106 protein-coding genes, 2 tRNA genes and 1 pseudogene are annotated in these 111,819 nt (G+C 66.9%); 46 read left to right on the top strand and 63 right to left on the bottom strand.

Annotation, left to right across the window (positions count from 1 at the left end):
• The 5 genes from DID99_RS37610 to DID99_RS22205 all read left to right on the top strand — a co-directional run.
• Positions 1-183, top strand: a 183-nt coding sequence (locus DID99_RS37610; RefSeq protein ID WP_221623059.1) for a hypothetical protein, incomplete at its 5' end; no start/stop codon positions are given.
• Between the two features lie 158 nt (positions 184-341).
• On the top strand, positions 342-1,559 hold the full coding sequence (locus tag DID99_RS22220; protein ID WP_044844642.1) for a DUF2863 family protein: 1,218 nt from the start codon (positions 342-344) through the stop codon (positions 1,557-1,559).
• Between the two features lie 209 nt (positions 1,560-1,768).
• The gene (locus DID99_RS22215; RefSeq protein ID WP_044844643.1) at positions 1,769-2,605 is read left to right on the top strand and encodes a response regulator transcription factor; all 837 of its coding nucleotides are present in this window, start codon (positions 1,769-1,771) and stop codon (positions 2,603-2,605) included.
• 75 nt (positions 2,606-2,680) lie between these two features.
• A complete protein-coding gene (locus DID99_RS22210) occupies positions 2,681-3,355 on the top strand; it encodes an energy-coupling factor ABC transporter permease (protein WP_044844644.1) in 675 nt (224 codons plus the stop codon).
• 136 nt (positions 3,356-3,491) lie between these two features.
• Positions 3,492-4,145 (top strand): BspC domain-containing protein, encoded by a 654-nt coding sequence (locus DID99_RS22205; RefSeq protein ID WP_044844645.1) that lies wholly within the window; start codon positions 3,492-3,494, stop codon positions 4,143-4,145.
• 82 nt (positions 4,146-4,227) lie between these two features.
• On the opposite strand, the gene DID99_RS22200 is transcribed toward DID99_RS22205, so the two are convergent.
• Both DID99_RS22200 and yaaA read right to left on the bottom strand, forming a co-directional pair.
• Complete coding sequence (locus tag DID99_RS22200; protein ID WP_124487242.1) at positions 4,228-5,382, bottom strand: M14-type cytosolic carboxypeptidase; 1,155 nt, start codon at positions 5,380-5,382, stop codon at positions 4,228-4,230.
• A gap of 88 nt (positions 5,383-5,470) precedes the next feature.
• A complete protein-coding gene (gene yaaA / locus DID99_RS22195; RefSeq protein WP_059703381.1) occupies positions 5,471-6,253 on the bottom strand; it encodes a peroxide stress protein YaaA in 783 nt (260 codons plus the stop codon).
• A 57-nt stretch (positions 6,254-6,310) separates the two neighbouring features.
• On the opposite strand from yaaA, the gene DID99_RS22190 reads away from it, so the two are divergent.
• Together DID99_RS22190 and DID99_RS22185 are read left to right on the top strand one after the other, a co-directional pair.
• Entirely contained in the window at positions 6,311-6,808 is a 498-nt protein-coding gene (locus tag DID99_RS22190) for a putative toxin-antitoxin system toxin component, PIN family (RefSeq protein ID WP_124487240.1), read from the top strand.
• A 33-nt stretch (positions 6,809-6,841) separates the two neighbouring features.
• Positions 6,842-8,014, top strand: a complete 1,173-nt coding sequence (locus DID99_RS22185; RefSeq protein WP_124667546.1) for a pyridoxal phosphate-dependent aminotransferase — start codon at positions 6,842-6,844, stop codon at positions 8,012-8,014.
• A 49-nt stretch (positions 8,015-8,063) separates the two neighbouring features.
• Here DID99_RS22185 and DID99_RS22180 read toward each other — a convergent pair whose 3' ends face one another.
• Positions 8,064-8,720: a glutathione S-transferase gene (locus DID99_RS22180; RefSeq protein WP_124487238.1), complete on the bottom strand. Its 657-nt coding sequence runs from the start codon at positions 8,718-8,720 to the stop codon at positions 8,064-8,066.
• A 211-nt stretch (positions 8,721-8,931) separates the two neighbouring features.
• On the opposite strand from DID99_RS22180, the gene DID99_RS22175 reads away from it, so the two are divergent.
• Both DID99_RS22175 and DID99_RS22170 read left to right on the top strand, forming a co-directional pair.
• Positions 8,932-9,723: an oxepin-CoA hydrolase, alternative type gene (locus DID99_RS22175; protein ID WP_124571634.1), complete on the top strand. Its 792-nt coding sequence runs from the start codon at positions 8,932-8,934 to the stop codon at positions 9,721-9,723.
• A gap of 174 nt (positions 9,724-9,897) precedes the next feature.
• Positions 9,898-10,590: a glutathione binding-like protein gene (locus DID99_RS22170; RefSeq protein WP_124667545.1), complete on the top strand. Its 693-nt coding sequence runs from the start codon at positions 9,898-9,900 to the stop codon at positions 10,588-10,590.
• Positions 10,591-10,641: 51 nt separating this feature from the next.
• Here the strand turns inward: DID99_RS22170 and DID99_RS22165 are convergent, their stop codons facing one another.
• From DID99_RS22165 to DID99_RS22025, 28 genes are all read right to left on the bottom strand, one after another.
• On the bottom strand, positions 10,642-11,118 hold the full coding sequence (locus DID99_RS22165) for a MaoC family dehydratase (RefSeq protein ID WP_124667544.1): 477 nt from the start codon (positions 11,116-11,118) through the stop codon (positions 10,642-10,644).
• On the bottom strand, positions 11,115-11,576 hold the full coding sequence (locus tag DID99_RS22160; RefSeq protein WP_044844653.1) for a MaoC family dehydratase: 462 nt from the start codon (positions 11,574-11,576) through the stop codon (positions 11,115-11,117). Before DID99_RS22160 ends, DID99_RS22165 begins: the two co-directional genes overlap by 4 nt.
• A 34-nt stretch (positions 11,577-11,610) precedes the next feature.
• Positions 11,611-12,744, bottom strand: a complete 1,134-nt coding sequence (locus DID99_RS22155) for an acyl-CoA dehydrogenase family protein (RefSeq protein WP_124667543.1) — start codon at positions 12,742-12,744, stop codon at positions 11,611-11,613.
• A 19-nt stretch (positions 12,745-12,763) separates the two neighbouring features.
• Positions 12,764-13,960, bottom strand: coding sequence for an acyl-CoA dehydrogenase family protein (locus DID99_RS22150; protein WP_124571636.1), 1,197 nt, complete (start codon positions 13,958-13,960; stop codon positions 12,764-12,766).
• A gap of 54 nt (positions 13,961-14,014) precedes the next feature.
• Complete coding sequence (locus DID99_RS22145; RefSeq protein ID WP_006756910.1) at positions 14,015-14,437, bottom strand: DUF1178 family protein; 423 nt, start codon at positions 14,435-14,437, stop codon at positions 14,015-14,017.
• Positions 14,438-14,573: 136 nt separating this feature from the next.
• Positions 14,574-15,164 (bottom strand): NUDIX domain-containing protein, encoded by a 591-nt coding sequence (locus tag DID99_RS22140; protein ID WP_044844655.1) that lies wholly within the window; start codon positions 15,162-15,164, stop codon positions 14,574-14,576.
• Positions 15,165-15,200: 36 nt separating this feature from the next.
• A complete protein-coding gene (locus DID99_RS22135; protein ID WP_044844656.1) occupies positions 15,201-15,497 on the bottom strand; it encodes a DUF2818 family protein in 297 nt (98 codons plus the stop codon).
• Complete coding sequence (gene nuoN, locus DID99_RS22130; protein ID WP_185500423.1) at positions 15,497-16,951, bottom strand: NADH-quinone oxidoreductase subunit NuoN; 1,455 nt, start codon at positions 16,949-16,951, stop codon at positions 15,497-15,499. The genes DID99_RS22135 and nuoN overlap by 1 nt, the downstream gene beginning before the upstream one ends.
• A 36-nt stretch (positions 16,952-16,987) precedes the next feature.
• Complete coding sequence (locus DID99_RS22125) at positions 16,988-18,478, bottom strand: NADH-quinone oxidoreductase subunit M (RefSeq protein WP_044844658.1); 1,491 nt, start codon at positions 18,476-18,478, stop codon at positions 16,988-16,990.
• Between the two features lie 18 nt (positions 18,479-18,496).
• Positions 18,497-20,554 (bottom strand): NADH-quinone oxidoreductase subunit L, encoded by a 2,058-nt coding sequence (gene nuoL / locus DID99_RS22120; RefSeq protein WP_124487230.1) that lies wholly within the window; start codon positions 20,552-20,554, stop codon positions 18,497-18,499.
• 17 nt (positions 20,555-20,571) lie between these two features.
• Complete coding sequence (nuoK, locus tag DID99_RS22115; RefSeq protein WP_004185739.1) at positions 20,572-20,877, bottom strand: NADH-quinone oxidoreductase subunit NuoK; 306 nt, start codon at positions 20,875-20,877, stop codon at positions 20,572-20,574.
• A gap of 18 nt (positions 20,878-20,895) precedes the next feature.
• The gene (locus DID99_RS22110) at positions 20,896-21,546 is read right to left on the bottom strand and encodes an NADH-quinone oxidoreductase subunit J (protein WP_044844660.1); all 651 of its coding nucleotides are present in this window, start codon (positions 21,544-21,546) and stop codon (positions 20,896-20,898) included.
• A gap of 114 nt (positions 21,547-21,660) precedes the next feature.
• Positions 21,661-22,149 carry an NADH-quinone oxidoreductase subunit NuoI gene (gene nuoI, locus DID99_RS22105; protein WP_011885529.1) on the bottom strand — a complete coding sequence of 163 codons (489 nt, stop codon included), beginning with the start codon at positions 22,147-22,149 and terminating at the stop codon, positions 21,661-21,663.
• Positions 22,150-22,164: 15 nt separating this feature from the next.
• Positions 22,165-23,232 (bottom strand): NADH-quinone oxidoreductase subunit NuoH, encoded by a 1,068-nt coding sequence (gene nuoH, locus DID99_RS22100; protein ID WP_044844661.1) that lies wholly within the window; start codon positions 23,230-23,232, stop codon positions 22,165-22,167.
• On the bottom strand, positions 23,233-25,563 hold the full coding sequence (nuoG, locus tag DID99_RS22095) for an NADH-quinone oxidoreductase subunit NuoG (RefSeq protein WP_124571637.1): 2,331 nt from the start codon (positions 25,561-25,563) through the stop codon (positions 23,233-23,235).
• A gap of 84 nt (positions 25,564-25,647) precedes the next feature.
• Positions 25,648-26,958 (bottom strand): NADH-quinone oxidoreductase subunit NuoF, encoded by a 1,311-nt coding sequence (gene nuoF / locus DID99_RS22090; protein WP_006756904.1) that lies wholly within the window; start codon positions 26,956-26,958, stop codon positions 25,648-25,650.
• Entirely contained in the window at positions 26,955-27,440 is a 486-nt protein-coding gene (gene nuoE, locus DID99_RS22085; RefSeq protein ID WP_006478266.1) for an NADH-quinone oxidoreductase subunit NuoE, read from the bottom strand. The genes nuoF and nuoE overlap by 4 nt, the downstream gene beginning before the upstream one ends.
• Before the next feature lie 180 nt (positions 27,441-27,620).
• Positions 27,621-28,874 carry an NADH-quinone oxidoreductase subunit D gene (locus DID99_RS22080; RefSeq protein WP_044844663.1) on the bottom strand — a complete coding sequence of 418 codons (1,254 nt, stop codon included), beginning with the start codon at positions 28,872-28,874 and terminating at the stop codon, positions 27,621-27,623.
• Between the two features lie 9 nt (positions 28,875-28,883).
• Positions 28,884-29,486, bottom strand: a complete 603-nt coding sequence (locus DID99_RS22075; RefSeq protein ID WP_044844664.1) for an NADH-quinone oxidoreductase subunit C — start codon at positions 29,484-29,486, stop codon at positions 28,884-28,886.
• A gap of 21 nt (positions 29,487-29,507) precedes the next feature.
• Positions 29,508-29,987, bottom strand: a complete 480-nt coding sequence (locus DID99_RS22070; RefSeq protein WP_006398799.1) for an NADH-quinone oxidoreductase subunit B family protein — start codon at positions 29,985-29,987, stop codon at positions 29,508-29,510.
• Positions 29,988-30,049: 62 nt separating this feature from the next.
• Positions 30,050-30,409: an NADH-quinone oxidoreductase subunit A gene (locus tag DID99_RS22065; RefSeq protein WP_006398798.1), complete on the bottom strand. Its 360-nt coding sequence runs from the start codon at positions 30,407-30,409 to the stop codon at positions 30,050-30,052.
• Positions 30,410-30,563: 154 nt separating this feature from the next.
• A tRNA-Leu gene (locus tag DID99_RS22060) sits at positions 30,564-30,648 on the bottom strand.
• Between the two features lie 111 nt (positions 30,649-30,759).
• On the bottom strand, positions 30,760-31,140 hold the full coding sequence (secG, locus tag DID99_RS22055) for a preprotein translocase subunit SecG (protein ID WP_042977371.1): 381 nt from the start codon (positions 31,138-31,140) through the stop codon (positions 30,760-30,762).
• A 72-nt stretch (positions 31,141-31,212) separates the two neighbouring features.
• The gene (tpiA, locus tag DID99_RS22050; RefSeq protein ID WP_124522488.1) at positions 31,213-31,968 is read right to left on the bottom strand and encodes a triose-phosphate isomerase; all 756 of its coding nucleotides are present in this window, start codon (positions 31,966-31,968) and stop codon (positions 31,213-31,215) included.
• Between the two features lie 140 nt (positions 31,969-32,108).
• Complete coding sequence (locus DID99_RS22045; protein ID WP_044844666.1) at positions 32,109-33,128, bottom strand: NAD(P)H-quinone oxidoreductase; 1,020 nt, start codon at positions 33,126-33,128, stop codon at positions 32,109-32,111.
• Positions 33,129-33,271: 143 nt separating this feature from the next.
• On the bottom strand, positions 33,272-35,419 hold the full coding sequence (gene pnp / locus DID99_RS22040; RefSeq protein WP_124571639.1) for a polyribonucleotide nucleotidyltransferase: 2,148 nt from the start codon (positions 35,417-35,419) through the stop codon (positions 33,272-33,274).
• Positions 35,420-35,710: 291 nt separating this feature from the next.
• Entirely contained in the window at positions 35,711-35,980 is a 270-nt protein-coding gene (gene rpsO, locus DID99_RS22030) for a 30S ribosomal protein S15 (protein WP_006398792.1), read from the bottom strand.
• A gap of 117 nt (positions 35,981-36,097) precedes the next feature.
• Positions 36,098-37,357 (bottom strand): branched-chain amino acid ABC transporter substrate-binding protein, encoded by a 1,260-nt coding sequence (locus DID99_RS22025; RefSeq protein ID WP_124667548.1) that lies wholly within the window; start codon positions 37,355-37,357, stop codon positions 36,098-36,100.
• Positions 37,358-37,547: 190 nt separating this feature from the next.
• Here DID99_RS22025 and DID99_RS22020 point away from each other — a divergent pair, with 190 nt between their 5' ends.
• From DID99_RS22020 to DID99_RS22010, 3 genes are all read left to right on the top strand, one after another.
• On the top strand, positions 37,548-38,060 hold the full coding sequence (locus DID99_RS22020) for a hypothetical protein (RefSeq protein ID WP_124487226.1): 513 nt from the start codon (positions 37,548-37,550) through the stop codon (positions 38,058-38,060).
• Between the two features lie 386 nt (positions 38,061-38,446).
• Complete coding sequence (locus DID99_RS22015) at positions 38,447-39,088, top strand: carbonic anhydrase (protein ID WP_044844669.1); 642 nt, start codon at positions 38,447-38,449, stop codon at positions 39,086-39,088.
• A 36-nt stretch (positions 39,089-39,124) separates the two neighbouring features.
• Positions 39,125-40,675 (top strand): SulP family inorganic anion transporter, encoded by a 1,551-nt coding sequence (locus DID99_RS22010; RefSeq protein ID WP_124522484.1) that lies wholly within the window; start codon positions 39,125-39,127, stop codon positions 40,673-40,675.
• Between the two features lie 79 nt (positions 40,676-40,754).
• Here the strand turns inward: DID99_RS22010 and DID99_RS22005 are convergent, their stop codons facing one another.
• From DID99_RS22005 to DID99_RS21965, 7 genes are all read right to left on the bottom strand, one after another.
• On the bottom strand, positions 40,755-42,299 hold the full coding sequence (locus DID99_RS22005) for a 2-isopropylmalate synthase (protein WP_044844671.1): 1,545 nt from the start codon (positions 42,297-42,299) through the stop codon (positions 40,755-40,757).
• Between the two features lie 324 nt (positions 42,300-42,623).
• Positions 42,624-43,496 carry a CDP-diacylglycerol--serine O-phosphatidyltransferase gene (pssA, locus tag DID99_RS21995; RefSeq protein ID WP_044844672.1) on the bottom strand — a complete coding sequence of 291 codons (873 nt, stop codon included), beginning with the start codon at positions 43,494-43,496 and terminating at the stop codon, positions 42,624-42,626.
• 15 nt (positions 43,497-43,511) lie between these two features.
• Positions 43,512-44,156 (bottom strand): phosphatidylserine decarboxylase, encoded by a 645-nt coding sequence (locus DID99_RS21990; RefSeq protein WP_039370565.1) that lies wholly within the window; start codon positions 44,154-44,156, stop codon positions 43,512-43,514.
• A gap of 128 nt (positions 44,157-44,284) precedes the next feature.
• Positions 44,285-45,985, bottom strand: a complete 1,701-nt coding sequence (ltrA, locus tag DID99_RS21985) for a group II intron reverse transcriptase/maturase (RefSeq protein ID WP_124667542.1) — start codon at positions 45,983-45,985, stop codon at positions 44,285-44,287.
• Positions 45,986-47,163: 1,178 nt separating this feature from the next.
• Entirely contained in the window at positions 47,164-48,180 is a 1,017-nt protein-coding gene (ilvC, locus tag DID99_RS21975; protein WP_044844673.1) for a ketol-acid reductoisomerase, read from the bottom strand.
• 104 nt (positions 48,181-48,284) lie between these two features.
• The gene (gene ilvN, locus DID99_RS21970; RefSeq protein ID WP_034207977.1) at positions 48,285-48,776 is read right to left on the bottom strand and encodes an acetolactate synthase small subunit; all 492 of its coding nucleotides are present in this window, start codon (positions 48,774-48,776) and stop codon (positions 48,285-48,287) included.
• Positions 48,777-48,888: 112 nt separating this feature from the next.
• Entirely contained in the window at positions 48,889-50,652 is a 1,764-nt protein-coding gene (locus tag DID99_RS21965) for an acetolactate synthase 3 catalytic subunit (RefSeq protein ID WP_044844674.1), read from the bottom strand.
• A 352-nt stretch (positions 50,653-51,004) separates the two neighbouring features.
• Here DID99_RS21965 and DID99_RS21960 point away from each other — a divergent pair, with 352 nt between their 5' ends.
• The 11 genes from DID99_RS21960 to DID99_RS21910 all read left to right on the top strand — a co-directional run bounded on the left by DID99_RS21960 (position 51,005) and on the right by DID99_RS21910 (position 60,531).
• Positions 51,005-51,568 (top strand): RNA polymerase sigma factor, encoded by a 564-nt coding sequence (locus DID99_RS21960; RefSeq protein ID WP_040144687.1) that lies wholly within the window; start codon positions 51,005-51,007, stop codon positions 51,566-51,568.
• On the top strand, positions 51,565-51,990 hold the full coding sequence (locus DID99_RS21955) for a DUF3619 family protein (protein ID WP_044844675.1): 426 nt from the start codon (positions 51,565-51,567) through the stop codon (positions 51,988-51,990). The genes DID99_RS21960 and DID99_RS21955 overlap by 4 nt, the downstream gene beginning before the upstream one ends.
• A gap of 30 nt (positions 51,991-52,020) precedes the next feature.
• Positions 52,021-52,782 (top strand): DUF3106 domain-containing protein, encoded by a 762-nt coding sequence (locus DID99_RS21950; RefSeq protein ID WP_124487224.1) that lies wholly within the window; start codon positions 52,021-52,023, stop codon positions 52,780-52,782.
• A gap of 6 nt (positions 52,783-52,788) precedes the next feature.
• On the top strand, positions 52,789-53,301 hold the full coding sequence (locus DID99_RS21945; RefSeq protein WP_124667540.1) for an RDD family protein: 513 nt from the start codon (positions 52,789-52,791) through the stop codon (positions 53,299-53,301).
• Positions 53,302-53,560: 259 nt separating this feature from the next.
• Complete coding sequence (locus DID99_RS21940; RefSeq protein WP_044844678.1) at positions 53,561-54,499, top strand: UDP-2,3-diacylglucosamine diphosphatase; 939 nt, start codon at positions 53,561-53,563, stop codon at positions 54,497-54,499.
• A 30-nt stretch (positions 54,500-54,529) separates the two neighbouring features.
• Positions 54,530-55,564 (top strand): glycosyltransferase family 1 protein, encoded by a 1,035-nt coding sequence (locus DID99_RS21935; RefSeq protein WP_124522482.1) that lies wholly within the window; start codon positions 54,530-54,532, stop codon positions 55,562-55,564.
• Positions 55,561-56,097, top strand: a complete 537-nt coding sequence (locus DID99_RS21930) for a diacylglycerol kinase (RefSeq protein WP_044844680.1) — start codon at positions 55,561-55,563, stop codon at positions 56,095-56,097. The genes DID99_RS21935 and DID99_RS21930 overlap by 4 nt, the downstream gene beginning before the upstream one ends.
• A gap of 192 nt (positions 56,098-56,289) precedes the next feature.
• The gene (locus DID99_RS21925) at positions 56,290-57,045 is read left to right on the top strand and encodes a TetR/AcrR family transcriptional regulator (protein ID WP_044844681.1); all 756 of its coding nucleotides are present in this window, start codon (positions 56,290-56,292) and stop codon (positions 57,043-57,045) included.
• Complete coding sequence (locus tag DID99_RS21920; protein WP_124571642.1) at positions 57,042-57,623, top strand: TIGR00730 family Rossman fold protein; 582 nt, start codon at positions 57,042-57,044, stop codon at positions 57,621-57,623. The genes DID99_RS21925 and DID99_RS21920 overlap by 4 nt, the downstream gene beginning before the upstream one ends.
• 22 nt (positions 57,624-57,645) lie before the next feature.
• A complete protein-coding gene (locus tag DID99_RS21915) occupies positions 57,646-58,407 on the top strand; it encodes an SDR family oxidoreductase (protein ID WP_124667539.1) in 762 nt (253 codons plus the stop codon).
• 228 nt (positions 58,408-58,635) lie between these two features.
• The gene (locus DID99_RS21910; protein WP_124487220.1) at positions 58,636-60,531 is read left to right on the top strand and encodes a glycosyl transferase; all 1,896 of its coding nucleotides are present in this window, start codon (positions 58,636-58,638) and stop codon (positions 60,529-60,531) included.
• Between the two features lie 102 nt (positions 60,532-60,633).
• Here the strand turns inward: DID99_RS21910 and DID99_RS21905 are convergent, their stop codons facing one another.
• The 14 genes from DID99_RS21905 to DID99_RS21840 all read right to left on the bottom strand — a co-directional run bounded on the left by DID99_RS21905 (position 60,634) and on the right by DID99_RS21840 (position 76,600).
• Positions 60,634-61,251: a DUF924 family protein gene (locus tag DID99_RS21905; RefSeq protein ID WP_044844684.1), complete on the bottom strand. Its 618-nt coding sequence runs from the start codon at positions 61,249-61,251 to the stop codon at positions 60,634-60,636.
• The gene (locus DID99_RS21900) at positions 61,248-61,979 is read right to left on the bottom strand and encodes an alanyl-tRNA editing protein (protein ID WP_124487219.1); all 732 of its coding nucleotides are present in this window, start codon (positions 61,977-61,979) and stop codon (positions 61,248-61,250) included. Before DID99_RS21900 ends, DID99_RS21905 begins: the two co-directional genes overlap by 4 nt.
• A 104-nt stretch (positions 61,980-62,083) precedes the next feature.
• The gene (locus tag DID99_RS21895) at positions 62,084-62,494 is read right to left on the bottom strand and encodes a group II truncated hemoglobin (protein WP_044844686.1); all 411 of its coding nucleotides are present in this window, start codon (positions 62,492-62,494) and stop codon (positions 62,084-62,086) included.
• A 42-nt stretch (positions 62,495-62,536) separates the two neighbouring features.
• Positions 62,537-65,152: an FtsX-like permease family protein gene (locus DID99_RS21890; RefSeq protein ID WP_185733807.1), complete on the bottom strand. Its 2,616-nt coding sequence runs from the start codon at positions 65,150-65,152 to the stop codon at positions 62,537-62,539.
• Positions 65,149-65,766 (bottom strand): DUF4126 domain-containing protein, encoded by a 618-nt coding sequence (locus DID99_RS21885; protein WP_044844688.1) that lies wholly within the window; start codon positions 65,764-65,766, stop codon positions 65,149-65,151. Before DID99_RS21885 ends, DID99_RS21890 begins: the two co-directional genes overlap by 4 nt.
• Positions 65,767-65,981: 215 nt before the next feature.
• The gene (gene sugE, locus DID99_RS21880) at positions 65,982-66,302 is read right to left on the bottom strand and encodes a quaternary ammonium compound efflux SMR transporter SugE (RefSeq protein WP_044844689.1); all 321 of its coding nucleotides are present in this window, start codon (positions 66,300-66,302) and stop codon (positions 65,982-65,984) included.
• Between the two features lie 179 nt (positions 66,303-66,481).
• Positions 66,482-66,766 carry a DUF333 domain-containing protein gene (locus tag DID99_RS21875; protein ID WP_044844690.1) on the bottom strand — a complete coding sequence of 95 codons (285 nt, stop codon included), beginning with the start codon at positions 66,764-66,766 and terminating at the stop codon, positions 66,482-66,484.
• A 157-nt stretch (positions 66,767-66,923) separates the two neighbouring features.
• Positions 66,924-67,622 carry a two-component system response regulator KdpE gene (gene kdpE / locus DID99_RS21870; protein ID WP_040127870.1) on the bottom strand — a complete coding sequence of 233 codons (699 nt, stop codon included), beginning with the start codon at positions 67,620-67,622 and terminating at the stop codon, positions 66,924-66,926.
• Positions 67,615-70,458: a sensor histidine kinase KdpD gene (locus DID99_RS21865; protein WP_124667538.1), complete on the bottom strand. Its 2,844-nt coding sequence runs from the start codon at positions 70,456-70,458 to the stop codon at positions 67,615-67,617. The genes kdpE and DID99_RS21865 overlap by 8 nt, the downstream gene beginning before the upstream one ends.
• Positions 70,459-70,620: 162 nt before the next feature.
• Positions 70,621-71,202 (bottom strand): potassium-transporting ATPase subunit KdpC, encoded by a 582-nt coding sequence (gene kdpC / locus DID99_RS21860; protein ID WP_124571644.1) that lies wholly within the window; start codon positions 71,200-71,202, stop codon positions 70,621-70,623.
• Between the two features lie 24 nt (positions 71,203-71,226).
• Positions 71,227-73,311, bottom strand: a complete 2,085-nt coding sequence (gene kdpB, locus DID99_RS21855; RefSeq protein WP_124522472.1) for a potassium-transporting ATPase subunit KdpB — start codon at positions 73,309-73,311, stop codon at positions 71,227-71,229.
• A 54-nt stretch (positions 73,312-73,365) separates the two neighbouring features.
• Positions 73,366-75,171, bottom strand: coding sequence for a potassium-transporting ATPase subunit KdpA (kdpA, locus tag DID99_RS21850; RefSeq protein ID WP_124667537.1), 1,806 nt, complete (start codon positions 75,169-75,171; stop codon positions 73,366-73,368).
• Positions 75,168-75,260, bottom strand: a complete 93-nt coding sequence (gene kdpF, locus DID99_RS21845; RefSeq protein WP_006752209.1) for a K(+)-transporting ATPase subunit F — start codon at positions 75,258-75,260, stop codon at positions 75,168-75,170. Before kdpF ends, kdpA begins: the two co-directional genes overlap by 4 nt.
• Positions 75,261-75,625: 365 nt before the next feature.
• On the bottom strand, positions 75,626-76,600 hold the full coding sequence (locus tag DID99_RS21840; RefSeq protein ID WP_124487215.1) for a quinone oxidoreductase: 975 nt from the start codon (positions 76,598-76,600) through the stop codon (positions 75,626-75,628).
• Positions 76,601-77,040: 440 nt separating this feature from the next.
• Between DID99_RS21840 and DID99_RS21835 the strand changes: the two genes are divergently transcribed.
• Both DID99_RS21835 and DID99_RS21830 read left to right on the top strand, forming a co-directional pair.
• The gene (locus tag DID99_RS21835; RefSeq protein ID WP_124571645.1) at positions 77,041-77,394 is read left to right on the top strand and encodes a Rap1a/Tai family immunity protein; all 354 of its coding nucleotides are present in this window, start codon (positions 77,041-77,043) and stop codon (positions 77,392-77,394) included.
• Between the two features lie 15 nt (positions 77,395-77,409).
• Positions 77,410-77,877 carry a T6SS effector amidase Tae4 family protein gene (locus DID99_RS21830; RefSeq protein ID WP_185733806.1) on the top strand — a complete coding sequence of 156 codons (468 nt, stop codon included), beginning with the start codon at positions 77,410-77,412 and terminating at the stop codon, positions 77,875-77,877.
• Positions 77,878-78,006: 129 nt separating this feature from the next.
• Here the strand turns inward: DID99_RS21830 and DID99_RS21825 are convergent, their stop codons facing one another.
• Both DID99_RS21825 and DID99_RS21820 read right to left on the bottom strand, forming a co-directional pair.
• Positions 78,007-78,399: a methylglyoxal synthase gene (locus DID99_RS21825; RefSeq protein WP_044844698.1), complete on the bottom strand. Its 393-nt coding sequence runs from the start codon at positions 78,397-78,399 to the stop codon at positions 78,007-78,009.
• Positions 78,400-78,452: 53 nt separating this feature from the next.
• Positions 78,453-79,232 carry an SDR family oxidoreductase gene (locus DID99_RS21820; RefSeq protein ID WP_044844699.1) on the bottom strand — a complete coding sequence of 260 codons (780 nt, stop codon included), beginning with the start codon at positions 79,230-79,232 and terminating at the stop codon, positions 78,453-78,455.
• Between the two features lie 245 nt (positions 79,233-79,477).
• On the opposite strand from DID99_RS21820, the gene upp reads away from it, so the two are divergent.
• From upp to DID99_RS21750, 14 genes are all read left to right on the top strand, one after another.
• Positions 79,478-80,128, top strand: a complete 651-nt coding sequence (upp, locus tag DID99_RS21815; RefSeq protein WP_006478229.1) for a uracil phosphoribosyltransferase — start codon at positions 79,478-79,480, stop codon at positions 80,126-80,128.
• A gap of 218 nt (positions 80,129-80,346) precedes the next feature.
• Complete coding sequence (locus tag DID99_RS21810) at positions 80,347-81,075, top strand: YebC/PmpR family DNA-binding transcriptional regulator (RefSeq protein WP_044844700.1); 729 nt, start codon at positions 80,347-80,349, stop codon at positions 81,073-81,075.
• A gap of 105 nt (positions 81,076-81,180) precedes the next feature.
• A complete protein-coding gene (gene purD, locus DID99_RS21805) occupies positions 81,181-82,458 on the top strand; it encodes a phosphoribosylamine--glycine ligase (protein WP_124667535.1) in 1,278 nt (425 codons plus the stop codon).
• Positions 82,459-82,576: 118 nt separating this feature from the next.
• Entirely contained in the window at positions 82,577-83,497 is a 921-nt protein-coding gene (hemF, locus tag DID99_RS21800; RefSeq protein WP_124667534.1) for an oxygen-dependent coproporphyrinogen oxidase, read from the top strand.
• Between the two features lie 41 nt (positions 83,498-83,538).
• Complete coding sequence (locus DID99_RS21795; RefSeq protein ID WP_082088490.1) at positions 83,539-84,246, top strand: nicotinate-nucleotide adenylyltransferase; 708 nt, start codon at positions 83,539-83,541, stop codon at positions 84,244-84,246.
• A gap of 4 nt (positions 84,247-84,250) precedes the next feature.
• A complete protein-coding gene (rsfS, locus tag DID99_RS21790) occupies positions 84,251-84,697 on the top strand; it encodes a ribosome silencing factor (RefSeq protein ID WP_044844704.1) in 447 nt (148 codons plus the stop codon).
• Positions 84,698-84,716: 19 nt separating this feature from the next.
• Entirely contained in the window at positions 84,717-85,187 is a 471-nt protein-coding gene (rlmH, locus tag DID99_RS21785; RefSeq protein WP_044844705.1) for a 23S rRNA (pseudouridine(1915)-N(3))-methyltransferase RlmH, read from the top strand.
• A gap of 51 nt (positions 85,188-85,238) precedes the next feature.
• Entirely contained in the window at positions 85,239-85,871 is a 633-nt protein-coding gene (locus tag DID99_RS21780; protein WP_124487210.1) for a nucleoside triphosphate pyrophosphatase, read from the top strand.
• A gap of 8 nt (positions 85,872-85,879) precedes the next feature.
• Positions 85,880-87,349: a ribonuclease G gene (rng, locus tag DID99_RS21775; protein ID WP_044844707.1), complete on the top strand. Its 1,470-nt coding sequence runs from the start codon at positions 85,880-85,882 to the stop codon at positions 87,347-87,349.
• A 199-nt stretch (positions 87,350-87,548) separates the two neighbouring features.
• Positions 87,549-87,625, top strand: a tRNA-Met gene (locus DID99_RS21770).
• Between the two features lie 348 nt (positions 87,626-87,973).
• Positions 87,974-88,309, top strand: coding sequence for a YggL family protein (locus DID99_RS21765; protein WP_044844709.1), 336 nt, complete (start codon positions 87,974-87,976; stop codon positions 88,307-88,309).
• A 300-nt stretch (positions 88,310-88,609) separates the two neighbouring features.
• Positions 88,610-89,575, top strand: a complete 966-nt coding sequence (locus DID99_RS21760) for a PRC-barrel domain-containing protein (protein ID WP_124487208.1) — start codon at positions 88,610-88,612, stop codon at positions 89,573-89,575.
• The gene (locus DID99_RS21755) at positions 89,572-90,831 is read left to right on the top strand and encodes an MFS transporter (RefSeq protein WP_124487207.1); all 1,260 of its coding nucleotides are present in this window, start codon (positions 89,572-89,574) and stop codon (positions 90,829-90,831) included. Before DID99_RS21760 ends, DID99_RS21755 begins: the two co-directional genes overlap by 4 nt.
• Positions 90,832-90,866: 35 nt before the next feature.
• The gene (locus tag DID99_RS21750; RefSeq protein ID WP_124571648.1) at positions 90,867-91,445 is read left to right on the top strand and encodes an aromatic acid exporter family protein; all 579 of its coding nucleotides are present in this window, start codon (positions 90,867-90,869) and stop codon (positions 91,443-91,445) included.
• Between the two features lie 67 nt (positions 91,446-91,512).
• Here the strand turns inward: DID99_RS21750 and DID99_RS21745 are convergent, their stop codons facing one another.
• Positions 91,513-91,905 carry an RcnB family protein gene (locus DID99_RS21745; RefSeq protein WP_124571649.1) on the bottom strand — a complete coding sequence of 131 codons (393 nt, stop codon included), beginning with the start codon at positions 91,903-91,905 and terminating at the stop codon, positions 91,513-91,515.
• A gap of 88 nt (positions 91,906-91,993) precedes the next feature.
• The gene (gene msbA / locus DID99_RS21740) at positions 91,994-93,745 is read right to left on the bottom strand and encodes a lipid A export permease/ATP-binding protein MsbA (RefSeq protein ID WP_260426288.1); all 1,752 of its coding nucleotides are present in this window, start codon (positions 93,743-93,745) and stop codon (positions 91,994-91,996) included.
• 223 nt (positions 93,746-93,968) lie between these two features.
• On the opposite strand from msbA, the gene DID99_RS21735 reads away from it, so the two are divergent.
• The 3 genes from DID99_RS21735 to DID99_RS21725 all read left to right on the top strand — a co-directional run bounded on the left by DID99_RS21735 (position 93,969) and on the right by DID99_RS21725 (position 97,125).
• Positions 93,969-94,721 carry a glycosyltransferase family 2 protein gene (locus tag DID99_RS21735; RefSeq protein ID WP_124487204.1) on the top strand — a complete coding sequence of 251 codons (753 nt, stop codon included), beginning with the start codon at positions 93,969-93,971 and terminating at the stop codon, positions 94,719-94,721.
• Between the two features lie 146 nt (positions 94,722-94,867).
• Positions 94,868-95,710, top strand: coding sequence for a glycosyltransferase family 2 protein (locus tag DID99_RS21730; protein ID WP_044844717.1), 843 nt, complete (start codon positions 94,868-94,870; stop codon positions 95,708-95,710).
• 134 nt (positions 95,711-95,844) lie between these two features.
• Entirely contained in the window at positions 95,845-97,125 is a 1,281-nt protein-coding gene (locus DID99_RS21725) for an O-antigen ligase (protein WP_124667533.1), read from the top strand.
• 195 nt (positions 97,126-97,320) lie between these two features.
• On the opposite strand, the gene DID99_RS21720 is transcribed toward DID99_RS21725, so the two are convergent.
• The 3 genes from DID99_RS21720 to dnaE all read right to left on the bottom strand — a co-directional run bounded on the left by DID99_RS21720 (position 97,321) and on the right by dnaE (position 103,800).
• Positions 97,321-98,499, bottom strand: a complete 1,179-nt coding sequence (locus tag DID99_RS21720) for a glycosyltransferase family 9 protein (RefSeq protein WP_124487202.1) — start codon at positions 98,497-98,499, stop codon at positions 97,321-97,323.
• Positions 98,500-98,851: 352 nt separating this feature from the next.
• Positions 98,852-99,946, bottom strand: coding sequence for a glycosyltransferase family 9 protein (locus tag DID99_RS21715; protein WP_124487201.1), 1,095 nt, complete (start codon positions 99,944-99,946; stop codon positions 98,852-98,854).
• A 323-nt stretch (positions 99,947-100,269) separates the two neighbouring features.
• Positions 100,270-103,800, bottom strand: a complete 3,531-nt coding sequence (dnaE, locus tag DID99_RS21710; RefSeq protein ID WP_044844722.1) for a DNA polymerase III subunit alpha — start codon at positions 103,798-103,800, stop codon at positions 100,270-100,272.
• Between the two features lie 222 nt (positions 103,801-104,022).
• Here dnaE and DID99_RS21705 point away from each other — a divergent pair, with 222 nt between their 5' ends.
• Both DID99_RS21705 and gluQRS read left to right on the top strand, forming a co-directional pair.
• On the top strand, positions 104,023-104,877 hold the full coding sequence (locus DID99_RS21705) for a sulfurtransferase (protein WP_044844723.1): 855 nt from the start codon (positions 104,023-104,025) through the stop codon (positions 104,875-104,877).
• A gap of 22 nt (positions 104,878-104,899) precedes the next feature.
• Positions 104,900-105,793, top strand: a complete 894-nt coding sequence (gene gluQRS, locus DID99_RS21700) for a tRNA glutamyl-Q(34) synthetase GluQRS (RefSeq protein ID WP_124667532.1) — start codon at positions 104,900-104,902, stop codon at positions 105,791-105,793.
• 281 nt (positions 105,794-106,074) lie between these two features.
• Here the strand turns inward: gluQRS and DID99_RS21695 are convergent, their stop codons facing one another.
• The 4 genes from DID99_RS21695 to purT all read right to left on the bottom strand — a co-directional run bounded on the left by DID99_RS21695 (position 106,075) and on the right by purT (position 109,979).
• Complete coding sequence (locus DID99_RS21695) at positions 106,075-107,625, bottom strand: DEAD/DEAH box helicase (RefSeq protein WP_124667531.1); 1,551 nt, start codon at positions 107,623-107,625, stop codon at positions 106,075-106,077.
• A 460-nt stretch (positions 107,626-108,085) separates the two neighbouring features.
• Positions 108,086-108,469 carry an MliC family protein gene (locus tag DID99_RS21685; RefSeq protein ID WP_124487197.1) on the bottom strand — a complete coding sequence of 128 codons (384 nt, stop codon included), beginning with the start codon at positions 108,467-108,469 and terminating at the stop codon, positions 108,086-108,088.
• 82 nt (positions 108,470-108,551) lie between these two features.
• On the bottom strand, positions 108,552-108,746 hold the full coding sequence (locus tag DID99_RS21680; protein WP_044844727.1) for a DUF6726 family protein: 195 nt from the start codon (positions 108,744-108,746) through the stop codon (positions 108,552-108,554).
• Positions 108,747-108,764: 18 nt separating this feature from the next.
• On the bottom strand, positions 108,765-109,979 hold the full coding sequence (gene purT, locus DID99_RS21675) for a formate-dependent phosphoribosylglycinamide formyltransferase (RefSeq protein ID WP_044844728.1): 1,215 nt from the start codon (positions 109,977-109,979) through the stop codon (positions 108,765-108,767).
• Positions 109,980-110,216: 237 nt separating this feature from the next.
• On the opposite strand from purT, the gene DID99_RS21670 reads away from it, so the two are divergent.
• Both DID99_RS21670 and DID99_RS21665 read left to right on the top strand, forming a co-directional pair.
• A complete protein-coding gene (locus tag DID99_RS21670) occupies positions 110,217-110,762 on the top strand; it encodes an META domain-containing protein (protein WP_124487195.1) in 546 nt (181 codons plus the stop codon).
• A gap of 180 nt (positions 110,763-110,942) precedes the next feature.
• Positions 110,943-111,819: pseudogene (locus tag DID99_RS21665) on the top strand (DNA translocase FtsK); the annotation flags it as partial.

The raw sequence follows: 111,819 nt of genomic DNA, 5'->3' as shown, positions 1-111,819 counted from the left end.
TTTCAGCAGCAGAGAAACGAGATTATGAACCGTCTTTTTCAGTTCGTCAACAACTTTTTAACTGCTTCGTTGCGACGCCTGGGGTTCAACTTCCTGCACCGCCGAGGCCGCTACGACCCGCCCGACAGCACCGCTTCCCTTCTTCTCCCGCGCCGCGTTTCCGTTAGCGCGAAAGAGGCGTGATTCTAAGCACCTGCCGGCAATCGCGCAAGGGGTTCGATGGATTTTTCTTTCATCCCCGCCGATTCGGCCTTCCGGCCATGCCGGAGCACGAGACCGCTTATGGCGCAAAGAACGGACTAGAATGTGAGGTTCTTCGCCTCTTTCTATACGTATTTAATATGCGCCAGCGAATCGCCAAACGCCTCCCCCCCGACGCCGACAAACTGGTCGGCCTGTCGCTTGCGCTCTTCGCCTCGGGCAGTCGCATCGAGGATCGCTTCTGGGAAGCGAAGCTCGATGCGCTGCTTGCCAAGATTGTTCGCAACGGCAACCAGACCACGCTCGACGCAGCACTCGACCATCTGCAGCAGAACCACCCCGACGCCTATGGCGCGCTCGCCGACATGGCCGAGACGCATAGCGAATCGATGGTGATCGAACACGACGGCCAGCCGTACGATGCGCTGCTGGTCGCCGTTCCCGTTCTCGCCTGGACGCGCTACATGATTCCGTCGGGCCCGCTGAAAGGCGATGTCGCCGACGCACTGCGCACGCACCTGCAGGCGCACGTGCTCGCCACCGGCACGCTCGTCGGGCTGGCCCCGTTCCTGTACAGCATCGACCAGTTGCCGCGTCACCACGTCGAGACCTATCGGCTCGCCCAGCAGCTCGCACACGCGGCGCTCGGCCAGCACGCAGCCAAGCTCAGCTTCGGCGACCTGCCCGAAACCTCACCGATCCTGGCCGACCCACGCTTCCTGCTCGCCGTCGTCGCCGCGCCGGCCGGCGCACCGCTGTTTCGCTGGCAGGAGGAAGAACACGGCAACCGGATCGAACGCGGCCAGTGTCTCGAGCAATGGACTGCCCAGGGCGGCCCGAACCTGTCGGCTGCCCTGCCCGGCTGCGAGTTCGAATGCCTGCTTCCGGACGCGTACTACTCGGCCTGCCGCGATGCGGACGAGCGCATCCGTCCGCACACGGTCCGAACGGCCATCCGTTATCTTTTCGACACACTTGGTGCGGCACCGCAAGAGCTGCGCGCGGTGGTCGCGGGCTTCGGCGAGCGCCGGATCGACGAGTATCGCGTCGGCTTCACGCGACGTGCCAGCAACGACGTGATCTATGGCGTCGTGTGGCCGCTGTACGGTCGCGAGAACGGCGACGTGTCGATCGACAGCGCGACGCTGGAAGGCGAAGCCCCGATCGAAGGGCCGCTCGAGGAGATCGTGAGTCTGTTGAAGGAATGCGGCGTAACCGACGTCCGCCGGCACGCAGGCCGCTTCGAGCCCGAGTACTGCGACGACTGCGGCGTGCCGCTCTATGCGGATCCGCTCGGCGAGATCGTCCACGCGGAAATGCCGGAAGACGCATCGCCCGCCCAGCCGCACTTTCACTGATCGTGCACGGCAGGCCCGCTGAGCCTGCCCAACGAAGCCGTTCCCGGTTCCTGCCGGAGCGGCTTTTTTTTCGTCCGCATTTCCCTCACGCGAAATTTCAGACTTTTCCTAATCCTTTCAGCCAAGCAGACATCGTGTAAGGTTTTTGTCATTATCGGAGCCACCCCATGCCGACGGCAGCTCAATGACTCACCTTACGGAGGTTGAATATGCGGTTCCTGGTGCTTAACTCAGACGCCGAACGGCGTGACGGACTGAAAGCCCTGCTGCGGCAGATCGACCGTCACGCCCGCATCAACGATGCACCCGATGGTTTCCAGGCGCGCCGGCTGCTGCGCACCCAGCGTTTCGACCTCGTTGCCATCGACTGGCTGGACGTCGGGCGGCACAGCGAACTCCAGGCGCTCTGCAGCGCCTGCTCGCCGACGCCCGCCGCGGTGCTGATCGACGAATCCACGCCGGAGGCCATCCAGCGCTTCTACAACTACGGCGTCGCGGGCGTGATCCCGCACTCCACACGGCCGCACCTGATCGTGCGGGCGCTCGAAATGGTTCTGCTGGGCGGCCATTACATCCCGCCGATCGCGCTCAGCCTCCTGCCTTCCGCCGCCGCGGCGCGTCACGATGCCCATTTCCAGACGCTCGCCGGATCGCTGCCGCGCCGCCCGCCAAGCAGCCTCCTGTCGCCTAGACAGGCGCAGATCATGCGCTTCGTCCATATGGGCAGCACCAACAAGATGATCGCCCGCACGCTCGGCATCAGCGAAGGCACCGTGAAGATCCACCTCGCCAGCATCTTCCAGCAGCTGGGCGCGGCAAACCGCGCTGCCGCAGTCGCGATCTACAACGGCTGGCTGTCACCCCATCTCGAGGTGCTGCTGGCGAACCGCGATCGTGCAAGCAAGCCCGTCATCGGCGAACGCGGCCCGGTCCCCCTGCGCAAGCAACGGAACGACCGTCCATACCCGCTGCCTGCCGCGGACACCAGCACTCGCGACCTGCCGCTCGCGGCCGAACCGCGGGCGCGGTTTCGGCGCGACCGCTGATCGGACAGTCTCGATATTGCGACGGTCGACATGTGCGGATTCCCACCTTTGATGCTCAACGAGTAATATGGACCCATGGGTTTTCTTTTCACACCGCTTCCGCTCTGGGTTGGCATCGGTGGCTGGATCGCCGCCGTGGCGCTGCTCGTGCTCGCGCTCTGGAATCGTCCCTTCGTCCGGCTGCAGGACGCAACGCTCCAGCACGTGTGGCTCGCGCTCGTCACTGCGATCACGGTGCTGTGGGCCTCGAATGCGTGGCTCGAAGATGGCATCGTCATGCACCTGCTCGGCGCGACGCTGCTCGTCACGCTGTTCGACTGGACGCTTGCGCTGATCGCGATGGGTGCCGTCACGGCCGTCGCCGCGATCGTCTTCGATGCGCCGTGGCAAGGCATCGGTCTCACCTATCTGATCTACGGCGCGCTACCGGTCGCCGTGTCCGCGTTGCTGCAACGCGCCGCGATCGCGTGGCTCCCGCACAACCTCGCATCGTTCATCATCGGCCAGGGGTTCCTGTCACCGGCCATCGCGATCGTCTCGGTCGCCGCGGCCGCGGCCGGTGTCCAGCTCGCGCTCGCGGACGGCGTGCCCGTCGTGATTCCCGCCGGCTATCTGCTGAACACCGCGCTGCTCGCGCTCGGCGAAGCGTGGTTCACCGGCATGGCCACCGCGCTCATCGCTGTCTATCGTCCGGCGTGGGTCACGACGTTCGACGTTCGGCGCTATCGCCTCGGCGGCCCGCGCGCCTGAACGCGCCGGCCCCGATGCGAACGGTGCGCGCGGCGATCCGTTTGCGCAGCGCGGGAGAGTGCAACGCCTACTGCCGCACAACTTTTTTACGCTAAGATTGAACTCCTGATCTTCATCGGGCATCTATACGTGCCCGATGCCTCATTTGCTCCTCACCAATAACCAGATGGACAGCTCACCTGCCTCGCTCCGGATTTTCCGGGCGCTCGGCAAGCTGGCGGCCTGTGTCGCGGGCCTGTCGCTTGCGCTTCCGGCACCGGTATTCGCCGACCTCCTCGACCAGCGCTCCGAACTGATCAACAAATTCGTCAACGAGATGCACGCCGATCCGATCGTCGCCGATTGTGCGGCGCACGGCAGCTTCATCGCCAGCACGTCGTCGGCCTTCGATCGCGTCGACTTCGCGCCGAACGCGTTCGAAAACGGCAAGGCGACGATCACGCCGTGGAACGATTCGTTCGATCAGGGCAAGCAGCGCGTGAAGGTCGACAACATCGTTACCGTGGATGGCCTTGGCGTCCACAGCGACGGCAGCGACCCGACACCGCTGAAATTCCGCTGCGGCTACGTCGGTCAGCAAATGCTTGCGTTCAGCTGGAACGATCCCGTGCCGCCGCTGAAGCCGCGCGTCGAGCGTCCGTCGTCGTCGACGAAGAAGTTCAACGGCAAGTCACACCGCGGCAAGGTGAAGGCCAAGGCATCCGGCCGCACCGGCAAGAAAGCCGTCGCAACGAAAAAATCCAGCGGCCAGAAGAATGCCGTGAAGAAGAAAACCGCGAAGAAGTCCTGATACGGCGGAGCGGCAACGACAGAAGCCAAAAAGCCGGCACATCATGCGATGCGCCGGCTTTTTCATATCGACGACGATGCGCTTACGCGAACGTCTCGACGTGCACCAGGATTGCCGCCAGCATTGCAGCGCCAAGCGCTGCGCTCCGTTCGCCATTCCAGCCGACCCGCTCGTCGGGCAAGTTCGCGTTGTCCTTGAACGGCATCTCGAGCGTCAGCGACAGGCAGCCGAACTGATGGCCGATGTACTTCGACGCGAGCTTGAGCGCGTCTTCCTTGTACTTGCTCGCCGCATAGCCGTGCTCGGTCTGGAAATCCGGGCTTGCGACCTTGAACGCTTCGATGAACGCGGTCTGCTCCCTGCCCTGCTGCTCGGTAAAGCTCGGCAGCATCTCCGAACCCGCAACGAACACGTACGGCAGATCTTCGTCGCCGTGAATGTCGAAGAACATGTCGCAGCCGATCGCATGGATCGCATCGCGCACGGCCAGCACTTCGGGGCTGCGCTCGGCATCGGGCTCCATCCACTCGCGATTCAGGTTCGCGCCCGCCGCGTTGGTGCGCAAGTTGCCGTGCACGCTGCCGTCCGGATTCATGTTCGGGACGATGTAGAACGTCGCGCGGTCGTACAGCTTGCGCGCCACCGGATCGCCCGCCCAGTCGCCCCATCCGGCCAGCCGCTTGACGAGCCCTTCGACGAACCACTCGGCCATCGTCTCGCCCGGGTGCTGGCGCGCGATGATCCATACCTTCTTCTTCGGTGCCCCGTCGACTTCCGGCGTACCGAGCGTCAGCAGCGACATCGGACGGCCTTCGACCGTGCGGCCGAGTTCGACGACGCTCGCCTGCGGCAATTGCTGAACCGCGCCGAGGAACGCCGCATGGCGCTCTTCCGAGTACGGCTCGAAATACGCGTAGTAGATGCTGTCGAACTCGGGCGCATGGTCGATGGTCATCGTCTTGCCGTCGAATGTCGTCGGCACGCGGAACCAGTCGACCCGGTCGTAGCTCGCGACTGCACTGTAGTTGCGCCATCCCGACGGATACGCGCATTCGGCTGCATTCTCGAACGACATCACGCACCGCTCGCCGCGCGCGCCCGTCAGGCGAAAGTAGAACCATTGCGCGAATTCCGAGCGGTTGTCGCCACGTATGCGCAGCCGGATCGCGTCCGGGCTATCGCACGACACGACGTCGACGGCGCCTGCGTCGAAATTGCTGGTGATCGAAAGGGTCATCTGTCTCTCCAATTGCGACCGGAGCGGGCGGTCTGCCACGTGTCCGGCCTCATGCATGCACCGGCCGTCTCGTGAACGGCCGGCTCGGTCACTCGCCGATTCGCCGGCGATATACGTAAGTCGAATCGTTCGACGCAGCGGCATCGAACGCGTAGTCTTCCACCGCGAAATCCTTCAGCGCGGCCGGCTCGGAGATGCGGTTCTCGACGATATAGCGCGCCATCAGGCCACGGGCGCGTTTCGCATGGAAGCTGATGATCTTGTAGCGGCCGCCCTTCCAGTCCTCGAACACCGGCGTGACGATCGGCGCGGCCAGCAGTTTCGGCTTGACCGACTTGAAGTACTCGGTCGACGCGCAGTTGACCAGCACACGTGCCGCGCCGCTGCGCGTCTCGAGCTGCTCGTTCAGTGCCCGCGTGATGCGGTCGCCCCAGAACGCATACAGATCCTTGCCGCGCGCGTTCGCGAAACGCGTGCCCATCTCGAGCCGGTACGGCTGCAGCAGGTCGAGCGGGCGCAGCAGCCCGTACAGGCCCGACAGCACGCGCACATGCTGCTGCGCATAGTCGAGATCGGCGGCCGACAGCGATTTGGCATCGAACCCTTCGTACACGTCGCCGTTGAACGCGAGCACCGCCTGCTTCGCATTGGCCGTCGTGAAGGTCGGCGACCAGTCCGCGTAGCGCTGGAAGTTCAGCCGCGCGAGCGGATCGGAGATGTCCATCAGCGTCGAGATATCCTGCGGCGACAGCTTGCGCAGGCCGTCGATCAGTTCCGACGCATCGTCGACGAATGCAGGCTTCGTGTAAGACGGGACGTGGGCGGGCGTATCGTAGTCGAGGGATTTGGCTGGGGAGAGAACGATTATCATAGAGGCTCGCTGGCACGCCGTGCCTTGCGGTCAGACGAAAACCACCGATTGTAACGAATGACCCGCTCCCTCGCCCCGCATGCCGCACATCGCGTCGTGCTCGACTCGAACGTCTGGATCGACATACTCGTATTCGACGACCCGGCCACCCGCCCGATCCGGGCTGCGCTCGAACGCGGCACGCTGGCCGCCGTGATCGACGGCCGCTGCCTGAACGAACTCGAGCTCGTGCTCGACTATCCGCAGTTCCAGGCGCGCGCGATCGACAAGGCCGAAGCGCTCGCGACCGTCGCCCGCCTGACGCGCCTCGTCGAGCCGCCGCCCGTCGACGCCGACGCGCCGCCGCTGCCGAAGTGCAAGGACCGCGACGATCAGAAGTTTCTCGAGCTCGCGCGCGCCGCGCAGGCCGACTGGCTCGTGTCGAAGGACCGTGCGCTGCTCAAGCTCGCGAAGCGCACCGCACGCGACTTCGGCTTCCGGATCGCGCAGCCCGCGCCATTTACCGAAGCCTGCGCGCTCGATGCCGCGTCGGCCCCCACCACCACGCCGGCCTGACGAGCCCGGCGCCACCCGCTTGCGACCGTATCGATGAACGCTCCTACCGACATGCCTACGACTCCCGTTTTCCCCTCGCGCCTGCCGAACGTCGGCACGACGATCTTCACGGTGATGAGCGCGCTCGCCGCCGAGAAAGGCGCCGTGAACCTCGGCCAGGGCTTCCCGGATTTCGACTGCGACCCGCGCATCGTCGACGCGGTCGCGGCCGCGATGCGCAACGGTCACAACCAGTATCCGCCGATGGCCGGCGTCGCGCCGTTGCGCGATGCGATCGCCGACAAGATCGCGCAGGTCTACGGCCGGCGCTACGATCCGGCCACCGAGATCACGGTCACGGCCGGCGCGACGCAGGCCCTGCTGACGGCGATCCTGTGCGCGGTGCATCCCGGCGACGAAGTGATCGTCGTCGAACCGACCTACGACAGCTATCTGCCTTCGATCGAACTGGCCGGCGGCAAACCCGTGTTCGTCACGCTGGAAGCGCCCGACTATGCGATCCCGTTCGATCGCCTGGCCGCCGCGATCACGCCGAAGACGCGGATGATCATGATCAACACGCCGCACAACCCGACCGGCACCGTGTGGCGCGAGGCCGACATGCGCAGGCTCGAGGAGATCGTGCGCGGCACCAACGTGCTGATCCTGTCGGACGAAGTGTACGAACACATGGTCTACGACGGCGCGCGGCACGAGAGCGTCGCGCGCTACCCGGACCTGGCCGCGCGCAGCTTCATCGTGTCGAGCTTCGGGAAGACCTACCACGTGACGGGCTGGAAGGTCGGCTACGTCGCGGCGCCTGCCGCGCTGACCGCGGAGTTCCGCAAGGTCCATCAGTTCAACGTGTTCACGGCGAACACGCCGATGCAGATCGGGCTCGCCGACTACCTGCGCGATCCGGCGCCGTACCTGACGCTGGCCGGCTTCTACCAGAAGAAGCGCGACTTCTTCCGCGCCGGCCTCGAGCGCACGCGCTTCAAGCTGCTGCCGTGCACCGGCACGTACTTCCAGTGCGTCGACTATTCGGCGATCAGCGATCTGCCCGAAGCGGAATTCTCGAAGTGGCTCACATCGGAAATCGGCGTGGCGGCGATTCCGGTGTCGGCGTTCTACCACGAGCCGCACGAGTCGGGCGTCGTGCGCTTCTGCTTTGCAAAGCAGGAAGGCACGCTCGCATCCGCACTCGAACGGCTCGCGCGCCTGTAAGGCTTGCCTCGGCAGCCGGGCGCGGCACGACATCGCGCCCGCACCGCGCTTACGAACGCGCGGCGCTCGCCGCCTCGACGTAGGCCTTGCGATCGGCCGCCACGCGCTGCGCGGCCGGCCGCTCGCCGACCAGCTTAGCGTGCGCCTTCCAGTCGATGCCGGCGTCGAGCAGGAAATCGCGGCCGAAGACGGCCTTCGTCGCCATCCCGATCACCGGCAGGTGGATCGCTGCGGCAATGTCCGCAAGACTGAACGTGTCACCGAGCACGTACGGCGAGAACTGCGTCATCCGCTTGAACGCATCGATCGCGCGCGGCAGGCGCTTCTCGACGTGCGCCTTCATCCCGTCGCTGACCTTGCCGCCGAAAAACGCTTCCGTATAGACCTCGCGCGCGGTCCATTCGAGATACAGCTCGAGCGTCTCGACGAGTTCGCGCACCTTCGCGGCCGCGAACGGCCCGGCCGGGAAAATGGCCTTGTCGGGAAAACGCGCGGCCAGATACTCGATGATCACCTGCGACTCGAACAGCGCGCCCTCTTCCGTCTTCAGGAACGGAATCTTGCCGAGCGGCGAATCGGCAAGCAGTGCCGGATCGTTGATCGGCAGACCGCATGCCGATTCCTCGAACGGGATGCCATGCTCGAGCAGGACGAACTTCACCTTGTTGTAATAGTTGGACAACGGAATACCGCACAGCTGTAGCATCGGAGTCTCCTTCGTTGCTGAGGCGCGGCCACAGTGATGCCGGCCGCATCGGGATGCGTCGCGCTGAAAAGCACGTTCGTGCTAGTCTAAAGCAGTTTCGCGTCCGTCAAGACAACGATACATCCGCTGCGGCATCACCCTCACGGGTAGGCGCGCAAGCCCGCGCAACATGCGGCGCCGCAACCCCGCCATTCGATGGAGACACACTCGCATGAGTGCTGAACTGCTGGCCTCGCGTCCGCCCGAAAGCGAATCGACGCTCGTCCTCACGCTGTCCAATCCCGGCGCGCGCAACGCGCTGCATCCCGACATGTATGCGGCCGGCGTCGAAGCGCTCGCCACCGCCGAGCGCGATCCCGCGATTCGCGCGGTCGTGCTCACGGGGGCCGATCGTTTCTTTTGCGCGGGTGGCAACCTGAACCGGCTGCTCGACAACCGCTCGAAGGATCCGTCCTACCAGGCCGACAGCATCGATCAGCTCGGCGCGTGGATCACGGCGCTGCGCGCAACGACGAAGCCCGTGATCGCGGCCGTCGAAGGCGCCGCGGCCGGCGCGGGCTTCTCGCTCGCGCTCGCGTGCGACCTGATCGTTGCCGCGCACGATGCGAAGTTCGTGATGTCGTACGCACGCGTCGGCCTCACGCCCGACGGCGGCGGCTCGTGGTTCCTCGCACGTGCGCTGCCGCGAGCGCTCGCCGCCGAAATCCTGTTCGAGGGCAAGCCTGTCGCGGCCGAACGCCTGCATGCGCTCGGCGTCGTCAACCGGCTCGCCGCGCCCGGTGCCGCGCTGTCCGACGCGCTCGCGTGGGCCGACTCGCTTGCCGGCATCTCGCCGAACGCGCTGACACGCATCAAGTCATTGCTCGACGATGCGACCGCGCAGCCGCTCGATACGCACCTCGGCACCGAGCGCGATCACTTCGTCGCGTCACTGCATCACGCGGACGCGTTCGAAGGCATTACCGCATTTCTCGAGAAACGCCAGCCGCGCTACAAGCGCTGATCCGGCGCGCGGCCACCGCTCGAACGCCGGTTCCGCCGCCTCGGCGACACGCGCGCGCAGGCGCGTGGCCGCACGTTGCCGTCGCCTGCAGCCCGCATCGATCCATGCTCTAATGACCGCCTGTCGCGGCGCCCTGTCGGCGCCGTTTTCGCGCATGCAATAAAGGAGTTGACGATGATCGACGTCTACAGCTGGGCGACCCCGAACGGCCACAAGGTACACATCATGCTCGAGGAAACAGGCCTCGCGTATCGTGCGCGTCCGGTCGATATCGGTGCGGGCGACCAGTTCGAGCCCGAATTCCTGAAGATCAGCCCGAACAACAAGATCCCCGCGATCGTCGACGCGGACGGCCCCGGCGGCAAGCCGATCTCGCTGTTCGAATCCGGCGCGATCCTCATTTACCTGGCGGAAAAGACCGGCAAGTTCCTGCCGACCGAGCCGGCCGCGCGCTACGCGACGCTCGAATGGCTGATGTTCCAGATGGGCGGCGTCGGCCCGATGCTCGGCCAGGCGCATCACTTCCGGCTGTATGCGCCGGAGAAGATCGAGTACGCGGTCAATCGCTACACGAACGAAGCGAAACGCCTGTACAACGTGATGGAAAAGCGCCTCGGCGAATCCGCCTATCTCGCGGGCGACACGTACACGATCGCGGACATTGCGACGTTCCCGTGGACGCGTTCGTGGCAAAACCAGGGCATCGTGCTCGACGAACTGCCGAACGTGAAGCGCTGGCATGAAGCCATTGCCGCGCGTGCCGCCGTGCAGCGCGGCGTCGAAGTACTCGCGTCGCTGCGCAAGCCGCTGCAGGACGACAAGGCACGCGAGATGCTGTTCGGCGCGACGCAATACGCGAAGCACTGAAGCACCGCGCGCCCTGCGACGCAGCGGCATCCGTCGCTGCCGCCGCGCGCATCAGAAGTAGTGCAGCGTAATGAATTCCGCCGAACAAACGAGCAACGGCGCATCCAGACGCTCGACCTGCATCGACACCGACCACGTCACCTGCACGCCGCCCCGCGCGGCCTGCGCGGCCTCCTTCACCGCGAACAGCGCGCGCACGCGCGCGCCGACCGGCACCGGCTTCAGGAACCGCACGCGGTTCAGTCCGTAGTTCACGCCCATCTTCTGCTCGAAGCGCATCGCATCGGTCATCAGCGCGGGAATCAGCGACAGCGTCAGGAAGCCGTGCGCGATCGGGCCGCCGAACGGCGACTCGCGCCGCGCACGCTCGGGATCGACGTGAATCCACTGGTGATCGCCGGTCGCGTCGGCGAACCCGTCGACCCGGCGCTGGTCGATCTCGACCCAGCCGCTCGCGAGCGGTTCCGCGCCGACCCGCTCGAGCAGCGCTTGCGTCGACGCGATCAGCGGCAATGTCACGTCCGTCATGCACCCGCTCCTTGCGGATGGCGCAGCCCGAAGATCACCTTGGTATGCACGGTGATCACCGTGTCGCCGGCACCGTTGAGGCCGATCCACTCCGTCGACACGATGCCGCGATCGGGCTTGCTCGCCGACACGCGCTTGTCGTGGACCTTCTGGTACATCGTGATCGTGTCGCCGGCACGCACGGGCTTGAGCCAGCGGATCGAATCGATGCCGGGCGAGCCCATGCTGGTCGAATCCGGCCCGAGCTTCTTGATGAGCAGGCTCATGAACACCGAACACGTATGCCAGCCGCTCGCGACCAGTCCACCGAACGGCGAGGCCTTGCCGGCTTCCTCGTCGAGGTGGAACGGCTGCGGATCGTAGCGTTGCGCGAACGCCTTGATGTCGTCCGGTTCGAACGTATAGCGGCCGATTTCGGTCGTACTGCCGACTTCCAGATCTTCGTAACTGATACCCACTGTCTATCTCCTGTAGCGCGCTCGCGCGTCGCCGTCATGCCGCGTCGGTCTGCGCGAAATCCGGCAGGGCCGCGATGCGCGCAAGGTGATGATCGGTGTCGCCGAGGGTCGTCTCGATGATCGACAGCCGCTTGAACAGGTGTGCGGCGGCGACCTCGTTGGTCACGCCCATGCCGCCGTGCAGTTGCACGGCCTGCTGGCCGACGAAGCGCGCGGCCGCGCCGACCCGCGCCTTCGCGGCCGACACCGCCTTGCGCCGCGCGTCGGCGTCGCCGCCCGCGTAACGCACGGCGGCCAGGTAGGTCAGCGAACGCGCCTGCTCGGCGTGAATCAGCATGTCGACCATCCGGTGCTGCAGCGCCTGGAAGCGCGCGATCGGCACGCCGAACTGTTCGCGCGTCTTCGTGTATTCGACCGTCGCGCGGTTCAGTTCGTCGAGTGCGCCGGCCGCTTCCGCGCAGAGCAGGAAGGTCGCGTAATCGGCAATCTGCTCGAGTGCGGCCGCATCGCGTGCGTCGCCCGTCAACTGCCGCGCGGGCGTTTCCTTGAACTCGATCGTCGCGGCGCGCTGGCCGTCGATCGTCCGGTAGTCGACGAGCTTCACGCCCGCGGCATCGCGATCGACGACGAACAGGCCGATGCCGCCGCCGTCGACGCGCGCGGGCACGATCCACACATGGGCCTGTGCGCCGTGCTGAACGATCGACTTGATGCCGGTCAGCCGGTACGTGCCGCCCTGCTCGCGCGCATGCGTTTCGAGTTCGTACAGGTCGTAGCGCGCCCGCGGTTCGTGGAATGCAACGGCAACGCGCTTCTGCCCTTGTGCGACCGCTTCCAGCAGCGCGGCATCGTCGCCCGTGCCGGACCCGGCGATGCGCAGCGCCTCGATACCGACCGCCGTCGCCCAATACGGCTCGACCACGAGTGCGCGGCCGAGCTCCTGCATCGCGACCAGCATGTCGACCGGGCCGCCGCCGAATCCGCCATGTGCGTCGGGCACGGGCAGCGCGGTCAGGCCCAGCTCCGCGAATGCGCTCCATTGTGCATCCGACACGCCCGCCTCGCTGCGCACGATGGCCTGGCGCGCGTCGAAACCGTATTGCTCGCCGAGATAACGGCGCAGCGCGTCGGCGAACTGTTGCTGCTCGTCGGTAAAGCTGAAATCCATGGTTGTCTCCGTTCCCTGATCACAGCCCCAGGATCATCTGCGCGATGATGTTCTTCTGAATCTCGTTCGAACCACCGTAGATCGAAGTCTTCCGGTAATTGAAGTAGTACGCGGCGAGCGGCGCCGCATCGTCGTCGCCCGCGCTGCTGTGTTCGCGCTCGCCCTCGAGGAACGGGACATCGAATGGCGCGGCGAGCGGCCCGATCGCCTCGAACATCAGCTCGGTGAGCGCCTGCTGCACCTCGGTGCCCTTGATCTTCAGCATCGATGCCTCGGGGCCCGGCCCCTTGCCGCTCGTCTCGCGGCTCACGACGCGCAGCACCGTCACCTCGAGCGCCATCAGCTCGACCTCGAGCGCCGCGATCTTCGCGGCAAATACGGAATCGGCGAGCAACGGCTTGCCGTTCTTGCGCTGGTTCGACGCCACGCGCTTCAGGAATGCGAGCTCGCGCTTCGACGCGCCGACGCGTGCAATGCCGGTGCGCTCGTGGCCCAACAGGTATTTCGCGTAGGTCCAGCCGCGGTTTTCATCGCCGACGAGATTCTCGACGGGCACCTTCACGTCCTCGAAGAACACCTCGTTGACTTCGTGATCCTCGTCGAGCGTGATGATCGGACGCACGGTGATGCCGGGCGTCTTCATGTCGATCAGCAGGAACGAGATGCCCTCCTGCTTCTTCGCCGCCGGATCGGTGCGCACGAGACAGAACATCATGTCCGCGTACTGGCCGAGTGTCGTCCAGGTCTTCTGGCCGTTGACGACGTAGTGATCGCCGTGGCGTTCGGCGCGCGTGCGCAGCGATGCGAGATCCGATCCGGAGCCCGGCTCCGAGTAGCCCTGGCACCACCAGTCGGTGCCGTCGAGAATGCGCGGCAGATAATGGCGCTTCTGCGCTTCGCTGCCGTATTTCATCAGCACCGGCGCGACCATCGACACGCCGAACGGCAGCACGGTCGGCGCGCCGATGCGCGCGCACTCCTCATCCCAGATGTGCCGCTGCGTCGCGTTCCAGTCCGGGCCACCGTATTCGGCCGGCCACGCGGGCGCGGACCAGCCGCGCTGGCCGAGAATCCGGTGCCAGCTCGCGAAATCCTCGCGGTCGAGTCGTTTGTGATCGAGTACCTTGGCGCGCAGTGCGTGAGGCAGATTGGCCTCGAGCCAGGCGCGGACGTCGACGCGGAACGCGTCGTCGGCGGGGGAATAATCCAGATCCATGCGCAGTGTCTCCTGGCCGCGGCCGTCCGGGCCGCCAAGGACACACTGCATACGTCATTGCAGCGGTTCTTTCAGCGCGGCAGGAATCGGCAGCGGCATCACGTCGATGCCTTCTTCGGCCAAGGATTGCGCATCCTCCGGCGTCGTGACGCCACGAATGCTGCGTGCCGGCGCCTCGTTGTAATGGATGCGCCGCGCTTCCTCGGCGAAGCGCTCGCCCACGTTCTCGGTCTTCTCCAGCACCTCGCGCAGCGCGCGCATCACCTGCGCCTGCAGCGCACGCGGATCGGCCGGCTGTGCCTGCGTCGCGCCCGACAGGTTCAGGCGAGGCGCCGACGGCATCCGGTTGATCTCGGTCGTCCCGCACACCGGACATTCGACCAGCTTGCGGGACAACTGCGCTTCGAACTCATCGGCGGAAGCGAACCAGCCTTCGAACCGATGGCCGTGCGGGCACTGTAAATCGAGGACCTTCATGCTGAATCAGGGCGTGTGACGAGTGTAGCGCAAAACGCGCTTTTGTGAACGATCGTGCTAAACCAGGATCGCGCGGCCGGCCAGCAACCGCGTCACCCGATTGTAACGCGGCGCCCCACCCGCCGCTGACGCGTCGTCAGGGCTGCTCGACCGGACCCAGCGGCCAGGCGCCGGACAGCACCTTGTCGAGCCACATCGTGCCGATGATCGTCTTCACGTCGGTGATCTGGCCCGTGCGCACCCACTCCTGCAGGTCGGGCAGCGTCGCCGTGAAGGTTTCGAGGAATTCGCCTTCGTCGAGCTTGCGCTCGCCGGCAGTCAGGCCGCGCGCGAGATACAGGTCGATGAATTCGGTCGAATAGGAAATGATCGGGTGAATCCGGGCCAGGAACACGTATTCGCGTGCCGTGTAGCCGGTTTCCTCGCGCAATTCGCGCACCGCGCAGGCGAGCGCGCCTTCGTTCGGATCCAGCTTGCCGGCCGGGAATTCGGCCATGACCTTGCCGATCGGATAGCGGTACTGGCTTTCCATCAGCACGCGGCCGTCGTCGAACAGCGGGATCACCATCACCGCGCCCGGGTGCTGGACGTATTCGCGCGTGGCCTGCTTGCCGTCCGGCAGACGGACGGTATCGCGCTTCAGCTTGAGGAACGAGCCTTCGAAAATCGCCTCGCTCTCGAGGCAGGTTTCGGTCAGTGCGGCGTCGTGATTGGGTAGTTCGGCCATCGGCGGCTCCAAGAATGAGCGCGACGGCCGAAGCCGTCAGCGTCGTTTGACGAGATACTGGAACGTGAAGCCGGGGAACGCGAACACGACAAAGAGACTGAACGTGATCGCGTAAAACTGCCAGCCCTGTTCGAAGCGGTTGCCGGCGCGCGACTCGAGCCAGAAGCCGAGCGCGCCGACGACGAAATACAGCACGATCAGCTCGCCGATCCGAACCCACGCGTTCTTCTTCGTCGCACCGATCGGCACGACGGCGAAGAGGCGTTGGTTCAGGAACGGCAGGTTGGCGCAGACTAGCGCCAACAGCACGATGAACCAGCCGGCTGCCGACATTACAGCGGCAGCGTGTGACGAATCGCCTGCAGGCAGGCCGTCAGCAGCGGGCTCGGGATCAGGCCGAGCACGACGACCGCGAGGCCGTTCAGCACGAGGATCGTGCGCTTGCAGAAATCGCCGGTGACCGGAGTCGTATCCTGCGGTGCATCGAAGTACATCAGCTTGACGATGCGCAGGTAGTAGAACGCGCCGAACAGCGACGTGATCACGGCCAGCACGGCCAGCCACGTGAGCCCCGCATTGACGGTCGCCTCGAGCACCGCGAGCTTCGCGTAGAAGCCGACGGTCGGCGGGATACCTGCCAGCGAGAACATCATGACCATCATCACGAACGCGAACACCGGGCTGCGCTTGTTGAGGCCCTTGAAGTCGTCGATCGTTTCCGCTTCGAAATCGCGGCGTGCGAGCAGCATCACCACGCCGAACGAGCCGAGCGTCGTGATCAGGTAGACGATCGCGTAGAACATCGCCGAGCTGTATGCGTTCGCCGGTGCGGCCGCGTCGCCCTTCACGATGCCGGCGAGCAGGCCGAGCAGCACGAAGCCCATGTTCGAGATCGCCGAATACGCGAGCATCCGCTTGATGTTGCGCTGGACGATACCGGTGATGTTACCGACGATCAGCGACAGCGCGGCGAGGATCACGAGCGCGGTCTGCCAGTTCTGTGCGAGCGGCAGCAGGCCCATCACCAGGAAACGCAGGCCCCACGCGAACGCGGCAACCTTCGGGCCGCCGCCGACGAACAGCGTCATCGCGGTCGGTGCGCCCTGGTAGACGTCCGGCACCCACATGTGGAACGGCACGGCGCCGAGCTTGAACGCGATACCGGCGACGATGAAGATCACGCCGAACATCAGCACGGCCGCGTCGGTGTTGCCGCCGACCGCCTTGTACACCTCGCCCAGCTCGAGCGAGCCGGTCGCGCCGTAGAGCATCGAGATGCCGTACAGCACGAAGCCCGATGCGAGCGCGCCCAGCACGTAGTACTTCATCGCGGCTTCGCTCGACTGCGCGGCATCGCGGCGCAGCGCGATGACCGCGTACAGCGACAGCGACATCAGTTCGAGGCCGAGGTACAGCGTCAGGAAGTTGTTGCCCGACACCATCACCAGCTGACCGAGCAGCGAGAACATGCCCAGCAGGAACACGTCGCCGCGGAACATGTCGCGGTCTTCGAGGTACTTGCGCGAATAGACGAGCGAGACCGCGAAGCCGATCGACACGACGGCCTTCATCATGCTCGCGAACGAGTCGACGACGACCATCCGCGAGAAGAAGTAGTACGGCTGCGGGTCGAGCGCCTGCACCGCGAACCACACGCCGGCGACGACCGACGAAACCACCGCGATCAGATAGGTCAGGCGGCGGCCAGCGGCACCGGTAAAGGTGTCGTTCAGCCATGCGACGACGATGGCGACCATCACCAGCGCGTCAGGCAACAGGACATTCATAGGAGCGTTCATGATCTTGAGTTCCTCCGCTCGCGATTACTGGGCCAGCGGCAGCTTCGACTGCGCGACTTGGGAGAGGAGGTTTTCCACGGAAACGTGCATCACGTCGGTGAAAGGCTTCGGATACAGGCCCATCAGCATCGTGAACGCGGCGAGCACCGCCAGCATCACGAATTCGCGACGGCCGATGTCCTTCAGCTTGGCAACGTGATCGTTCGCGACCGCGCCGAAGTACACGCGCTTGTACATCCACAGCGTGTAGGCCGCGCCGAGGATCAGCGTGAATGCCGCGCCGAATGCGATCCAGAAGTTGTACTGGACGGCCGCGAGAATCACCATGAACTCGCCGACGAAACCCGAGGTGCCCGGCAGGCCGCAGTTGGCCATCGAGAACAGCATCGCGAATGCCGCGAACTTCGGCATCACGTTCACGACGCCGCCGTAATCGGCGATCTGACGCGAGTGCACGCGGTCGTACAGCACGCCGATGCACAGGAACATCGCGCCCGACACGAAGCCGTGCGAGATCATCTGGACGATCGCGCCTTCGACGCCAAGCTGGTTGAAGATGAAGAAGCCGAGCGTGACGAAGCCCATGTGCGCGATCGACGAATACGCGACCAGCTTCTTCATGTCGGCCTGCACCATCGCGACGAGACCGATGTAGATCACCGCGATCAGCGACAGCGTGATCACGACCGGTGCCAGGAAGTGGCTTGCGTCAGGCGTGATCGGCAGCGAGAAGCGCAGGAAACCGTATGCGCCGAGCTTCAGCATGATCGCCGCCAGCACGACCGAGCCGCCCGTCGGCGCTTCCACGTGCGCGTCCGGCAGCCAGGTGTGCACCGGCCACATCGGCACCTTCACCGCGAACGCGAGGAAGAAGGCGATGAACAGCAGGATCTGCGGCGTCATCGCGATCTTGGCGCCCTGCCACGTCGCGAGGTCGAACGAATGCGTCTGCGTGTACAGGTAGATCAGCGCGACCAGCATCAGCAGCGAGCCGGCCAGCGTGTACAGGAAGAACTTGAACGCCGCGTACACGCGGTTCGGGCCGCCCCACACGCCGATGATGATGTACATCGGGATCAGGGTCGCCTCGAAGAACACGTAGAACAGCAGGCCGTCAGCCGCCGAGAACACGCCGATCATGATCCCGGACAGGATCAGGAAGGCCGCGAGGTACTGCGCGACGTTCTCGGTGATCACTTCCCACGCGGCGATCACGACGATCACCGTGATCAGCGCGGTCAGCACGACGAACCACATCGAGATGCCGTCGACGCCGAGGTGGTACGAGATCTTGAAGCGTTCGATCCAGGTCGACTGCTCGACGAACTGCAGCGCAGCCGTGCTCGAGTCGAAGCCCGTGATCAGCGGGACCGTGACCGCGAGACCGAGCAGCGAGCCGATCAGCGCGACCCAGCGGGCCGTCCCCGGATTTTTGTCGTTACCTACCGCGAGTACCAGGAGGCCGAAAACGATCGGCAACCAGATCGCGGTACTGAGAATCGGAAAAGCGTGCATTGTTCTTGTCCCCTCGCCTTATTTGCCGCCGAGCGTTACAAACAGGGTCAGGAGCCCCAGCATGCCGATGATCATGGCGAACGCGTAGTGATAGATGTAACCGGATTGGAGGAAGCGGATCACGCCGGCGAACCAGCCGATGAACTTGGCGCTGCCGTTGACGAGGCCGTCGATCACGACGACGTCGCCTTCCTTCCACAGGCCGCGGCCGATCGCCACCGAACCACGGGCGAACACCACTTCGTTGATCTTGTCCATGTAGTACTTGTTGTCGAGCAGCGTGTAGATCGGGCCGAACGCGCGGCGGATCACGGCAGGCAGCTCAGGACGCTTCAGGTACAGGAACCACGCGACCACGACGCCGGCAATCGCGAGCCACAACGGCAGCGTCGTCAGCGAGTGCAGGCCCATCGCGGCCCAGCCGTGGAATTCCTTGCCCAGCTCTTCGAGGCCCGGGTGGTTTTCGCCGATGAAGATCACCTTGTCGAATGCCACGCCATGTTCGAAGAAGCTGCCGTACAGCATCGGGCCGATCGCGATCGCACCGATGATGACCGACGGAATCGCGAGCAGCACGAGCGGCAGCCACACGACCCACGGGGTCTCGTGCGGTTCGTGCGCGTGGTCGTCGTGACCGTGGCCGTGGCCGTGATCGTCGTGGCCGTGCGCGGCCGCCATGCCCATCGGCGATTCAGGATGCTTCGGGTTGCGGAAGCGCTCTTCGCCGTGGAACACGAGGAAGTACATGCGGAACGAGTACAGCGCCGTCACGAACACGCTTGCGACCACTGCGAAGTACGCGAAGCCCGAACCCGCGAGATGCGATTCCTTCACGGCCTCGATGATCGAATCCTTCGAGTAGAAGCCGGAGAAGAACGGCGTGCCGATCAGTGCGAGCGAGCCGATCAACGACGTGATCCACGTGATCGGCATGTACTTGCGCAGGCCGCCCATGTTGCGGATGTCCTGGTCGTGGTGCATGCCGATGATCACCGAGCCCGCACCGAGGAACAGCAGCGCCTTGAAGAACGCGTGCGTCATCAGGTGGAACAGCGCGACCGGGTACGCGGATACGCCGAGCGCGACGGTCATGTAGCCGAGCTGCGACAGCGTCGAATACGCGACCACGCGCTTGATGTCGTTCTGGATGATGCCGAGGAAACCCATGAACAGCGCCGTGATCGCGCCGATCACCGTGATGAACGACAGCGCGGTATCCGACAGTTCGAACAGCGGCGACATGCGCGACACCATGAAGATGCCGGCGGTCACCATCGTCGCCGCGTGAATCAGCGCGGAGATCGGGGTCGGGCCTTCCATCGAGTCGGGCAGCCACACGTGCAGCGGGAACTGTGCCGATTTACCCATCGCGCCGATGAACAGGCAGATACAGGCGACGGTCAGCAGGCCCCAGTCGGTGCCCGGGAAGTGCAGGCTGGCGAGTTCGGCACGCTTCGCGAACACTTCGCCGTAGTTCATCGAACCCGCGAACGCGAGCAGCAGGCCGATGCCGAGCAGGAAGCCGAAGTCGCCCACGCGATTCACGAGGAACGCCTTCATGTTCGCGTAGATCGCGCTCTCACGCGTGAAGTAGAAGCCGATCAGCAGGTACGACACCAGACCCACCGCTTCCCAGCCGAAGAACAGCTGCAGGAAGTTGTTGCTCATCACGAGCATCAGCATCGAGAACGTGAACAGCGAGATGTACGAGAAGAAGCGCTGGTAGCCGTCCTCTTCCTGCATGTAGCCGATCGTGTAGACGTGCACCATCAGCGACACGAAGGTCACGACGACCATCATCATCGCCGTCATCGAATCGACGAGGAAGCCGACTTCGAGCTTCAGCGAGCCGACCCGCATCCATTCGTAGACGGTCGCGTTGAAGCTCGCGCCGCCCATCACGACGTCGGCGAAGACTTTCGCCGACAGGAGGAACGCGATCATTACGCCGAGGATCGTGATCCGGTGTGCGCCCTTGCGCCCGACTGCGTTCCCGAACAGCCCCGCAATCAGCGAGCCGGCCAGCGGAGCGAGCGGAATCGCCAGCAGCAGGTTTTCATTGAGTGTCGTTGACATAACAGCGTTGCCTGAAATTAACCTTTGAGCTGATCGAGATCCTCGACATTGATCGTGTCGAGCTTACGGAACAGGGTCACCAGAATCGCGAGACCGATCGCGGCTTCCGCTGCGGCGACGGTCAGCACGAAGAACACGAAGATCTGGCCGTGCACGTCGCCGAGGTAGTGCGAGAACGCGACGAAGTTGGTGTTCACCGCCAGCAGCATCAGTTCGATCGCCATCAGGATGATGATGATGTTGCGGCGGTTCAGGAAGATCCCGACGATCGCGATCGCAAAGAGGATCGCGCCGAGCACGAGGTAATGAGCAAGAGTCAGCATGGTTTTCCTTTCCTCCGCTTAGCCGTTGGTGCTCGTACCGGCTTCGCTCTGCGCCGTTTCCGGCTGCGGCTTGTCCGCTTCCATCTTCACGAGGCGCACGCGGTCGTCGCGGCGCACCTTGACCTGATCCGACACGCGCTGGCGCTTGCTGTCCTTGCCCTTGCGCTCGGTCAGCCCGATCGCGGCAATGATCGCGACCAGCAGCACCAGGCCGGCGATTTCAAACGCGAAGATGTAGTCGGTGTAGATCACCTTGCCGATCAGACGCGTGTTCGACCAGTCGGCCATCGCGCCCGTCGCCATCGCGTGCACGGTGTGCGTGTCGCCGTAGCCGCGCCACAGGATCAGCGCGGTCTCGACCACGATGATCGCGCCGACGACGGTCGCCATCGGCACGAAGCGCTTGAAGTCGCGGCGCAGGTAGTCGATGTTGATGTCCAGCATCATCACGACGAACAGGAACAGCACCATCACGGCGCCCACGTACACCAGCACCAGCAGGATCGCGAGGAACTCCGCTTCCAGCAGCATCCAGATCGCGGCGGCGTTGAAGAACGCCAGCACAAGGAAAAGCGCAGACGCCACCGGGTTGCGCGAAGTGATCACCTTCAGCCCTGATACCACCAGGAGCAGCGCGAAGATGTAGAACAGTACGGTCGTGAATTCCATGATTACCGGTTCATCGTTAGGCCATAGTCAGGCGCGGCTTGCGGGACGCTCTCGCGTGCCGCACCCGTCGCGGCGGCTCGGCCCGTTCATGCCGGGCCGGCACTGCAAACACAATCAACGATACGGCGCGTCGGCGGCCTTCGCCGCAGCGATGTCCTTCTCGTAGCGATCGCCCACCGCGAGCAGCATTTCCTTCGTGAAATACAGGTCGCCGCGCTTTTCGCCGTGATATTCGAGAATCTGCGTCTCGACGATCGAATCGACCGGGCAACTTTCTTCGCAGAAACCGCAGAAGATGCACTTCGTCAGGTCGATGTCGTAGCGCGTCGTGCGGCGCGTGTTGTCCGCGCGCGTTTCCGATTCGATCGTGATCGCCATCGCGGGACACACGGCCTCGCAGAGCTTGCACGCGATGCAGCGCTCTTCACCGTTTTCGTAGCGGCGCAGCGCATGCAGCCCGCGGAACCGCGGCGAAATCGGGGTCTTCTCTTCCGGGAACTGCACGGTGAACTTGCGCCGGAACGTGTAACGACCGGTCAGCGCGAGCCCCTTCAGCAGCTCCGTCAGGAAGAAGGTCTTAAAGAAGTGTTGGATTGCCGTCATGATTTCGTCCGATCTTTACTTCACCCAGATGTTGAGCGGCGACATCATCCAGAAGCCGACCACGACCACCCAGATCACCGTGACGGGCAGGAACACCTTCCAGCCCAGACGCATGATCTGGTCGTAACGGTAGCGCGGGAACGTCGCGCGCACCCAGATGAACACCGACAGCAGCGCGAATACCTTCAGCACCAGCCAGAAGATGCCCGGAATGAACGACAGGAATTCGAACGGTGCGTCCCAGCCGCCGAGGAACAGCGTCGAGGCCAGTGCCGAGATCACGATCATGTTGATGTACTCGGCGAGGAAGAACAGCGCGAACGCCATGCCCGAGTAATCGATCATGTGACCCGCGACGATCTCCGACTCCCCTTCCACCACGTCGAACGGGTGACGGTTCGTTTCGGCGATGCCGGACACGAAGTAGACGACGAACGCCGGCAGCAGCGGCAGCCAGTTCCACGACAGGAAGTTCACGCCGTGGCCGGCGAAGAAGCCGTGCTGCTGCGAGCCGACGATTTCCGACAGGTTCAGGCTGCCGGCCGTCATCAGCACGAGCACCAGCGCGAAGCCCATCGAGATTTCGTACGAGACCATCTGCGCCGCGGCGCGCATCGCGCCGAGGAACGCGTACTTCGAGTTCGATGCCCAGCCGGCGAGAATCACCGCGTACACGCCGATCGACGAGATCGCCATCGCGTACAGCAGGCCCGCGTTCACGTTCGCGAGCACGGCTTCGGCCTGGAACGGGATCACCGCCCACACGGCGAACGCCGGCACGACGGTCATGACCGGTGCGATCAGGTACAGCCAGCGGCTGGCGGCGCTCGGCTGAATCACCTCCTTCAGCAGCAGCTTCAGCACGTCGGCGATCGGCTGCAACAGGCCGGCGGGGCCGACGCGGTTCGGGCCGAGACGCACGTGCATCCAGCCGATCAGCTTGCGTTCCCACAGAATCAGGTACGCGACGCACAGCAGGATGACGACGGAGACGACGAGGATGCGCACGATTGCCCACACCGTCGGCCACGCGACGCCGAGAACCTGGGCGCCGCCCGCGTTGATCGTATCGAACAAGCTCATTTACGCCTTCTCCACCACCAGTTCACCGGACAGGCTGCCGAGCGCTGCGCCGGCAGGCGTTGCCGCCGACACGCGAACGACCGTCTCCGCAAGATTCGCGTCACGCACGGCCGGCAACTGCACCGCACGCTCGCCCTGGCGCACGCGCACCGCGTCGCCTTCCTTCAAGCCCAGCTTGTCGAACAGCGCGGCCGGCAGGGCTGCGGCGTTCGCTACCTTCGCGGCGGCCGTCAGGTGCAGCGCACCTGCGCGGCGCACGAGTGCGTCGGCATGATAGATCGGCACGTCGGCGAGGCGCTCGAAGCCGCCGTTCGCGGCAGTTGCCGCGACGCGGGCCGGTGCGGCCGACGCCTGATTCGACAGACGGTTCGCGACGCCTGCGTCGCCGAGCGCCGCGAGACGCACTTCTTCGGCCGTTTCGTATTCGAAGTTCGGCAGGCCGAGCAGGCTGCCGAGCACGCGCAGCACCTTCCACGCCGGACGCGTGTCGCCGAGCGGGCGTACGACGCCGTTGAAGCTCTGCACCGAGCCTTCCGCGTTCACGTACGTACCGGCCGTTTCCGTGAACGGCGCGATCGGCAGCAGCACGTCGGCGTAATCGAGGCCGTGCTTGAACGGCGACATCACGACGACCATCTCGGCCTGGTTCAGCGCGGCAAGCGCCTGCGCCGGATCGACCGTGTCGAATTCCGGTTCGACGTTCAGCAGCACGTAACCCTTGCGCGGCTGCGCGAACGCTTCGCGTGCGTTCAGGCCGCCTTCGCCCGGCAGTGCGCCGACGACGTGCGCGCCGACCGTGTTCGCCGCTTCCGTCAGGAAGCCGAACGTGGCGCCGGTGTTGTCGGCGATCCACTGTGCGACGGCGTGCAGCTTCGCGAATTGCGGATGACGGACGGCTGCGTTGCCGAGCAGCACCGCGCGGCGCTCGCCGTTCGCGAGCGACTGGGCGACCGCTTGCGCAGCCGGCGATGCGGCGACGCCCGCGAGCGCGTCCGGCAGCGCGATGCCGCGCAGTTGTGCGACGGCTGCGGCCACGCCGGCCAGTTCGTCGAGCCATGCCGACGGCGCGGCGACGATGCGCTTCGCGGTCGGGATCAGCGAGTCGTCGGCGGTCGCGTGCAGGAAGTGCAGCTTCGCGCCGTTCTTCGCGGCCTGGCGCAGGCGTGCGGCGAACAGCGGGTGGTCACGGCGCAGGAACGAACCGACGACGAACGCGGCATCCACGTTCGACAGGTCGGCGATCGGCATGCCGAGCCACGGTGCGCCCTGGACCGGCGCCGAGAAATCCTGCTGACGCAGACGGAAGTCGACGTTCGGCGTCTTCAGTTCGTTGGCGAGCTGCTTCACGAGGAACAGCTCTTCAGCGGTGCTGTGCGCGCTCGCGAGCATCGCCAGCGCATTCGCGCCGTGATCCGCGGCGATGCCCTTCAGGCCCTTCGCGACGTATTCGAGCGCGGTCTGCCAGTCGGTTTCGATCCACTGGCCGCCCTGCTTCAGCATCGGCTTCGTCAGGCGCTCTTCACTGTTCAGGCCTTCGTACGAGAAACGATCCTTGTCCGAAATCCAGCATTCGTTGATCGCTTCGTTCTCGAACGGCAGCACGCGCATCACGCGGTTGTTCTTCACCTGCACGACGAGGTTCGCGCCGACGGAATCGTGCGGGCTCACCGACTTGCGGCGCGACAGTTCCCACGTACGGGCGCTGTAGCGGAACGGCTTGCTGGTCAGCGCGCCGACCGGGCACAGGTCGATCATGTTGCCCGACAGTTCGGAGTCGACCGTCTTGCCGACGAACGTCGTGATTTCCGAGTGCTCGCCGCGGCCCAGCATGCCGAGCTCCATCACGCCGGCGATTTCCTGGCCGAAGCGGACGCAGCGCGTGCAGTGGATGCAGCGCGACATTTCTTCCATCGAGATCAGCGGGCCCACGTTCTTGTGGAACACCACGCGCTTCTCTTCCGAGTAGCGCGACGACGACTTGCCGTAGCCGACCGCCAGATCCTGCAGCTGGCATTCGCCGCCCTGATCGCAGATCGGGCAGTCGAGCGGATGGTTGATGAGGAGGAATTCCATCACCGACTGCTGCGCCTTCACGGCCTTGTCGGACTGCGTGTGCACGATCATGCCGGCCGACACGGGCGTCGCGCAGGCAGGCACGGCCTTCGGCATCTTCTCGACTTCGACGAGACACATCCGGCAGTTGGCCGCGACCGACAGTTTCTTGTGATAGCAGAAGTGAGGAATGTACGTATCCGCCTTGTGCGCAGCCTGGATCACCATGCTGCCTTCGGGCACCTCGACCTTCTTGCCGTCTATTTCAAGTTCAACCATGATGGTGAATGGTCCTTAACCTATTTCCGCCCGTTCGCGCCTTCGCCCGACCGTGCGCTCAAATTCCGCAACCGGTGCTTCGCTTCAGGCTGCCGCCGCGTGCGCGTGGCCGCCGACCATGCAGTGCTTGTGCTCGACGTGGTACGCGAATTCGTCCCAGTAATGCTTGAGCATCCCGCGAACCGGCATCGCCGCCGCATCGCCGAGCGCGCAGATCGTGCGGCCCATGATGTTCTCGGCAACCGAGTTCAGCAGGTCCAGATCTTCCTGGCGGCCTTCGCCGTGCTCGATACGATTCACGACGCGATACAGCCAGCCGGTGCCTTCACGGCACGGCGTGCACTGGCCGCACGATTCCTCGTAGTAGAAGTACGACAGGCGCAGCAGCGAACGCACCATGCACCGCGTCTCGTCCATCACGATCACCGCGCCGGAGCCGAGCATCGAGCCCGCCTTCGCGATCGAGTCGTAATCGAGATCGGTCTGCATCATGATGTCACCCGGGATCACCGGCGCCGACGAGCCGCCCGGAATCACGGCCTTGATCTTGCGGCCGCCGCGCATCCCGCCGGCGAGTTCCATCAGCGTCGCGAACGGCGTGCCGAGCGGCACTTCATAGTTGCCCGGACGCTCGACGTCGCCCGACACCGAGAAAATCTTCGTGCCGCCGTTGTTCGGCTTGCCGATCTCGAGGTAATTCTGCGGCCCGATGGACAGCAGGAACGGCACCGCGGCAAACGTCTCGGTGTTGTTGATCGTGGTCGGCTTGCCGTACACGCCGAAGCTCGCCGGGAACGGCGGCTTGAAGCGCGGCTGGCCCTTCTTGCCTTCGAGCGACTCGAGCAGCGCCGTTTCCTCGCCGCAGATGTACGCGCCGTAACCGTGGTGCGCGTGCAGCTGGAATGAGAATTCCGAGCCCATGATGTTGTCGCCGAGGAAACCCGCGGCGCGCGCCTCATCGAGCGCGGCCTCGAAGCGTCGATACACTTCGAAGATTTCGCCGTGAATGTAGTTGTAGCCGACGGTGATGCCCATCGCGTACGCGCCGATGGCCATGCCTTCGATCAGCGCATGCGGGTTCCAGCGCAGGATGTCGCGATCCTTGAACGTGCCCGGCTCGCCTTCGTCCGAGTTGCAGACGAGGTACTTCTGTCCCGGGAACTGGCGCGGCATGAAGCTCCACTTCAGGCCGGTCGGGAAGCCCGCACCGCCACGGCCACGCAGGCCCGACGCCTTCACGTCGGCAATCACCTGCTCCGGCGGAATCTTTTCTTCGAGAATGCGGCGCAGCTGCTTGTAGCCGCCGCGCGCAACGTAGTCTTCGAGATGCCAGTTCTCGCCGTTCAGACCAGCGAGGATCAGCGGTTTGATGTGACGGTCGTGGAGGGACGTCATTTCGAGAGCTCCTCAAGCAGCTGGTCGATCTTCTCGCGGCTCATGAAGCTGCACATTCTGTGATTGTTCACCAGCAGCACCGGCGCATCGCCGCACGAGCCCATGCATTCGCCTTCCTTCAGCGTGAACTTGCCGTCGGGCGTGGTCTCGCCGAAGCCGATGCCCAGCTTCTGTTTCAGGTAGTCGGCCGTCGCCTCCGCGCCGCCGTGCGGGCCAAGCTGGCACGGCAGGTTCGTGCAGAGCGTGATCTTGTGCTTGCCGACCGGTTTGAGCTCGTACATCGTGTAGAACGTCGCGACTTCCTGCACGGCGACGGCCGGCATGCCGAGATAGTCCGCGACGAACTGCATCAGTTCGGGCGACAGCCAGCCGTGCTCTTCCTGAGCGACGGCCAACGCCGACATCACGGCGGACTGTTTCTGATCGGCGGGATACTTCGTCAACGCTCGATCGATTTCCTTCAGGCCTTCAGCTGAGATCATTTTCAGACACGACTCTTTCAATTCCTACCGAACGAACAACCTGCCGCACTGCTGTGCATGGACGGCAGACCTGGCGCTCACTGTTGACAGCTTGCGAAGCCGCGCCGGCTCGGCGCATACCGCATGTGACTTCGCGTGTGACTGACTGCTCGCCGCCCGCTCGCGCAAGCGGCGCAACCATTAGCGATCGATTTCGCCGAACACGATGTCCTGCGTACCGATGATCGTGACGGCGTCGGCAATCATGTGACCGCGCGCCATTTCGTCGAGCGACGCGAGGTGCGCGAAGCCCGGTGCGCGGATCTTGAGGCGATACGGCTTGTTGGCACCGTCCGACACGAGGTAGATGCCGAACTCGCCCTTCGGATGCTCGACTGCCGCGTACGCCTCGCCTTCCGGCACGTGAAAACCTTCGGTGAAAAGCTTGAAGTGGTGAATCAAGTCTTCCATGTTGGTCTTCATGCCGACGCGCGACGGCGGCGCAACCTTGTGATTGTCGGTCATCACCGGGCCCGGATTCTTGCGGAGCCACTCAATACACTGTTTCGCGATACGGACCGACTGGCGCATTTCTTCCACGCGCACCAGATAGCGGTCGTAGCAATCGCCGTTCACGCCGACCGGCACGTCGAAATCCATGCGGTCGTACACTTCGTACGGCTGCTTCTTGCGCAGGTCCCAGGCGATGCCCGAGCCGCGCAGCATCGGGCCCGTCAGGCCCATCTGCAGCGCACGCTCCGGGCTGACGACGCCGATCCCGACCAGACGCTGCTTCCAGATCCGGTTGTCGGTCAGCAGCGTTTCGTATTCGTCGACGCACTTCGGGAAGCGCGTGAAGAAGTCGTCGATGAAGTCGAGCACCGAGCCGCTGCGCGCTTCGTTCATCTTCGCGAGCGCCTTCTCGTTGCGAATCTTCGACGCCTTGTATTGCGGCATTGCGTCAGGCAGGTCGCGATAGACGCCGCCCGGACGGTAGTACGCCGCGTGCATCCGGGCACCGGACACCGCTTCGTACACGTCCATCAGGTCTTCGCGCTCGCGGAATGCGTACAGGAACACGGCCATCGCGCCGACGTCGAGTGCGTGCGCGCCGATCCACATCAGGTGGTTCAGCACGCGGGTGATCTCGTCGAACAGCACGCGGATGTACTGCGCGCGCTCCGGCACGTCGATGCCGAGCAGGCGCTCGATCGCGAGCACGTAGCCGTGCTCGTTGACCATCATCGACACGTAGTCGAGACGGTCCATGTACGGCACGGACTGGATGAAGGTCTTGCTTTCCGCGAGCTTTTCGGTCGCGCGGTGCAGCAGGCCGATGTGCGGATCGGCACGCTGGATGACTTCGCCGTCGAGCTCGAGCACCAGGCGCAGCACGCCGTGCGCTGCCGGGTGCTGCGGGCCGAAGTTGAGGGTGTAGTTCTTGATTTCTGCCATGACGCCCCCTTAATGTTTCAGACCGCCATAGCGATCCTCGCGGATCACGCGCGGCGTGATTTCGCGCGGCTCGATCGTCACCGGCTGGTAGACGACCCGCTTCTCTTCCGGGTCGTAACGCATTTCGACATAGCCCGACACCGGGAAGTCCTTGCGGAACGGATGGCCGATGAAGCCGTAGTCGGTGAGGATGCGGCGCAGGTCGGGGTGACCCTCGAACACGAGGCCGTACAGGTCGAACGCTTCGCGCTCGTACCAGTTTGCGGAGGTCCAGATGTCGACGAGCGACGCCACGATCGGCAGATCGTCGTCCGGCGCGAACACGCGCAGGCGCAGGCGCCAGTTGTTCGTGACCGACAGCAGCTGCGACACGGCCGCGAAACGCGGGCCGTCGTAGGCGCCGTCGCCGTACGTTTGATAGTCGATGCCGCACAGGTCGATCAGCTGCTCGAAACGGAGCTTCGGATCGTCGCGCAGCGTCTTTGCGACTTCGAGGTAATCGCTCGCCTTCACGACGAGCGTCAGTTCACCGATCGCTTCGGTGAGGCTCACCACGCGCGCGCCGAGCGCGGCTTCGAGGTTGGCCTTGAGGGTCTCGATTTTGCTTGCCATATTGAGGGGACGCTCGGGGCTTTATTGACGGGCGATGGTGTTGGTGCGGCGGATCTTCGCCTGAAGCTGGATCACGCCGTAGACCAGCGCCTCGGCCGTGGGCGGACAGCCCGGCACGTAGACGTCGACCGGCACGATCCGGTCGCAACCGCGGACCACCGAGTACGAGTAGTGGTAGTAGCCACCACCGTTCGCGCACGACCCCATCGAGATCACCCAGCGCGGCTCGGCCATCTGGTCGTACACGCGGCGCAGCGCGGGCGCCATCTTGTTGCACAGCGTGCCGGCGACGATCATCACGTCCGACTGACGCGGGCTCGGACGGAACACGACCCCGAACCGGTCCAGGTCGTAACGGGCCGCGCCCGCATGCATCATCTCGACGGCGCAACACGCGAGCCCGAACGTCATCGGCCACAGCGAGCCGGTACGCGTCCAGTTGATCAGCTTGTCAGCCGTCGTGGTGACAAACCCTTCCTTCAAGACCCCTTCGATACTCATTTGCTTTCCACTCCAGACGAGCGGCCCAGCGTGGCCGCCCATGCAAACCGGCGATTAACCCATCACTCCCAGTCGAGGCCGCCTTTCTTCCAGATATAGGCAAAGCCCAGCAGGAATTCGAGCAGAAAAATCATCATTGCGATGAAACCCGGCCAGCCGATGTCCCGGAGCGCGACGCCCCACGGAAACAGGAATGCGGTTTCGAGATCGAAGATGATGAACAGGATGGCGACGAGATAGTACCGGACGTCGAATTTCATCCGGGCGTCTTCAAAGGCTTCGAAGCCGCACTCGTACGGTGCGTTCTTCTCGACGTCCGGCTTGTTGGGACCAAGGAGCTTGCCGATGCTGACCAGCGCTATACCTAAACCAGTGCCCACGAGGAGGAACAACAAGACGGGGTAATAGGCTGCGAGGTTCAAGGCAATCCTCTATCGGTTGGTTCTGAGCGTCCGGAGAATACCACTTCCGGCGGAAGGAATCATTTCGGAGTGCGTGCAATCACAAGACAATCGCAAGGCACACCCCACAAATGAAAAATGCCAGCCACTAGAAGCGGCTGGCATTGAGTAACTTTGGTGCCGACGGCGAGACTCGAACTCGCACAGCTTTCGCCACTACCCCCTCAAGATAGCGTGTCTACCAATTTCACCACGTCGGCACTGCATGCAACTCGGGTTGTACTGCTCGTTTCCCGCGAATCGCTTCAAGAATTAAATTCTAACCCGAGTTCCAGATTTGTTCAACGCACAACCGCAAAAAATTTAACTTTTTATTTCGGGACGTCCTGGCCCGGCGCGCTTGCGGCCGACCCCGCAACCGCGGCGGACGCCGCGACTGCCGGTGCCGATGCTGCAGGTGCCGATGCCGGCGCGGTCGCTGCCGTGCCGAGCACGCCGGCCGACGGCGTCGACTTGTACGAACCGAGATACGTCAGTGCGAGCGTCGCGACGAAAAAGATCGTCGCGAGAATGCCCGTCGTGCGCGACAGAAAGTTCGCGGAGCCCGTCGCACCGAACAGGCTGCCCGACGCGCCGCTGCCGAATGCAGCGCCCATGTCGGCACCCTTGCCGTGCTGCAGCAGCACCAGCCCGATCACACCCAGTGCAGACAGTACCTGCACGACAATAATCAGCGTCTTGAATAACAGCATCACACCCACCCGATTGGATCAGGCGACCGGACCGACCGGCCGCCATCATGGTTCAATTCGACCGCGGACCGCTCAACGCGCGGCCCGGCAGATCGCCAGGAAATCTTCCGCCTTCAGCGACGCGCCGCCGATCAGGCCGCCGTCGATGTCCGGCTGTGCGAACAGCTCTTCCGCGTTGTCCGGCTTCACGCTGCCGCCGTACAGCACCGATACGTCCGCCGCCCCCTTCGCCGCGAGACGCGCACGCAGGAATGCGTGTACGTCCTGCGCCTGCGCCGACGTCGCGCTCTTGCCCGTGCCGATCGCCCAGACCGGCTCGTACGCGACGACGATGCGCGCCGCTTCGTCGGCCGTCAGCACGGCCAGCACGGCGTCGAGCTGCGCACCGACCACCTGCTCGGTCGCACCCGCTTCGCGCTCGTCGAGCGTTTCACCGACGCACACGACGGGCGTGAGGCCTGCCGCGAGCGCGCGCTGCGTCTTCGCAGCGACGGTTTCGCTGCGCTCGCCGTGATACGCGCGGCGCTCCGAGTGACCGACGATCGCATACTGCGCGCCGAACTCCGCCACCATCGCGGCCGCCACTTCACCGGTGAACGCGCCCTGCTCGTGCGCGGACACGTCCTGCGCGCCGAACGCGACACGGCCGCCGGCGAGCTGCGCCTGAACCTGCGCGAGATACGGGAACGGCACGCACACGCCGATCGACGTCTCGGCCGCCACCGCGCCTGCGCCCTGCACCACTTCGTTCAGCAATGCCTGGTTGCCGGCCAGCCGGCCGTGCATCTTCCAGTTGCCGATCACTCGCTTCGTTCGTTGTTTCGACATCGTGTCTGTCTCGTCACTATCTTGTCATTAACGCACCGGAAACCGGCCGTCAGGTTGGATCTGGCGAAGCAAACCCGCGATTTTACTGCGCGCGGCTTGAACCGGTCAAACCGCACATGTCAAGTCCGGCCGCACGGCCGTCAGGTGGTCGTACCCCAATCGAGTACGATCTTGCCGATGTGCTCGCCGCTTTCCATCAGCGCATGCGCCTGCGCGGCCTCGCCGGCCGGCAGCACGCGGTAGATCACAGGCTTGATGCGGCCGTCCGCGAGCAGCGGCCAGACGCGCGCCTTCAGCTGTGCGGCGATGCGCGCCTTGAATTCGACCGGACGCGGACGCAGTGTCGAGCCCGTCACCGTCAGCCGGCGGCGCAGGATCTCGTTCAGGTTGACCTCGGCCTTCGCCCCGCCGAGCAGCGCGATCAGCACGAGGCGGCCGCCATCCGCGAGCGCGGACAGTTCGCGCGGCACGTACGAGCCTGCGACCATGTCGAGGATCACGTCGACGCCACGATCGTGCGTCAGCGACTTGACGACCTCGACGAAGTCCTCGGTCTTGTAGTTGATTGCACGTTCGGCGCCGAGCGCCTCGCATGCCCGGCATTTGTCGGCATTCCCGGCCGTCGCGAACACGCGATAGCCGAGCGCGTGCGCGATCTGGATCGCCGTCACGCCGATCCCGCTCGAGCCGCCCTGCACGAGCAGCGTTTCCTGCTCGCCGCCCTCGCCCGCGCCGAGCAGCGCGCGGTCGAACACGTTGCTCCACACCGTGAAGAACGTTTCAGGCAGCGATGCGGCTTCGATGTCGGTCAGCCCATCGGGAACCGGCAGGCATTGCGGCAGCGGCGCGACCGCGTACTCGGCGTAGCCGCCGCCCGCGAGCAGCGCGCAGACGCGATCGCCCAGCTTCAGGCCGAACGGGTTCAGCGCCGCATCCGACAGGTCGCCGCCGACGATCTCGCCCGCGACCTCGAGGCCCGGCAGATCCGATGCCCCCGGCGGCGGCGCATAGGCGCCCTTGCGCTGGAATACGTCGGGCCGGTTCACGCCGGAAGCCGCCACCTTGATCAGCACTTCGCCGCGCTTCGGTTCGGGGCGCGGACGCTCCGCGAGCTTCAGCACGTCGGGGGCGCCGAATTCGGTGATTTCGATGGCTTGCATGGTGGTCGCTCCAGGATCGGAATCGGGTGGCGCACCCGTGCGCGGCACGGGCGCCTCGCCGGCGCTGCTGCGCCGCACAACGATGCTACAGAAAAAACGGCCGGCACGCTTTCGCACTGCCGGCCGTTCTCACGCCTTTCCGCTTACTGCTGCGGCGGCGTATCCGAATGCGACGCCGCCGCTGCTTCGTTCAGCAGCGCCTTCGCCGACAGACGCACGCGACCCTTCTCGTCCGTCTGGATCACCTTGACCTTCACCTGCTGGCCTTCCTTCAGGTAGTCGTTGATGTCCTTCACGCGCTCGTTGACGATTTCCGAGATGTGCAGCAGGCCGTCCTTGCCCGGCAGCAGGTTCACGATCGCGCCGAAATCGAGCAGCTTGAGCACCGTGCCTTCGTACACCTGGCCGACTTCGATTTCAGCCGTGATCTGCTCGATGCGCTTCTTCGCTTCGGCCATGCCTTCGCTGTTCGTGCTCGCGATCGTCACGACGCCGTCATCGGAGATGTCGATGGTCGTGCCGGTTTCTTCGGTCAGCGCGCGGATCACCGAACCGCCCTTGCCGATCACGTCGCGGATCTTTTCCGGGTTGATCTTGATCGTGATCATGCGCGGCGCGAATTCCGACAGTTGCGTGTTCGCACCCGAGACCGCCGAGGTCATCTTGCCGAGGATGTGCATGCGGCCTTCCTTCGCCTGCGCGAGCGCGACCTGCATGATTTCCTTCGTGATGCCCTGGATCTTGATGTCCATCTGCAGTGCCGTCACGCCTTGCTCCGTGCCGGCCACCTTGAAGTCCATGTCGCCGAGGTGATCTTCGTCGCCGAGGATGTCGGTCAGCACCGCGAACTTGTTGCCCTCGAGGATCAGGCCCATCGCGATGCCCGCGACGTGCGCCTTCATCGGCACGCCGGCGTCCATCAGCGCGAGGCAGCCGCCGCACACCGACGCCATCGACGACGAACCGTTCGATTCGGTGATTTCCGACACGACGCGGATCGAGTAGCCGAATTCGTCGGCGCTCGGCAGGCACTTGACCAGCGCGCGCTTCGCGAGACGGCCGTGGCCGATTTCACGACGCTTCGGCGAGCCGACGCGGCCCGTTTCGCCGGTCGCGAACGGGGGCATGTTGTAGTGGAGCATGAAGCGCTCGCGGTATTCGCCTTCGAGCGCGTCGATGATCTGCTCGTCACCCTTCGTGCCGAGCGTCGCGACGACGAGCGCCTGCGTTTCGCCACGCGTGAACAGCGCCGAACCGTGGGTGCGCGGCAGCACGCCGGTGCGGATCTCGATCGGACGCACGGTGCGCGTGTCGCGACCGTCGATGCGCGGCTCGCCGTTCAGGATCTGCGAACGGACGATCTTCGCTTCGATGTCGAACAGGATGTTGCCGACGGTCGCCTTGTCGGCCGCGACCGTGCCGGCCGCCAGCGCGTCTTCCTCGAGCTTCGCCGAGGTTGCCGCGTAGACTTCCTTCAGCTTCGTCGAACGCGCTTGCTTGTCGCGCAGCTGGTAAGCGGCGAGCAGGTCGCCGTGCGCCAGTTCCGTCACGCGCGCGTTCAGCGCTTCATTCTTCGGTGCCGGCTGCCAGTCCCACTCGGGCTTGCCGCCTTCGCGCACGAGTTCGTGGATCGCGTCGATCGCCGTCTGCATCTGCTCGTGGCCGAACACGACCGCGCCCAGCATCACGTCTTCCGGCAGCTGGTCGGCTTCCGATTCGACCATCAGCACCGCACGCTCCGTACCGGCGACGACGAGGTCGAGGCTCGATGCCTTGATCTGGTCACGCGTCGGGTTCAGCACGTAGGCGTTGTCGATGTACGCGACGCGCGCGGCACCGACCGGACCGTTGAACGGCAGGCCCGACACGGCGAGCGCGGCCGATGCGCCGATCAGCGCGGGGATGTCCGCCGGGATTTCCGGGTTCACGGACAGCACGTGGATCACGACCTGGACTTCGTTGTAGAAGCCTTCCGGGAACAGCGGGCGCAGCGGACGGTCGATCAGGCGCGACGTCAGCGTCTCGTGTTCCGACGGACGGCCTTCGCGACGGAAGAAGCCGCCCGGAATCTTGCCGGCCGAGTAGGTCTTCTCGAGGTAGTCGACGGTCAGGGGGAAGAAGTCCTGACCCGGCTTCGCCGACTTCGCGCCGACGACGGTGGCCAGCACGACGGTGTCTTCCACGTCGACGATCACGGCACCGCTCGCCTGGCGGGCGACTTCACCGGTTTCGAGGCGCACCTTGTGCTGGCCCCACTGGAATTCCTTCACGACCTTGTTGAACATGGACATGGTTGCTCCTTTGAATTCATTCATTTCATTCGCCGTGCGGGCCATCCCGCGCGGCGGCGTCCCGACCGAATCACCCGGAGCAAGGTGTGTTTTTTATGCCATTCCAGCACGCCGCTCGACGAGCGGCGCGCTGGAATGACACAAATCCCGACCCCGGTATCAGCCGTTCCGGCAGCCCGGCACCCACGTGCCGGACGACCTGCGGTGCGCGTGACGCTACGCACCGCGCAAAAACAAAATGCCTGCATCAGCGGACTGACACAGGCATCTTGCTGGCGGCAATCGCCTCGATTACTTACGCAGACCCAGCTTCTCGATCAGCGCGCGGTAACGGTCGGCATCCTTGCCCTTGAGGTAGTCGAGCAGCTTGCGGCGGCGGCTCACCATGCGCAGCAGGCCGCGGCGGCTGTGGTGATCCTTCGCGTGGGTCTTGAAGTGACCCGTCAGTTCGACGATACGTGCGGTCAGCAGTGCGACCTGGACTTCGGGCGAACCCGTGTCGTTGGTACCGCGGGCGAACTGAGCAACGACTTCCGACTTCTTGATATCTGCAACAGACATGAGATTTCCTTTGTTTCCTACTGGCTAACTAACAGGCGGACACGGAAGAATGGCCGTGCCGTGACTTACAACCGGCGGGCATTGTAGCACAACTGCACGCCGTTCCATCGCCTCCTGTCACGGGCGCGTCATCGAGCAGGTCGACGGCATCTGCGTGCGCTGCGCGGGCACCGCGAGGACGGTCCGGAAACCGTATCCCGAGCCCTCGTTGTCGAAGCGCACGCCCGGCGTGCCGGCCTTGTCCATTTCCATCACATAAAGGGGCTGGATCAACTGGTGATCCTGCACCCGCATCGACGACGCGTGGAAGCCGTCGTCGAGCGACAGCCCTTCGAGCGCGCGCGCCACTGCGACGGGGTCGGACGAGCCGGCGCGATTCATCGCCGCCGCGAGCATCTCGATCATCAGGCTCATGCGTCGCACCGGATAGTCGTCCGGGGCAGCGGGAAAACGGGTCCGGTACGCGCGGTAGAACCCGTCCGATTGCGCGCCGCCCGCGTTCGGATGCCAGTCCGCGACGGCGACCACCCGGCCGACGCCCGCATCGCCGAGCGCGGCCGGCGCGCCGAGGCTGTTGCCATAGAACGTATAGAACTTCGCGTTCAGCCCCTGCTCGCGCGCCGCCTTCACGAGCAGCGTGAGGTCGTTGCCCCAGTTGCCGGTCACGACGGCGTCCGCGCCGCTTGCGCGGATCTTCGCGATGTACGGCGAGAAATCCTTGATGCGGCCGATCGGGTGGAATTCGTCGCCGGCGATCGTCACGTCGGGGCGCCGCTCGGCCAGCGCCTGCCGCGCCAGCGCGCTGACGTCGTGGCCGAAGCTGTAGTCCTGGTTCAGCAGGTAGACCTTGCGCAGCGGGCGGTCGCGCGCCATCACGTCCGCCAGCGCGGCCATCCGCATCCCCGCGTGCGCGTCGAAGCGGAAATGCCAGAAGCTGCAGCGCGCACCGGTCAGCGCCGGATCGTCGGCCGAATAGTTGAGGAACAGCATCCGGCTGTCCGGATTGCGCGCGTTCAGCTTGTCGAGCGCCGCGACGAGCGCGGCCGCGACCGCCGAGCTGTTGCCCTGCGCGACGAAACCGATGTGCCGGTCCGCCGCCGCCCGCAACTGCACCAACGCCTCCTCCGGGCTGCCCTTGCTGTCGAGCACGACGAGTTCGAGCGGGTGCGCGCCGTCACGCAGCTTCACGCCGCCCGCTGCGTTGACCCGCTCGACGCCGAAGCGCAGGTTGCGCTCGGCGGCCGCGCCCGCATTCGCGAACGGGCCCGACATCCCTTCGATCAGCGCGATCCGCACCGGCTCGCCTGCCGCGAACGCGGACGACGCCAGCATCCACCCGGCGCTCCATGCGAGCGCGTACCGTTTCCACAGCTGCATCGGCTCCCTGCCCTTCAACCCGTCCGAGAAGCGCGGATCATAGGACGCGGACGGCGCCGGCCGCAAGCCCGGCGCGCAACGATAGCCCGACGACACCCGGCCGGCGATCCGCACCGATTTTTTCGGCACGATGCGCCGGCGCGCGCCGTCCGTGATACAACTGAACGGTTAGAGCGTTCTGGAGGATCCCATGCGCATTCGCATTCCCGCGCGCCTGCCGGTGCTGGTCGCCTGTGCGGCGGCGCTGCTCGCCGGCTGTGCGCAACCGTGGCAGCAATACCAGGCCGGCCAGGACGAGTCGGCGATCGTCGCGCGCATGGGCCCGCCGCGCGAGATCTACGACCTGCCCGGCGGCGGCAAGCGCCTGATGTGGCCGACCCAGCCGATGGGCGAGATCACCATCGCGGCCGACGTCGACGCGGCCCACCGGATCGTCAACGTGCGCCAGGTGCTGCAGCCGAGCGAGTTCTATCGCGCGGATATCGGCAAGTGGACCAAGACCGACGTGCTCGTCAATTTCGGCCGCCCGGTCGAGACGTCCTACTTCCCGCTGATGAAGCGCGAGGTATGGACCTACCGCTATCTCGAAGACAACGTCTGGTACATGATGTACAGCTTCTACTTCGACCCGCAGGGCATCCTGCGCACCACGCAGAAAACACCGGACCCGCTGCACGATCCCGACCGCCGCAATCTGTTCTGATCGGATCGATTGCGCATTTACGCGAAATTTTCACAATGGCCATTCACGAATTGCTGCGTGAATGGCCATTTCATTTTTTCCGTCATATTCGATTAATTTCGAATTGAAGCAGCAATCCTTTCCGATCGAATATGCGCCCAAAGCATCGCGGTGAGCCCCGCGCCACGCGGCCGCCAGGAGGAAACAGGCATGTACGATACATGTCATGCGTTGCATTGGTGCATTCGGTGCACCTCGCCAGATCGAGTTGAAACAATTTGTATCATTGGCACCGGATGTTAGGGCATACCCCTAATATCGGATGAAATTGAACCTTTCAATTTAGAAAGCATCCTATTGCTCCACTTCGTCCGGTATTTGTTTGTCCTTATCAGAAAGGAGTCCTCATGAATCGCCCCAAGAGCATGCTGGTTGCCAACATCGCCTGGGCCCGCGAGACGCACGAGCACACGCCCGGTTTCTTCGACGCACTCGCGCGCGGCCAGAATCCGCGCGTGCTGTGGATCGGCTGCGCCGACAGCCGGGTGCCAGCCGAAACCATCACGCACTGCGTGCCCGGCGAGCTGTTCGTCCATCGCAACATCGCGAACCTGTTCCATCCCGACGACGACAATTCCGCGAGCGTGCTCGAGTACGCCGTGCGCGTGCTCGAAGTCGACCACGTGATCGTGTGCGGCCACTACGGATGCGGCGGGGTGCGCGCGTCGCTGCTGCCGCCGCCGGCCGACCTGCCGCACGTCGCGCGCCGCATCGCGCCGCTGTGCGCGCTTGCACGGCGCCATCGCGACACGCTCGACGGACTCGACGACACGGCCGCCGCCGACCGCCTCGCGGAACTCAACGTGCTCGAACAAGTGCGGCTGCTGCGCGCTTCGCCGATCGTGCATGGCCGGCAGCGGCCGCCGCTCGTGCACGGCTGGATCTTTTCGCTTGCCGACGGCCGCCTGAAGGAACTCGATTCCGGCTACACGACAGCGCCGGCCGAAGCCGAACCGGAGCATGCCGCCATGGCCGTCGCTCTCGGCTGATCCGCCCCTCCCTACGCCAATGAAATCACCCCAACCATGAAACTGAACGACCGCCTGTCCACCCTGCCGCGCGACATCGTCGCCGGCATCGTCGTGTTCCTCGTCGCGCTGCCGTTATGTCTCGGCATCGCCAATGCGTCCGGCGTCGAGCCGTTCGCCGGGCTCGTGTCCGGCATCGTCGGCGGGATCATCGTCGCGCTGTTGAGCGGCTCGTCACTGTCGGTCAGCGGGCCGGCCGCCGGCCTCGTCGTGATCGTCGTCGAAGGGATCGCGCAACTCGGCAGTTTTTCCGCGTTCCTGCTCGCGGTGCTGCTGTCCGGCGTGCTGCAGTTCGGCTTCGGCATGCTGCGCGCCGGCCGCTTCGCCGCGTACGTACCGTCGCCCGTCATCAAGGGCATGCTCGCGGCGATCGGCCTGCTGCTGGTCGTGAAGCAGATTCCGTTCGCATTCGGCATCGGCGGGCCGGCCGCGCAATCGTTTGCATCGTGGCCCGGCCTGCCGACCGCCTGGGCCGCAACGGCCATCGCGCTCATCTCGCTCGCGCTGCTGGTCGCGTGGGACACGCCCGCGCTCAAGCGCTTCGGCTGGGTACGCGCGGTGCCTGCGCCGCTCGCGGTCGTCGTGTTCGGCATCGGCGCGACGCTGGTGCTCGGCGTCGTTGCACCGTCGGTCGCGCCGGGCGCCGCGCATCGCGTCACGCTGCCGGAGCTCGAATCGTTCGCGGCGCTCGCGGCATCGCTGAAGCATGCCGAGCTCGGCCCGAACTTCGCGCAACTCGTCAATCCGGACGTGTGGCGCGTCGCGATCACGCTCGCGGTCGTCGCGAGCCTCGAGACGCTGCTGAGCCTGGAGGCGGTAGAACAGATCGATCCGAAGCGCCGGCCGACCCAGCCGGACCGCGAACTCAAGGCCCAGGGTGTCGGCAATCTCGTCGCGGGCGCGGTCGGCGGGCTGCCGATCACGTCGGTGATCGTGCGCAGTTCGGTCAACGTGAACGCGGGTGCCCAAAGCCGGATGTCGGCGATCGTGCACGGGATCCTGCTGCTCGCCAGCGTGTTCGCGCTCACCGGGCTGATCAACCTGATCCCGCTCGCGAGCCTCGCGGCGATACTGATCCACACCGGCTTCAAGCTCGCCAAACCGGCGCTGTTCCGCTCGGTGCTGAAGCAGGGCCCGGCCGCGTTCGTGCCGTTCGCCGCGACGATCGCGGGCGTGCTGGCGGTCGACCTGCTGTTCGGCATCGCGCTCGGCCTCGCCTGCAGCGTGCTGGCGGTCGCGGTGGCGAACCTGAAGAGCCCCGTCACGCTCGCGCAGCACGACGACCACTTCCTGCTGTCGTTCCGCAAGGACGTGTCGTTCCTCGGCAAGGTGCAGGTCAAGCATCACCTGCGGCACATTCCGGACCGCGCGGCCGTGATCATCGACGCGACGCGCGCCGACTACATCGACCACGACGTGCTCGAACTGCTCGACGCGTTCATCGCCGATGCGCCGCGGCGCGGGATCGCGGTCGAATTCCGCCGCCGCAGCCCGGCGCCCCGCCCGGCCGCGCGCCGCTGGTCGTTCCGCGCGCCGGCCGCCGAATGAGCGGCGCATGAAAAACGCCCCGCGCGGCGCGAGGCCGCTCGGGGCGTTTCGTGTGCTTCGGGCGCTCGACGCGCAGCGCTTACGCGCGCTGCGGGTTGACCTTGTCGTCCTTCGAATGCAGCTTGTTCAGCGCCGAGATGTACGCCTTCGCGGACGCGGCGACGATGTCCGGATCGGTGCCGACACCGTTGACGATCCGCCCGCTCTTCGACAGCCGGACCGTCACTTCGCCCTGCGCCTGCGTGCCGGTCGTGATCGCGTTCACCGAGTACAGCAGCAGTTCGGAACCGCTGCCGACTTCACCCTCGATCGCATTGAACGTCGCGTCGACCGGCCCGTTGCCGCGTGCCTCGCCGGTCACTTCCTTGCCTTCGACCGCGAACACGATCTTCGCCTGTGGCTGCTCGCCCGTCTCCGAACGCTGCGACAGCGACACGAACTTGAAGTGCTCCTGCTCGTGCGCGAGCGCCGATTCTTCCGAGACGATCGCGATGATGTCTTCGTCGAAGATCTCGGCCTTGCGGTCGGCGAGGTCCTTGAAGCGCATGAACGCGGCGTTCAGTTCGGCTTCGCTGTCGAGCGACACGCCGAGCTCCTGCAGGCGCTGCTTGAACGCGTTGCGGCCCGACAGCTTGCCGAGCACGATCTTGTTCGCGGTCCAGCCCACGTCTTCCGCGCGCATGATTTCGTAGGTGTCGCGCGCCTTCAGCACGCCGTCCTGGTGGATGCCCGACGCGTGCGCGAACGCGTTGGCGCCGACCACCGCCTTGTTCGGCTGCACGACGAAACCGGTGATCTGCGACACGAGCTTCGAGGTCGGCACGATCTGCGTCGTGTCGATGCCGACGTCGAGGCCGAAGTAGTCCTTGCGGGTCTTCACGGCCATCACGATTTCCTCGAGCGACGTGTTGCCCGCGCGCTCGCCGAGACCGTTGATCGTGCACTCGACCTGGCGCGCGCCGCCGATCTTCACGCCGGCGAGCGAGTTGGCCACCGCCATCCCGAGATCGTTGTGGCAATGCACGGAGAAGATCGCCTTGTCCGAGTTCGGAATGCGTTCGCGCAGCGTCTTCACGAGGTTGCCGTAGAGCTCCGGCACGCCGTAGCCGACCGTGTCGGCGATGTTGATCGTCGTCGCCCCCTCGGCGATCACCGCTTCCAGCACGCGGCACAGGAAGTCGAGATCCGAACGGCTGCCGTCTTCCGGCGAGAATTCGACGTTGTCGGTGAACTTGCGCGCGAAGCGCACCGCGAGGCGCGCCTGCTCGAACACCTGGTCCGGCGTCATGCGCAGCTTCTTTTCCATGTGCAGCGGCGACGTCGCGATGAACGTGTGGATCCGCGAGCTGTTGGCCGGCTTCAGCGCGTCGGCCGCACGCTGGATGTCCTTGTCGTTGGCGCGCGCCAGCGAGCAGATCGTGCTGTCCTTCACGAGACCGGCGATCGTGTGGATCGCGTCGAAGTCGCCGTTCGAGCTGGCCGCGAAACCGGCCTCGATCACGTCGACCTTCATCCGCTCGAGATGCTTCGCGATGCGGATTTTCTCTTCCTTCGTCATCGACGCGCCGGGCGATTGTTCACCGTCACGCAACGTCGTATCGAAAATGATCAGCTTGTCTGTCATGGGGGGCTCCAGGGCTCTTTATACGGGAATCGAACGTAATGAGATCGCGCCACCGCTGGCGACGCTCAACAACAGACGAGGCTTGACGGAGGGCGAGAACGGTCAGCGCGGCAGGCGCGCCAAAGCTAGCGCGCGTAGCGGCGCACCGGCTAGAAGGAGGGAGAGGCGGGGAAATGCAGTCATGCCGAAGACTATAGCGACATTCCGTCGGGTGCGCAATCGGACGGCACCCGGGATACCGGGCTCCGACGCACGAAAAAGGGGCAAATGAAAACGGCGGCCCGGAATCATCTCCGAGGCCGCCGTTTCCGGACAGGTTGCGCGTCAGTGGTCGCGTTGCGACGAGCGCGCGGGATTCGCCCGTCCGCGCACGGCCATGTAGGCCCAGAACACGTAGCCGGACAGCCCGTACAGCACGAACAGGCAGAACAGCATCAGCGGCGGATCGGACGACACGAGCACGAACGCGACGACGACCAGCAGGATCGCCGCGAACGGCACGCGGTGCCGCACGTCGAGCGCCTTGCCGCTGTAGAACGGCGCGTTCGACACCATCGTCACGCCCGCATAGATCGTCAGTGCGAACGCGACCCACGGCAGCCAGCCGAGCTTCATCGGCACGCGGTTGTCGGTCGCGAGCCAGACGAAGCCGGCGATCAGCGCGGCGGCGGCCGGGCTCGGCAGCCCCTGGAAGAAGCGCTTGTCGACGCTGCCGATGTTCGTGTTGAAGCGCGCGAGACGCAGCGCGGCGCCCGAGCAATAGACGAACGCGGCGAGCCAGCCCCAGCGGCCGAGATCCTTCAGCACCCACTCGTACATCACGAGCGCGGGCGCGACGCCGAACGACACCATGTCCGACAGGCTGTCGAACTGTTCGCCGAACGCGCTTTGCGTATGCGTCATGCGCGCGACGCGCCCGTCCATCCCGTCGAGCACCATCGCGACGAAGATCGCGATCGCGGCGATCTCGAAGCGCACGTTCATCGCCTGCACGACCGCAAAGAAGCCGCAGAACAGCGCGGCGGTCGTGAATGCGTTCGGCAGCAGGTAGATGCCACGCGTCTTCAGGAACCGCTGGCGCGCGGCGCGGCGGCTCTCGAGCGGCGCGGGATCGGGCGCCATTCCCTTGTTGCGGCGGAACGGACGTGGCGTCTGGCCGGAGCCGTTACGCGGCCGACGCGGTTTGAATGCGGCCATCGTGCGCCCCGCCGCTTACTGTTCGAGCTCGGCGAGGATCGTCGACGACGCGTAGACCTTCTCGCCGATCGACACCTTCGCGCGGCTGCCGAGCGGCAGATACACGTCGACGCGCGAACCGAAGCGGATGAACCCGTAGCGCTGGCCGCGCGACAGCGGCTCGCCGGCGCGCACGTAGCAGAGGATCCGGCGGGCGACGAGGCCGGCGATCTGCACGGCGGTGACGGTCTTGCCGCTCGCCGTCTGGATCACGACCGCATTGCGCTCGTTCTCGGTCGACGCCTTGTCGATCGCCGCGTTCAGGAACGCGCCCGGGAAGTACTCGACCTTGGAGATCGCGCCGTCGACCGGCGAACGCTGCGAGTGAACGTTGAAGACATTCATGAACACGCTGATCTTCAGCGCTTCGCGGTTCGCGTACGGATCCTGCGTGGTCTCGACCGCGACGATGCGGCCGTCGGCCGGGCACAGCACCGCATTCGGCTGCGCCGGGATCGGGCGCTGCGGATCGCGGAAGAACTGGACGACGAAGACGAGCAGCAGCCAGAACGGCCACGCGAAGCCGAAGCCCCCGACGGCGTGGATCAACAACGCGATGACGGCTGCAATCGCGATGAACGGCCAGCCTTCGCGCGCGATGATCGGATGAGGATAGTTCATGGGTTCGTTCGGTGTTCGGTGAATTGGTAGGGTAGCCCCCTCTCCTTGCGGAGAAGGGGCCCCCTAGGAACCGTACGTGCGAGTTTCCCCGCATACGGCTCGAGCCTACATGTAGATCAAAGTCCGACCTAGGGTCGGACCGGCTTAGTTACCGCAATTTTACCGGCGTGCACCTGCCGGTGACAGTCGGGGTGAAGCAAAACCCGGTTGGACAGAGCATCGGTGCCGCCATGCATCCGGTATTCCAGATGATGGTCATGCCATCCCGTCTCGTCCGATAGGGCACTGCCACAGTGCGCGCACAACCCGCCCTGCGACATGTACAGGCTCGCCCATTGTTTTCGGTAGCGCATGGTGTCTCCCATTCGCTCCTGCCGCAATAGCTCGCCGTACTGCTCCCACTCCGGATCAAAGGGGTTGTAGCCGCCCTTGATCTTCTTGTGCCGTTTGATTTCCGTACCACTGAGGTGGTACAGCTCATTCAGCCCCTGACTACCGTCTTCGCGAACCGCTCGGACAGCGAATACCCAGTGTCGAGTTCCAACCGTGTGGAAATATTTCTTTCTCACCCAGTCAACCCTCTTCTTCGGATGCCGCCTCCTCGCCCACCGCCAGAGCCTCTGAAAGACCAAAGACTCCATGCGGCTGTACGCCTGCTTTGCCACCACGGGGCGGTGATACTGCGCCCACCCTCGTAGCATCGGACTCAGCAATCGAATCAAGTCCGACTGCTTTGCCGCCTTGTTGCCGCCGATCGTTTCCGCAACCTTGCGATAGAACGTCTGCACGTTCTTCTTGCTCGGCTTGATGAGTAGCGTTCCCGAGTACTTCCGGAAATTCCACCCAAGGAAATCGAAGCCTTCGTCAATGTGCACGATGCGCGTCTTCTCCTCGGAAAGTTGCAGTCCTCGCTGCGCAAGGAATGCCTCAACCCAAGGCTTGACCTCGCTCGCCAGTATCTCTTGCGAGTCACCGGTGATCACGAAGTCGTCTGCGTACCGCACTGCATTCACTTTCAACTTCTTGGCCTTCGCGATCCCGAATCTCGCACGCAAGTGCTCGATCAGTTCACGCTCCAACCCGTTCAGCGTCACGTTGGCCAGCGTCGGGGAAATGATGCCTCCCTGTGGCGTACCGGCCTCAGTCGCCTGTAGCTGCCCCTTGTAAATCAGGCCAGCCTTCAACCACTTCCGGAGGATCTCCTTGTCCATCGGGACATGGTTCACCAGCCAGTCATGGTTGATGTAGTCGAAGCAACCTTTGATGTCCGCCTCTAGGACCCATTGGGCCGAAGCCTTCTGAGACAGAGAGACAAACAACTGCGACATAGCGTCAGCCGTCGAGCGGTTGATCCGAAACCCATATGAGTTCGGGTCGCTCGTCGATTCCGACACCGGCTCAAGAGCCAGCAAGTACAGGGCTTGCATCGCCCTGTCCCGCATGGTCGGTATGCCCAGAGGGCGTAACTTCCCATTGGCCTTGGGGATAAAGACTCTCCGTAATGGCAGAGGCTTGTATCCGCGCCGCTTCAACTTGCCGACAGCTTCCCATCGGCTCTCAGGCGTGTCCCATAGTTCGCGATCGACTCCAGCCGTTCGCGCACCTTGGTTTTGCGTAACACGTCGTACCGCGTACAACTTCGCGGACAACGTGCGGGTCAGCATCCGTTGCAGGGCTTTCACCCTGCGCCCGTCACCTTCCCGCGTTGCCTTCGCAATTCGAATCTGCATCCCTCTCACGTTCCGTTCCACGCGACGCCAATCGACGTCGTGCCAGTGATCCGGCGCGTGGGAGAGCGCAGACCCACCCTCACGGGCAGATACTCTCATGCTGCTCTCCTGCTCAAAGAAGTGAATCCCTTCGCGGAAAGCAACACGCCCCTTGTGGGAGCGTTTTGCTCCCACAAGGGAAAAGAACAACACTGATGGCTAAGAAGCCACCAGCAATCACAGTTTCAGCTTGAGGGTTAGTCAGCCGTCTTGCGACGGTAGACCAGACGGAAGTCTGCCCGCTTTCGCGTGAGGTGATGTCTCAACCTCTATCCGGACCATTACAGCCCGGCGTTCGCTTTCTCCGTCCTCCCATACCCGCACTGCCAACAGCGTTCCTCACGGTTCGCCTGCCAACACTCACGCGTTGGCAGCAATACGGGCTTACCACGTTCCCGGCATGTCACACGACCGATTTAGGTTCTGCCTCTCCCCCGGCGGTCCAGCGACGACGTAACCCGAGCTTTGAACGGGTTATCCGACCGCACACCTTTTGGTTCATGCCTGACAGCAGCTTAGGCACTTCCACTACTTACGAGGTTTATCAGCAGTTCACTTACGTTAACCATGTCGGTCAGCCTAGCTCCTTGACCCCATCGCTGCTGGGAGTCTCCACGCACGTGTCTCGCGACTCATGCGTGCCCGAAACTTCCGGAGGCTACATTGTCAGAAGAGCTTCACACCCCACCGTTACCAGTGACGCATGTCTTCCTAGGCTACTGCTGGTCGTACAGCAGGTTCCCTTCACTCACCTTTGCTGCTGGTGAGGCCGAACAATGACACACCGAGCTATCGCTCGTATCGCGCAACGAATCCGTAGCCCGAGGGCGCGGGATTTGCATACTCCACTCCGCTTGGTCAGCGGAGATGAAGCCGCTGACTGGGCGGAACCTGACGGTAATCAGGTCAATGCAATGCGAAGTCCGGCGTAGTTCAGCACACCGGACATCGCCTATGGCGATACCCGGCATACCCATACCGGGTTCGTCTCGTTACCAGAAGTGCAAAGGCTGCCGGGCTTCGTGAGGCCCACATTGCACTTTTCGCGGCTGGTAAGGCTCGTACTGACGCCTCCTTAACACCGCTAGTCGATGTCCCTTACGTTGGGACTGCCCGGACACGAGCGTGCGTGTCGCACCAAAGCCCGTAGGATAGCAAAAGCCGCCCGGGGCACTGCTGCCTTCGGACGGCTTTTTGAAACCGACCCTCCACTCGAAGGGCCGGAGCAGCACGCGTGCTTAGTTCTTCGTCTGGTCGACGAGCTTGTTCTTCGCGATCCACGGCATCATCGCGCGCAGCTTCGCACCGACCTGCTCGATCTGGTGCTCGGCCGTCAGGCGGCGGCGCGACTGCAGCGTCGGGGCGCCTGCCTTGTTCTCGAGGATGAAGCTCTTGGCGTACTCGCCCGTCTGGATGTCGGTCAGGCACTGCTTCATCGCCTTCTTCGTCTCTTCCGTGACGACGCGCGGGCCCGTCACGTACTCGCCGTACTCGGCGTTGTTCGAGATCGAGTAGTTCATGTTCGCGATGCCGCCTTCGTAGATCAGGTCGACGATCAGCTTCAGTTCGTGCAGGCACTCGAAGTACGCCATTTCCGGCGCGTAGCCGGCTTCGACCAGCGTCTCGAAACCTGCCTTGATCAGCTCGACGGTACCGCCGCACAGCACGGCCTGCTCGCCGAACAGGTCGGTTTCGGTCTCTTCACGGAAGTTCGTCTCGATGATGCCGGCACGGCCGCCGCCGTTCGCTGCCGCGTACGACAGCGCGATGTCGCGTGCCGCGCCCGACTTGTTCTGCGCAACCGCGATCAGGTGCGGCACGCCGCCGCCTTGCGAGTACGTGCCGCGCACGGTGTGGCCCGGAGCCTTCGGCGCGATCATGATCACGTCGAGGTCGGCGCGCGGGATCACCTGGCCGTAGTGGACGTTGAAGCCGTGCGCGAATGCCAGCGCCGCGCCCTGCTTGATGTTCGCGTGCACTTCCTTCGCGTACACGTCGGCGATCTGCTCGTCCGGCAGCAGCATCATGACGACGTCCGCGCCCTTCACCGCTTCCGCGACTTCCTTGACCGCGAGGCCTGCGTTTTCAGCCTTGCTCCACGACGCGCCGTCCTTGCGAAGGCCGACCGTCACGTTCACGCCGCTGTCCTTCAGGTTCAGTGCGTGTGCATGGCCTTGCGAGCCGTAGCCGATGATCGTGACTTGCTTGCCCTTGATGAGGGAGAGGTCAGCGTCTTTGTCGTAGAAAACGTTCATGATGGTTCCTTCGCTAATTCAAAAATTCAACAATTCGTTCAGATGGAGTACTGCGGGCCGGGACATGACGGCGCACCCGGCGTGCCTCTTTGGCAATTTCGGCATCACACCTTCAGGATGCGCTCGCCGCGTCCGATGCCGGAGCTGCCGGTACGCACGGTCTCTAGGATCGCGGTGGCGTCCAGCCCCTGGATGAATGCGTCGAGCTTGTCGCTCGCGCCCGTCAATTCGATCGTGTAGGTCTTTTCGGTCACGTCGATGATGCGGCCGCGGAAAATGTCCGACATCCGCTTCATTTCTTCGCGCTCCTTGCCCACTGCACGTACCTTGATCAGCATCAGCTCGCGTTCGATGTGTGCACCGTCGGTCAGGTCCACCACTTTCACCACCTCGATCAGGCGGTTCAGATGCTTCGTGATCTGTTCGATCACGTCGTCGGAGCCAATGGAAACGATGGTGAGCCGCGACAGCGATTGGTCTTCGGTCGGCGCCACCGTCAAGGTTTCGATGTTGTAGCCGCGTGCGGAAAACAGACCGACCACGCGCGACAGCGCGCCCGGTTCGTTTTCCAGCAGGACGGAAATGATGTGTCTCATGTTCGCTTCTTCCAGAATGTGTCCGTGTCGATTCACTCGCGCCGCGCGCCGCCCGGTGCCGCACCGCCCTTCGTGAAGGCGGCCGCTCCCGGCCTGGACGCGCGTCGCGCCGTTACAGATCTTCCGATCCGAGCAGCATCTCGGTGATGCCTTTGCCGGCCTGTACCATCGGCCAGACGTTTTCGGTCGGATCGGTCTGGAAGTCGAGAAACACGGTGCGGTCCTTCAGGCGCAGCGCTTCCTTCAGCGCCGGCTCCACATCCGAGGTCTTTTCGATCCGCATGCCGACATGGCCGTACGCTTCGGCGAGCTTCACGAAATCGGGCAGCGCATCCATGTACGAATGCGAATAGCGCTTGCTGTATTCGATCTGCTGCCACTGGCGGACCATGCCCAGATAGCGGTTGTTCAGCGAAATGATCTTCACGGGCGTGTCGTACTGCAGGCAGGTCGACAGTTCCTGGATGCACATCTGGATCGAGCCTTCGCCCGTGATGCACAGCACGTCGTCGTCCGGGTGCGCCATCTTGACGCCCATCGCTGCCGGCAGGCCGAAGCCCATCGTGCCGAGGCCGCCGGAGTTGATCCAGCGACGCGGCTTGTTGAAACGGTAGAACTGCGCGGCCCACATCTGGTGCTGGCCGACGTCCGAGCACACGAACGCGTTGCCGTCCGTCAGCTCCCACGCCTTCTCGACCACGTACTGCGGCTTGATGATCTCGCTGTCGCGGTCGAACTTCAGGCAGTCTTTCGCGCGCCAGCTTTCGATGTCCTTCCACCATTGCGCGAGCGCGTCGGTGTCGGGACCGTGCTCGGCCGTCTGCAACTGCTCGATCAGTTCCTTCAGCACCTCCTTCACGTCGCCGACGATCGGGATGTCGACCTTCACGCGCTTCGAGATCGACGATGGGTCGATGTCGATGTGGATGATCTTGCGCGGACGCGACGCGAAGTGCGCCGGGTCGCCGATCACGCGGTCGTCGAAGCGCGCGCCGATCGCGATCAGCACGTCACAGTGCTGCATCGCCATGTTCGCTTCGTAGGTGCCGTGCATGCCGAGCATGCCGAGGAATTTCTTGTCCGACGCGCGATAGCCGCCGAGGCCCATCAGCGTGTTCGTGACCGGGTAGCCGAGCAGGTCGGCGAACTGGTTCAGTTCGCGTGCCGCATCGGCGAGGATGATGCCGCCGCCCGTGTAGATATAGGGACGCTTCGCCGACAGCAGCAGCGACACGGCCTTGCGGATCTGGCCCGAATGGCCCTTCGTGACGGGGTTGTACGAGCGCAGCGACACGCTCTTGACCGGCTCGTACTGGCACGGCGTCTTCGAGATGTCCTTCGGGATGTCGATCAGCACCGGGCCCGGACGGCCGGTGCGGGCGATGTAGAACGCCTTCTTGACGGTTTCCGCGAGGTCGCGCACGTCCTTCACGAGGAAGTTGTGCTTCACGCACGGACGCGTGATGCCGACCGTATCGCATTCCTGGAACGCGTCCTGGCCGATCGCGGCAGTCGGCACCTGGCCGCTGATCACGACCATCGGGATCGAATCCATGTAGGCCGTCGCGATGCCGGTCACCGCATTGGTGACACCGGGGCCGGACGTCACGAGACAGACGCCGACATTGCCGGTGGAACGCGCATATGCATCGGCTGCGTGCACGGCCGCCTGTTCGTGGCGCACCAGCACGTGCTGAATCTTGTCCTGCTTGTAAAGCTCGTCGTAGATGTAGAGTACCGAGCCGCCGGGGTAGCCCCAGATGAATTCGACGTTCTCGTCGGCCAGTGCCTTCATGAGCACGGTGGCGCCGATGGAGTCGCTATCGGGAGGGGAAAGGGGTTCCGACGTGGAGAATTCCGCGCTGGGCATGTTCATTTTGACCTTTCGAATTTTCGGCAAAAAATTGATCGGGTGCTCTCTGCCGGGCTTGTGGCTCGGGTTCAAGCGGCGCGTCCAGTTTGAAGGGCGGGCTTCTTGGGCCAGCCTCAAATGAGACCATCACTTCATGTTGCGAATCGCTGACGATAGCGGGTCATGATTGGGTCGTCAAGCAAAATATCCCGCAGCGCATCATGCGCCCCGCCCGGCGGGCCGCGGACGCGGCTCGCATGCAACGGGGCGAGCCGCAACCGGTGCCAAGTCGCGCGAAAATTTGTTAGCATCCGCGGGTTTTACGAAATTTTTCGACCTTTCACACGCCGCAGTCCGCAGCGCATACCTTTACGGAATGGCATCAGACAAGGAACTCGCCGACTTTCTGGCGGGCGTCGAAAGGCGCGCGTTCAAGCAGGCTGCGTACGCCGTGCGTGACGACGATGCGTCGCTCGACATCGTGCAGGACGCGATGATCAAGCTGGCGGAGAAATACGGCGACCGGCCGGCGGCCGAACTGCCGCTGCTGTTCCAGCGGATCCTGCAGAACGCGATCCACGACTGGTTCCGCCGGCAGAAGGTCCGCAATACCTGGGTCACGCTGTTCTCGTCGCTCAACAATACGGACGACGAGGACTTCGATCCGCTGGAAACGCTCGAGTCAGCGGACGACAATGCAGGTGTCGAGAGCACCGAGCACCGCCTCGAGCGGGAGCAGGTTCTGGCCCTGATCGACGAAGAAATCCAGAAACTTCCGACGCGTCAACGGGAAGCGTTCCTGATGCGTTATTGGGAAGATATGGATGTCGCCGAGACTGCCGCCGCAATGGGGTGCTCCGAAGGCAGCGTCAAGACGCACTGCTCGCGAGCCACCCATGCCCTGGCGCAAGCGCTCAAGGCCAAAGGAATCACGCTATGAGCTCCGCTCCCGTAAATCGAGAACACGAATTCGCGCTGAAGGTCCGCCGCGCACTGGACGAACGTGCCGCGGCGCTGCCTGCCGCGACCACCGATCGTCTGGCCGTCGCGCGCCGGGCCGCGCTCGCGCGCAAGAAGCCGGAAGCCGCCACCGCGCCGGTGTTCGTGCCCGCCTTCGCCGGTGCCGCCGCCGCATACGGCACGCCGCCCGCGAGCCGTCCGCAGACGTCGTTCGCGCGCCGCCTGCTGCGCGCGTGGCCGCTCGCGCTGCTGCTCGCGGGACTCGTCGGCATCGCGTACTGGGAAGACATGCAGCGCACCGCCGAACTCGCCGACATCGACGCGGCGATGCTCAGCGACGACCTGCCGCTCAACGCGTATCTCGATCACGGGTTCAACGCGTATCTTTCGCACACACGCTAACAAACAGACAATAACGAGGGGATCGCACGGGTGAGTCAGAAACGCGGCCTGGCCGTATTTTTCGGATGCGTGATCGCGATCGCCATTTCCTACGTCGCCACCTATTCCCGATTCAACCCGCCCCCCGCGACGGTCTCCGCCGCGGCCAGCAGCGCGCCCGCGCCGACCTCGGCCGCGGCCGGCCTGACCACCGAACTCGCCCCGCTGCCCCTGCCGCTGCCGGCCGCCAACGGCCCGCTGTCGTGGGCGCGCCTGACGCCCGCGCAACGCGCGGCACTCGCGCCGTTCGCCGATCAGTGGGATGGCTTCAGCGATGCGCGCAAGCGCAAATGGCTGAAGATCGCGTCCCGTTTCGCGAAATTGACGCCCGATGAGCAGAAGCACCTGCAGGACAGGATGTCCGAGTGGGCGCGGATGACGCCCGAGCAGCGCCGCGTCGCGCGCGAGAATTACCAGAGCGCGAAGGAGCTTTCCGCGCAGGCGCGCGAGCGCGCATGGAAGGCCTACCAGCAACTGCCCGAAGAACAGAAGCAGCGCCTCGCCGCGACCGAGCGCCGGCGCCGGCCGAGCGTCGTCAGCGCGCCGCCGACCGTCGCCGACCGCGACGTGCGCCGCCTCGTCAATTCGCACGAACATCCGGCGAGCAACCCTGTTGCGGCACCGGCGCCCGCATCGGTCGGCGCCGGCGCGCCGCCGGTGACCGCATCGGCCACGTCCGGCACCGCCCCCGCACCCGCGACCGTCACGCCCGTGTCGCCGGCCGACGCGCCGTCGATGTTCAAGGGTTCCTGACCCGCCGTGGCAAGCGCCCCCGCACCCGAGGCCCGGGCCGTCGCCGCCGCGCCGTCCGTGCGGCGGCGCCTCGCGGCGATGCTGTACGAAGCCGTGCTGCTGTTCGGCGTCGTATTCTTCGCCGCCCTCGCCTTCAGCCTCGCGACGCAGCAGCGCAACGGCCTCGTCCATCACAACCTGCTCGCCGCGTGGATCGCACTCGTCGTCGGCGCGTACTTCGTCTGGTTCTGGACCCATGGCGGCCAGACGCTGCCGATGAAGACCTGGCGGCTGCGGCTCGAGTCGTCGAGCGGCCGGCCGCTGAACGCCGGCCACGCGCTCGTCCGCTACGCGTTCGGCTGGCTGTGGTTCCTGCCGCCGCTCGCACTGCATCCGCTCCTCGGCCTGTCGGTGCCCGTCACGCTCGCGCTCGCCGCCGCATGGATCGTCGTATGGGCCGGCGCCGCCCGCCTGCATAGCGATCGCCAGTTTCCGCACGACCGCATCGCCCGCACGCGCGTCGTCGCGATTCCGCGCTGACCGCGCGGTTCGCGTGATCGCGGGACGGCTCCGCGTATCCGCGCATTCATCAGACAAAATCACTCGAAACCGCCCGCACGCCCGCCCCGCGAGGCGTGCACGGTAACGGCAGGCCGGTCGGTTCGGCAGATTACGCAACACCGCCACATTCACTGCTAAATACGCCGCGACGACAGTAATAAGAACGTCTCGTGACTGTCACGGCATGGTCACGCGCGCATGGCGCAATGCCGGTAATGTCAACCGGCGCGAGTCATGCATGGGCCAGAAAACGTCCGCGACCTCCCTGTTCCGTCAACCGCTCGGCGCCCGCGCCGTCACCGCCTTCCTGTCCGGCTCGGCCGCAACCGATGCCCTTTCGCCGCACGAACCGGCGGCCGCACACGTCACGCAGCGCGACGACCCCGAGCCGTCCACGCATCGCTACCGCACGATCTGGCTGTCCGACATCCATCTCGGCTCGAGCGGCTGCCAGGCGCCGTACCTGCTCGATTTCCTGCGCCACAACGATTCGGAATACCTGTACCTCGTCGGCGACATCATCGACGGCTGGCAGCTGAAGAAGGGCTGGTACTGGCCGCAGGCGCACAACGACGTCGTGCAGAAGGTACTGCGCAAGGCGCGCAAGGGCACGCAGGTCGTCTACATCCCGGGCAACCACGACGAAGGCGCGCGGCAGTTCTGCGACCTCGCATTCGGCGACATCCAGGTGCGCGGCGAGGCGTTCCACACGACGCTCGCCGGCAAACGTTTGTGGATCGTGCACGGCGACCTGTTCGACGGCGTGATCCAGCACGCGAAATGGCTCGCGTATCTCGGCGACACGCTCTACACGCTGATCCTCGTGCTGAACCGCTGGTTCAACCGGATCCGCAGCCGGCTCGGGTTCCAGTACTGGTCGCTGTCACAGTACCTGAAGCACCAGGTGAAGAACGCGGTGAACTTCATCTCGCAGTTCGAGACCGTGATGACCGACGAGGCGCGCCGCCGCGGCTGCGACGGCGTCGTGTGCGGGCACATCCACAAGGCGGAGATCCGCGACATCGACGGCGTGCTGTACTGCAACGACGGCGACTGGGTCGAGAGCCTGTCCGCGCTCGTCGAGACGATGGAAGGCGAACTGAAGGTCGTCTACTGGACGGCGATGCGCACCGCGCCGTCCGCTGCCCCGTCGCGCAAGGCCAAGGCCACTGCCTGACACAACTCCACTTACAGGACACATGCCGCGATGAAGATCATGATCGTCACCGACGCGTGGGAACCGCAGGTCAACGGCGTCGTGCGCACGCTGAAGAGCACCACCCGCGAACTCACCGCGCTCGGCCACCGGGTCGAAATGCTGACGCCGCTGGAATTCCGCACGGTGCCCTGCCCGACCTACCCCGAGATCCGCCTGTCGATCCTGCCGTACCGCAAGCTGCGCGCGCGGATCGATGCGTTCGCACCCGATGCGCTGCACATCGCGACCGAAGGCCCGCTCGGCCTCGCCGCGCGACGCTATGCGCGCGCGCGCAAGCTGCCGTACACGACCGCGTATCACACGCGCTTTCCGGAATACGTGCAGGCGCGCTTCGGGATTCCGCTGTCGGCGACCTACAAGTTCCTGCACTGGTTCCACGGGCCGTCGCTCGCGGTGATGGCGCCGACCCCGGTCGTGAAGCAGGACCTCGAGAAGTTCGGCTTCACGAACGTCGTGCTGTGGACGCGCGGCGTCGATCTCGACATCTTCCGGCCGATGGAGTCGAAGGTGCTCAACACTGCCCGGCCGATCTTCCTGTACGTGGGCCGCGTCGCGATCGAGAAGAACGTCGAGGCATTCCTGCGCCTCGACCTGCCCGGCTCGAAGTGGGTCGCGGGCGAAGGTCCGGCGCTCGCCGAGCTGAAGTCGCGCTACCCGGAAGCGAACTATCTTGGCGTACTGTCGCAAGCCGAGCTCGCCAAGGTGTATGCTGCGGCCGACGTGTTCGTGTTCCCGAGTCGCACCGACACGTTCGGCCTCGTGCTGCTGGAGGCGCTCGCGTGCGGCACGCCGGTCGCCGCCTACCCCGTCACGGGCCCGATCGACGTGCTCGGCGGGGGCGATGCCGGCGCGATGCACGAAGACCTGCAGGAAGCCTGCCTGGAGGCGCTGAAGATCGAACGCGAAACGGCCCGCGCGTGGGCCGAACGCTTCTCGTGGCGCGCGGCGTCCGAGCAGTTCGCGTCGCATCTGAAGCCGCTGCCGAAGACTGCGTACTCGCCCGCCGAAGGTGCCGCCGTTTGAAACGAGACCTGAACGACAAGACCCCGTCCCCTGCCATCACGGCGCCACTGCATCGTCCGTTCGACGAAGAAGAGCCGCACGCCGACGCGGACGTGCACCCGCACGAACCGCTCGGCCCCGACGATCGCCTGGCGCCGCTGCCGCCGAACCCGTACAAGCGCCACCGCGGCATCACGCGCGCGTGGTACGCGCTCAAGCATTCGCTGAACGGGTTTCGCGTCGCGATCCGCGAGGAGAGCGCGTTTCGCCAGGAGCTCACGCTCGCCGCGCTGATGCTGCCGATCGGTGCGTTCTCACCGGTCCCCGCCGCATCGCGCGCGCTGCTGATCGCGTCGGTGCTGCTCGTGCTGATCGTCGAGCTGCTGAACTCGAGCGTCGAGGCTGCGATCGACCGCATCTCGCTCGAGCGCCACGAATTGTCGAAGCGCGCGAAGGATCTCGGCAGCGCGGCGGTCACGGTCGCGCTGTTCGCGTGCGTGACGACGTGGGGCTTCGTGCTCGGGCCGGTGATCGCCCGCTGGCTCGGCTTCTAGCAACCCCCGCGACGCCGCCCGCGTGCGGCGGCGCACCATGCGTGGAACGCATCGCGATCACGAAATGCGCCCGATGCAAGGAAACCGCGGTTTATAATCGTCCGCCAGACTTAGAACAGCAACCCGCGCCGGACGAATCCCGCAGCATCGATTGCAGCGCCCGCCAGTCCGGCACACACAGGGCCGGACGACATGGAAGCGAAACCTCCCCGCCGCACCCGCGAACGGATTCTCGAGTTGTCGTTGAAACTCTTCAACGAGATCGGCGAGCCGAACGTCACGACCACGACGATCGCCGAGGAAATGGAAATCAGTCCAGGCAACCTGTACTACCATTTCCGCAACAAGGACGACATCATCAACAGCATCTTCGCGCAGTTCGAGCAGCAGATCGAACGGCGGCTGCGCTTCCCCGAAGATCACCGTCCGACGATCGACGAGACCTGGTCGTACCTGCAGTACATGGCCGATTTCATGTGGACCTACCGGTTCCTGTATCGCGACCTCAACGACCTGCTCGCGCGCAACCGCACGCTCGAGACGCACTTCAAGCAGATCATCAGTCACAAGGTGCGCTTCGCGCACGAGATGTGCGAACTGCTCGTGTCCGACGCCGAAATGGTCGCGACGCCCGCCGAGATCGAAGTCATCGCCACCAACATGGCGGTGATCTCGACGTACTGGCTGTCGTATCAGTACGTGATGCACCCGCGCAAGTACAACGACCAGGACGCGATCCGCGAAGAGCTGCACCAGGTGAGCATGCACGTGATCTCGATCATGGCCCCGTACCTGCGCGGCCGTTCGCGCCAGCTGTTCGACGATCTCGTCTCCGGCAAGCTGCCCAAGCGCCAGTTCACCGACTACCTGCCGCCGCGCGACGGTTCGCCCCGCCCCGCGGGCAGCCCGGTCGCCGCCAAGCCCGCCGCGAAGGATACGAAACAATGAAGGCAGTCTGTGTTTACTGCGGCTCGTCGTCCGGCGTGCGGCCCGTCTATGCGGACGCCGCGCGCGCATTCGGCCGCGCGCTCGTCAATGCGGGCCTCACGCTCGTCTACGGCGGCGGCCGCGTCGGTTTGATGGGCGTGATCGCCGATGAAGTGATGGCGGCCGGCGGCCGTGCGGTCGGCGTGATCCCCGAGTTGCTCGTCGACAAGGAAGTCGGCCATACCGGGCTGTCCGAGCTGCACGTCGTACCCGACATGCACCACCGCAAGAAGATGATGGCCGACCTGTCCGACGCGTTCGTCGCGATGCCCGGCGGCGCCGGCACGCTCGAGGAATTCTTCGAGGTCTATACGTGGGCGCAGCTCGGTTATCACCGCAAGCCCGTCGCGCTGTACAACATCGATTCGTTCTACGATCCGTTGATCGCGCTGCTGCGCCATACGGTCGACGAAGGCTTCATGCGCCCGGCCTACTTCGACGCACTGTGCATCGACGCCGAACCGGTCGCGCTGATCGAACAGCTGCGCCGCTACCAGCCGCTCGCCCAGGAAAAATGGGCAACCGACGCGGCCAAGTAACGTTCATCAGGAGCCGCACGCGATGCCCGCACCGTCCGAGCGCAAGGCCGTCCTCATCACCGGCGCGAGCCGCGGCATCGGCCGCGCGACCGCCGTGCTCGCGGCCGGGCGCGGCTGGGACGTCGGCATCAACTACGCGCGCGACGCGGCGGCCGCCGAACTGACCGCGCAAGCCGTTCGCGACGCGGGCGCCCGCGCGTGCGTCGTCGCCGGCGACGTCGCGAACGAAGCGGACGTCATCGCGATGTTCGATACGGTCGCGACCGCGTTCGGTCGCCTCGACGCGCTCGTCAACAATGCGGGGATCGTCGCGCCGTCGCTGCCGCTCGCCGACATGCCGGTCGAACGGCTGCGGCGGATGTTCGACACCAACGTGCTCGGCGCCTACCTGTGCGCGCGCGAAGCCGCGCGCCGGCTGTCCACCGATCGCGGCGGGCGCGGCGGCGCGATCGTCAACGTGTCGTCGATCGCGTCCCGGCTCGGCTCGCCGAACGAGTACGTCGACTACGCGGGCTCGAAGGGCGCGGTCGATTCGCTGACGATCGGCCTCGCGAAGGAACTCGGCCCGCACGGCGTACGCGTCAACGCGGTGCGCCCCGGCGTGATCGAGACGGAAATCCACGCGAGCGGCGGCCAGCCGGGCCGCGCGGCACGCCTCGGCGCGCAGACGCCGCTCGGCCGCGCCGGCGAAGCACAGGAGATCGCGGAAGCGATCGTCTGGCTGCTCGGCGACGCGGCGTCTTACACGACGGGCGCCCTGCTCGACGTCGGCGGCGGCCGGTAATCCCGCCCCAAAAGGCGGAAAAACGGCCGACCGGGGCCGTCCGTGGTCACGACACCACAAATCTCCACAATATCGCGGCTGTTTCAGTAAACATCCGTAACGGTTCCGTGTTCTACTAGCGCCAAGCCAAAAACGGCCGGTCATCCGGCTGTCATTTCGCCTCGATGCGACCCTTATTGGTCCCGGCCCATGTCGCCGGACCGGCTTGACCCGACCGAGATCTTTTCCATGCCAGGAACCGCAGCGCCCGGCCGGCGACGCACGGCCGTGCCCGCTTCGGCCGCGCACGCACGCTCAGCCGCCGATCCCAACCTCAGCGCGACACTCGATGGCGCCGGCACGCCTGCCGTGGCCGGCGCCGCCGCACCGAACGCCACCCGCGATCGCGTCCTCCGGCTCGGCTGGCGCGTCTGGCTGCTGGTTGCCGCGCTGGTGTGCGCGTATACGCTGCCGGGCGTGCTCGGCCACGATCCGTGGAAGCAGGACGAAACCTATACGTTCGGCATCATCCAGCACATGCTCGAGACGGGCGACTTCGTCGTGCCGACCAGCGCCGGCCAGCCGTTCATGGAAAAGCCGCCGCTCTACGCATGGGTCGCGACGAGCCTCGCGTGGCTGCTGCAGCGGGTAATGCCGCTGCACGACGCGGCACGGCTCGCGAGCGCGCTGTTCGCGGCGCTCGCATTCGGCTTCATCGCTCGCGCGGCCCGCAGTGCCGGCCGGGCCGACAGCTGGCTCGACCTGCGCGTGATCGGCCCCGTCGTGCTGAGCGCGGGCACGCTCGTCGTGATCAAGCACGTGCACGACATGATGACGGACGTCGCGCTGTTCGCCGGCACCGCAATGGGCTTCTGCGGCCTGCTCGAGCTCGTGATGCGGCACGTCGCGCAGGCGCGGCAGATGCGGCACGGGCTGCCGGTGCGGCCGTCCGGCCGCTGGGCCGCGCCGCTCTTCGGCGCGGGCGTCGGCATCGCGCTGATGGCGAAGGGGCTGTTCGTGCCGCTCGTGTTCGCGGCCACGCTCACGGGCGCGCTGGTGCTCTACCCCGCCTGCCGTACGCGCGCGTTCGCACGCTCGCTCGGCGTCGCCGCGCTGGTGTTCGCACCGTTCGCGCTCATCTGGCCGACCGCGCTGTTCCTGCGTTCCGAGACGCTGTTCATGACGTGGTTCTGGGACAACAACGTCGGCCGCTTCTTCGGTTTCTCGGTGCCGGAACTCGGCGCGGAAAACGACAAGCCGTTCTTCATCCTGCGTGCGTTCCTGCTGCTCGGCTTCCCGGTCGCGCCGCTCGCGATCGCCGCGCTGGCGCGAGGCGCATGGCGCGACTGGCGCACGCCGCGCATCGCGCTGCCCGTGCTGTTCGCCGGGATCGGCCTCGCGGTGCTGCAAGTGTCCGCGACCTCGCGCCAGCTCTACATCCTGCCGTTCTTCGCGCCGCTCGCGCTGGTCGCCGCGCAGGCGATCGACCGCCTGCCGCGCGGGCTGCACCTCGCATGGGACTACCTGAGCCGCCTGCTGTTCGGCACCGTCGTCGCGCTCGCGTGGATGATCTGGGCGGTCATGGCCGATCCCGGTGCATCGCGTGCGAACCTCGCGGTACTCGGCCGCTGGCTGCCGCTCGACTGGACCATGCCGATCGTGCCCGGGCTCGTGATCGGTGCGCTCGCGCTGACGGTCGGCTGGCTGTCGCTGCTGCCGAAGCTGCGCACGACCGGCCTGTGGCGCGGCGCGCTGTCGTGGGGCGCAGGCGCGCTGGTCGCGTGGGGTCTCGTTTATACGCTGCTGCTGCCGTGGCTCGACGTCGCGAAGAGCTACCGGTCGGTGTTCGACGACCTGAACGCGCATCTCGCGCTCGAGTGGAGCGACGGCGACTGCATGGCGAGCCTGCACGGGCTCGGCGAATCGGAAGCGCCGATGATGTACTACTTCTCCGGTATCCAGCACACGCCGATCGACGACGCGAAGACGACGCGCTGCACGTGGATGATCGTCCAGGGCGTGCGGGCCGTCGATCCGGCACCGGGCAGCGAATGGAAACTGTTCTGGACCGGCGCCCGCCCGGGCGACGACGAGGAGCTGCTGCGCGTCTACGTGCGCACGCCCGAAGCGCACGAAACGAAGTAATGCAAGGCGGCGCCGCAAAACGGCGCCGTCGTCATGTCCGGAAGACCAGCGCAAGCGGCGCGCGAGCGCGGCTTCATGCCCGCCATCCCGCCCCCCCGCCCGTCAAAACGACGAGCCGGGCTCGCGCAGGAATGCCGCCTCCGCATCGGTCGATGCACGGCCGAGAATCGCGTTCCGGTGCGGAAAACGGCCGAAACGCCCGATCACGGCCGCATGACGCAACGCGAAGTCGTGATAGCTCGCACACCCGGCCTCGCCGCGAATGCCAGCGCACAGGCGCACGGCCTCGCGCTGGCTCGCGTCCGACTCGTCATGTTCGAACGGCAGGTACGCAAACGCGCGGTGATGGCCGCTCGGCAACTGCGCGTCCCACCCGGCCGCGACGACGCGCCGCGCGAGCGCCAGCGCTCTCGGATCGGCGGCGAACGCGCGCGGCGTGCCGCGATGAATGTTGCGCGAGAACTGGTCGAGGACCACGATCAGCGCGAGCGCGCCGAGCGGCGTGTCGGCCCAGTGATCGCAGGCGCCGTCGCACGCGGCGTCGAGCAACGCACCGTAGCGCGTACGAAGCACGTCGTCGAACGCCGCGCCGCCGTTGAACCACACCTTGCGCGCATGGCCGAACGCCGCCGAATCCGGTTCGCCGAACCAGAAATCGAGAATCTCGCGCGCTTGCGGATCGAGCGCCGCGGCGCTGTCCGTCAGGTTGTCGATCGTCATGCAAACTCCAGCACGAGGCGCCGTGTCCGCGCACTCTTCTTTTCAAGTCTGGCGACCCGCAGGTCGCCGATTTCCGACGTATTGCGCACATGCGTGCCGCCGCACGGCTGCAGATCGACACCTTCGATGCGCAGCAGCCGTACGCGGCCCAGCCCCAGCGGCGGCTTCACGCTCATCGTGCGCACGAGTTCGGGGCGCTCGGCCATCTCCGCGTCGGTGATCCATTCGGTCGTGACCGCATGCGCGCCGTGGACCAGTTCCGCGAGACGGCGCTCGACGTCGACGCGGTCGATCGTGTCCGACGTCGCGAAATCGAGCCGCACGTAGTCGGCCGTCACGCTGCAGCCGTCGACCGGGTAAGGCAGCACCGCGCACATCAGGTGGGCGGCCGTATGCAATCGCATGCGCCGGTAGCGGCGCAGCCAGTCGATGTCCGCGACCACGCGCGCGCCGGGTGCGAGCGCCGCGACGCGCGCTTCCTGGCCCGCCTCGGGCACGTGCACGGCATCGTCGGGCGTTGCGCCTTCGAACTTCGCCTTGCGCGTGTCGACGATCGCGATCGTGCTGCCGTCGGGCAGCGTCAGCGTGCCGCTGTCGCCGGCCTGCCCGCCGCCGAGCGGATAGAACACGGTGCGGTCGAGCCGGATGCCGTCTTCGCCGACGGCCGCGACGACGGCCTCGCACTGCGTCAGATAGGCATCGTCGCGAAACAGGGCCTGGGTCATCATCGGGCGAACCTCGTATCGATGGGGAAACGACCAGTGTCGCGCCGCACCGCGCCGGCCGCCCAGACGCAGTTCGCCCGGCGTCCGGACAGCGGCGTACCGGTCGATCAACCGGGCCGGTTGCGCATCCAGTCGGCCGTGTCGTAGAACGAATGCATGAGCCGTTCGCGCAGCGGCTCGGGCAACCCGACGTCCTCCATCGCCCACGCCATGCAGCGCAGCCACTGATCGCGCTCGACCGACGCGATCGGGAACGGCAGGTGCCGGGCGCGCAGCCGCGGATGGCCGAACCGGCTGATGTAGTGATCGGGGCCGCCGAGCCAGCCGCACAGGAACCAGAACAGCTTGTCGCGCGAGCCGTCGAGCGACGCCGGATGCAGCGCGCGAATCTCCGCGAACTCGGGCTCGAGGTCCATCAGGTCGTAAAAACGGTCCACCATCTCGCGCACGCGGGCTTCGCCGCCCACGAGCTCGAACGCCGTCGGCTGCGACGGCGCTTCATCATTCACATCGGTCATACGGATAATCGGAAACGGGATAGTCGGAGCCGCCGGCGACGCTCAAGCGTCGCGCAGCGACTGCAGCGCCGGGCGCCGCAACACATTATGCAGGCTCAGCCAGCCGGCCGCACCGGCGCACGCGACGCCGGCCGCGATGCCGGCCGGCACGAGCCACGGATCGACGGCGAGCCGGAACTCGAACACGCGCGACGCGAGCACCCAGCCGACCGCGATCGCCCCCGCCGCAGCCAGTGCGCCGGCCAGCGCGCCGACGACGATGAATTCCGCGCGCTGCACCGCATTGACCTGCGCGCGCGACGCGCCGAGCGCGCGCAGCAGCGCGGCCTCGCGCACGCGCTCGTCGCGCGAGCCGGCCAGCGCCGTGTACAGCACCAGCACGCCCGCCGCGAGCGTGAACGCAAACAGGAACTGCACCGCGCCGACCACCTGCAGCATCATCCGTTGCAGCTGCGCGAGGATCGGCGCGATGTCGATCGCGGTCAGGTTCGGGTAGCGCGCGATCAGCGGATCGAGCAGCGCCGCCTGCTCGGCCGGCTGGTGGAAGCTCGTCAGGTAGACGGCCGGGAAATCCTTCAGCACCGGAGGCGGCATCAGCACGAAGAAGTTGACGCGGAACGTGCCCCAGTCGAGCTTGCGCACGCTGGTGATCGGCGCATCGACCGTCAGCCCCGTCACGTCGAAGCGCAGCGTGTCGCCAGGCTTCACGTTCAGCGTCTGCGCCAGCCCGGCCTCGATCGAGATCTGCGGGCTGGCCGAATTGCCGAACCAGTCGCCTGCGACGATCCGGTTGTCGGGCGGCAGCTCGGTCGTATACGACAGGTTGAACTCGCGATCGACGAGCCGGCGCGCCTCGTCGGACGGATACGCTTGCGGGTTCACCGGCTTGCCGTTGATCGCGACGAGCCGGCCGCGCACCGTCGGCGCGGGCACCGCATCGCGCACGCCGTGCGCGGCGAGCCACGCCGCGACGTCGTCGCGCTGGTCGGGCTGGATGTCGATCAGGAACTGGTTCGGTGCATCGGGCGGCATCGACTGCCGCCAGCCGGCGACGAGATCGTTGCGCGTGATCGCGATCAGCAGCAGGCACATCAGGCCCAGCGCGAGCGCGGTGATCTGCAGCGCGCTCGCCGTGCCGCGCCGGTGCAGCGACGCGAGCGCATAGCGCCAGCCGATGCCCGCCGCCACGCGCGCATCGCGCACCGCGCGCGCCGCCGCGTACAGCACGAGCCGCGCGATCAGCGAGAAACCGACCAGGGCGCCGGCGAACCCGCCCGTGACGATCAGCCCGAGCTTCAGGTTGCCCGCCGCGACGATCAGCAGCCCCGCGAACAGCACGACACCGAGCGCATACGCGGCCCACGCGGTGCGCGACGCGCCCCCCCAGTCGCGCCGCAACACGCGCACCGGCGGCACGCGCGTGAGCGGCGCGAGCGGCGGCAACGCGAAGCCGAGCAGCAGCACGAGCGCGGTGCCGATACCGACGAGCGCGGGCCAAAGCGTCGGCGGCGGCAGCGCGACGTCGATCAGGCCGCCGAGCGCCGCCAGGAGCGCCCAGTGGCCGCCGTAGCCGAGCACCGCGCCGGCGACGCCCGAGACGATGCCGAGGCCGGCGAATTCGAGCGCGAACAGCGCGCCGAGCGTGCGCCGGCTCACGCCGAGGCAGCGCATCGTCGCGCAGCCGTCCAGATGGCGCCGCATGTAGCGCTGCGCGGCCATCGCGATCGCGACCGCCGCGAGCAATGCGGTCAGGAGCGCGACGAGCGTCAGGAAATGGCGCGCGCGATCGAGCGTCTGGCGCACCTGCGGCTGGCCTTCCTGCAGCGATTCGAGACCGACGCCGCGCAGCTTGCCGCCGTCGACGCGCCCGTGCGCATAGGCCTCGAAGCGCGCGACGGCCGGCGTGTCGCCGGCGACCAGCAGCCGGTACGTGACGCGGCTGCCGTAGCCGGTGAGCCCGGTCGCGGCAAGCTCGTCCGCGCGCATCATCAGCCGCGGCGAGAAATTGACGAACGAGAAGCCGCGATCGAGTTCGCGGGAGATCGACGCGGCGACCGTGAACGTGCGCAACCCGACACGAACGGTATCCCCCGCCTTCAGATGCAAAGCATCGAGCAGCGCGGGATCGGCCCACACGGTGCCGGGCGCGGGAATCGCGGCCGCCTTGTGCGCGGCGGCGGTGCCGGCCGGCACGATCTCGACCGCGCCGCGCAGCGGATAGCCGGGCGACACTGCCTTCACGGCCGCGAGGCGCGCGGGCGCCGCGTCGCTCGCCTGCCGGCCGGCGGCCGACGCGATCATGCTCGGGAAGATCGCGGTCGTCGCGGTGCGCAGGCCGAGTGCGCGCGCCTCGCGATCGAACGACGGATCGACGGGATGGTCGGCACGCACGACGAAATCGGCGCCGAGCATCTGGCGCGCGTCGCGCTCGAGCCCCTGGCGCAACCGGTCGGCGAGGAAACCGACGCTCGTCAGCGCGGCGACCGCGAGCACCAGCGCGAGCACCAGCAGCGTCAGTTCGCCGGCACGCCAGTCGCGTGCGGTCATCCGTGCGGCCTGGCGGATCAGGTCGTGCCAGCCGAAGCGGCCGGCATGGCCGGGCCGCCCGGCCGGCGAAGGGTCAGGACGCTGTCGCTCGGCGGTTGACGGCGCCTTCAATCGCGCTTGCCCCCGATCGAGTTGAGCCGCGACACCATGTGGTTCGCCATCCCGCGGAAGCCGCCCGACACGCCGCGCCACAGACGCGGCAGCGCCCAGGCCGATGCCGCGATGAACGCCGCGAGCAGCACGAGGAACGCAAGCGGAACGAAGAACGCGAGTGCGAGGCCGCCGAACACGAGGCCGTCTTCGGTGGACGATGCGACCCAGTTCGAGATCGGCTCGGGAGACAGGTTGATCAGCGCGCGCGTGCCGGCCTTCGCGACGTGCGCGGCACCGGCGAGCGTGCCGCCGGCCAGCCCGGCGACCGCGAGCACGGTCGGGTCGGCATGGCCGAGCGCACCGGCGGCCAGCACCGCGCCGGCCGGAATGCGGATGAAGGTGTGGACTGCGTCCCACAGCGAATCGAACGCGGGAATCTTGTCGGCAAGGAATTCGGTGACGGCGAGCACGGCGGCGGCGCCGATGACCCACGGCGACGTCAGGACCGCCAGCGTGTCGGGCAGATGGAGCCAGCCGACCCGCGCGAGCACGCCGGCGATCAGCACCGTCAGGTAAAGGCGCAGCCCGCTCGCCCACGCGAGCCCCGCGCCGAGCGAAATGGCTTCGATCATGGCCCTCTCCTTGCACTTTCCGTGCGCTTTGCCGATTGATCGGATCGAGTCGGTATGACCGGCCGCGCGGCGCGTGGCAACCGGTGCCGCCTGCCGGGAACGGCGCAGCGGAATTCAGGCCCGAATGCGTTCCATTATAGACAGGCTGGCAGGCGGGCCGCCGCAATTCCGCAGTGCGTCACGGCCGGGCGCGGGCGCCGGCCGGCGCGGCGGCGTCACGCAGCCGACGACAGCTTCAGGCCGATCAGCCCGAGCACGATCAGCGACGCGCTCGCGACGCGGGCGGCGGTGAGCGCCTCGCCCATCATCACGATCCCGAACACGAACGCGCCGACCGCGCCGATGCCCGTCCATACCGCATACGCGGTGCCGAGCGGCAACTGGCGCATCGCGACCGCGAGCAGCCCGAAGCTGGCGAGCGCCGCCACGATCGTCACCACCGACGGTCCGAGCTTCGTGAAACCCTCGGACGATTTCATGCCGGCCGCCCAGGCCACTTCCAGCAAACCGGCGATCAACAACCATACCCACGCCATCTCGACGTACTCCGGATCGGATGGGGCCGTCCCCGTTGAAGCGAATGGCCCGGGGTCGTCCCCGGGCGGCGCCGAGTATAACAAGACGCTTACGGGCATGCCGGATGCGCCGGCCGGGGGCGAACGGGGGGATCGCGGCGACGCATGGCCCGCGCGCCGCCGCCCGGCCGCGCCCGGTCTCAGTTCGACACGCGTTTGGCGCCGCCGCCGCCCACGCAGCGGTCGTCGCGGTACAGCGCCCATTCGTCGCACACCCGGCCGTCCTTGAACACGCACATGCCGACCTGCCCGCTCGACAGGTTGCGGATCACGTGGCGGCCGCCGAGCTTCTCGCAGTTGACCGACGCGGGATTGGCGAGCGCCTGTTGCGGCGCCGAAGGCTGCTGCCCGGGCGGCAGCGGCTGGGCAAACGCGCCGGGCGCAGCGAGCGCCAGCGCACAGATGACGACCAGACGGACGGACATTGCACGCTCCTCGATTTCGTTCGCGGAACGGTCAGCATAGCGGGGAATCCGTGGCCGGTGTGCGCGGCCCGCGCATGCGGCGGCAATGTCGCGCCGATGCAACTTCACCGGCGTGCGGCCTTGCATTCCGGCCGCATCGCGCGGCATGCCGCGGACGTCACGCGGCGCCGACGAGCCGGTAGCCGACGCCCGTTTCGGTGACGATATGCTCGGGCTGCGCGGGATCGCGCTCGAGCTTCTGGCGCAGGTGCGCCATGTAGATGCGCAGATAGTGATGGCTCTCGACGTGCGACGGCCCCCACACGTCGCGCAGCAGCTGGCGATGCGTGAGCACGCGCCCCGCGTGCCGCACGAGCGTCGCGAGCAGCCGGTACTCGAGCGGCGTCAGGTGCACGATCTCGCCGTCGCGCCACACCTGGCGCAGCGCGAGATCGACGCTCACCGTGCCGAAGCTCACCTTCGGCGACTCGTTCGCGCCGCCCTGGTTGCGCCGGCGCAGTTGCGCGCGGATCCGCGCGCGCAGCTCGGACACGCCGAACGGCTTGGTCAGGTAGTCGTCGGCGCCGGCATCGAGCGCGGCGACCTTCTCCTCTTCCTGGGTGCGCGCGGACAGCACGATCACCGGCACCTCGGACCAGCCGCGCAACTCGCGGATCACGTCGAGGCCATCGGTGTCGGGCAGGCCGAGATCGACGATCACGAGATCGGGCTTGCGGGTCGCCGCGTCGATCAATCCCTGCTTGCCCGTCTCCGCCTCGAACACGGCGATGTCCTCCTCTTCGAGCGCGGCGCGCACGAAGCGGCGGATCTGTTTTTCGTCCTCGATCAGGACGACGGTCAGGCTCGGTTCACTCATGGTCTGGCAATGGCTCGGAGGGAGACGACGCGCCGGGCACGTCGATTTCGTCGTCGGGTACGGCAGGCACGGCCGGCGGCGTGTCGACCGGCAGCGTGAACCAGAAGCGCGCGCCCGTCACGCGACCGTCGGGCGCGATACGGTTGAGCGCGCCGATTCTACCGCCATGCGCCTCGACGATCGCGCGGCAGATCGCGAGGCCGAGCCCGATGCCCGGCGTCGCCGATTCCTTCTCGCCGCGCGTGAACTTGTCGAAGATCCGCGTTTCCATCCCGGCCGGCAGGCCCGGGCCGTGATCGTCGACGTGCACGCGCACGAAGGGCTGGCCGTCGTCGGCCACGCGTTCGGCGCCGATGTCGATCGGCGCGTCGGCCGGTGTGTATTTCGCCGCGTTCTCGAACAGGTTGGTGAACAGCCGCTCCATCAGCACCGCGTCCATCTGCAGGAGCGGCAGGTCGGCCGGCAGCGACACGCGCGCCGGATGCCGCGCGAGCACGCGCTTGCACGCGGCGAGCGCGGCGCCGACGGTTTCCTCGAGGAGCGACCACTGGCGCTTGAGCTGCAGGCTGCCGGCCTGCAGCCGCGCCATGTCGAGCAGGTTGGTGACGATGCCCGTCATCCGCAGCGCCTCGTCGTGGATCGCGTCGACCAGCTCGCCCTCGCGCTGCGCGAAGCGTTCGGCCGCCGCGGCGTCGCCGTCCTGCGCGGCCGCGCGACCGTTCGCGAGCATCGACGAAAAGCCGACGATCGTCGTGAGCGGCGTGCGCAGGTCGTGCGAGATCGCCGACAGCAGCGAGTTGCGCAGCCGCTCGGATTCCATGTTGACGAGCGCGTCGCGCGCGATCTCGACGTAGTGCACGCGTTCGAGCGCAAGCGCGATCTGCGCGGCGAACGCGTCGAGCATCCGCTGCTGCTCGGGCACCTCGAGTTCGCGCGGCTCGCGCGACGCGACCGCGAGCACGCCGCGCGTGCGCATCGGCGCCTTCAGCGGCAGGTACAGCGCAGCGGCGGCGGGCAGCGTGTCGGTGCCGTAGCCGGCCGGCTTCTGCTGGTCGTACACCCACTGGCCGACGTCGCTGTCGAGATCCGCGCCCGTCAGCGTGACGGCCGCGTCGGGTTCCTCGATCTTCTGCCGCACCTGGTCCGCGCTGTCGGGCAGCAGGAACGCGACGCGCGCGCGGAACACCTCGCCCACGTGGCGGCTGCCGATCTCGACGATCTGCTCGGTCGTCAGCGCCGCGCCGAGTTCGCGCGCCATCGCGTAGATCGCGCCGGTGCGGCGCTCGCGGCGCTGCGCGATGCTCGCCTGGCGCGTCAGCGTCGACGTCAGGTGGCTGATCACGAGCGACGTCAGCAGCATCCCGAAGAAGGTCAGCAGGTACTGCGTGTCGCTGACCGAGAACGACATGCGCGGCGGCACGAAGAAGAAATCGAACGCGGCGACCGACAGGAACGACTGCAGCACGCCCGGGCCGCGCCCGAGCCGCACGGCCGAGAACACGACGCCGAGCAGGTACAGCATCACGAGGTTCGTGAGGTCGAGCCGCTCGGACACGACGCTCGCGACACCGGTGATCGCCGCGCAGATCGCGGCGGCGTACAGGTAGTGGCGCGGCGGCGAACGCCGCAACCCGAATTGCGCGAACGCGTCGCGCCAGTCGCGTGCGCGCGCGTCGAGCGGCGCCGCGCGCACCTCGTCGCTCGCCGACGCGCGGATCAGCATCAGGTCGACGTCGCCCGCGCGTTCGGCGAGCTGTTCGCCGAACGGCCGCGCGAAGCGGCGCGCGAGCCCGACCTTCGGCGAGCCGCCCGCGACGAGCTTCGACACGTTGCGCACCTTCGCATAGCCGATCAGCGCGGCAACCGCGTCGTCGCCCGCGAGCGTGGCCGTCTCCGCGCCGAGCTCGGCCGCGAGTTTCAACGCGTCGAGCGTGCGCTGCCGCCGCGCGTCGGGCAGCCGCTGCAGCCGCGGCGTCTCGACGTACACGGCGATCCAGTCGGCCTTCAGGCTCGCCGCGAGCCGCGCGGCCGCGCGCACGAGCGTCGGCGCCTCGGGGCCCGGCCCGACGCACACGAGCAGCCGCTCGCGCGCCTGCCAGATGCGCTGGATCGAACGGTCGGCGCGGTACTCGCGCATCTGCGCGTCGACGCGATCGGCCGTGCGCCGCAGCGCCAGCTCGCGCAGCGCGATCAGGTTGCCCTTGCGGAAGAAGTTGCGCACCGCGCGCTCGGCCTGCTGCGCGAGATAGACCTTGCCGTCGCGCATCCGCTCGAGCAGCTCCTCGGCCGGCAGGTCGACCAGCGTGACTTCGTCGGCCGCGTCGAACACGCGGTCGGGCACGGTCTCCCACACGCGGATGCCGGTAATCGCGCCGACCACGTCGTTCAGGCTTTCGAGGTGCTGCACGTTGACGGTGGTGTACACGTCGATGCCCGCGTCGAGCAGTTCGTAGACGTCCTGCCAGCGCTTCAGGTGGCGCGCGCCCTGCACGTTCGAATGCGCGAGTTCGTCGACGAGGATCAGTTGCGGCGCGCGCGCGAGCGCGCCGTCGAGATCGAATTCGGCGAGCGTGCGGCCGCGATACTCGATGCGCGCGAGCGGCAGCACGTCGAGGCCGTCGAGCAGTGCGGCGGTTTCGCCGCGGCCGTGGGTCTCGACGATGCCGACGACGACGTCGACGCCGTCCTGCAGCCGCTGGCGCGCGGCCTGCAGCATCGCATAGGTCTTGCCGACGCCGGCGGACGCGCCGAAGAAGATCTTCAGCTGGCCGCGCCGCTGCTTTTCTTCGTCGCGCTGCAGCTTGTCGAGGAGTTGGTCGGGATCGGGGCGGTTCATGCGTCAGGAAGGCGAAACGCGGGATGGCGAACGAGTACTGTCATTGTGGTTCCAAATCGCCGCAAAAGGCAAAGACGGCGCATGCGCCGTCGGACAAGCGCGTGCGGCGCGGATCGGGCCGCGCCGCACGCCGGTTGCCGCGCCGGGAGCCCGGCCGCGCGTTCAGTGCGCGGCCTGCGCCGCGTCGAGCGCGAGGTTCAGCTTCAGCACGTTCACACGCGGCTCGCCGAGCACGCCGAACTGGCGGCCCGCCGTGTTCGCGGCGACGAGCTGCGCGACCGCGTCGGCGGTCAGGTTGCGCGCCTTCGCGACGCGCTCGACCTGGTACGCGGCGGCGGCCGGCGTGATCTCCGGATCGAGGCCGCTCGCCGACGCCGTCACGAGGTCGACCGGCACGGGCTTCGACATGTCGGTGCCGGCGTCGCGCAGCGCGGCGATGCGCGCCTTCACCTGGTCGGCGAGCGACGGGTTCAGCGGGCCGAGGTTCGAGCCGCCGGAGCCGGTCGCGTTGTACGGCATCGGCGACGTGGCCGACAGGCGGCCCCAGAAATACTTCGGCGCGTCGAACTGCTGGCCGATCAGCGCGGAGCCGACCGCGCGGCCGCCCTGCTCGATCAGGCTGCCGTTCGCCTGCGACGGAAACACGGCCTGGCCGAACACGGTCATCACGGCCGGATAGGCGAGCCCCGTCACGGCGGTCAGGACGACAAAGATCACGACGAGCGGGCGAATCAACGTTTTCATGAGGGTTCCTTCAAATGCGGCGCATCAGGCCCAGCCGAGCGCGGCGAGCGTCATGTCGATCAGCTTGATGAACGGGAACGGCAGCAGCACGCCGCCGAGACCGTACACCAGCAGGTTGCGGCGCAGCAGCGACGCGGCGCCGAGCGGCCGGTAGGTGACGCCCTTCAGCGCGAGCGGGATCAGCGCGACGATGATCAGCGCGTTGAAGATCACCGCGGACAGGATCGCGGAGGCCGGCGACGTCAAATGCATGATGTCGAGCACGCGCAGTTGCGGGTACGTCGTCACGAACGCGGCCGGGATGATCGCGAAGTACTTCGCGATGTCGTTCGCGATCGAGAACGTCGTCAGCGACCCGCGCGTCATCAGCATCTGCTTGCCGATCTCGACGATCTCGATCAGCTTCGTCGGGTTCGAATCGAGGTCGACCATGTTGCCGGCTTCCTTCGCCGCCTGCGTGCCGGTGTTCATCGCCACCGCCACGTCGGCCTGCGCGAGCGCCGGCGCGTCGTTGGTGCCGTCGCCCGTCATCGCGACGAGGCGCCCCGCCGCCTGGTGCTCGCGGATCGTCGCGAGCTTGGTTTCCGGCGTCGCTTCCGCGAGGAAGTCGTCGACGCCCGCTTCCGCCGCGATCGCCGCGGCCGTCAGCCGGTTGTCGCCCGTCACCATCACGGTCTTGATGCCCATCTTGCGCAGTTCCGCGAAGCGCTCCTTGATGCCGCCCTTCACGATGTCCTTCAGCTCGATCACGCCGAGCACGCGCGCCACGCCGTCGTGCAGGTCGGCCACGACGAGCGGCGTGCTGCCGCGGCGCGCGACGTCGTCGACCGCGCGGCGCACTTCATCCGGGAAGCGGCTGCCGTGCGTCTCGACGTAGCGGCGGATCGCATCGGCCGCACCCTTGCGGATCTCGCGACCCGGGAGATCGACGCCGCTCATCCGCGTCTGCGCGGAGAAGCCGAGGAAGGTCGCATGCAGCTGCGCCATGTCGCGCTGGCGGATGTTGAAGCGTTCCTTCGCGAGCACGACGATGCTGCGGCCTTCCGGCGTCTCGTCGGCGAGCGACGACAGCTGCGCCGCGTCGGCCAGCGCCTCCTCGCTCACGCCCGGCGCGGGCACGAACATCGACGCCTGGCGGTTGCCGAGCGTGATCGTGCCGGTCTTGTCGAGCAGCAGCACGTCGACGTCGCCGGCCGCTTCCACCGCGCGGCCCGACGTCGCGATCACGTTCGCCTGCATCATCCGGCTCATCCCGGCCACGCCGATCGCCGACAGCAGCCCGCCGATCGTCGTCGGGATCAGGCACACCAGCAGCGCGACGAGCGCGGTGATCGTCACCACGTGGCCGGCCTTCATCGCGTCGACCGAGAACATCGAGAACGGCAGCAGCGTCGCGGTCGCGAGCAGCATCACGATCGTCAGCGCGACGAGCAGGATCGTCAGCGCGACCTCGTTCGGCGTCTTCTTGCGCTTCGCGCCCTCGACCATCGCGATCATCCGGTCGAGGAACGCCTCGCCGGGGTTCGCGGTGACCGTCACGACGATCCAGTCGGACAGCACGCGCGTGCCGCCGGTCACCGACGAGAAGTCGCCGCCCGATTCGCGGATCACCGGCGCGGATTCGCCGGTGATCGCCGATTCGTCGACCGACGCGACGCCGTCGACGACTTCGCCGTCGGCCGGGATCACGTCGCCGGCCTCGACCAGCACGACGTCGCCTTTACGCAGGTCCGACGCGGTCGTGATGCGGATCGGCGACTTCGGATGCGGCTCGTTGAGCTTCTTCGCCATCACGTCCTTCTTCGCGCTGCGCAGCGACGCGGCCTGCGCCTTCGAGCGCCCTTCGGCGAGCGCTTCGGCGAAGTTCGCGAACAGCACGGTGAACCACAGCCACAGCGCGATCGCGAGGATGAAGCCCGCCGGCGCCTCGGCCTGGCCGGCGAGCGCCGCGATCCACAGGATCGTGGTCAGGATGCTGCCGACGTACACGCAGAACATCACCGGGTTGCGGAACTGCGTGCGCGGCGTGAGTTTCTTGAACGAATCCACGATCGCCGGGCGCAGCAGCGCCGGATCGAACATGGACCGTGTTGCGGAATGTTGAGTCATTGCGATCTCTTCAATCTCTTCAGTCTTTGCAAGGTGTCGCCATGCGCTCGTGCGTCATGCGCCCAGCCACATCATCAGATGCTCGACGCCCGGGCCGAGCGCGAGCGCCGGCACGTAGGTCAGCGCGCCCACCAGCATCACGGTGCCGAGCAGCAGCACGACGAACAGCGGGCCGTGGGTCGGCAGCGTGCCGCTCGTCACCGCGATGCGCTTCTTCGCGGCGAGCGAGCCGGCGATCGCCAGCACCGGCACGATCGTGCCGAAGCGGCCGAACCACATCGCGATCGCGGTCATCCAGTTGTAGAACGGCGTGCCGACCGTCAGGCCCGCGAACGCGCTGCCGTTGTTGTTCGCGGCCGAGCTGAACGCGTACAGGATTTCCGAGAAGCCGTGCGGGCCCGGGTTCGCGATGCCGGCACGGCCCGCGTCGGCCAGCACCGCGATCGACGTGCCGACCAAGACGAGCAGCGGCGTGAGCAGCACGACGATCGACACCATCTTCATCTCGTACGACTCGATCTTCTTGCCGACGTATTCCGGCGTGCGGCCGATCATCAGGCCCGCGACGAACACCGCGAGCAGCGCGAACACCAGCATCCCGTAGAGACCGGACCCGACACCGCCGTAGATCACCTCGCCGAGCTGCATCAGCAGCATCGGCACGAGACCGCCGAGCGGCGTCAGCGAATCGTGCATCGTGTCGACCGCGCCGCACGACGCGGCCGTCGTCGCGACCGTGAAGATGCCGGTCTGCGCGATGCCGAAGCGCGTTTCCTTGCCTTCCATGTTGCCGCCCGGCTGCAGCGTGCTCGTCGACTGGTCGACGTGCAGCGCGGCGAGCGCCGGGTTGCCGGCCTGCTCGGCGCTCACCTCGACGCCGATCGCGACCGCAAACGCGACCGTCATCGCCGCGAGCACCGCGATGCCCTGCCGGCGGTCGCCGATCATCCGGCCGAACACGAGGCACAGCGCGGCCGGAATGATCAGGATCGCGAAGATCTGAACGAAGTTGGCGAACGGCGTCGGGTTCTCGTACGGATGCGCGGAGTTCGCGTTGAAGAAGCCGCCACCGTTGGTGCCGAGCATCTTGATCGCTTCCTGCGACGCGACCGGGCCCATCGCGAGTGTCTGCTTCGTCAGCTGCGTCGGCACCGTGACCGCGTTACCCTTGTCGTCCTTCACCGGGTTGCCCTGCGCGTCGAGCTTCGGCGCAGCATAGGTGCTCGTCTGCAGCACCGGCACGTCCTGGTAGGACTTCATGTTCTGAATCACGCCCTGGCTCATCAACAGCGCGGCGACGAGCGCCGCCATCGGCACGAGCACGTACAGCGTCACGCGCGTGAGGTCGACCCAGAAGTTGCCGATCGTCTGCGCGGTGTGACGCGCAAAGCCGCGGATCAGCGCGATCACGACGACGATGCCGGTCGCGGCCGACAGGAAGTTCTGCACCGTCAGGCCGAGCATCTGCGTCAGGTAGCTGACGGTCTGCTCGGGCGTGTAGTCCTGCCAGTTCGTGTTGGTGACGAAGCTGACGGCCGTGTTGAATGCGCCGTCAGTCGTCATCGCGCCGAACTGCTGCGGATTGCCGGGAAGGAAACCCTGCAGGCGCAGCAGGCCGTAGAGAAACAGCGCGCCGAGCGCGTTGAATGCGATCGTCGCGACCGCGTAGCGCTTCCAGTTCATCTCGGTGCCGGCGTCGACGCCGGCGATGCGGTACAGCACGCGCTCGAGCGGTCCGAACACGCGCACGACGCGCGAGCTGCCGTCCATCACGGCCGTCAGGTAGCGCGCGACCGGCACGGCCGCCGCAAGCAGCACGACGATGAACAGCAGCGTCTGCAACAGGTTGTTCGCGTTCATTCGATGTCCTCCGCGCGCAGCAGCGCAAAGACGAGATACGCGAACAGCAGGGCCGTCGAGGCACCCGCCAGCCAAAGCATCCAGGTCATGCGCGCCCCCCGCGGCCGTATTGCGCGAGCGTCTCGCAACCGGCAAGCAAACCGAGGATCAGCGCTGTGAACAGCACCAGTGCGCCGATGAAAACCCCATCCATTTTTGTGTTCTCCGTCGTCGAAATCGGACGACTAGAACCTTATGGGAACGCGCGTAAAGGACGGGTCAAAGGTCATCGGGCCAGTATAAAAAACGCGTAAACGCGTGCGGCGGCGGACGGCGGGGGACGGCGGGTGGAACGGCGGCGGGACAGCGGGCGGAACAGCGGACCGAACGTCGGTCGAGACGAAGACTGGACCGACGGCGACCGTCGCCGCCCGCCAGGGTGCGCGCCGGCGTGGTGCCGGCGCGAAGGGATGCGTCAGGGAATTAGGATCGTCGAGCCGGTCGTCTTGCGCGACTCGAGGTCGGCATGCGCGCGGCCGACTTCCGCGAGCGGATAGCGCTGGTTGATGCTCGTCTTCACCTTGCCCGACAGGATCACGTCGAACAGCTCGGCGGCCGCGGCTTCGAGATCGGCGCGCTTCGCGATGTACGAGAACAGCGTCGGCCGCGTGAAGAACAGCGAACCGCGCGACGAGAGCTCCTTCGAGTCGATCGGCGGCAGCGGGCCCGACGCGTTGCCGAAGCTGACGAACAGCCCGAGCGGCGCGAGGCAGTCGAGCGAACCGATGTAGGTGTCCTTGCCGATCGAATCGTAGACGACCGGCACGAGCGCATCGTTCGTGATCGCCCTCACGCGCTGCGTGAAATTCTCGCGCGTGTAGACGATCGGGTGGTCGCAGCCGTGCGCTTTCGCGAGTTCGGCCTTCTCGTCGGAGCCGACCGTGCCGATCACCGTTGCGCCGAGCGCCTTCGCCCACTGGCAGACCAGCAGGCCGACGCCGCCCGCCGCGGCATGGATCAGGATCGTGTCGCCGGCCTTGACCGGATAGGTGCGGCGCAGCAGGTAGTGTGCGGTCAGGCCCTGCAGCATCACCGACGCCGCTGCGTCGTAGCTGATGCCGTCCGGCAGCTTGACGAGGCGGTCGGCGGGCAGCACGCGCTCCTGCGCGTACGCGCCGGGCGACGACCACACATAGGCGACGCGGTCGCCGGGCTTGAACGCGGTCACGTCATCGCCGACCGCCGTCACCTCGCCGGCCGCCTCCATCCCGAGCCCGGCGGGCAACGGCTGCGGATAGAGGCCGGTGCGGAAATACACGTCGATATAGTTGAGCCCGACCGCATGCTGCTTGACGCGGACCTGGCCCGCCTGCGGCTCGCTGACCTCGACGTCGACCCACTTCATCACGTCCGGGCCGCCTGCCTGGTCGTATCGGATTGCTTTCGGCATCGTTTCGCTCCTCGCTTGTCTGGAAATTCGGTTCGGCAAATACGTCGCTGCCCCCGAACGGCGAGGCGGGCAGACGCGGGACACTGCGCGTGATTTTCGCGCGTCGCGCGCGCTCGTGCTGCACGCCGCGGCAATCCCTTCACGACCGTAGGGTCTTCGCGAAAGACGATCGGCACGTGACGTGCATTCCGGCGGATGGTGCGCCATCCGATCCGTCGCGACCTTGCGCTCGTCTCGCGTGCGGCGCGTGCCCCACGTGTAACATTTCGCCACGTTCAAGGAACCATCTTCGGTCGGACGAATGGCTGTCCATTCAGCGATGGCAAAGCGTCGCCACCCATTGCACCGTGCGGTCCCCCGCGAAATCATGCGGTCCATGGAGATTCCCGGGACGGTGAGCGTGCTATTTTGCTTTGCGCCGAATTCACGAACCCCATGCCATGAACGCCCTTTTCATCCGCCATGCATTTGTTTTCGCATCGTTGTCGGCAGGTATCGGCACCGTGAACGGAGCCGCGCTCCCACGCGTCGACGGTGCGCGGCTGCTCAACGGCATCAGCCGTACGGACAACAATCCGTACGCCGACGCCGAGCGCCACGTCATGACCGGTTATCTGGCCGGCGTGGCCGACATGACCGAAGGCAACGACTGGTGCGACAACGGGCGCCTCAAATCCGGAGAGATCGATTCGGAAGTGATCGGCGGTCTTCGAAAACTGCCGAACGATGCGCTGCGCACAAACGCAGCAGGCCTGATCACCCGCATCCTGCAGCAGAAATATCCGTGCCGTTGATCGGGGACGATCTGCTTGAAACCACACTTCTCATTACTGAACAGCCACTATCCGGACAACGGGACGGTATCCAGGGAAGCGCTATACGAGGAGCTCGGCTGGCAAGACCTGGTCGCCAATCCGGCGTATGCAAATACGTGCGCCATTCGGATCAGCCTGGCACTCGTCAAGAGCGGAATGACATTGCGCGGCGGCCTCGTCATTCAGAAGGGGCCGCACCGTGGACGGCGAATTGAAGCCGGCCAGGCGAGGCTGGCCAACATGCTGGCGGAGCCGGCCTATTTCGGCAAGGCTGAAGTGTGCCGGCGAGACGATGCGACGACCGGCATTGCCGCCAGAAAGGGCGTCGTGGCCTTCTGGAACATCCCCGGATACATGAACGGCCGCGGCGGACACATCGACCTGATCGATGGCGCCCGCGCCCTCTGCAGTTCGGATTGCTACTGGGCTGCATCAACCGTGTGGTTCTGGTCGTTACGATGAGCGACCGGCCGCGATCTCGGGCATCGCAATCCGCGCCTGTTTCGGCGCTATCAACGCTCACCGCCATCCGTCACATGTCATCCACACGACAGATGGCGGCAAGCACGCACACTCACGCGTGCCGAACGCCTAGCAAACGTCCTGCATGTTGCGCGCCAGATCGTCGAGCAACATCCGCGCGGTCGCGACATTCGTCGCGACCGGCACGTCGTGCACGTCGCATGCGCGCACCAGCGCGGTGATGTCCGGGTCGTGCGGCTGCGCGGTCATCGGGTCGCGCAGGAACACGACGATGTCGACGCGGCCTTCGGCCAGCTCAGCACCGATCTGCAGGTCGCCGCCTTGCGGCCCCGACAGCTTGCGCTCGACCTCGAGCCCGTGCGCGGCGGCGATGCGGCCGCCCGTCGTGCCCGTCGCGACCAGCCGGCATTGCGCGAGCGTCGCGCGGTACTGGCCCGCGAGCGCGACGATCTCGTCCTTCTTCGCGTCGTGCGCAATCAGTGCGATGCGGGGTTTGCTCATCTCCGTTTCCTTCGTGGGTCGATTGTTGTCGTATGTGTGAACGGCGGTGCGCGTCAGAACGTGCCCGGATACGCGCCGCCGTCGAGCAGCCAGTTCTGCCCGGTGATATAGCCTGCATGCACGCTGCAGAGGAACGCACACGCCGCGCCGAATTCGGCGCGCGTGCCGAGGCGCCCGGCCGGGATTTCCTTCGCGCGCCGCGCGCGCATCTCGTCGACGCTCACGCCCTGCGCCTTCGCCGACGCGGCGAGCGTCGTCGCGATCCGGTCGGTGTCGAACAGCCCGGGCAGCAGGTTGTTGATCGTCACGCCCTGCCCCGCGACCTTGCGCGACAGCCCCGCGACGAAGCCGGTCAACCCCGAGCGCGCGCCGTTCGACAGCGCGAGCACGTCGATCGGCGCCTTCACGGCCGAACTCGTGATGTTGACGATCCGGCCGAAGCCGCGGCCGATCATCCCGTCGACGGTCGCGCGGATCAGCTCGATCGGCGTCAGCATGTTCGACTCGAGCGCGCGGATCCAGTCGTCGTGCGAGAAATCGCGGAAATCGCCGGGCGGCGGCCCGCCGGCATTCGTCACGAGAATGTCCGGCTGCGGGCACGCGGCGAGCGCGGCCGCGCGGCCGTCGGGCGTCGTGATGTCGCAGGCGACGGCGGTGATCGACACGTTCGACCCGGCGCGGATCTCCTCCGCGGTTTCCTCCAGCGTGTCGCGCGTGCGCGCGACGATCACGAGGTTCACGCCCTCGGCGGCCAGCGCTTCCGCGCAGCCGCGCCCGAGCCCCTTGCTCGCCGCGCACACGAGCGCGGTCTTTCCTGCGATGCCGAGATCCATCGTCGATTCCTTTATGGCGACGCGCGCCGGACGGGCCGGGTCGCCGACGGGTCGCAGGCCGGTTCGCCGGGCGGGCGAACGGTCGCGAACGGTCGCGAGCGGGCGAACACGGCGCGCGGATTGTCGTGAGACGTCGATAATATCCGGATCACGTGGCGCGCCTTGGTAAAATTGCGGCCATGAGCGGCGGCCGGCCTGGCGCCGGCGCCGCCCCCGATCCCCTTTTGCCGCCAAGGCACCCCGTCATGAAACAGGACAGCCGTTTCCCGAATCTCTTCATCACCGATCACCCGCTGATCCAGCACAAGCTGACCCACATGCGCGACAAGGACACGTCGACGCGCACGTTCCGCGAACTGCTGCGCGAGATCACGCTGCTGATGGGTTACGAGATCACCCGCAACCTGCCGATCACGACCAAGCGGGTCGAAACCCCGCTGGTGGCGGTCGACGCGCCGGTGATCGCGGGCAAGAAGCTCGCGATCGTGCCCGTGCTGCGCGCCGGCATCGGGATGTCGGACGGCCTGCTCGACCTGGTGCCGTCCGCGCGCGTCGGCCACATCGGCGTGTACCGCGCCGAAGATCACCGCCCGGTCGAATACCTGGTGCGCCTGCCCGATCTCGAGGATCGCATCTTCATCCTGTGCGACCCGATGGTCGCGACCGGCTATTCGGCCGTGCACGCGGTCGACGTGCTCAAGCGCCGCAACGTGCCGGCCGCGAACATCATGTTCGTCGCGCTGGTCGCCGCGCCCGAGGGCGTACAGGTGTTCCAGGACGCGCACCCGGACGTGAAGCTGTTCGTCGCGTCGCTCGACTCGCACCTGAACGAGCATGCGTACATCGTGCCGGGCCTGGGCGACGCGGGCGACCGCCTGTTCGGCACCAAGAACTGACATACGACGACGCCGGGCCGCGCGGCCCGGCACGCCGCAACGGCCCGCCCGGCCGTTCGGCCATGCGCGGCGGCCCCGAAGCGACGGTCGCCGCGTGATAAAATCACGTTCCACTCGACACGCGCGGCCCCGCGGCTTCATGCCCGCCCAGACGGCCGCCGATTCAACGACACATTGGCACAATCGCCCGCGCAGCGCGCCCGGGCACGGAGAAAGGTATGGCTGGTCATTCGAAATGGGCCAACATCAAGCATAAGAAGGCAGCAGCCGACGCGAAGCGCGGCAAGATCTGGACCCGACTGATCAAGGAAATCCAGGTCGCGGCCCGCCTCGGCGGCGGCGACGCGAGTTCGAACCCGCGCCTGCGTCTCGCGGTCGACAAGGCGGCCGACGCGAACATGCCGAAGGACAACGTCAAGCGCGCGATCGACCGCGGCGTCGGCGGCGCGGACGGCGCGAACTACGAAGAAATCCGTTATGAAGGCTACGGCATCAGCGGCGCGGCGATCATCGTCGACACGCTGACCGACAACCGCACCCGCACGGTCGCGGAAGTCCGTCACGCATTCTCGAAGTTCGGCGGCAACATGGGCACCGACGGTTCGGTCGCGTTCATGTTCGATCACGTCGGCCAGTTCCTGTTCGCACCCGGCACGTCGGAAGACGCGCTGATGGAAGCGGCGCTCGAAGCCGGCGCGGACGACGTCAGCACGAACGACGACGGCTCGATCGAAGTGCTGTGCGACTGGCAGGCGTTCTCGGCAGTGAAGGACGCGCTCGAAGCCGCGGGCTTCAAGGCCGAACTCGCCGAAGTGACGATGAAGCCGCAGAACGAAGTCGAATTTACCGGCGACGATGCGGCGAAGATGCAGAAGCTCCTGGACGCGCTCGAGAACCTCGACGACGTGCAGGAGGTGTATACGAACGCCGTCATCGTCGAGGAATGAGATGCCGGCCGCCGTGCGCAGCGTTGCGACGGCGGCCCGACCGATTTCGCGGCCGGCGCGCCTGAGCGTGCCGGCCGCCCTGTTTTCTAGTCTGCGGGGAATCCCATGAAACTACTCGTCGTCGGTTCCGGCGGTCGCGAACATGCACTGGCGTGGAAGCTCGCGCAGTCGCCGCGCGTCCAGATGGTCTACGTCGCGCCCGGCAATGGCGGCACGGCGCAGGACGAGCGTCTGAAGAACATCGACATCACGTCGCTCGACGCGCTGGCCGATTTCGCGGAAAGCGAAGGCGTCGCGTTCACGCTCGTCGGGCCGGAAGCGCCGCTCGCGGCCGGCATCGTCAACCTGTTCCGCGCGCGCGGCCTCAAGGTATTCGGCCCGACCCGCGAAGCCGCGCAACTCGAAAGCTCGAAGGATTTCGCGAAGGCGTTCATGAAGCGCCACGGCATCCCGACCGCCGACTACGAAACTTTCTCCGACGCGGCCGCCGCGCACGCGTACCTCGACGCGAAAGGCGCGCCGATCGTCGTGAAGGCCGACGGCCTCGCGGCCGGCAAGGGCGTCGTCGTCGCGATGACGCTGGAAGAAGCGCATGCCGCGGTCGACATGATGCTGTCGGGCAACAAGCTGGGCGACGCCGGCGCGCGCGTCGTGATCGAGGAATTCCTCGATGGCGAGGAAGCGAGCTTCATCGTGATGGTCGACGGCAAGCACGCGCTGGCGCTGGCCTCGAGCCAGGACCACAAACGCCTGCTCGACGAGGACCGCGGCCCGAACACGGGCGGCATGGGCGCCTACTCGCCCGCGCCGATCGTCACGCCGCAGATGCACGCACGCGTGATGCGCGAAATCATCATGCCGACGGTGCGCGGGATGGAGAAGGACGGCATCCGCTTCACGGGCTTCCTGTATGCGGGCCTGATGATCGACAAGGAAGGCAATCCGCGCACGCTGGAATTCAACTGCCGGATGGGCGACCCCGAGACGCAGCCGATCATGGCCCGCCTGAAGAGCGATTTCTCGAAGGTCGTCGAACAGGCGATCGCGGGCACGCTCGACACGGTCGAGCTCGACTGGGACCGCCGCACCGCGCTCGGCGTCGTGCTGGCCGCGCACGGCTATCCGGACGCGCCGCGCAAGGGCGACCGCATCAACGGGATCCCGGCCGAGACCGAGCAGGCCGTGACGTTCCATGCGGGCACGACGCTCGACGGCGACAAGCTGACGACGTCCGGCGGCCGTGTGCTGTGCGTGGTCGGCCTCGCCGATTCGGTGCGCGAAGCGCAGCAGCATGCGTACGACACGATCAACCAGATCAATTTCGAAGGCATGCAGTACCGCCGCGACATCGGCTTCCGCGCGCTGAATCGCAAGAGCACGTAACACCCTGACCGCCGCTTTGCCGTCGCAAACGGCGGCCTCCTCTGCCGGGGTTCGATAGAATGCCCGGCAGATGCCTTTTTTACGGCCCCCGCTTCGCGCGGGGGCAGCCAGTCCAGACATGACCGATTCGACCTACGACGTGGCGCGCGTGCGCACGTATCTCCAGGGCCTGCAGACACGCATCGCCGACGCGCTCGGCGCGCTCGACGGCACGCCGCTCGCGACCGACGCGTGGCAGCGCGGGCCCGAGGAACGCCTGCGCGGCGGCGGCTGCACGCGGATTCTCGAAGGCGGCCGCGTGTTCGAGCGCGCGGGGATCGGTTTTTCCGACGTCGCGGGCGATGCGCTGCCGCCGTCGGCGAGTGCCGCGCGCCCGCAGCTGGCCGGCCGCGGCTTCGAGGCGCTCGGCGTGTCGCTCGTGCTGCATCCGCGCAACCCGTACTGCCCGACCGTGCACATGAACGTGCGGATGCTGATCGCGACGAAGCCCGGCGAGGCGCCGATCTTCTGGTTCGGCGGCGGCATGGATCTGACACCGGTTTATCCGTTCGAGGACGACGCGCGGCATTTCCACCAGACCTGCAAGGACGCGCTCGATCCGTTCGGCGCCGAGCTCTACCCGCGCTTCAAGACGTGGTGCGACGAGTATTTCTTCCTGAAGCACCGCAACGAGACGCGCGGCATCGGCGGGATCTTCTTCGACGATTTCTCCGAGCCCGGATTCGAACGCTCGTTTGAGATGATGCAAAGCGTCGGCGACGCGTTCCTGAACGCGTACCTGCCGATCGTCGAACGCCGTGTCGCGCTGCCGTACGGCGAGCGCGAACGCGACTTCCAGGCTTACCGGCGCGGCCGCTACGTCGAATTCAACCTCGTGTTCGACCGCGGCACGCTGTTCGGGCTGCAAAGCGGCGGCCGGACCGAGTCGATCCTGATGTCGATGCCGCCGGTCGCGCACTGGCGTTACGACTGGCAGCCCGAGCCGGGCTCGCCGGAAGCGCGCCTGAGCGAGTTCCTCGTGCCGCGCGACTGGGTCTGAGCCCGCCGCGCCCCGCCGCCTCAAGAACAGGACACGTTTTTCTGGACACCACCACCCGCCCCGCCCCGCAGCCGCTGTCACGTCGTATCGGCCTGCTGGGCGGCACGTTCGACCCGATCCACGACGGCCACCTCGCGCTCGCGCGCCGGTTCGCCGACGTGCTCGGCCTGACCGAACTCGCGCTGCTGCCCGCCGGGCAGCCGTACCAGAAGCGCGACGTGTCGGCCGCCGAGCATCGGCTCGCGATGACGCGCGCCGCTGCCGGCTCGCTGTCGCTGCCCGGCGTGACGGTCACCGTCGCGACCGACGAGATCGAGCACGCGGGGCCGACCTATACGGTCGAGACGCTCGCACGCTGGCGCGAGCGGATCGGCCCCGATGCGTCGCTGGCGCTGCTGATCGGCGCCGACCAGCTGGTGCGGCTCGACACGTGGCGCGACTGGCGCAAGCTGTTCGACTACGCGCACGTGTGCGCGTCGACGCGCCCGGGCTTCGACCTCGGCGCGGCGCCGCCGGACGTCGCGCAGGAAATCGCGCGGCGGCAGGCCGGTGCCGACGTGCTGAAAGCGACGCCGGCCGGCCACCTGCTGATCGACACGACGCTGGCGTTCGATATCGCCGCAACCGACATCCGCGCACACCTGCGCGAATGCATCGCGCGTCACGCGCAAATGCCCGATGCGTCGGCCGAGCATGTGCCGGCCGCCGTCTGGGCCTATATTCTTCAACATCGTCTCTACCATTCCTGATTCCATGGATATCCGCAAACTGCAGCGCGTGATCGTCGACGCTCTCGAAGACATCAAGGCGCAAGACATCAAGGTGTTCAACACCAGCCACCTGACCGAACTGTTCGACCGCGTGATCGTCGCGTCGGGCACGTCGAACCGCCAGACCAAAGCGCTCGCGTCGAGCGTGCGCGACAAGGTCAAGGAAGCCGGCGGCGACATCGTCAGCTCCGAGGGCGAAGACACCGGCGAATGGGTGCTGGTCGACTGCGGCGACGCGATCGTGCACATCCTGCAACCGGCGCTGCGCCAGTACTACAACCTCGAGGAAATCTGGGGCGACAAGCCCGTGCGGATGAAGCTCGGCGGCGGCAAGGGTCCGAACGGTCTCGCTACCGCCAGCGAAGAAGAGGACGACGAGGAAGAAGCGCCCGCACGCCCGGCGCGCAAGACGGCTGCCCGCCGCCGCTGAGCCGCAGCGAGTCGTCCCGATGAAGCTTTTCATCCTCGCGGTCGGCCACAAGATGCCCGGCTGGATCGCGTCCGGCTTCGACGAATACACGAAGCGGATGCCGCCCGAGCTGCGCATCGAACTGCGCGAGATCAAGCCCGAACTGCGTTCGGGCGGCCGCAGCGCGGAAAGCGTGATGGCGGCCGAGCGGCAGAAGATCGAGGCCGCGCTGCCGAAGGGCGCGCGCATCGTCGCGCTCGACGAGCGCGGCCGCGACTGGACCACCATGCAGCTCGCGCAGGCGCTGCCCGGCTGGCAGCAGGACGGCCGTGACGTCGCGTTCGTGATCGGCGGTGCCGACGGGCTCGATCCGGAACTCAAGGCGCGCGCCGACCTGCTGCTGCGCATCTCGAGCATGACGCTGCCGCACGGGATGGTGCGCGTGCTGCTCGCCGAACAGCTTTACCGCGCGTGGAGCATCACGCAGAATCACCCCTACCATCGCGCATGACGTGCCGTCCTCGGGACGCGCGCCGCGCGCGCTCAACGAGATAACGACACCATGCCGTCCAGCACGCCCCCTGCCCTTTTCCCGACCCTTTACCTCGCTTCGCAAAGCCCGCGCCGCCAGGAGCTGCTGCAGCAGATCGGCGTGCGCTTCGAATTGCTGCTGCCGCGCCCCGACGAGGACGCGGAGGCGCTCGAAGCCGAGCTGCCCGGCGAAGCCGCCGATGCGTACGTGCAGCGCGTGACCGTCGCGAAGGCGGAGGCCGCGCGGGCGCGTCTCGTCGCGAGCGGCAAGCCGGCCGCGCCGGTGCTGGTTGCGGACACCACGGTGACCATCGACGGAGCGATCCTCGGCAAGCCGGCCGATGCCGACGACGCGCTCGCGATGCTGACCCGCCTCGCAGGCCGCGAACACGAGGTGCTGACCGCCGTCGCGGTGGTCGGCGCCGACGGCGAACTGCTGCCGCCCGCGCTGTCGCGCTCGTCGGTGCGCTTTTCGGCCGCGCCGCGCGACGCGTTCGAGCGCTACGTCGACACCCGCGAACCGTTCGGCAAGGCGGGCGCCTACGCGATCCAGGGACGCGCGGCCGAATTCATCGAGCGAATCGACGGTTCCCATTCGGGTATCATGGGTCTGCCCCTTTTTGAGACTGCCGCGTTGCTGCGCACCGCGCGCGTCGCCTTCTGAATCGCACCATGAACGAAGAAATCCTGATCAACCTCACGCCGCAGGAAACGCGGGTCGCACTCGTCCAGCAAGGCGCGGTGCAGGAGCTTCACGTCGAGCGCACGCTGTCGCGCGGGCGGGTCGGCAACATCTACCTCGGCAAGGTCGTGCGCGTGCTGCCCGGCATGCAGTCGGCGTTCATCGACATCGGTCTCGAGCGCGCGGCGTTCCTGCACGTCGCCGACATCTGGCATCCGCGCCTCGCGGGCGAGCCGCAGTCGGGCGCGCCGCACCAGCCGATCGAGAAGACCGTGTTCGAAGGCCAGACGCTGATGGTCCAGGTGATCAAGGATCCGATCGGCACGAAGGGCGCCCGACTGTCGACGCAGGTCAGCATCGCGGGCCGCACGCTCGTCTACCTGCCGCAGGAGCCGCACATCGGCATCTCGCAGAAGATCGAGAGCGAGGCCGAGCGCGAGGCCGTGCGTGCGCGGCTGACCGCCGTGATCCCGCCGGACGAGAAAGGCGGCTACATCGTGCGCACGATCGCCGAGGACGCGACCTCCGACGAACTGGCCGGCGACGTCGCCTACCTGCGCAAGACCTGGACGACCATCGTGGCCCAGGCGCAGCGGCTGCCGGCGACGAGCCTGCTGTACCAGGATCTCGATCTCGCGCAGCGCGTGCTGCGCGATTTCGCGAACGACGACACGACGCGCATCCAGGTCGATTCGCGCGAGACGTACCAGCGCCTCGCGGAATTCGCGAACGAATTCACGCCGGCGGTGAGCCCGAAGCTGCATCACTACACCGGCGAGCGGCCGCTGTTCGACCTGTACAACATCGAGACGGAGATCCAGCGCGCGCTGTCGCGCCGCGTCGACCTGAAGTCGGGCGGCTACCTGATGATCGACCAGACCGAGGCGATGACGACGATCGACGTGAACACCGGCGGCTACGTCGGCGCGCGCAACTTCGACGACACGATCTTCAAGACCAACCTCGAGGCCGCGCATACGATCGCGCGGCAGCTGCGGCTGCGCAACCTCGGCGGGATCATCATCATCGACTTCATCGACATGGAGAACGCCGAGCATCGCGACGCGGTGCTGTCCGAGTTGAAGAAGGCGCTGTCGCGCGACCGCACGCGCGTGACGGTCAACGGCTTCTCGCAGCTCGGGCTCGTCGAGATGACGCGCAAGCGCACGCGCGAATCGCTCGCGCACGTGCTATGCGAGCCGTGCCCGACCTGCCAGGGCAAGGGCCAGGTGAAGACGTCGCGCACGGTGTGCTACGACATCCTGCGCGAGATCCTGCGCGAGTCGCGCCAGTTCAATCCGCGCGAATTCCGCGTGATCGCCGCGCAACAGGTGATCGACCTGTTCCTCGACGAGGAGTCACAGCATCTCGCGATGCTGATCGACTTCATCGGCAAGCCGGTGTCGCTGCAGGTCGAGTCGAACCTGAGCCAGGAACAGTACGATATCGTGCTGATGTAAGGTCATGCGCGGCGATCTCCGAATCGGGAGATCGCCCCCACCCTTGCCGCGGGCATCGAGCAAAAATATCAGTTGGCACGCCGAGCTTCGAGGGCTCGGGCAACGTAAGCGCCCGCTGGCGAGCGAAGCGCGGCCGCTTGATTTCAACTTTGGTCACTGAGCATTTGACGCACCGCAGCAGTGTCACTATAATTCGCGCCGCGGGGTGGAGCAGTCTGGCAGCTCGTCGGGCTCATAACCCGAAGGTCATAGGTTCAAATCCTATCCCCGCAACCAAACATCGAAGCCCGCTTTGCGACAGCAAGCGGGCTTTTTGCATTTCGCCGATTCGCTGGTTCGTATCGCTCGACTCGAAGCCGCCGGCCCTGGCAAAGCCGAAGACGCTCGCCATCCCTGTATCATTCGGTCACGCGTGCAATCAGCCGCCGGCCGAGCCGCACCGCGAAAGCCAAGTCGATCGATTGTTCAACGATGGTTTTCTGATCGGCCGCGCGACAGCACGAGATCGCGACGACGCAACGCTCGCCCCTTTCGCGACCGGCCGGACCGCGCGGCACGTCGGGACAGTACCCGCAGCGGCCGCCGCGCTATCCTTTCCCACCTCACATTCACTCACCACACACCATGAGCCAACGCCACAACCGCCGCCAGCGCAAGAAACTCCACATCGCCGAGTTCCAGGAACTCGCGTTCAACGCGGCCGCGCAATACCGCAACGAGCTGTCCGACCTCGAACGTGGCCAGCTGATCGATGCATTCATCGATTTCGTCGAAGCGAACGGGCTGCTGACCGTCGCCTCCGCTGACGAAGGGATCGGCGCCTACGTGATCTCCGGCGCGCCGCGCGGCACGACCACCGACGCCGACCGCGAGAACGTGCGGGCGTGGCTGGCCGCACGTCCGGAGCTGACCGACGTCCGGGTCAGCGAATTCACCGACGCGTGGTACCCGGACGCCTGACGCTCCGTTTTCTCCCTGCTTCATGCAGCGCCCGCGCCTGCCCGCCATGACGGCGGCGGGCCGGGGCGGCACCCGTGTGAGCCGCCCCTCATCCGCCGGCCTTCCCCGTCGCCCGACTGAGACGCGACGGCCGCCGATCCCTACCTTTCCCCGACAGTCCGCCTCCAGCAAGCCATCGAAATCGGCCCTGAAAGGAAGACACGTTAAACTCTCACCTCGCGTGGTGCGCCGCCCGCACCCGCCATCCATCGCCAGCCGCGCGCCTCCGGGCCCGGCCCCCGACCCATGGAGTGAGTGTCAATGAGCGGCGGATTTCCGTTTCCCGCATCCCGCATGTCGTTCCCGTCCTCGACGGTCTTCCTCGTTCTCGCCGCCGCGCTGCTGTCCGGCTGCGGGCTGCTGCCGACGCAGAATCCGCCCGCGCCGATCAGCGAAGCGCTCGTCGAGCCCGTCGAGGAAACCGCCGGCGAACCGCTGACGATGCCGCCCGTGCCGGCGCCGACGCAGCCGGAAGCGCCGGAAGCACCGAAGAAACCGCACCGCGAAGTGACGCGGCCGAAACCCGTGCAGCGCCCCGAAACACCGACGCCTCCGCCACCACCGCCCGCCCCGATCGTCGCGACGCGCCCGCTCGACCGCACGCAGATCCATGCGCTGCTCGACAGCGAGGTCGCGCGCCGCAACGGCAAGGTGATCGGCCGCGCGGTCGACATGGTGGCCGACGCGAGCGGCAAGCCGCGCGAGATGATCGTCAACCTGCAGGGCTTCATGGGTGTCGGCGACCGCAAGGTCATCTTCCCGTGGAACGTGTTCCGCTTCACGCCGGGCGGCAAACAGGAGCCGATCGTGCTCGACGTGCCGTCGGGCGACCTGCCTCCGGCCGCGCGGCCGAAGGCCGTGCCGCTGTCGGGTTCGGCCGCGGCGTCGCCCGCGACGCGACTGCCGATGCTCGACAGCGATGTCGAGCGCCCGAACGGCACGAAGATCGGCCGCATCGTCGACGTGCTGATCGACCGCGCCGCGCAGCCGCAGGCGGTCGTGCTCGACCTCGGCGGGCTCGTCAACACCGACCGCCGCTCGATCGCCGCGAGCTGGGGCGCGCTGCGCTTCGTCACGCGCGACAAGGCGCTGCATCCGCAGCTCGACCTGAACGATGCGCAGATCAAGGCGTCGCCGCCCTACGCGGCCGACAAGCCGATCATCGCGGTCTTCCCGCCCGTTGCCCCGGCACCGGTGCCGGCTTCGTCTGCGAGTGCCACCCGATGACGATCAAGCATTCCGTCAGCGTGCGCAGTCTGCGGTCCCTCGACTGGCTCAACTTTTTCGTTGCAAACGTTCAAACCGGGTTTGGTCCGTTCATCGCGTCCTACCTCGCGTCGCACAAGTGGACGCAGGGCGAGATCGGCATGGTGCTGTCGATCGGCACGATCAGCGCGATGGTCAGCCAGGTGCCGGGCGGCGCGGCCGTCGATGCGCTGAAGAACAAGAAAGGCGCGGCCGCGTGGGCGATCGCGGCCATCATCCTGTCCGCGGTGCTGCTCGCGTCGAGCCCGACGATCGTGCCGGTGATCGCGGCCGAAGTGTTCCACGGCTTCGCGAGCTGCATGCTCGTGCCGGCGATGGCCGCGATCTCGTTCTCGCTGGTCGGCCGTGCCGATCTCGGCGACCGGCTCGGCCGCAACGCACGCTGGGCGTCGATCGGCAGCGCGGTCGCGGCGGGCCTGATGGGGCTCACCGGCGAGTATTTCTCCGCGCGCGCGGTGTTCTGGCTGACCGCCGTGCTGGCATTGCCCGCGCTGTTCGCGCTCGCGATGATCCAGCCGACCCACGAAGTGATCCCGCAATCGTCGAAACCCGACGATCACGACGAAGGCGAGCACCGCGAGACGCTGCTCGAACTGCTGCGCGATCGCCGGATGCTGATCTTCGCGGCGTGCGTCGTGCTGTTCCACCTGTCGAACGCGGCGATGCTCAACCTCGCGGCCGGCGAAGTGACGGCCGGGATGGGCGAGAACGTGCAGCTCGTGATCGCCGCGTGCATCATCGTGCCGCAGGCGATCGTCGCGATGCTGTCGCCGTGGGTCGGCCGTTCCTCGCAACGCTGGGGACGCCGGCCGATCCTGCTGCTCGGCTTCTCCGCGCTGCCGGTGCGCGCGCTGCTGTTCGCCGGCGTGAGCAGCCCGTACCTGCTCGTGCCGGTGCAGATGCTCGACGGCATCAGCGCGGCCGTGTTCGGCGTGATGCTGCCGCTGATCGCGGCCGACGTCGCGGGCGGCAAGGGCCGCTACAACCTGTGCATCGGGCTGTTCGGGCTCGCGGCCGGGATCGGCGCGACGCTCAGCACGGCCGTGGCCGGCTATGTCGCCGATCACTTCGGCAATGCGATCAGCTTCTTCGGGCTCGCCGCTGCTGGCGCGCTCGCGGTCCTGCTCGTCTGGCTCGCGATGCCCGAAACGCGCGTCGAGAACGGCGACGCACCCGAGGGCACGCCGGCCGCCGCCTCGTCCGAACAGGCGCACTGACACACGCACCGCCGCCCCGCTTCTTGGCCGACACGATGGATACGATCAGGACCCTCAACGAAGCCCGCCAACAGATCCAGCAGTCGATCTTCGATCTGTTCAAGGGGCTGACTTTCGGCGAACGCCTCACGCAAGGCGCGGTGATGGCGCTGCAGGCCGTGTGCGGCGCGTGCCTCGCATACGCGATCGGCCGCGCGTTGCACACCGAGCAGGCCGTGTGGGCGGCGATCACCGCGATCGCCGTCACGCAGCACAACTATTCGGACACGATGTCGCTGTCGCGCGACCAGTTCATCGGCGCGATGATCGGCGGCGTGGTCGGCTTCGCGGGGGCCGCGCTCGGCGGCGATCGCCTCGTCGCCTATGCGATCGCGGTCGCGATCACGATCGTCGGCTGCTGGTGCCTGAACGTCGGCAGCGCGGCGCGTCTCGGCGGCGTCACCGCGACGATCGTGCTGCTGTTTCCGGGTAACGGCCCGCTGTGGGACATTCCGCTGATGCGGCTCGGGGAAGTCGCGCTCGGCACCGTCTGCGCGCTGGCGGTGTGCTGGGCAATGTCGCGGATCGAGCGACGCTGGTTCCGCCGGGCGGTGAAGTCGGACCAGGACAAGTGACGCGGATGCCGGGACGCACGCCCCGGCATCCGGATGAAGCGATGAGCGGCGGCAGGTGTGGCCGGTGTTACGGACCGACCCGCAGCACGATGCCCGAGCCGATCTGCACGAGCAGATAGTCGCCGCCGACGCCGACCCAGTGATAGCCGCGCGGCGGCGGGCTCAGCCGATAGCCGCGCCAGTCGTCGACCACGTACTGGCGATCGCGGAATTCGTCCGGGAGCCGGTCGCCCTTGTGCCAGTCGCGGCGCGGCTGGTCGGCCCAGCGCGGCGGTACGTCGTCGTCGCGATGCATCGCCTGGCCGGGCGGCATGTGCTTCGGGCCGTGGCCGCGGTGCATGCCGTGATTGCCGTGGTCACCGTGGTTGTCGTCGTTGCCGTGCCCCTGCGCCATCGCGACCGGCGCGGCGAAACTCGCCGCAACCAGCGCGGCCAGCATCATCCCGTGCGTCTTCCTCATCGTCCTTCCCTCCGTGTTGTCACGTCGAACCGGAAACAACTGGACTTGCCCGATCAAGACTAGCACACGGGTGCGACCCGACTTTGTGTCACGCCGCCTGCTGCTGGTACTGGATCCGGTGCAGGTGCGCGTACAGCCCGCCGTGGCGCAGAAGTTCTTCGTGGCTGCCCTCTTCGACGATCTTGCCGGCTTCGAGCACGAGGATCCGGTCCGCGCGCTCGATCGTCGACAGCCGGTGCGCGATCACGAGCGTCGTGCGCCCTTCCATCAACCGCTCGAGCGCGGCCTGCACGTGACGCTCGGATTCCGAATCGAGCGCGGAAGTCGCCTCGTCGAGGATCAGGATCGGCGCGTCCTTGTAGATCGCGCGCGCGATCGCGAGCCGCTGCCGTTGACCGCCCGACAGTCGCATCCCGTTGCCGCCGACCAGCGTGTCGAGCCCGTCGGGCATCGCGGCGACCGCGTCGGCGAGGTTCGCGGCCTCGAGCGCCGCCTGCACGCGTGCGCGGTCGGGCGTCTGCCCGTACGCGACGTTCGCGGCGATCGTGTCGTTGAACAGCACGACGTCCTGGCTGACCATCGCCATCTGGCCGCGCAGCGCGTGGATGTCGTAGTCGGCCACCGGCACGCCGTCGACCAGGATCGCGCCGCCCGTCGGATCGAAGAAGCGCGGCAGCAGGTTCACGAGGGTCGTCTTGCCGCTGCCGGACGGCCCCGCGAGCGCGATCATCTCGCCCGGCGCGACCTTGAACGAAATGCGGTCGAGCGTCGGCCGCTCGGAGGCGCCGTAGTCGAACGACACGTCGCGGAATTCGATCTCGCCGCGCGCGTGCGCGAGCGCCCGGCCGCCGCCCTGTGGCTCGGCGGGCTCGTCGATCAGCCCGAAGATCAGCTCGGCGGCCGTCATCCCGCGCTGCAGCGGCTGGTTGACGTCGATCAGGTGCTTGAGCGGCGAAATCACCAGCAGCATCGACGTGACGAACGCGACGAAACCGCCGACCGTCGTCTGGTCGTTGGTCGACTGCACGACCGCGATCGTGATCACGACCGCGAGCGCGATCGACGCGAGGAACTGCGTCAGCGGCTGCGCGAGCCCGCCCGAGATCGTCATGCGCATCGCGTAGCCGCGCAGGCGCTTGCTCATCGTCGTGAAGCGGTCCATCTCGTACGCTTCGCCGTTGTGCACCTTGACGACCTTGTAGCCGCCGACCGTCTCCTCGACGATGTACGACAGCTCGTTGGTCAGCGTCTGGTGCTCGCGGTTCAGGCGGCGCAGGCGGCGGTTGATCTTGCTGACGAGCCAGCCGATGCCCGGCAGGATCACCGCGACGATCAGCGTGAGCCGCCAGTTCAGGTAGAACAGGTAGCCGAGCAGGAACACCACGGTCAGCGAGTCGCGCACGAGCGTGACCATCACGCCGGTCAGCACCGACAGGATCTGGTTGACCTCGAACACGATCGCGTTGATCACCGTGCTCGCGGTCTCGCGCTGGAAGAACGACGCGCCGGTGTGGAGCATCCGCTGGAACATCTCGAGCCGCAGCTGCAGCAGGATGCGGTTCGATACGTAGTTGAGCAGGTAATTCGACGTGTACTGCGACACGCCGCGCACGAGCGCGAGGCCGATCACCGCGATCGGCACGTACCATTTCGCGCTGTCGCTGCCGTGCGAGCCGAAGCCGTGGTCGAGCAGCGGCTTGAGCAGCGCCGGGATCCCGGCTTCCGTGGCCGCGACGACGCCCATCGTCATCACGGCGAGCAGCACGATGCCGATGAGCGGCCGGATGTACGGCCACAGGCGCTTGAGGACCGTGAGCGGCGAGGTACCGGTGCCGTCCATCGGTTTGCGAAGAGTGTTCTGGGTTTCCAAGGCAATCCTTCTTGAGCCGCGACGCGGCGCCCGGGGCGTGACTGCCCGGGATTCGCCCCGTCCGGCGGGTGCCGAAAAAGGCCCAACATTATAGCTGGACCGCCCCCGCCGGCATGGCCGTCGCCGAAGCGGCCGGCTGCCTGCGCGCGGGTATACTGCCGCTCACCGTTTTCTCCGCCTTTTCGACGATTTCATGGCAGAACCCACCCTCGGCGTCGCCCTCATCGCCCTCAACGCGGCCGCGCGGCTCGCGCAGTGCCTCGACGCGCTGACCTTCGCCGACGACGTCGTCGTGATCGACGGCGGCAGCACCGACGATACGGTCGAGATCGCCCGCGCGCACGGCGCCCGCGTGATCGTCGAGCGCGACTGGCCGGGCTTCGGCCCGCAGAAGAACCGCGCGCTCGACGCGCTCGACACCGACTGGATCCTGTCGCTCGACACCGACGAGGTAGTCAGCCCGGAACTCGCGCAGTCGATCCGCGCGGCCATCCGCACGCCGGCCGCGCAGGTCTACGCGCTCGACCGGCTGTCGAGCTTCTGCGGCCAGTGGATCCGCCATAGCGGCTGGTATCCGGACTGGGTGCCGCGCCTGTTCCGGCGCGGCACCGCCCGCTTCTCCGACGACCTGGTGCACGAGCGGCTCGTCTTCGACACCCCTGCGCAGCGGCTGCCGGGCAAGCTGATGCACTATTCATACGAGGATTTCGAAACCGTCGTGCGCAAGCTCGATGCGTATTCGACGGCCGGCGCGCGCCAGCGCCGCGCGGCCGGCCAGCGCGGCGGCTTCGGCAAGGCGCTCGCGCGCGGCGCATGGGCGTTCGTGCGGACCTACGTGCTGCGGCGCGGGTTTCTCGACGGCCGCGCGGGCTTCATGATCGCCGTGTTCAACGCGGAAACCGTCTACTACCGGTTCCTGAAGCTCGGCCACGAAGCGGCCCGCTGACCGCGCCCGCCCTGCCGCCACCCTGACGCCGCCGGCATGCGGCCGGCCCGGCGTTACAATGCCGGGCTGCCCGCGCGCCATGCGCGCCCGAGCACACGGCGCAGCGCTGCGCGCCGCCGATACGACGACCACCGAATCCGACCGCCATGTTCTCCATCATCATCCCGACCTGGAACAACCTGCCGTACCTCAAGCTCGTCGTCGACAGCCTGCGCCGTCATTCGGCGTACGACCACCAGATCATCGTGCACGTGAACGACGGCGCGGACGGCACGCTCGACTGGGTGCGCAGCGAAGGCATCGAGCACACCGCGTCGCCGGCCAACATCGGCATCTGCCACGCGGTGAACCTGGCCGCCGCCCGCGCGACGCGCGACTACGTCGTCTACATGAACGACGACATGTACTGCTGCCCGGGCTGGGACGCGGCGCTCGTGCGGCGCATCGAGCAGATGCCGACCGACCTGTTCATGCTGTCCGGCACGATGGTCGAGCCGGTCGACACGCGCAACCCGTGCGTCGTCGTCAGCAACTTCGGCCGCGACGCCGAACAGTTCGACGCGGCCGGCCTCGTCGCGGCCACGCCGCGGCTCGCGCGCGCGGACTGGCTCGGCTCGACCTGGCCGCCGACGCTCGTGCACCGCGACTGGTGGAACCGCATCGGCGGCTACAGCAGCGAGCTGTCGCCGGGGATGAGCAGCGACAACGACTTCTCGATGAAATTCTGGGACGCCGGCTGCCGGATCTTCCTCGGCGTGGGCGACAGCCTCGTCTATCACTTCCAGCAGAAGAGCACCGGCAAGATCGTCAAGAACGACGGCCGCCGCCAGTTCCTCAACAAATGGGGCATGACGCAGGCCACATTCGACCGCTATTACCTGCATCGCGGCGAGCCGGCCGGCGCGCGTGTCGCGCTCGACACGCCGGCCGTCGAAGGGCGCCTGAAGCGCGCGCTGCTGCGCTCGCGGATCAAGCGCGCGTTCAGCTGACCCGACCCCGGAAACCGCACGGAAACGCCCGCGGCTTCGCGTATACTGCGCGCTTCGTCCCGCGCGGTGCCGCCGGGACGCGCGGCGCGCAGCACGGTGCCCGCATGCCGCATTCGTCCATTCGACAGGTTCCGATGCTTTCGTTTTCCGCTCCCGCCTCGCGGCGCCTGACCGCCGCCCGCGCCTTCGCCGTCGTCGCGCTCTGCATGGTGCCCGTCTCGACCGCGCTGACCAACGTGTTCTGCGGGCTGTTCGCGGCCGCGCTCGTCATCTCCCCCGAATTCTGGCGCGACCTGCGCACGTTCGTCACCGAACCGGCATCGCTCGCGGCACTCCTGATCCTCGCCGCACTGGCCGCGAGCGTCACCTATACGGTCGCGCCGCACCCGAAGGCGTGGAACTGGGTCGCCAAGTACGACAAGCTGTTGCTGCTGCCGTTTGCCGTGCTGGCCTTCCGCCATTCGAACTGGGCGCCGATCGTGCGGCGCGCCTGGTTCGGCACGCTGTGCGTGATCCTGCTGCTGTCGACCACCAACTATCTCGGGCTGACCGCGATCGGGCCCGCGCATTCGAGCGAGCTGCCGCTGTCGCGCGCCTGGGTGTTCAAGAACCACATCGCGGCCGGCATGTTCGGCGCGCTGCTGTTCTACCAGGCGGCCGACCTCGCGCTGTCGGCCCGCACCGCGCTGTCGCGTGCCGCGTATGCCACCGTGGCCGCATGGTCGCTGATCAACGTGTTCGTGATGCTGCAGGGACGCACCGGGCAGGTCATCGCGCTGCTGCTGATCCTTGTCGTCGCGGTGCGCTTCGTGCTGCTGCTGCGCCGCCAGTCGGCGCTGCGCGCGGGGCTCGCCGCCGGGGCGCTGGTCCTGGCCGGCGTCGCGCTCGTCGTCGCCGCGTGCACGGTGCACAACGGCCGGCTCGTGAAGGTCGTGTCGGAAGTGCAGCAGTATCGGCAGACCGATGCGGTCACGTCGACCGGGCTGCGTCTCGAGTGGTACAAGAAGGGGCTCGAGCTGTATCGCCAGCGCCCGGTGATCGGCTACGGCGCCGGCGGCCTCGAGTTCGAGTTCGAGAAGCTCACGGCCGGCAAGACGGCTGCCGAAGGCCAGCTCACGTCGAATCCGCATAACGAATACCTGCTGATGGCCGTGCAGCTCGGCACGCTCGGCGTATTGCTGTTCGTGAACCTGATCGTGCAGATCGCGCGCGGCAGCCGCGCGCTCGACCCGCGCTCGCGGCATGTGCTGCTCGGGTGGCTCGCGATCTTCGCGATCGGCAGCCTTGCGAATTCGCTGCTGCTCGATTTCGCCGAAGGTCACCTGCTGGTGCTGCTTGCCGGGATCCTGCTCGGCTGCGGCACGCGCACGGAAGCGCTGCCGCGCGAAACGTCGGCGATCCGGCGCAGCGCGTAACGCATCATGTGACGCTCTGGCGGGCAGCGCGGGTTGCCGCCTGCCGCCTGCCGCCGGTTCGGCTGCTACGGCTTCTACGGCTTCAGTGGCTTCAGTGGCGGCGCATGCGTGCCGCTTGTCGGAAGCACGGCCGCGCGGCGGCGCCGCATCGCCACTCCCCACTTTTCGACTCAGGAAACGTACGGCTTTCGCGCGTCAGTCCGGGCGCGCGCGGTGCAGTCGCGACGTGTCGACGACCGCGTCGGCGGCGCCCGGCGGATTCAGTCCGAGCATCTCGGCGGCCGCCGCCTTCACGCGCTGCGTGCCGAGATTGACGAGACAGTCGCTGTGGCTGTCGACATGGCGCTCGCAGCCTTCGTGCCGGCACGGCACGCAATCGCCCTCGCCCTGCAGCAGCCATACGTTGCCGTGCCGCGCGGAGCCGCGCAGCGCCCACGGGTTCTCGGTCGCCGGCCAGTGCTGCGGCCACGGCCCCCAGCGCACCGGATCGGACGGACCGAACAGCGCGATCGTGTCGGTGCCCGTCGCGGCCGCAACGTGCGTCGCGCCCGTATCGGGCCCGATGAACAGCCGCGCGCGCCGCACCAGCTCCGCGCTTTCGCCGAACGTGAGGCGGCCGACCAGGTTCAGCACGTCGCCGCCCGCCTCGGCCGCGACCTGCTCCGCGTACTCGCGCTCGCGATCGGCCGGGCCGCCCGACAGCGCGATCGCAAACCCCTGCGCGCGCAGCCATTCGATCATCTCGACCCAGCCTTCGAGCCGCCATTGCTTGTAGCGGAACATCGGATACGGATGCAGCACGACGAGCGGCTTGCCGTCGCGGATCGCCGGCGATTCGGCGAGCCACGCGTCGAAACGCGCGCGCCGCGCGGGATCGTCGCCGATGCCCGGCGCGACCACCTCGGATACGGGCTCGATGCCGATCACCGGCGCGAGTGCGAGCGTGCTGACCACCGTATGCGCGGACTCGTGATGATTGATCGCGATGCCGTTCAGCATCATTCGAGTCAGCCACGTGACGCGGTTCGGATCGACGAGACCGACGCGCTTGCGGCCGGCGAACCAGCTGTAGAAGCGCGGCCGGTCGGAGCTCAGTGCCGCGCATGCGAGATCGTAGCGGCGCCACATCGACAGCGCATCGCGCAGCCGCTCGCGGAACCCCGCGCGCTGCGCGACGACGATCACGCGCCGCACGTCGGGGTTGTGCTCCAGCACGCCCTCGGTGCCGCGAAACACCAGCATGTCGATCTGCGCATCGGGCCAGCGCGCCTTCAGCGAACGCACGAGCGGCGTCGTCAGCAGCACGTCGCCGATACGGCGCGGGGCTGCGACGAGGATGGTTCGGGGCGGGCGGGCGGAAGAAAACAGGGCCACGGCGATCGTTCCGTCTAGCTGGCTGGACAAGGCTCGCAATGTACAGGATTTTGCGGCCGGTGGCGTGGCGTCGGGTGCGGGCGTCGGCGAAGTGCCGCGGTTGGCGGTTGGCGGTTGGCGGTTGGCGGTTGGCGGTTGGCGGTGGGCGGTGGGCGGTGGGCGGTGGGCGGTAGGCCGTAGGCGGTAGGCGGTGGGCGGTGGGCGGTGGCCGGCGGCCGGTCGCCGGTCGCCGGCGGTTGGCAACACGGCAGGCAACGACGCACGGCGGGGCCTGCCGCCGCCGCGCCGCCTGGCCCCGTTTGCGCGTCCGATGACGGTGCCGGCAATGCAGGCGCCGCCGGCCTTCCGGGGGCTACGAAACGATCGCGCCGACCGCGGGTGCCGCGAGCGTCGCGGCCGGGAGCGGCATCGCCCCCCCCATCGCGTCGTCGAGCTGTCCGGCCTGCGTCAACAGATGAAGCACCGCGCGCTCGAGCGCGTCGATGCCGATCGCGTCGACCGTCGCGCCGGCCCGCAGGATCATGTGCGGCACGCCGAGCGGATGCCAGCGCCGGTATTTCTCGGGGCGGTCCTCGAACAGCGCGGCGACCGGCACGCCGAGCGCCGACGCGAGATGCACGGGGGCGCTGTCGGCCGACACGATCGCGTCGAGCAGGCTCGCGGCGGCCACCAGTTCGACGACCGACGACGGCGCGACATGCCGGGCGTTGACGTCCCGCCACGCGTCGCGGTCGGCGGCGGCCTCGGCCGACACGGCGGAATCGCGGAACACGATCACGTCGGCGAACGGTGCGAGCCGCCGGCCGAGGTCGCGCCATCGCTCGGCCGGCCAGCGCCGCTCGGCCGCCTTGTTCGACACGAACAGCCCGACGCGCGGTTTCGTGCGAGGCCCGAGCAGCCGATACCACGTGTCCTGCAGCGCACGGTCCGGGTGGACGGACAGCACGAGACCGTCGAGATCGGCGCGGCCGAGTTCGGGCACGAGCCGGAATCCCGACAGCGCTTCATGGCAAATCGGCCGCGACGCGACATGGTCGGGCTTGCGGTCGTCGAATTCGGAATCGGCATCGTGCCAGCGGCAATCCTTCACGCCGAGCTGCCGCGCGAACCGGATGCTGCTGCGATGCATGCCGCCGTTCGGCACGACCACGAGGTCGAACCGCAGGCGGCGCAGCCGGCGCACGAGCCGCAGCCGGTCGAAGAACGCGCGCATCCGTCCGGGGCGGTCGTTGCGCTCGCACTGACGGCTGTACACGTAGGTATGGACCGTGTGCACGTCCGGGTTGCCGGCCAGCGCGGCCGCGTTGTAGCGGTTCGCGACCACGTGCAGCTCCTTGCCCGGCCAGCGCTGTTTCAGCGCGCCGAGAAAAGCGGTCGTGCACAGCATGTCGCCCAGAAAATCAATCCGGATCACGAGGATCCGCCCCGTCGGTTTCCCGTTGGCCATCGTTGTTGTGATGCTGTCGATTTTTTATCGTCGCGCACCAGCCGGCATCCTGGCGTTCTTTACCGTGCCGGCTTCGTCGCGTGGTCGCTCGCGGCACCGCGACGCATCGCGTGCCGCGCGGAACCGTCCCCGTCTGATTCGCGCGCGCGATGTCGCCGCCGGCCGGCGGACAGACCGCAACCGGCGCCGTATCGGCGTCGCGCGACGGATTGTATAGCGTCCGGATGACGGCCCCAAGCATCCGCCGACATGAAAACGGCCCGCCGCACCGCACGATGGCGATGCGACGGGCCGCGCAGGCAACGACCGTCCGGCGGGGACCGTCAGTAAGTGATTTCGACGATGCTGCCGTCGAACGTCGCGCGCAACTCCGCGAGCAGCGTGTCGCTCGGCTTCACGCGCCACGCGTCACCGAGACGCATTTCCCCTTGCGCGCGCGCGTTGCTGTAGTGAACCTGGACCGCGAGCCCGTTCGGCAGCGGCGCCTGCGGGCGACGCCCGCCGTCGCGCCCGCCGCCGCGCGGCGCGGGTACCTCGACCGCGGGCGCGGCCGAATCGTCCTTCGACACGTGCGGCTCGAGCACGCGGCGCAGCGCCGCCGCATCCGCATTGCCGTTCATCGTGAGCCGCACCGCCTGCGCGTAGCGGCTACGCGCGCGTTCGAGATCCATCACCGTGTCGGCCGTGAAGCGGATGCCGCCGGTGAACGCATCGTTGCGCGCCTGCCCCTGCACGATCAGCAGTTCGTCTTCCTTGAACAGCGCCTTGTTCGCCTCGAACTGCTCGTTGAAGATCGTGATCTCGCACTGGCCCGAGCCGTCGTCGAGCAGCGCGATCAGCATCTTGCCGCGCTGGGTCATCTGCGTGCGCAGCGATGCGATGATGCCCGCGACGAGCTTGTCGCGCCCTTCCTTCAGGTCGCCGACCTTCTGCCGCACGAACCGGCGCACTTCGTCGCGATACGCGTCGAACAGGTGGCCGGACAGGTAGAAGCCGAGTGCGCCCTTCTCTTCCTGCAGGCGGCGCTTGTCGTCCCACGCGGGTTCGTCGACGAGCGCATGCGCGTGCGGCGACTCGGCGCCCATGTCGAACAGCCCGGCCTGCATCGCGTTCGCTTCGGCCTGGTCGGCCGCTTCCATCGCGAGCGGCACCGACGCGATCAGCTGCGCGCGGTTCGCGTTCAGCGAATCGAACGCGCCGGCGCGGATCAGCGCCTCGACCGTGCGGCGGTTGACGACGCGCCGGTCGATCCGCTCGCAGAAGTCGAACAGGTCGGTGAACGGCTTTTCGTCGCGGGCGCGCAGGATCTCCTCGATCGCGTTCTGGCCGCTGCCCTTCACCGCGCCGAGACCGTAGCGGATCGTGCGCGAGCGCTTGCCGTCGGCTTCGGCGACCGGCTCGAACCGGTAATGCGACGCGTTGATGTCCGGCGGCAGCACGGCGAGGTTGTTCACGACGCAGTCGTCGTACAGGATCTTCACCTTGTCGGTGTCGTCCATCGCGAGCGTCATGTTGGCCGCCATGAATTCGGCCGGATGGTGCGCCTTCAGCCACGCGGTGTAATACGCGAGCAGCGCATAGGCGGCCGCGTGCGACTTGTTGAAGCCGTAGCCCGCGAACTTCTCCATCAAGTCGAAGATCTCGTCGGACTTCTCGCGCGTCAGGCCGTTCTTCGCCGCACCCTCGGCGAAGATCTCGCGGTGCTTGGCCATCTCCTCGGGCTTCTTCTTGCCCATCGCGCGACGCAACAGGTCGGCGCCGCCGAGCGAGTAGCCACCGATGATCTGCGCCATCTGCATCACCTGCTCCTGATAGACCATGATGCCGTAGGTCTCTTTCAGGACGGGTTCGACGCGCGGATCCGGATAGTCGACCTTCTCGCGGCCGTGCTTCCGTGCGCAGAAGCTCGGGATCAGGTCCATCGGGCCCGGACGGTACAACGACACGAGCGCGATGATGTCCTCGAAGCGGTCGGGCTGCGCATCCTTCAGCATGCCCTGCATCCCGCGGCTTTCCAGCTGGAACACGGCGACCGTGTTGGCCTTCTTCAGGATCTGGAACGACGCCGGATCGTCGAGCGGCACCTGCGCGAGCGACCAGTCGGCCTTCGACGCATCGAGGCGGCGAATGTAGCGCTCGGCCCAGTCGAGGATCGTCAGCGTCGTGAGACCCAGAAAGTCGAACTTCACGAGGCCGACGGCTTCGACGTCGTCCTTGTCGTACTGGCTGACGACGCCGCCGTCGTCGCCCTGCGTGTACAGCGGGCAGAAATCGGTCAGCTTGCCGGGCGCGATCAGCACGCCGCCCGCGTGCATCCCGACGTTACGCGTCAGGCCCTCGACGCGCTGCGCGAGGTCGAGCAGCTGGTGCACTTCGTCCTCGTGGTCGTAGCGCTCCTGCAGCTGCGGCTCTTCCTTCATCGCGTCGGCGATGGTCACGTGCTTGCCCGGCTTGAACGGGATCAGCTTCGCGACGCCGTCGGTGAACATGTAGCCGAGATCGAGCACGCGGCCGATGTCGCGCACGGCCGCCTTCGCGGCCATCGTGCCGAAGGTGGCGATCTGCGACACGGCATCCGCGCCGTATTTTTCCTTCACGTACTGGATCACGCGATCGCGGCCGTGCTGGCAGAAGTCGATGTCGAAGTCGGGCATCGACACGCGTTCCGGATTCAGGAATCGCTCGAACAGCAGGTTGTAGCGCAGCGGGTCCAGATCGGTAATGCCGAGCGCGTACGCGACCAGCGAACCGGCACCCGAGCCGCGGCCCGGACCGACCGGCACGCCGTTGTTCTTCGCCCAGTTGATGAAGTCGGCCACGATCAGGAAGTAGCCCGGGAAGCCCATCTTCGTGATGGTCCCGCACTCGAATTCGAGCCGCTTGTAGTACGTGTCGCGCTGCGCGTCGCGCTCCGCCGCATCCGGATACAGCTGTTCGAGGCGCTTCTCGAGCCCCTCCTTCGACAGCTGGACGAGGTAGTCGTCGAGCGACATGCCGTCCGGCGTCGGGAACAGCGGCAGCTTCGGCTTGCCGAGTTCGAGCTTCAGGTTGCAGCGCTTCGCGATCTCGACCGTGTTCGCGACCGCCGACGGCAGGTCGGCGAACAGCGCGACCATCTCGTCCTGCGTGCGGAAGTACTGATCGGTCGTGAAGCGCTTCTGGCGCCGCGGATTCGCGAGCATGTCGCCTTCCGAGATGCACACGCGCGCTTCGTGCGCGGTGAAATCGTCGTCGGTCATGAACTGCGTCGGATGCGTCGCGACGACCGGCAGCTTCAGCGACGCGGCGAGCGTCGCGGCCTGCTGGATGTACGCCTCGGCGCCCGGCTGGCCGTAACGCTGCAGCTCGATGTAGAAGCCGCCCGGGAACACTTTCGCCCAGCGCTCGGCGTGCCGGCGCGCGGCCTCCTCGTTACCGGCCGCGAACGCGAGCCCGATGTCGCCCTGCTGCGCGCCCGACAGCGCGAGCAGCCCTTGCGACAGCTCGCCGTCGAGCCAGCTCGCGTCGAGCTCCGCGCGGCCGCGGTACTGGTTCGTGAGCCATGCCTTCGACAGCAGCTCGCACAGGTTCAGGTAGCCGGTCTTGTCCTTCACCAGCAGCAGCAGGCGCGACGGCTTGTCGCGATCGTCCGGATTGGTGATCCAGACGTCGCAGCCGGCGATCGGCTTGATGCCCTTGCCGCGGGCTTCCTGGTAGAAACGGACGAGGCCGAACGCGTTGCCGAGATCGGTGAGGGCGAGCGCGCCCTGGCCGTCCGCGGCCGCGGCCTTGACGATGTCGTCGAGACGCACGATGCCGTCGGCAATCGAGAATTCGGAGTGAACGCGAAGATGGACGAAGCGGGGATCTGACATGGGCGTTATTGTAGCCGCGTCGCCGCGCAGGCTGCCCAAAAAATCCCCGCGCCCGGCCGTTCGGCCGATGCGCGCGACGCCGGCCGAACGGCCGGGTGCCGGCAGACGTGCAGTTTGCGGGATAATACGGGTTTTCGAATCACCGCCCCGGCTTCGCACCCTTTTTTGCGGGGCCGCCGTGCGCCCGCCGCACGGCCGCGGCCGTTTTCCCGTCGGACCACCATGACCATCGTCAACCTTGCCGCCTACCACTTCGTGTCGCTCGACGCGACCGAGCAATGGCGCCCGCTCGTCACCGCCCGCTGCAACGAACTCGGCCTGCGCGGCACGATCCTGCTCGCGCCGGAAGGCATCAACCTGTTCATCGCCGGCCCGCGCGACGCGACCGACGCTTTCATCGACTACCTCCGCCACGATCCGCTGTTCGAAGGCAAGTTCGCGACGCTGCAGTTCAAGGAGAGCCTGTCCGACTCGCAGCCGTTCCGCCGGATGCTCGTGCGCCTGAAGCGCGAGATCATCACGATGAAGAAGCCCGCGATCAAGCCGGAGCTCGGCCGCGCGCCGTCGGTCGACGCGCACACGCTGAAGGCGTGGCTCGACCGCGGCCACGACGACGCCGGCCGCCCGGTCGTGATGCTCGACACGCGCAACGCGTTCGAAGTGGACGTCGGCACGTTCGACGACGCGCTCGACTACCGGATCGACAAGTTCAGCGAGTTCCCGGAAGTGATCGACGCGAACCGCGCCGATCTCGAGGGCAAGACGGTCGTGTCGTTCTGCACCGGCGGCATCCGCTGCGAGAAGGCGGCGATCCACATGAAGGAAATCGGCATCGAGAACGTGTACCAGCTCGAGGGCGGGATCCTGAAGTATTTCGAGGAAGTCGGCGGCGCGCACTATCACGGCGACTGCTTCGTGTTCGACTACCGCACCGCGCTGAACCCGCAACTGCAGCCGACCGAGAACGTCACGTGCTTCGCGTGCCGCGCGGTCGTCACGCCGGAAGCCCAGCAAGCGCCGAGCTACGTGCCCGGCAAGTCGTGCCCGGCCTGCGCGCAAGCAGCCAGCGCCGCGTAAGCGCGCGTCGCACCGCGTCCCGATGAACGGCTACCGCGGCCGCTTCGCGCCGTCGCCCACCGGCCCGCTGCATTTCGGCTCGCTGGTCGGCGCGCTCGCGAGCCGGCTCGACGCGCGCGCGCACGGTGGCGCATGGCTCGTGCGCATCGAGGACATCGACGGCCCACGCACGGTGCCCGGCGCCGCCGACGACATCCTCGCGACGCTCGCGCATTTCGGCATGACGCCCGACGAGCCGCCCGTGCGGCAAAGCACGCGCGAGGCCAACTATGCGGCCGCGCTCGAACGGCTCGTCGCCGCGGGGCTCGTCTATCCGTGCGGCTGCACGCGCAAGGAAATCGCCGATTCGCTGCGCGCCGCGCACGAGCGCCACACGACGCTCGCCTACCCGGGCACCTGCCGCACCGGCCTGCACGGCAAGCCCGCCCGCGCGTGGCGGCTGCGCGTGCCGGACGGCGACGCGGCGCTCGTCACGTTCGACGACCGCTGGCAGCACACGCAAGCGCAGAACCTCGCGACCGAGGTCGGCGATTTCGTGCTGAAGCGCGCCGACGGCCAATGGGCGTATCAGCTCGCGGTCGTGGTCGACGATGCCGACGCGGGCATCACGCACGTCGTGCGCGGCGCCGACCTGCTCGACTCGACCGCGCGCCAGATCTACCTGCAGCGCTGTCTCGGCGTGCCGATGCCGGCGTACCTGCACGTGCCCGTCGTCGTCGACGCGAACGGCGAAAAGCTCAGCAAGCAGACGGGCGCGATCGCGCTCGAGCGCGACGATCCGCTGCCGGCGCTGCGCGCCGCCGCCGCGCATCTCGGCCTGTGGGCCGACGGCGATCCGTCGATCGATACGCTCGATGCGTTCTACGCGGCCGCGACCGACGCGTGGGCGCGTCGCTTCGGGCCACGCGCCGGTTGAGGCGCTCGCGGGACACCCGTTCGTGTCGACCGCGTTCCTGCGTCCGTCAGCGGTGAGTCCGGTCGCATGCAAGCGTGATGGCAGCCTGAACGGAACGCCCGCCGGCGACACGGCATCGGAGTAGTCCCGCAGGCTGCCCCGCCCCACGCGGCAAGTTGTCGCCCATCCCGCCCGCTCCTTCACGAATCGTCTCGCCCAATGAAAAACGGGCACATGCTCATCGCATGCACCCGTTTCCGCGGCAGCGCTCGCGCGCCGCACCGACCGCCTGAACCGCCTGCTTACGCCGACGGCTTGCGCGGCATCCCGAAGCCGCCCAGCAGCGCGGCAACCTGACGCTTCGGCCCCTTCTTCTCGGGCTGCTGCGCGGACTTCGTCTCTTCCGGCTGCTTCGCCGGCGCCGACGGTTCGTACGGCTTCAGGAAGAAGTCGTCGACCGGCGCCTCGTGACGACGGTGATGGCCGCGCTCGGACCCGCCCGAACGACGCCCCGACGCGCCGCGATGCTCGTCGCGATCGCGACGGCCGCCGCGATCACCGCGCTCACTACGGTCGCCCCCGCGCTCGCCGCCACGATCGTCGTGACGATGGCGCGCCGGCTTGTCGAGCGCGAGCGTCTGCACCTCGAGCGGACGCTTGATCAGTTTTTCGATATCGGCGAGCTGCTTGCGCTCGTTCGGGCTGCACAGCGACAGCGCATCGCCCGTCGCACCCGCGCGGCCCGTGCGGCCGATCCGGTGCACGTAGTCTTCCGCGTTGAACGGCAGGTCGAAGTTGATCACGGCCGGCAGTTCGGCGATGTCGAGGCCGCGCGCGGCCACGTCGGTCGCGACCAGCGCCTCGATCTCGCCGCGCTTGAACGCGTCGAGGGCCTGCATCCGCTCGATCTGCGTCTTGTCGCCGTGGATCGCCGACGCGACCACGCCGTCGCGCTCGAGGTTGCGGGCCAGCCGGCTCGCGCCGATCTTGCTGTTGCAGAACACGATCACCTGCTTGAGCCCGCGATCGCGCAGCAGCTGCACGACGGCGGCCTGCTTGTCGCCTTCGGCGACGTCGTAGACGATCTGCGTGACGTTCGCGTTGGTCGAGTTGCTGCGCGCGACCTCGATCGTCTGCGGGTTGCGCAGGTAGGTCGACGCGAGCTTCTTGATTTCCGGCGAGAAGGTGGCCGAGAACAGCAGCGTCTGGCGTTCCTTCGGCAGCAGGTTCAGGATGCGCTGCAGGTCCGGCAGGAAGCCCATGTCGAGCATCCGGTCGGCCTCGTCGAGCACGAGCATCTGCACCTGCCCGAGGTTCGCTGTCTTTTGCTGCACGTGGTCGAGCAGGCGGCCCGGCGTCGCGATCAGGATCTCGACGCCGCGGCGCAACTCGGCCATCTGCGGGTTCATGTCGACGCCGCCGAACACGACCGCGCTGCGCAACGGCGTGTGCTTGCCGTATGCATGCACGTTCGCGGCGACCTGATCGGCGAGTTCGCGGGTCGGCGTGAGGATCAGCGCGCGCACCGGGTGGCGCGCGGGTGATGCGCTCGTGTTGGCCTGCGGCAGCAGGCGCTGGAGGATCGGCAGCGAGAAACTCGCGGTCTTGCCGGTGCCCGTTTGCGCGGCGCCCATGACGTCGCGGCCGGCGAGCACGACCGGAATGGCCTGCGCCTGGATCGGCGTCGGCGTCGTATAGCCCTGCTCCGCAATGGCTTTCAGGATATCGGCGGCAAGGCCGAATTGATCGAAGGTTGCGTCGACTGGCTTGGCGACAGAATCGGACATGGTGGCGTTTCGCTCAAAAGGCGCGGCGGGGACTTCGTGCGTCAGGCCGGCCGGGCCTGCGCTCATCACATTTCGGAAGTAGACGGAGCCGCGGCGCGCCGCGCGGCGCCGCTCTGGCGCTCGGGACCGGTTCAATTCGAACATCGGGCGCCACAGGCCGTGCGGACTCCGTTCGGCGCGAATGCCGGCGGAAAGGGCCGTATTGTAGCACTGCGCAGCAATCTGTCCGTGACAACGCCGCGAACGGCCCCGGCGGCGGCTCGCGGCGTGCGCCGGCAGGCCGGCGCGGGGCGGATGCGTCGTGCGATCGGGCTATCTCGATCGGCTGATGGTGGAAATACGGGGTCGAATCTCGGGCATCTGCCGCGGGGCATCTGCCGCGGGGCATCTGCCGCGAGGAATCAGCCGGCGGCCAGCGAGCCCGGGCGCCGCCGGCGCCACGTTCCGGTCCGAGGTCGAACCCGGCTGCCCGCATCGATCGCGGCAACCGGCACGCCCGCGCGGCGTAGCCGATCGCGCGCCGCGTTCAACCCTTCTTCTTTTTCTTCTTCTCGACCTGCACGCAGTCGCCCAGCAGCGGTGCCGCGTTCTGGTCGGCGATCTCGTCGCGCAGCGTCCCTTCCTTGCCCTTCGTCCACCAGGTATAGCGTCCGGCCTGGTAACGCGCGCCCGACGCCGAAACGGTATCGACGAACAGCAGCTGCTGCCCGTTGACCGGCACCAGCGCGAAGCTCTGGCCGTTGCCCGCGCGCCAGTACGACACGCGTACGGGCTGCTTCTGGTTCGCGCACTGATAGAGGGTCTGCACGCGCGCATCGGCGTCGATCTCCTCGACGGTCAGTTGCGCGGCCTGCGCGACGGAAACGGCGGTGCCGGCCAGCGCGAGCGCGGCAAGGGTGTGGCGAATCATGCAGTTCCTCTCACGAGACGGGTGGAAGCGCGCCCTCGCGGGACGCGCGATTGTCGTTGGTTAGGGATCGAGGGTTCGCCCGTCAGGGATCGATGACGTCGGCGCACGCGTCGGTCGGCGCGGCCGCGACGTGGCCGACGAGCGGCACGATCTTCAGCCCGGCCGATGCGACCCGGCACGGCGCGGCCGCGAGGCCGCACCCCGCGAGACTCGCGACCAGCGCCAGCGCGGCGCCCAGCTTGCCGAGCCGTCCGATCCGCTGCCATGTCGACGCCATCGCGCTCTCCTGGTCCGGTCAGCGTGCCGAAACGGGCCGCACGGCCGCCGCGGCGCGCTTCGCGCGTTCGCGGGCTTCGTCGACGGTCGCGCCGGTCGCGAGCGCGACGCCCATGCGCCGCTTCGCGAAGCTTTCCGGTTTGCCGAACAGGCGCAGGTCGGCGCCCGGCACGGCCAGCGCGTCGCGCACGCCCTCGAACGCGATACCGCGCTCGTCGAGCCCGCCGTAGATCACCGCGGACGCGGCCGGCGAGCCGAGCGCCGGATCGACCGGCAGCCCGAGAATCGCGCGCGCGTGCAGTTCGAACTCCGACTGGCGCTGCGACGCGAGCGTGACGAGGCCGGTGTCGTGCGGCCGCGGGCTCACCTCGGAGAACCAGACTTCGTCGCCGCGCACGAACAGCTCGACGCCGAACAGCCCGCGCCCGCCGAGCGCCTCGGTCACCTTGTGCGCGATCTCGCGCGACTTTTCCAGCGCGACGGCGCTCATCGGCTGCGGCTGCCACGATTCGACGTAGTCGCCCGCCACCTGCACGTGCCCGACCGGCTCGCAGAAGTAGGTGCGCGTCTCGAGCGTCGCGGGGTCGATCGCGCGCACGGTCAGCTGCGTGATCTCGTAGTCGAAATCGACGAAACCCTCGACGATCACGCGGCCGTGGTTCACGCGGCCGCCCGCCATCGCGTAGTCCCAGGCGGGCTTCACGTCGGCCTCGGTCCGCACGACCGACTGTCCCTTGCCCGACGACGACATCACCGGCTTCACGACGCACGGCATGCCGATCTTCGCGACGGCCGCGCTGAACGCGTCGAACGAATCGGCGAACGCGTACGGCGAAGTTGCCAGCCCGAGTTCCTCGGCCGCGAGACGGCGGATGCCTTCTCGGTTCATCGTGAGCTGCGTCGCGCGTGCGGTCGGGATCACCTCGGCCAGGCCGGCCGCCTCGATCGCCGCGAGCGCATCGGTTGCGATCGCCTCGATCTCCGGCACGATCAGGTGCGGACGCTCGGCCTCGACGACCGCGCGCAGCGCGGCGGCGTCGGTCATGTCGATCACGTGCGCGCGATGCGCGACCTGGTGGCCCGGTGCGTCCGGATAGCGGTCGACCGCGACGACTTCGACGCCGAGCCGCTGCAACGCGATGATGACTTCCTTGCCGAGTTCGCCCGCGCCGAGCAGCATGACGCGCGTGGCCGAGGGTGAGAGCGGCGTACCGAGCCGCTGACCGATCTGCATGTGATTTCCCGCTGGTTCTGTTGGAGGACGAAAACGGCTTCGATGTTAACACGCACACCCGACGCACACCTCACGCGCACCCGCGCCGATCCGGCCGGTTTCGTCGCATCGCCCCCCGCAGCGCGAGGCTCGCGGGCGGATTGCGAACGTTTTCATGCGCGAAGTGTCGGCTCGCCTCGCGCGGGGCGGGTGCGTTACTCTTACGCCTTGATCAGAATCCGATGAGGAACGAGGCTCATGTCCCACCTGTCCGCCGCCGCACGCGCACGCACCGGCCTGCTTCGCCCGCTGCGCGCGCCGCTCTGCGCGTTGACGCTTGCCACGCTTCTCGCCGCCTGCGCGATGCCGACCCACCCCGATTCCGCCGCCCCCGCACCCGACCCGTACAACCCCGCCGCCGTCCAGCTGCTCGACGACACGAGCTGGGAGCTCACGAGCTGGGTGAACGCCGACGGCACGCCGCGCACGATTCCGCACGGCGACAACGGCGAGCCGATCAAGCTCGCGCTGTCCACCGAAGCGGGCGTCCGGCGCGCCAGCGGCTTTTCGGGCTGCAACCGCTATACGGGAACCTATGCGCTGAAGAACGGCCTGCTGAGCTTCGGGCCGCTCGCCGGCACGCGCATGGCATGCACGAACACGCTCGGCGGCCAGCTCGAGCACGCGTACCTCGATGCGCTCGCGCACATCGGGAAGACCGGCGTGCAGATGCGCGAGCCGCAGCAGTTGCAGATCGTGACCGAAGCCGGCGCGACGCTGACCTTCACGCGCCGGAGCCCCTGATGCAGCGCGCGGGCGAAGGCCGATCGGCCGCCTTCGCCGCGCGCGGATCCCGGACGCATGCCTCCCGCGGCCTGGAAGCGCTTCGACGCCTTCAAACTGCCTTAGAGTCCTGTTCGTCGGCCGGTTAAACTCGGCGGGTCGCGCACCGCGCTCCCCGCCCTCTTCCTGTTTCATCAAAGCATGCACACGGTTGTCTTCGGCTGGTTCGGCATCTCCGCCGTCTGGTTCCTCCTTCTCATCTGGCGTCTCGTTCAGGCGATGCTGCCCGGCGGCGGACTCGCCGGCCGCGGCTCGATTCGCCTGTGGCTCGGCTTCGCGGCCGTGTTCGTCGCGAGCTGCGCGCTGACGAGCCCGCTGTCGGGCCCCGACTCGAATGCGCTCGGCCACGCGTTCTCGAACGGCTTCGCGCATGTGCTCGGCCCGATCGGCACGCCGGTCGCGATGGTCATGCTGTTCTTCGCGGGCCTGCCGTGGCTGACCGGCATCGGCTGGCGGCAGTTCGCCGCGTGGGTCGACACGTCGTTCGGCGTCAAGCTCGCACGCGACGTCGACGACGACGACGTGCGCGGCGTTGCCGACCTGCCGCGCAGCGCGCTGCATCGCGACGACGACATCGTGCAGCCGACCACCGCCCATACCGTCAACTCGATGGCGCCGCGGCAGAACGGCCGGTATTCGCGCCCGACGTTGTGGAAGCCCGATCCGCAGGCGCGGCCGAAGCCGCGCAGCAAGCCCGCGCCGCGTCCGCTCGCCGAGCCGGTCGCGCCGACGGGCTGGCTGAAGCCGACGTCGGCCAATCGCATGCCGCCGCCGCCCGCACCGGGCGCGACGAGCGCCATGCCGCCCCCGACGACCGGCAGCACCGCCAGCCTCGCGCGCGCCGCCGCGAACAGCCAGGTGCCGCGCCCCAGTCCGGCCCCGCTGCCGGCCGGGTTCGAGCCCGTTCGACCGCAACCGACCGCCGCGCGACCGGCCGCAGCCGCGCTGAAGCAACCGGCCGCGCCGCGCACCGCGGTCACGCCGCGCCCGGCCGCCGCGACGCCGCGCGCGAGGCCGC

The organism is Burkholderia sp. Bp8986 (genome assembly GCF_003854225.1).
In the GTDB taxonomy this organism is placed as follows: Bacteria; Pseudomonadota; Gammaproteobacteria; order Burkholderiales; family Burkholderiaceae; genus Burkholderia.
Note: the sequence above shows the minus strand (reverse complement) of the source record. Positions and strands in the feature narration are given on the sequence as shown.

What these genes read in the sequence shown, in the direction of transcription:
- DID99_RS21705 (WP_044844723.1), top strand. Translation starts at nt 104,023, where the DNA reads ATGACCATCGTCAACCTTGCCGCCTACCACTTCGTGTCGCTCGACGCG.
- DID99_RS21910 (WP_124487220.1), top strand. Translation starts at nt 58,636, where the DNA reads ATGCCAGGAACCGCAGCGCCCGGCCGGCGACGCACGGCCGTGCCCGCT.
- rpsO (WP_006398792.1), bottom strand. Translation starts at nt 35,980, where the DNA reads ATGTCTGTTGCAGATATCAAGAAGTCGGAAGTCGTTGCTCAGTTCGCC.
- DID99_RS21715 (WP_124487201.1), bottom strand. Translation starts at nt 99,946, where the DNA reads ATGGCCAACGGGAAACCGACGGGGCGGATCCTCGTGATCCGGATTGAT.
- DID99_RS21765 (WP_044844709.1), top strand. Translation starts at nt 87,974, where the DNA reads ATGAGCCAACGCCACAACCGCCGCCAGCGCAAGAAACTCCACATCGCC.
- DID99_RS22010 (WP_124522484.1), top strand. Translation starts at nt 39,125, where the DNA reads ATGAAACTGAACGACCGCCTGTCCACCCTGCCGCGCGACATCGTCGCC.
- kdpB (WP_124522472.1), bottom strand. Translation starts at nt 73,311, where the DNA reads ATGACTCAACATTCCGCAACACGGTCCATGTTCGATCCGGCGCTGCTG.
- DID99_RS22210 (WP_044844644.1), top strand. Translation starts at nt 2,681, where the DNA reads ATGGGTTTTCTTTTCACACCGCTTCCGCTCTGGGTTGGCATCGGTGGC.
- kdpE (WP_040127870.1), bottom strand. Translation starts at nt 67,622, where the DNA reads ATGAGTGAACCGAGCCTGACCGTCGTCCTGATCGAGGACGAAAAACAG.
- msbA (WP_260426288.1), bottom strand. Translation starts at nt 93,745, where the DNA reads ATGGACGGCACCGGTACCTCGCCGCTCACGGTCCTCAAGCGCCTGTGG.
- DID99_RS22180 (WP_124487238.1), bottom strand. Translation starts at nt 8,720, where the DNA reads ATGCTACAGCTGTGCGGTATTCCGTTGTCCAACTATTACAACAAGGTG.
- DID99_RS21810 (WP_044844700.1), top strand. Translation starts at nt 80,347, where the DNA reads ATGGCTGGTCATTCGAAATGGGCCAACATCAAGCATAAGAAGGCAGCA.
- sugE (WP_044844689.1), bottom strand. Translation starts at nt 66,302, where the DNA reads ATGGCGTGGGTATGGTTGTTGATCGCCGGTTTGCTGGAAGTGGCCTGG.
- DID99_RS21960 (WP_040144687.1), top strand. Translation starts at nt 51,005, where the DNA reads ATGGCATCAGACAAGGAACTCGCCGACTTTCTGGCGGGCGTCGAAAGG.
- nuoI (WP_011885529.1), bottom strand. Translation starts at nt 22,149, where the DNA reads ATGACGGCAATCCAACACTTCTTTAAGACCTTCTTCCTGACGGAGCTG.
- DID99_RS22200 (WP_124487242.1), bottom strand. Translation starts at nt 5,382, where the DNA reads ATGACCCTTTCGATCACCAGCAATTTCGACGCAGGCGCCGTCGACGTC.
- rsfS (WP_044844704.1), top strand. Translation starts at nt 84,251, where the DNA reads ATGGATATCCGCAAACTGCAGCGCGTGATCGTCGACGCTCTCGAAGAC.
- DID99_RS21915 (WP_124667539.1), top strand. Translation starts at nt 57,646, where the DNA reads ATGCCCGCACCGTCCGAGCGCAAGGCCGTCCTCATCACCGGCGCGAGC.
- nuoN (WP_185500423.1), bottom strand. Translation starts at nt 16,951, where the DNA reads ATGAATGTCCTGTTGCCTGACGCGCTGGTGATGGTCGCCATCGTCGTC.
- DID99_RS21925 (WP_044844681.1), top strand. Translation starts at nt 56,290, where the DNA reads ATGGAAGCGAAACCTCCCCGCCGCACCCGCGAACGGATTCTCGAGTTG.
- DID99_RS22165 (WP_124667544.1), bottom strand. Translation starts at nt 11,118, where the DNA reads ATGACGGACGTGACATTGCCGCTGATCGCGTCGACGCAAGCGCTGCTC.
- DID99_RS21920 (WP_124571642.1), top strand. Translation starts at nt 57,042, where the DNA reads ATGAAGGCAGTCTGTGTTTACTGCGGCTCGTCGTCCGGCGTGCGGCCC.
- DID99_RS22080 (WP_044844663.1), bottom strand. Translation starts at nt 28,874, where the DNA reads ATGGCAGAAATCAAGAACTACACCCTCAACTTCGGCCCGCAGCACCCG.
- kdpA (WP_124667537.1), bottom strand. Translation starts at nt 75,171, where the DNA reads ATGAACGCGAACAACCTGTTGCAGACGCTGCTGTTCATCGTCGTGCTG.
- DID99_RS21905 (WP_044844684.1), bottom strand. Translation starts at nt 61,251, where the DNA reads ATGACGATCGACAACCTGACGGACAGCGCCGCGGCGCTCGATCCGCAA.
- DID99_RS21825 (WP_044844698.1), bottom strand. Translation starts at nt 78,399, where the DNA reads ATGAGCAAACCCCGCATCGCACTGATTGCGCACGACGCGAAGAAGGAC.
- DID99_RS22190 (WP_124487240.1), top strand. Translation starts at nt 6,311, where the DNA reads ATGACCCGCTCCCTCGCCCCGCATGCCGCACATCGCGTCGTGCTCGAC.
- DID99_RS22205 (WP_044844645.1), top strand. Translation starts at nt 3,492, where the DNA reads ATGCCTCATTTGCTCCTCACCAATAACCAGATGGACAGCTCACCTGCC.
- DID99_RS21735 (WP_124487204.1), top strand. Translation starts at nt 93,969, where the DNA reads ATGGCAGAACCCACCCTCGGCGTCGCCCTCATCGCCCTCAACGCGGCC.
- secG (WP_042977371.1), bottom strand. Translation starts at nt 31,140, where the DNA reads ATGCTGTTATTCAAGACGCTGATTATTGTCGTGCAGGTACTGTCTGCA.
- tpiA (WP_124522488.1), bottom strand. Translation starts at nt 31,968, where the DNA reads ATGTCGAAACAACGAACGAAGCGAGTGATCGGCAACTGGAAGATGCAC.
- DID99_RS21725 (WP_124667533.1), top strand. Translation starts at nt 95,845, where the DNA reads ATGCTTTCGTTTTCCGCTCCCGCCTCGCGGCGCCTGACCGCCGCCCGC.
- DID99_RS21955 (WP_044844675.1), top strand. Translation starts at nt 51,565, where the DNA reads ATGAGCTCCGCTCCCGTAAATCGAGAACACGAATTCGCGCTGAAGGTC.
- DID99_RS21820 (WP_044844699.1), bottom strand. Translation starts at nt 79,232, where the DNA reads ATGGATCTCGGCATCGCAGGAAAGACCGCGCTCGTGTGCGCGGCGAGC.
- nuoE (WP_006478266.1), bottom strand. Translation starts at nt 27,440, where the DNA reads ATGATCTCAGCTGAAGGCCTGAAGGAAATCGATCGAGCGTTGACGAAG.
- kdpF (WP_006752209.1), bottom strand. Translation starts at nt 75,260, where the DNA reads ATGACCTGGATGCTTTGGCTGGCGGGTGCCTCGACGGCCCTGCTGTTC.
- DID99_RS22020 (WP_124487226.1), top strand. Translation starts at nt 37,548, where the DNA reads ATGCGCATTCGCATTCCCGCGCGCCTGCCGGTGCTGGTCGCCTGTGCG.
- DID99_RS22135 (WP_044844656.1), bottom strand. Translation starts at nt 15,497, where the DNA reads ATGTCGGCAGCCGGCTGGTTCATCGTGCTGTTGGCGCTAGTCTGCGCC.
- DID99_RS22175 (WP_124571634.1), top strand. Translation starts at nt 8,932, where the DNA reads ATGAGTGCTGAACTGCTGGCCTCGCGTCCGCCCGAAAGCGAATCGACG.
- pnp (WP_124571639.1), bottom strand. Translation starts at nt 35,419, where the DNA reads ATGTCCATGTTCAACAAGGTCGTGAAGGAATTCCAGTGGGGCCAGCAC.
- DID99_RS22170 (WP_124667545.1), top strand. Translation starts at nt 9,898, where the DNA reads ATGATCGACGTCTACAGCTGGGCGACCCCGAACGGCCACAAGGTACAC.
- DID99_RS21780 (WP_124487210.1), top strand. Translation starts at nt 85,239, where the DNA reads ATGCCGTCCAGCACGCCCCCTGCCCTTTTCCCGACCCTTTACCTCGCT.
- DID99_RS21750 (WP_124571648.1), top strand. Translation starts at nt 90,867, where the DNA reads ATGGATACGATCAGGACCCTCAACGAAGCCCGCCAACAGATCCAGCAG.
- DID99_RS21935 (WP_124522482.1), top strand. Translation starts at nt 54,530, where the DNA reads ATGAAGATCATGATCGTCACCGACGCGTGGGAACCGCAGGTCAACGGC.
- DID99_RS22125 (WP_044844658.1), bottom strand. Translation starts at nt 18,478, where the DNA reads ATGCACGCTTTTCCGATTCTCAGTACCGCGATCTGGTTGCCGATCGTT.
- DID99_RS22070 (WP_006398799.1), bottom strand. Translation starts at nt 29,987, where the DNA reads ATGAGTATCGAAGGGGTCTTGAAGGAAGGGTTTGTCACCACGACGGCT.
- DID99_RS21730 (WP_044844717.1), top strand. Translation starts at nt 94,868, where the DNA reads ATGTTCTCCATCATCATCCCGACCTGGAACAACCTGCCGTACCTCAAG.
- DID99_RS22110 (WP_044844660.1), bottom strand. Translation starts at nt 21,546, where the DNA reads ATGGAATTCACGACCGTACTGTTCTACATCTTCGCGCTGCTCCTGGTG.
- dnaE (WP_044844722.1), bottom strand. Translation starts at nt 103,800, where the DNA reads ATGTCAGATCCCCGCTTCGTCCATCTTCGCGTTCACTCCGAATTCTCG.
- DID99_RS21670 (WP_124487195.1), top strand. Translation starts at nt 110,217, where the DNA reads ATGTCCCACCTGTCCGCCGCCGCACGCGCACGCACCGGCCTGCTTCGC.
- DID99_RS22015 (WP_044844669.1), top strand. Translation starts at nt 38,447, where the DNA reads ATGAATCGCCCCAAGAGCATGCTGGTTGCCAACATCGCCTGGGCCCGC.
- ilvC (WP_044844673.1), bottom strand. Translation starts at nt 48,180, where the DNA reads ATGAACGTTTTCTACGACAAAGACGCTGACCTCTCCCTCATCAAGGGC.
- hemF (WP_124667534.1), top strand. Translation starts at nt 82,577, where the DNA reads ATGACCGATTCGACCTACGACGTGGCGCGCGTGCGCACGTATCTCCAG.
- DID99_RS22005 (WP_044844671.1), bottom strand. Translation starts at nt 42,299, where the DNA reads ATGACAGACAAGCTGATCATTTTCGATACGACGTTGCGTGACGGTGAA.
- nuoF (WP_006756904.1), bottom strand. Translation starts at nt 26,958, where the DNA reads ATGACGTCCCTCCACGACCGTCACATCAAACCGCTGATCCTCGCTGGT.
- DID99_RS21695 (WP_124667531.1), bottom strand. Translation starts at nt 107,625, where the DNA reads ATGAGCGCAGGCCCGGCCGGCCTGACGCACGAAGTCCCCGCCGCGCCT.
- DID99_RS22150 (WP_124571636.1), bottom strand. Translation starts at nt 13,960, where the DNA reads ATGGATCTGGATTATTCCCCCGCCGACGACGCGTTCCGCGTCGACGTC.
- DID99_RS22045 (WP_044844666.1), bottom strand. Translation starts at nt 33,128, where the DNA reads ATGCAAGCCATCGAAATCACCGAATTCGGCGCCCCCGACGTGCTGAAG.
- ltrA (WP_124667542.1), bottom strand. Translation starts at nt 45,985, where the DNA reads ATGAGAGTATCTGCCCGTGAGGGTGGGTCTGCGCTCTCCCACGCGCCG.
- gluQRS (WP_124667532.1), top strand. Translation starts at nt 104,900, where the DNA reads ATGAACGGCTACCGCGGCCGCTTCGCGCCGTCGCCCACCGGCCCGCTG.
- purT (WP_044844728.1), bottom strand. Translation starts at nt 109,979, where the DNA reads ATGCAGATCGGTCAGCGGCTCGGTACGCCGCTCTCACCCTCGGCCACG.
- purD (WP_124667535.1), top strand. Translation starts at nt 81,181, where the DNA reads ATGAAACTACTCGTCGTCGGTTCCGGCGGTCGCGAACATGCACTGGCG.
- pssA (WP_044844672.1), bottom strand. Translation starts at nt 43,496, where the DNA reads ATGGCCGCATTCAAACCGCGTCGGCCGCGTAACGGCTCCGGCCAGACG.
- DID99_RS22155 (WP_124667543.1), bottom strand. Translation starts at nt 12,744, where the DNA reads ATGGATTTCAGCTTTACCGACGAGCAGCAACAGTTCGCCGACGCGCTG.
- ilvN (WP_034207977.1), bottom strand. Translation starts at nt 48,776, where the DNA reads ATGAGACACATCATTTCCGTCCTGCTGGAAAACGAACCGGGCGCGCTG.
- DID99_RS22025 (WP_124667548.1), bottom strand. Translation starts at nt 37,357, where the DNA reads ATGCAGCTGTGGAAACGGTACGCGCTCGCATGGAGCGCCGGGTGGATG.
- nuoH (WP_044844661.1), bottom strand. Translation starts at nt 23,232, where the DNA reads ATGAGCTTGTTCGATACGATCAACGCGGGCGGCGCCCAGGTTCTCGGC.
- nuoK (WP_004185739.1), bottom strand. Translation starts at nt 20,877, where the DNA reads ATGCTGACTCTTGCTCATTACCTCGTGCTCGGCGCGATCCTCTTTGCG.
- kdpC (WP_124571644.1), bottom strand. Translation starts at nt 71,202, where the DNA reads ATGAAAACGTTGATTCGCCCGCTCGTCGTGATCTTTGTCGTCCTGACC.
- DID99_RS21680 (WP_044844727.1), bottom strand. Translation starts at nt 108,746, where the DNA reads ATGGCGTCGACATGGCAGCGGATCGGACGGCTCGGCAAGCTGGGCGCC.
- DID99_RS21900 (WP_124487219.1), bottom strand. Translation starts at nt 61,979, where the DNA reads ATGATGACCCAGGCCCTGTTTCGCGACGATGCCTATCTGACGCAGTGC.
- rng (WP_044844707.1), top strand. Translation starts at nt 85,880, where the DNA reads ATGAACGAAGAAATCCTGATCAACCTCACGCCGCAGGAAACGCGGGTC.
- nuoL (WP_124487230.1), bottom strand. Translation starts at nt 20,554, where the DNA reads ATGTCAACGACACTCAATGAAAACCTGCTGCTGGCGATTCCGCTCGCT.
- DID99_RS21895 (WP_044844686.1), bottom strand. Translation starts at nt 62,494, where the DNA reads ATGACCGATGTGAATGATGAAGCGCCGTCGCAGCCGACGGCGTTCGAG.
- DID99_RS21755 (WP_124487207.1), top strand. Translation starts at nt 89,572, where the DNA reads ATGACGATCAAGCATTCCGTCAGCGTGCGCAGTCTGCGGTCCCTCGAC.
- DID99_RS22140 (WP_044844655.1), bottom strand. Translation starts at nt 15,164, where the DNA reads ATGGCCGAACTACCCAATCACGACGCCGCACTGACCGAAACCTGCCTC.
- DID99_RS22145 (WP_006756910.1), bottom strand. Translation starts at nt 14,437, where the DNA reads ATGAAGGTCCTCGATTTACAGTGCCCGCACGGCCATCGGTTCGAAGGC.
- DID99_RS21835 (WP_124571645.1), top strand. Translation starts at nt 77,041, where the DNA reads ATGAACGCCCTTTTCATCCGCCATGCATTTGTTTTCGCATCGTTGTCG.
- DID99_RS21940 (WP_044844678.1), top strand. Translation starts at nt 53,561, where the DNA reads ATGGGCCAGAAAACGTCCGCGACCTCCCTGTTCCGTCAACCGCTCGGC.
- DID99_RS22185 (WP_124667546.1), top strand. Translation starts at nt 6,842, where the DNA reads ATGAACGCTCCTACCGACATGCCTACGACTCCCGTTTTCCCCTCGCGC.
- DID99_RS21885 (WP_044844688.1), bottom strand. Translation starts at nt 65,766, where the DNA reads ATGATCGAAGCCATTTCGCTCGGCGCGGGGCTCGCGTGGGCGAGCGGG.
- upp (WP_006478229.1), top strand. Translation starts at nt 79,478, where the DNA reads ATGAAACAGGACAGCCGTTTCCCGAATCTCTTCATCACCGATCACCCG.
- DID99_RS22220 (WP_044844642.1), top strand. Translation starts at nt 342, where the DNA reads ATGCGCCAGCGAATCGCCAAACGCCTCCCCCCCGACGCCGACAAACTG.
- DID99_RS21875 (WP_044844690.1), bottom strand. Translation starts at nt 66,766, where the DNA reads ATGTCCGTCCGTCTGGTCGTCATCTGTGCGCTGGCGCTCGCTGCGCCC.
- DID99_RS21990 (WP_039370565.1), bottom strand. Translation starts at nt 44,156, where the DNA reads ATGAACTATCCTCATCCGATCATCGCGCGCGAAGGCTGGCCGTTCATC.
- DID99_RS21840 (WP_124487215.1), bottom strand. Translation starts at nt 76,600, where the DNA reads ATGCCGAAAGCAATCCGATACGACCAGGCAGGCGGCCCGGACGTGATG.
- DID99_RS21865 (WP_124667538.1), bottom strand. Translation starts at nt 70,458, where the DNA reads ATGAACCGCCCCGATCCCGACCAACTCCTCGACAAGCTGCAGCGCGAC.
- DID99_RS21760 (WP_124487208.1), top strand. Translation starts at nt 88,610, where the DNA reads ATGAGCGGCGGATTTCCGTTTCCCGCATCCCGCATGTCGTTCCCGTCC.
- DID99_RS21685 (WP_124487197.1), bottom strand. Translation starts at nt 108,469, where the DNA reads ATGATTCGCCACACCCTTGCCGCGCTCGCGCTGGCCGGCACCGCCGTT.
- rlmH (WP_044844705.1), top strand. Translation starts at nt 84,717, where the DNA reads ATGAAGCTTTTCATCCTCGCGGTCGGCCACAAGATGCCCGGCTGGATC.
- DID99_RS21745 (WP_124571649.1), bottom strand. Translation starts at nt 91,905, where the DNA reads ATGAGGAAGACGCACGGGATGATGCTGGCCGCGCTGGTTGCGGCGAGT.
- DID99_RS21965 (WP_044844674.1), bottom strand. Translation starts at nt 50,652, where the DNA reads ATGAACATGCCCAGCGCGGAATTCTCCACGTCGGAACCCCTTTCCCCT.
- yaaA (WP_059703381.1), bottom strand. Translation starts at nt 6,253, where the DNA reads ATGATAATCGTTCTCTCCCCAGCCAAATCCCTCGACTACGATACGCCC.
- DID99_RS22075 (WP_044844664.1), bottom strand. Translation starts at nt 29,486, where the DNA reads ATGGCAAGCAAAATCGAGACCCTCAAGGCCAACCTCGAAGCCGCGCTC.
- DID99_RS22215 (WP_044844643.1), top strand. Translation starts at nt 1,769, where the DNA reads ATGCGGTTCCTGGTGCTTAACTCAGACGCCGAACGGCGTGACGGACTG.
- nuoG (WP_124571637.1), bottom strand. Translation starts at nt 25,563, where the DNA reads ATGGTTGAACTTGAAATAGACGGCAAGAAGGTCGAGGTGCCCGAAGGC.